Below are 111,916 nucleotides of genomic sequence, written 5' to 3'. Positions count from 1 at the left end.
GTGCCCTATCGAACGTTCTGAACCGAGCACGGCTCAGTCCGCCGATGCAGTTCCTCTCAGGCAGTGTTGAGGAAAGCGTTCGCCATCTTCCCTTCATGGGTGGCGAGCTCCCCGCTGAGTTGAACCGCCTGAAGGGCAGCATGCGTCGTCTCGCGGTTCCCAAGGTGGGTGCCGTGTTTGAAGAGCTGGGCTTTACCTACATGGGGCCGATCGATGGCCATGACATCGGTGAAATGATGCGGACCTTCCAGGCAGCCCACCGTGATGGTGGCCCCGTTCTGGTTCATGTCGTCACCAAGAAAGGAAAGGGTTACCCCTATGCCGAGGCGGATCAGGTCGGCTATCACGCCCAGTCCGCTTTTGATCTGAGCACCGGTAAGGCCATTCCGTCGAAGAAACCGAAACCTGCCAGTTACAGCAAGGTGTTCGGCCAGACCCTGGTCAAGCTCTGCGAACAGAACAGCCGCGTGGTGGGCATCACCGCCGCCATGGCCACTGGAACCGGCCTGGATCTGCTGCAGAAAGCTGTTCCTAAGCAGTACGTGGATGTCGGCATCGCCGAACAACACGCGGTCACCTTGGCGGCAGGTATGGCCTGTGAAGGTCTGCGGCCTGTTGTGGCCATTTACAGCACCTTCCTGCAGCGCGCCTACGACCAACTCATCCATGACGTCGGCATCCAGAACCTGCCGGTGACCTTCGTGCTCGATCGGGCCGGCATCGTCGGTGCTGATGGACCGACGCACCAGGGTCAGTACGACATCAGCTACATGCGATCCATCCCCAACTTCACGGTGATGGCGCCCAAGGATGAGGCGGAACTCCAGCGGATGCTGGTGACCTGTCTGAACCACGACGGACCCACAGCTCTGCGCATCCCCCGTGGATCAGGGGTCGGCATGCCTTTGATGGAGGAGGGCTGGGAAGCACTCCCGATCGGTCGCGGTGAGCTGTTGCGTGAAGGGGATGATCTGCTGATCGTGGCCTATGGCTCGATGGTGTACCCGGCTCTGGACACCGCCACCCTGCTTGAGGAAGCTGGCCTTTCCACCACGGTGATCAACGGCCGTTTCCTGCGGCCCCTGGATCAAGCTTTGATTCATCCGTTGGCACGGCGCATCCGTCGCGTGGTCACCATGGAAGAGGGCGCTCTGGCCGGTGGATTTGGTGCAGCAGTGCTCGAGTCGTTGTCCGATCAGGACATCAGTGTTCCGCTGCTGCGGATCGGTATTCCCGACAAGATGGTCGACCACGCCACGCCGCAGCAGAGCAAGGAGTCGCTGGGGCTGATACCTGTTCAAATGGCTGAGCGCATCCGTCGCCGTTTTGAACTGGGCAGACGTGACTTCGCCGGTACTGCATCGGTATCGGCGATTCAACCCTGAACGCACGGCTGTTCTCCAGTGCGTGTTCTGATCGCTGGGGCAGGCCCGGCTGGCGCCAGCCTGGCTGTTCAAGTCGCTGAAGCGGGCTGGGCGGTGACCCTCGCCGATGCTTTGCCTTCTCCTGAGCGCAATGCTTATTCGAGCGCCGCGCTACCCCTAGCCGATGCCGATCGTCTGGGCATTCCCGGGGCGTGTCGCTCCACTATCTGGTGGGGATGGCAGCTGTTGGATCCTGATGGTCTTGAACACCAGTGGTGGGCGGCTGATCCGCAGGGGGTGGTGCTCGACTTCGCCGCCTTCAGACGACATCTCTGGGACCAGGCCCGGCGGTCAGGCGTTGAGCTGTTGAACGGTTGGCGGGTGCAGCTTGATCGCCTGGAGGCACGGTCGGCCGACCTGATCCTGACCTCAGCTGATCAACAGCAGCATCGAACGGTCGACCTCGTGGTGGATGCCACAGGGCCAGGTCGACATCTGCTGAAGCAGGCCGGCGTCCCTGTTGAGTCCACAGACGACCCCTTGCTCAAAGGAGACGGTGTGGAGTGGCTGCTTCAGGGAGACCGTGGCAACACAGCACGCTGGCGTGAGCGGGTCAGTTTCATGCTGGGCCGTGAGTGGATGCCCCATGGGTACGGCTGGGTGTTTCCGATGGCCCAGGATCGGCTCAAGGTGGGGGTTTGCCGTTTGGCACCTCCCGATCAGCCCAAGGTTCCCCTCGGGACATCTCTGCAACGGTTACTGAAACGTTGTGATCTCGACCGGCTGCCGGTGCTGGATCGTCACGGTGGACGTGTCGCCAGCACGATCAGACAGCAACAACCCCATGGCACAGGCGCCCTCTGGGCCGTTGGCGATGCCGCGGGTACCGCCAATCTGCTCGGAGGCGAGGGGATCCGCCACGCCATTGACAGCGCATCAGTCTTGAGCGAAAGCCTGCTCTCAGGTCGTTCCCACCGGGGCTATCAGGCTGCACTGAGACAGCGATATGGTTGGCGATGGGCGGTGTCTAATCGCTTGGCTCGGCGAACGTGGTGGGGCCTGAACACGCCTGAGGCCGATCACCGCATGCAACGGCTCATCCATGGTTTGTCCGGACAGACCTCTGCCGAGCACCTGTCCGAGCTTTTATTCGGGTATCGATTTGAGCGTTACGGCTGGCGATTGCTGCCGTACCTCAACTGAGGACCGTCACCTCTCAGAGGACGCCGCGGGCAGCAAGACCCTGAATGGCGCCGATGCCGATGATGTGGCCAAGGCTGGTGGTACCCAGCAGTGCAGCGTGACCCATGCCGCCGAAGAAAGCCGCGTTAGGCAGCTTGGCGCCTTCGTTGGGGAGCTTGATGGTGGCCTTGCCCACAGCGATGGCGATCACGTTGCAAACGATCATCACCAGCGCAACCTTGGGAGACCAGGTCACGGTTGCGGGGGCGATGGCGAAGAGAGGGGTCAGCATTCAAGCCAATGAGCGACGCTTCATCTTCCGAGCTCCGGGGACTTCTGTCTTCTCCTCTTAAGAGTTGTTCACCCTGTCGGCCTCGGAGCGGAGCAGCCCAATCACCAGAACAGCATTGGCCAGGGTGAGAAAAGCTTCCGCTCCGCCATGCAGGCCATCCACCGCCACCAGCTCCGCATTGCAGCAGCGCAAGGCAAAGACAGCGGCGATTATGGTCATGAGGACAAACAGCAGTGTCAGTCGGAACCCCCAGACTGCAAGTTCAGGCAGGGCCTCGCTGCGTTGAAGCCAACGGAGAAACAACAGATAGGGCAGTAGCGACAGAGCGAACAGCGGTGCGGGGTCAAAATCCATGACTCAGCTCGTCGCTCGGCGTTGCAGGAGCGACCACGCTGCCCAGGCCAAGACCATGTTTCCGATGAGGGTGAGCGCTGCTTGCAAGGTCACAAGTGGGCGAAGGGCCTCACTGTTGTCGAACAGGTGCCAGGTGCATGCCGCCATGGCACTGATCAGTGCCGGCACCATGGCCAAGGCCAGCCACTTCAGGCCCCGGCGTTGAATCAGGACGATGGCCAGGCTCCACTCGATCACCGAGGTGACATGGATCCACCAGGTGCCGAGGGACAAGGCATGCATGTATTCAGCCTAATCAGAGTGTTCGGTTGATAATGAGCCTCTCTCACGGAGGTCAGTCCCGTGGCTGCCAGATCCGTTCCGGCATATCTCCTCTGTGGCTACTACGGCGAGAACAACCTCGGGGATGACGCCCTGCTGGCCGTGCTGCTCAGGGAGTTGCCTTCCCCCAGTCGTCAGCTCGTCACAGCCCATGACGCCGATGCCCTTGCCGCACTGGCACCAGATGCCGAGGCGGTAGATCGTCGCTCCCTCCGTTCTGTGCTGCGGTCCATTGGACGGGTCGACGCGGTGGTGTTCGGTGGCGGCAGCCTGCTTCAGGACAGCACCAGTTTCCGCAGCCTGATCTACTACCTGCTGATCATCGCCATGGCGCGATTGCGGGGTCGGCCGGTGCTGCTCTGGGGTCAGGGACTTGGACCGCTGCAACGTCCGCTCAGCCGCAGGTTGGTGCGCCTGGTTCTCCCGGTTTGCCGCAGTGCCAGCTGGCGGGATCAGGCGTCCATGGATCGTGCCAGCCGTTGGGCTCCTCGGATGCCTATGCAGCTCGCCCCTGACCCGGTCTGGGGATTGCCCCGAAAGCCCTGGTCTGGAGGCCAATCGATTGTGGTGTGCTGGCGCCCTTCGCCACTGCTTGGAATGCAGGGGTGGTCTCTGTTGCTGAATGCTCTGAGTCGGCTGGCGGAGGACCTTGATGCCCCGGTCCGATGGTTGGCGTTTCATCGCCATCAGGACGGCGCGTTGCTCGACTGGCTCACCGATCAAGGGGCGGTCCCGCCAGGCCTGCATTCACGTTCTACAACGGTGATTCCATCGTCTCTCGAAACGGTCTTTGCCTCAGTCCGCAAAGCACGCCTGGTTATTCCGATGCGACTCCATGCATTGATCCTGGCCCGACTCGCGCTCTGTCCGATGGCGGCCCTGAGTTATGACCCGAAGGTTGAAGCCGCGGCTGCCATGGCGGGAGTTCCCTGCAGCTCTCTCGATGCGCTGCCGGATGAGCAGACGCTGCTGAAGCAATGGCGAGAGGCTATGGATACTCCGGCGGATTCTGATCAGATTGAACGGATTCGTGCCGCGGCGGCCCACCACGGCAATCATCTCAGACGTTATTTGCCTCAGCGGTGATATTCAGTTTTGTGCTGATCAAAGCTGCGGTCAATGGCCTGACCGATGGTGAGGCCAACTGGCAGATTGCCCCCAAAACTGGTGCCCAGGATGTGGCGGTATTTTTTTGAATCGACGAGTCGATATGTGGCGTCCGGCAACGGGATGTAGTTGCTCGTGGTTACAAGAGAGCTGATGTTGCGCAGGTAATAGCTGATGAATTGCCTGAAGGGTTTGTTGTTTCTCAGCGACTGATCATTGATGTAGAGAAAGAGTGGGCGGGAAAGAGGGCGATATTTTTCATTTTGCACACTCTTGACAGAGGGCATGACGGCGTTGTCTTTTGGGTTGACAATTTTGACTGCCTTTAGTTTGTCTGTGTTGTTTTTATAGTAGGCATAGCCAAAATAGGCCAGAGCTTGCCGGTTATCGGCAACGCACTTCACCAATTCGTTATCGTCTTCTCTGGCTAAGTAATCCGTCCTTGAGTTTGTTTTAGCACCATTAACAGTTTTGTTGAAAACATCATAAGTGCCTGAGTCATTGCCAGGCCCACATAATTTGATGGGCTGATCTGGATAATCAAGATTCACCTGATTCCAGCGGTTGATGGTTCCTTGGGCACTCTTGTTCCAAAGCCTGGAGAGTTCGTTGACGGTCATTGATCGTGACCAGTCATTGCCTGGGTTGACCACCACGGTGATGGCATCAAAGGCGATGGGAAGTTCAATGAAATTGATGCCGTTCTCCGCGCAACGTTTCAGCTCTTTGCCGGAGATCGGTCGCGATGCGTTGGCCAGTGGAATGTTGCCATTACAGAATTCTCGAAACCCTGCCGTTGATCCTGTTTCCTTGATGTCAAAGTCAACAGATTTGCCCTGACCTGTTGTTCGATATCCCTGAGTCGCGGCCTTGGTGATCGGGAATACGGTGCTGGATCCACTGATGCGGATGGTGTTAGCACCCTCTGAGGAGCTGGCAGCTAACCCAATCAAAGCGCTGCACCCTGCAATCACAAGGAACGAACGGAGCGCGAAACGGGACCCCATCGGAGTTGAGAAATGTGCCCTAATGATGCGGTTTGCTGAATCCCGTGGGGTTAAGCCTCGGTTATCCAGCCGTTGCCGACTCCTCGAGTGTCGACTCGACAGCGATGCGGCGCAGGGCCTGCATCAACTGCTTGGCCAGGTCATGATCCATCGGTGGAGTGAGATGCTGCTCGCCATTAATCAGACCCTTGAACTGACCGGGAGGCATGTTCAAGTGGCGCGCCAGGCACTGTTGCGTGTCGAAGGCCTGCACGCTGTGCTCAATCACCCGGAAGCGAACGCGCCAGCGGGGGCAGATCGCTGCCCCCTGCTCGACCCGACGAAGTCCCTTTATATCGGCCAGAACCAGTGCTTCTTCTCCTTTGTTCAAGGGCCACTCCAGCTTGGGAAGCAGCTGCCAGGAGGCTGCCCCCGAGCGTCGAACAGCCAGCACGGTCACTCCGTATCCACACTGCAGTCTGGAGACGCTGAGGTCATGCAAAATATCTTTGGCACCGATCGGATAGCGCACCAGCATCAGATTGCTGCCATCCACCCGGCGGATTTCCCTCACTTCTTCGCCAAAGGCCGTTGCCACCAGGGCATCAGCGGCAATGCCAACCGACTCGATGACGGTGATCCCCCCGAGAAGGTCGCCGAGAGCATCGGCACCCGGCAGATGCTTGGTGGCGATCACGAGACGTGCCTGCGGATGTTGCTCCTGCAGTTCCAGGACCAGTCGCAGATTGGCCATCAGGTCTCTGGAGAGAAGAGCGCCCCCCTGCAGTGGTGTGCGCCGTCTCCAGCGCAGGGCAGTTTCGAGGGAAACGCCCTCGCCATGGTCGGACTGGTGAACTCGAACGATCGACAGGTTGTCGCCTTGCAGGCGTTCGGCCACACGGTTGCCGAGGTGCTTGCCGTCCATCACCAACACCATGGAACTGTTCCGACGAGGGGGCCGTCGACGACGCAATCCAAGGCGGTTGCTCAGAAGTTGTTCGGTCATGAAGGCCATCACCGCCGAGGTCAGCAGCGTGCCGAACAGGGCATAGATCAGCGTCAGCACCAACGTGCTGACCGGCAGTGAGCGCACATCGCCATCGCTCGCTTCGATCAGCACATTCACCGGATCCACGAATTCACCCTTCAGCAGGCCGAAGGTGGCGAATAGCAGCTGCGGGTGCCGTAGCTCTGCCCGTAGACCATCAGTCCAAGCAGGATCAGCAGATCGGCCAGGGCCAGCGTGATCTCCAGCAGGGTCGGATGGAAGACTCTCGTGATGATCTGCGCCCAGCGGTCGCGCAGGCTTGATGCGACGGCATCGACCAGTCGGATCCAGCGGCTGTTCAGTTGCTGCCGATGCCTCCGTCGAATGCTGTCATCGACCTGAACCATCATCGGATTGACCGTTGTTGGCAGATCTCCAGCCTCGAGCTGTAAGGGGCGTTGGACACCAAGACTGGTGCTGCGGCCCAGACGAATCCTGACGCCATCCACACGGAACGTCGCCGGGTGAGCGTCCTTGCGCATTGTCTGTGCGATCGCACCAGCAGTGAGCAACTGGGGATCCACGGTGATCAGATTGGTGAAGCGTCGTTCCAGCAGACGGTTCAGATCCCCTTGCTGGCTGCTGGAGCGAACGACAACGGTGGCGTTGTGATTAAGAAGCCGAACTTGCAGCGCCGTTTCCAGATTGATGGTGTTGTCTGAGCTGAGGATCAGCACGCTCCGGGCCCGTTGAACGCCTGCGGCTTTCAAGGTGGAGGGGAGACGCATGTCACCGAGAATCACCCCCTCTTTCAGAGCAGTTCGAAGCTCAGCTGATTGCCATTGGGGGGCTGCTGATCGATGCAGACGAGAGGATGATCGAATTCCAACAGTCGTTTCAGGCAGGCCTGCCCGAGGGATCTCAGGCCGCAGAAGAGGATCGGAGTTCGTTCGGGAGTCATCCAGCCAGCCGACGTCCACTGCTGGCATCAAAGCGATGCTCAGCACGGGTCGGCCAGCTCACTGATAAGGACTCGCCCAGGGCGGCATCACCAGAACAAAGCATTCGCAACGCACCACGCGGGCTGTCCAGCAACAACAATTGGCTCGCGCCTTGCCATTCACGGCTGATCAAACGGCAGGGCATCCCCTCGACATCGAAGCGAAGGTCTTCCGGTCGAATGCCGATCGTGAGCTGTTGATCAATGTTCAGCAGATTGATCTGGGGACGGCCGATGAAGCTGGCGACAAAGCAGCTGGCCGGAGTTTTGTAGAGCTCTTCAGGGGTTCCGATCTGTTCGATGCGTCCCCCCTTGAGGACCGCGATGCGGTTGGCCAGAGCCATCGCCTCCTGCTGGTCGTGGGTGACGTACACCACAGGTTGCGATCCCTGCAGGATCAGTTGGCGTAGTTCCGGACGCAGCTCATCGCGCAACTGTGCATCCAGGTTGCTCATCGGTTCATCCAGCAGGTAAACGCGTGGATCACGAAGTAGTGCTCTGGCCAGTGCAACCCGTTGACGCTGGCCCCCGGAGAGCTGCTGGGGACGTCGATCGGCCATCTCACTCAGTCGCACCGTGTCCAGAACCGAGTTGATCCGTTGTTGGCGTAGAGCGGGGGCAACACCACGGATCTTCAGCCCTAGAGTGAGGTTCTCCCGAACGCTCAGGTGAGGAAACAGCGCATAGCTCTGGAACACCATGGCGATGCGACGGCGTTCCGCTGGGATGGTGTCCAGGCGAGCACCATCAAGTTCAATCGATCCCTCGTCCTGCCGCTCTAACCCGGCGATCAATCGCAGGGCCGTGCTTTTGCCACAACCGCTGGGACCCAGCAGCGCGACACATTCACCTTCACGGACCTGCAGGTTGAGATCCCGCAGGATCCACTGGTCTCCGAAGCGTTTGCCGAGCCCGTTGAGATGCAACATCAGCCTTTGATTGCTCCGTTGGTCAGCCCGGATACGATCTGACGCTGACAGATCAGCACCAGAAGCAACAGAGGAATCGACCCCAGCACGGTGGCGGCGGCATAGGCGCCGTAGGGAATGGAATAAATCGATGATCCGGCAATCCGGGCCATCGCCACCGGAAGGGTCAGCAGGTCATCTCGGCTGAGCCAGGTCAAGGCGATGGGGTATTCATTCCAGGCGAAAAGAAACACCAGGATGGCTGTGCTGGCGGTGGCTGGAGCCAGCAGGGGCACCAGCACCCAACGGAGACGCTGCCACAGGCTCAGACCCTCCAAACGGGCGGCATCTTCCAATTCCCTGGGTAAGCCTTCAAAGGCAGAGGTGAGCAACAGCAGGGCCAGGGGCATTGCCAACCCTGCGTAAGGCACGGCCAAGGCGATGAGGTTGTTACCAAGTGCAAAGCGACGGGCCAGCTCCAGCAATGCCAGAAACAGCAGGACGTATGGGAACAGAGCAGCTCCAGCGGTGATCCAACGCAGCAGCTGACGCAGCTGTTGGGGGACTCTGGCCAGGCCATAGGCAGCTGGAATGGCCAGAACAAGCGTGATCAGCGTGGTGAGTCCGCTGACGACGGCACTGTTGAGCAGGTAGCGCAAGAAGGGAGGGTCGCTTGCCCACAGCTCTTGGTAGTGGACCAAGGTCCAACGCTTCAAAAGCGGAATCGATCCATCCACCAGAGCTTCTGCAGTGGACAAGGAGCTGATCAGCTGCCAGAGCATCGGCAGCAGCGACCACAGCAACAGCAGGCTGATCCAGGGCACGAAACGGCGATTCATGACTGCACCGGCCTGATCAACCCACCCAGGCGCAGAAGCATCGCCAGGGCCAGTACCGCCAGCGTGAGCAGCAGGAACCCTGCCAGCATCACTGTGGAGCTGTAGCCGAAATCGAGGAAGCGCATGGCATTGAGGAAGGCATACAGCGCGACGCTCTCGGTGCTTCCGGCTGGCCCACCTCCAGTGAGAACCTGAATCAGATCAAAAACGCCGAAGGCCTGGGCACCGCGGAACAGCAGGGCAATCAAGACGTAGGGCATCAACAACGGCAGGGTGATGCTCATCAAGGCCTGATGCGGCCGTCCGCCCTCGAGACGGAAGGCGCTGTAGAGATCCTCGGGAATGGTCTGCAATCCAGCCAGCAACAGCAGTGCAATGAAAGGCGTTGTCTTCCAGACATCGGCCACAACAGTCACCAGCCAGGTCGATGCCGGTGTGGACAAGAGATTGAGTGGTCCCAGACCCACAACCTCAGCGAGGCGTTCCAACGGGCCATAGGGCGTATTGAAGATCCAACGCCACCCGAGGGCCATCATCGTGGTGGGGAGTGCCCAGGGCAGCAGGGCCAGGGCCCGCACCACGCCCCGCCCCCGCCATCGTTGATCCAGCAACAGCGCGATTGCCAGGGCGAGGACTAGTTCAAGCCCAACGGACACCCCGGCAAAGCGTGTTGTCTGCAGCGCGTCCTGCCAGAAGCGCTGGTCGTCCAGCAAGCGAATCCAATTTGCCCCGCCATTGGCCACAGGATTCAGACCGGTCAACACGGAATCGGCGTGGAAACTCAGCCAGCCGTAGCGGAGCATGGGCCAAACGAAGACCAGACCCATCAGCAGCAAAGCCGGCAGCAGCAACAGCACGGTCATGCCTTGCCCCCAGCGGATCGGAACAGGGTGATGGTTGAGGCCTGGGCCTGAGCCATCCCTTCATCCGGATCAAGATCACCTGTGAAGATTCCGCTCAGCTGACGCTGCAGCACATCGCTCATCTGGGCATAGAGCGGAGACATCGGGCGTGGGACCGCATGATCCAGGGCCTTCTCCAACTCGGGTAAGACCGGTGACCGTTGGACCAATTCAGGATCACGGAAGAGCGCTCGTGCGGTGGGGGTGTAGCCCTGGTTCAGAAAGCGCTCCCGTTGGGCGTCCTGACTGGTGAGGTAGCGGATCGCTTCAGCTGTCGCTGAGGGATGGGGCGTCTCCCGCAACATGCTCAATCCCCAGCTCCCGAGGGTGGCGGCGGGAGTCTCCCCCGGCAAGGCCACCATCGTGGTGACGCCGACCCGGCCCTTCACAGCACTGTCGTTTCTCTGCAACTCCGACCAGGCGTAAGGCCAGTTGCGCATCAGTGCTGCGTCACCGGCCTTGAAGGCCTGCAGCGATTCCGACTCGGCGTAGTTGGTGACGGCCCGGGGACTGAAGCCATTGCTGATCAGATCGCTCATCCAGGTCGCGGTTTGCCTCGCCGCAGGGCTGTCGAGATTCGGTTCGCCGGTGGTGGGGTTGATCCATGACCCACCAAAGGCCTGCAGCAGTTCCACAAAGTCGCAGCTGAGCCCTTCGTACTGCCGGCCTTGCCAGACAAACCCCTGGGATGCGCGACCCTCCTCCTGCAGCTTGCTCACCACGGCGGTGAGTTCATCCGGCGTCGTGGGTGGGCTTGGCATCAGGTCTGTACGCCAGTAAAGAAGTCCAACATCGGCACCCAATGGCCAGCGGTACAACGCTCCGTCCACCCAGTTGCCAAGTCTGGCTCCCGCCACGAGGTCGTCTTCATCAGCCTGGTCAAACCATGGATCCAAGGGTTCAAGCCATCCGGCGGCCACATACTTCGGCAGCCAGGTCACATCCACCAGCAGTGCATCAAAGGGGGGGGAACCCAGCAGGAGGCTGCTGATGGCCAGATCGGAAATGGATTCCGTTTCCAGGGGGCCTCGGCTGATGCTGAGATGAATCCGCCCGCGGTGGTCATCGTTGAACCGATCCACCAATGCCGCTGTGGCATCGGCGTAGGGGGCTGGCATCAGGATCGTGACCGACTGCACCTGCTGCTGACGGCCCCAGGCGACACCCATGAGCAGGACAAATCCGAGCCCAAGGGCGATCAAGCTGCGCCGAAAGACCATCAGCCGACGGTGGCTACTTCCGGAAAACCTGCCAGCTGTTCTTCGGCCCAGTCCTGAACGGTGTAAGCCTCAACAGCGGCTGACATGGTCTCCATGCGTTGGCGTTGTTCGTCTTCCGGCATGGCCAGGGCGGCCTCGATGGCGTCATCCATCCGACGGTTGGAATAAGGGTTTGTCAGGACAGCCCCTTCCAGGACCACCGACGCACCGGTGAATTCAGAAAGCACGAGGACACCGCCGCGATGGCGACGTGCCGCGGCGTATTCCTTGGCGACAAGATTCAATCCATCCCGCAGCGGTGTGATCCAACAGACATCTGCATGGCAGAACCAGGCCACCATCTCGTCGTAAGGAATCCGCCGCGTGGAGAAGCGCACTGGAATCCAATCAACCTGACTGAAACGACCATTGATGCGTCCGGCCATTTCCTCAATGGAGCGCTGCGTCTCCTCGTAAATCTTCATCCCGCTGGCGGCCGCCACGCAGGCCAGCATCAGTACCACTTCCCCATGGAGATCCTCTCGGCGTTCGAGGAGGCGTTCAAAGGCCAGCAGTAACTCTTCATTGCCTTTGGTGTAATCAACCCGGCTTGCAGAAAGGATCAGTTTGCGTCCTTTCTTGGTGTCCTGGACGATCATCTCTCCATAACTTTCAACGGATGCACTCCAGGACAGCTCCTGGATCACATCGGGTGAGGTTCCAACAGGAGAACTCAGCAATTGAATGCGTCGACCGTTGTGATCCAGGTGGCTCGTGACCGTTCCTTCTGAAAGAGCCGTGCCGACTGTGATGAACTTCTGGTCAACAGAGACTTTTGAACCTCGTTTGGCGCCCACCAAGGTGCTTGCAGCACGGGCGAAATTCTCGGTGTAGCGCGGGATGTGAAAGCCAACTACATCGCAACAGAGCAGACTTTCCAAAATTTGTTCGCGCCAGGGAAGGATGGCGAAGACGTCGTTACCTGGAAAGGGAGTGTGATGGAAGAAGGCAATTTTTAAATCCGGACGCTGCTGCCGGATGTAACCCGGTGCAAGCCAGAGGTTGTAATCGTGGACCCAGACTGTGGCACCTTCAGCGGCCTCATTACAGGCTGCGTCAGCGAAACGCTTATTGACTTCCTCAAAAATGCCCCAGTTGGCATTGTTGACATTGAAATGAGTCGGAAAAGTATGAAGAATAGGCCAAAAGCATTCCTTTGAGGTGATGTGATAGAAGCTAGATATCTGTTCATCGGCTAGCGGAATCCTGCACAATGCGAATGGAGAGGGGTTGGTCATCTCAAGTCGTTCAACATCCATCTCTTCAGGATGATCAACACGACGCCATGCAATCCAGGTGCCGTCATTCCGTGACCTGAAGAGATTTCTTAAAGTTGGAATGATGCCGTTTGGACTCTTCTGATCAACCCAGATTTGGCTCCCTTGAGCATCTTTTGCCTCGTCAAAAGGAGTTCGGTGATAAAGGATAACGAACGAGCTCTGTCCCATATAACGATTACCACTCAGTTTCAATCACCATTTCATGACTGGACTGTTTCTGTCAAACAGAGGTGTTGTTTTGCAGATCCGTGATCGCGTCGAGTACCTCCAGGGCATGTCCACTCGGTCTCACCGCGACCCATCGTTGACGAAGAATCCCGTTTGGATCGATCAGAAAAGTGTGTCGCAGAGAGTACGGCGCCATCCAGGACCCGTAGGCCTTGCTGACCGTTCCATCAGGGTCGGACAACAGGGGGAAGCTGAGACCTTCGCTCTCGCAGAACGACTCATGGTCGTCGACGCTGTCGGCACTGATGCCAACCACTTCGGCACCTGCTGCCAGGAAATCACTGTGCAGAGACTCAAACCCCCTGGCTTCAATCGTGCAGCCGCCTGTGAAATCCCGTGGATAGAAATACACGGCAAGCCATCGGCCGCGCAGATCATCGCTGGACCAGCGATCTCTATCGGGTTCACGACGGCTGGAACCCGGCAAATCGAAGCTTGGTGCTTCAGTGCCTTGTTCCAAAACAACCCCACCGAGGGACCAGGCCTTCGATGGGGTGATCGACAGTGCTGTCAACAGCAAGCCGGACTTGATGAACAGATCCCGCCGGCGCACACGTTGAAAATCAGAGTTTGGCCAGGTTAATGCCCAGAGACTTGGCATATGGGCCCAGGCCCTTCTTCTGGATGGTCTTGAGGGCGCGGGTGGTGACGCGCAGGTTCACCCAGCGCTTGCCCTCAGCCCACCAAAGACGTCGATTCTGCAGATTCGCCTGCTGCAGCTTCTTTGTTCGGATGTGGGAATGGCTCACTGCCATGCCGTTATTGGCGCGAGTACCGGTGAGCTGGCACACCCGAGACATGTCGTCGTCCTTCTGCTTGAGGTTCTTCAGACCTGAACAATCAGATCCAAACTACTATCTTATCAAAAAGTGGAGGTCACATCCCCCTCTGCATCAACGTCCCGATCAGTTCAGCGCTGCGGGTCTGAAAGCCACTGAGTTCATTGGGCTCAAGGCCGCCGACACCCAGTCGAGCCATGTCGTAAATGTGGCGAGCAATGTCCTGGGCCAAGGCCTCCGTCGGTGAGCTCTGAGCATCGCCGACGAGCACGCTGCCGGCCTTCAGCTTCAGCATCCCCTCCACCAGGGGATGTCGCTTGTTCACCAGAAGAACGTGATGGTCCGGCAGGCCTGGAAGCCGCTGTTCCATCAGGGCTCCCATGTCATTGAGGCGCCGCATCTGCTCCGGCAGCAGGATCATCGCCGGCGGTGCACCCTCAGCCTTCAAAGCCTGCACTTGCACGGTCACCTTGTCGTTGGACAGCGCGGTCTTGATCAGATCCCTCAGTCGATCAGATTCCGTTGTGCCGTCCTGGTCGGTAATTTCCGCGTCGTTGTCCTTGAGGCTGTCATCAAGCTCGGCATCGACACGCTGAAAGGTCAGATCCTCATGGCGCTGTTCGAGCCATGGGATGAACTGGGTGTCGACCACCGTCTCCAGATTCAGCACTTCCATTCCTTGGGAGGTCCAGAGGTTGAGTGCACCGGCCTGGGCCACGTCGTCGGTGCTGTACAGGATGCGCTTGTCGTTGTTGCTGTCCAGTCGGCTGCGGTAGCCCTCCAGAGTGGTGAAGGCACGATCACCGGCGCTGATTGGATCAGGGATGTCGCCATCTGCTGCAGAGGCGCTGGTGCCGAACAGAATCAGCTCCGCCACCTGGTCGGCGAACTTGTCGTCCTCCATGGCGCCGATCTTCACGAAGGGTGCCAAGGACTCCCAGGCCTCTGCATAGGCGGTGGGGTCGTCTTTCTTGAGGTTGCGCAAGCGGTCAGCCACCTTTTTGGCAACGAAATTGCCGATGGAGCGAACGCGGCGGTCGGTCTGCAGGGCACTGCGGCTGACGTTCAGCGGGATGTCGGGTGAATCGAGAACGCCACGGAGGGGAAGCAGGTAACGCGGCACCACCTCCTTGATGGAATCACTGACGAACACCTGATTGCAGTAGAGCTTGATTTCGCCTTTCTCCCAGTCCGCACGACCGGTCTGCCTGGGGAAGAACAGAATTCCCTGCAGGTTGTAGGGGTAATCGGTGTTCAGGTGAACCCAGAGCAGTGGGTCACCCTGAAATGGGTAGAGGTAGTTGTAAAGATCGATGTAGTCCTTGTCGGTGAGCTCCCGGGCGCTCTTTCGCCACGGGGCATCCATCTTGTTGACTGTTTCCCCCTCCAGCTGCACCGGCACTGCCATGAAATCGCAGTAGGTGTTGACCAGGGTGCGGATCCGAGCTGGCTCGATGTACTCCAGCTCCTCCTCCATCAAGTGGAGAATCACATCGGTGCCTGGCTGATCACGCTCAGCGGAACTGAGGCTGAAGTTGGGGGATCCATCACAGCTCCATCGCACCGCTTCGCTGTCCGGCCGGGCCGATCGCGTCACCAATTCCACCTGCTCCGCCACCATGAAACTGGAGTAGAAGCCCAGGCCGAAATGGCCAATGATCGCATCTCCCTCCTGTTCGTACTTCTCCAGAAAATCCTCGGCACTGGAGAAGGCCACCTGGTTGATGTAGCGCTTCACCTCATCGGCGGTCATGCCGATGCCGTTATCAGCAATGGTGAGCGTTTTGGCTTCTCGGTCAACCGTGATGCGTATGACCCCGTCTTCGCCTTCGCTGCAGTCGCCCGCCATGGCCGCCATACGCCGCTTGCTGATGGCGTCGACACCGTTGCTGACTAGCTCGCGGAGAAACACCTCATGGCCGGAGTACACGGCCTTCTTGATGATCGGGAAGATGTTCTCGGTGTGGATCTGAATCTGACCCTGTTCGTCCATCACCGGCATTGGACTGCTGGAAAAATCTGACGATAAAGAGGGGCCCTGAATCCCCTCAAGAGGGAATGCTTGGTGGTTCTCCGAACAACTAGATCAGCTCAGCCGCCCTTCTGAAGGTCAGGGCGCTCCTCGGCCAGGATGGCGCCTTCCACGGGACACACCTGCAGACAGATGCCGCAGTCGATGCAGGTATCGAAATTGATCCAGTAAAAGTCGGTGCCCTTTTTGTTTTTTCCTTGACCCTGATCGATGCAGGCCACGGGGCAGGCATCCACACAGTCGGCAATGCCCTCGCAGACATCGGTGACAATCGTGTGGGCCATAACTCAGTCGTCTCAACCTTAATCCTAAGGATCGATCCAATCAAGTTGGAAGCCACCTTGGTCCGTGGCCTGCTGTTCAGCCAGGCTCCGAGCGCTGAACGGATGCAGTTCAATCACCGCACTTCGGCCCTGTTGATGCCACCAGCGTTGCCGCTCCAGTGCCGCCTCGAGAGTTGACCGCTCCGAAAACGCCACCATCAACTGAGGCGCGAACGACGGGTTGGACGATGCGTCACTCAACAATTCCCGGATCGGATCGATCGCGAGGCTGAAGCCCGCACCAAAGTCTTGTCCCGGTTTGGCACCACAACGGCGAACCAAGTCGTCGTAGCGGCCCCCACGGGCCACCACGATAGGCGCCGAGTGCGTGTCGCACACCAGCTGGAAGACGAGGCCTGTGTAGAGCTCAAATCTCGGTTGAAACGTGGGATCCAGTTGAAGCCTCACGCCCTGGGCTTCTGCCGGTCCCTGGAGCTGGCGGCAGAGCCGATGCAGATCGTCAAACAGAGAGTGAGCACCAAAGCAGGAGGACAGACGCTCGAGGACCTCGTTCGGTGTGCCGCGGCAGTCCAGCAGGCTCAGCAGGGTGGCCCTTAGTTCTTCTTCAAGATCGATGGTTTCCAGCCCAAGGCGGTCGTATTGAATCAACGCGGCGCGGACGGCGTCGCGCAGGACGGGCGGAACGGGGCTGAGCAACAGATCCATCAGTCCCGTGTGCCCCATCAACAGCCGAGGCTGATGCTGAGCATGAAAGTTCAGGCGTTCCACTGCTGCCATCAACAGGCTGAGCAGCTCCATCTCGGCTTCGATCGGTGCAACACCGAACAGCTCCACACCGCACTGCAGATTCTCTTCTATGCAATGCCCACCTTCATCAGCTGCTCTCGACTGAAACACCGTTCCAGACGCCCAGAGACGCAGCGGCCTGGGCCTTGAGGCCAGCCGGGTACAAGCAGCCCTGGCGATGGATGCGGTCATCTCCGGGCGGAGGCCCAGGGGCTCATCGGCCACCAACCGCACAACGTCTTCGCTGGCGATGGCCCCACCGGCCATCAAGGTGTCAAGACGTTCCACCCGAGGAGGGGAGACCTCGTCGTAGCCCCATAAACGAAATACAGAAGCCAGGCGCTCGCTGAGCGCCCGGTTGGATTCCACCTGACGTGGATTCAGATCCCTCGCGCCAGCTGCGGGTTGCAGCGCCATCTCCGGAATTTTCGGCGTTGCCTCAGGATCCCATGGCCGTCACCTCCGGTGCACCGAAGGCATCACCGGATAGAGGCTTCACCTGGGCCAGCACGTCAACAATGCTCGGATGCAATGCCGGACCAGCCGCCACCACGCGGCCGCTGCGGAGATCGAACTCCTCACCGCCATATCCGCTGATGGTTCCGCCTGCGAGTTCCACCAGCGCCACACCGGCAGCAAGGTCCCAGGGCGCAAGACCTCGTTCCCAGTAACCGTCCTGACGACCAGCAGCCACAAAGGCCAGATCCACAGCAGCAGCACCACCTCGGCGAACCCCTCGGGTCCGATGGCTGAACCAGCAGAACTGGGCATAGTTGTTGTCGAGCCGCGTGTGGCGGTCGTAGGCAAACCCAGTCACCAGAAGGGAGTCCTCCAGACGCTCGCAAGTGCTCACCTGAATCTTGCTGTCATTGCAGTGGGCTCCATGACCTGGAGCACCCCAGTACGTCTCCCCGAGGAACGGAACGGCGATGGCTCCCAGAATCGGCCGTTGACGAAACGTCAGCCCGATCGATGTGGCGAAGAATGGGTACCCGTGGGTGAAGTTGGTGGTGCCATCCAGGGGATCGACGCACCAACGCAGCCCGTCCTGTTCACCGGCGGCACCGCTTTCTTCAGCCAGAACAGCGATGTCTGGGGTTTCTCTGCCGAGAACCTCAAGAACAACGCGTTCGGCTGCCACGTCCGCATTGGTGACGAGATCACCAGTGCGCCCTTTGCTTTCAATCGAGCTCAGCCGCCCGTAGTGGCGCATCAACTCAGCCCCACCTGCGTCAGCGGCCTGTCGCGCAACAGTCACCAGGGCGCCAAGCCTGTCAGCGCTCAGACCAGCATCATTGGCCGCTGCACTGCAGATCGATGAGGTCATGGTCATTCCTCGTCCAGGGGTAGTCCTGCCGTCACCTTGCCGCGGCCGAAATGGCGGCCGAACTGCAGGTCATACACCTCATCTTCGTCCTGGGTTTCGGCTTCGAGAGGGCCGATGGCTCGAGCCACGCATAGCAATCCATAGCCCTGCTGCCTCAGCTCATGGGACAGGCCCATCGCCTCGCGTTGATCGAGCTGCCCTTGTTTCACCCGGACGGCACAGCTGGTGCAGCAGCCGTTGCGGCATGAGAAAGGCAAGGGATCGCCCTGACGCTCGAAACTGTGGAGGATGTACTCCCCCTCTGGAACTTCGTGGGTGATGGTTCGTTGTTCCTGGCGCCAGTGAATGGTGATGCGGTGACTGGTGCCCATCCGGTCTGACTGGAACGCCCTGCTACATTCGCACCTGCCCCACGTGAAAGCCGGTGGAGAGCTGGCCGAGTGGTCGAAGGCGCAGCACTGGAAATGCTGTATAGGGGCAACTCTATCGAGGGTTCGAATCCCTCGCTCTCCGCTTCTCCGGTCCATCAGGACCGGATTTTTTTTGCTTGATCTCCAATAAAAAAGGGTGGAGTCATCCACCCTTTCTCGATCAAAACTGGATTGAGTGATCAACCGAAACGGCCGGAGACGTAGTCCTGGGTGGCCTGCTGTTGAGGAGAGTTGAAGATCTTTTCGGTCTCGTTGAATTCCACCAGGTAGCCCACCTTGCCGCTGCCGCCTTCAACTGCCTCTGCGTTGTAGAACGCTGTCATGTCGCTGACTCGAACGGCCTGCTGCATGTTGTGGGTCACGATCACGATCGTGAAGCTCTTCTTGAGTTCGTGCATCGTTTCCTCGATCTTCAATGTGGAGATCGGGTCCAGAGCCGAACAAGGTTCATCCATCAGGATCACTTCCGGCTGGATGGCAATCGTGCGTGCAATGCAGAGGCGCTGCTGTTGACCACCCGAGAGGGAATAACCACTTTCATTCAGCTTGTCCTTGCATTCGTCCCAGACAGCGGCCTGGCGCAGGGACCGTTCCACGAGTTCATCCATGTCACCGGTGAAACCGTTGATCCGGGCACCGAAGGCAATGTTCTCGTAGATGCTCTTGGGAAAGGGGTTGGGCTGCTGGAACACCATCCCGATCCGACGACGCACTTCAACAGGGTCAACACTGGCACCGTAAAGATCGACACCGTCGAACAAAACACGACCCTTGAGGGAACATCCCTCGATCAGATCGTTCATGCGGTTGAGGGAGCGCAGCACCGTCGACTTACCGCAGCCGGATGGACCGATGAAGGCGGTGACTTTTCCGCGTGGAACATCGCAGTAGACGTTCTTCACGGCTTCGTAGCTGCCGTAGCTAATAGTGACGTTCTGAATCGAGATCGCGGTGTCGTCCGAGACCTGATGCTGTTCAGTTTGAAGTTGTGAGGTGGTCATGGCTCGGATAGGAGGCGAGGAGAGTACGGGAAGGATGGATGTCTGATGGATTGAAGGGCCGTCGTCCGGTTACTTGGCAGCAAATCGGGCCAGCCAACGGGAAAAGAGATTCAGGCCGAGGATCATCACAACGAGCACAAACGATGCGGACCAAGCCAGTTCGTTATGGAACTCATAGGGCATGATCGCGAAGTTGTAAATCAGAACCGACAACGTCGCGATTGGAGCAAAGATTCCATCGGTGGACAGAAGATCAGACCAGAAGGGCGAGAAAAGGGCAGTGAAGATCAATGGGGCTGTTTCACCAGCGGCCCTGGCGATCGCCAGAACCACTCCCGTGGCAATGGGCGTGAATGCCGTCGGCAGAGTGATTCGCACGATCGTGACGAATCTGGAGGCACCAACCCCCAATGCTGCCCGTCGCAAGTCATCTGAGACAAGCTTGAGACCTTCGTCGGTGGTTTTGATCACCGTGGGCAGCATCAGAATTGAGAGGGCCATGCCGCCAGCCAGCGCGCTGTAGGCATTGCCGAACAGCACACGACTGGTGACGATCGTTCCGTAAATGAACACACCGGCGATAATCGATGGAACACCTGAAAGCACGTTCGTTCCGAAGCGGATGAATTGAGCAAACCAACCGCTACGTGAGTACTCAGCGAGAAAAATTCCACCGCCAACACCAACAGGTATGGCGATCAATGCAGCAACAACGGTGACGACAATCGTGCCAACAATGGCATTGGCAATACCACCACCATCAAGTCCCGGTGGCGGAGGCAATTCCGTGAACAACGCTAGAGAGATCTTGCTGCCACCTTTCACGATGACGTAGCCAAGAACGAGGATCAACGGCAGAACAGCCACCGCTGAAAAAATGCCAGCAATAACTGTGAGGATTCTGCTGCCTACATTTCTGGCCAGACTTGGTTTGTAGGAGAGGTCAGGAATCGCCTCGGAAGCGCGATTGGAGTAAAGGGAAGTCATGATCAGTACTTAAGGCTGAGACGCTTCACGAGCCATTGGGCGAAGATGTTCACCGCAAGGGTCATGATGATCAAAATAAATGCCGCATACATCAGAGATGACACCTGAGAGCCATCAGCTTCACCGAATTGATTGGCAAGCATGGCTGCAATTGTGTTGCCGGGTGCCAGCAATGAAATGCTGAAGTTGTTGGAATTACCAATGATCATGGTCACCGCCATGGTTTCACCCATGGCGCGTCCAAGCGCCAGCATCACGCCGCCAACAATTCCTGAAACCGCTGCGGGCAGCATCACGTTCATGATTGCGCCCCAACGGGTTGTGCCGACGCCATAGGCCGCCTGTCGCAGTTTCTGAGGAACCTGATTCAGGGAGTCTCGGGAGATGGCCGTGATGATGGGCAGAATCATCACCACCAGAATCAAGACCGCAGGAACCGTTCCAGGGCCCATGGGTGGGGTACTGAAGAATGGGAACCAATTGAACAGCTGATAAAGCAATTCAAGTGCTGGACGAATGAATGGCTCCAACACGAAGATGGCCCAAAGGCCAAGAACGACCGAGGGAATCGCCGCCAGCAATTCGACCATCACACCGATCACATCTCGAATGTGCCGCGGAATGATGTTTTCGGTGATGAAAATCGCAGTGCCAACGCCCAGTGGAACGGCGATCAGCAACGACAACAGGGAGGTGACCAACGTTCCATAGATGGCGGCTCCTGCGCCGTATTCATCGTCAACCGGATTCCAATCGGAGGTGATGAGGAACTGCCAGCCGTAACGCCCCATCGACTCCAGGCTTCCCTGGAAGACAACGATGAGGATCAAGAACAACACCACGGCGACCATGGAAGCCAGGATCACAGCGAGGTTCTTGAATCCATCGTCCACCAGCTTTTCTGACGGAGGTCGGTTCCGCAGAAGGTACTGATTATCCTTTTCGCTGGACATTCCCACACTTACACGCCCCGCCAACGTATCGACGGGATTGGTTTAAGTCACTAAGAACGGCTTAACGACATTCCTCTGCTGGACGTTGATCTGAGCATGTGGGCTGGTCGATGCCGTTAGCGTGGAGCGACAGGTTTTGGACGTATGGGGCGGATCGTCGGGATCGATCTGGGGACCACGAACTCGGTTGTTGCCGTTCTGGAGGCAGGCCGCCCTCACGTGATTGCCAATGCCGAGGGTGGCAGGACCACCCCATCAGTGGTTGGTTACAGCAAAGACCAGGAACTGCTGGTGGGACAGCTGGCGAGACGTCAGCTGGTGCTGAGCCCTCGCAACACCTTCTCCAACCTCAAGCGTTTCGTGGGACGCGACTGGGAGGAACTGGAGGACAGCAGCCTTGCCGTGCCTTACACGGTCCGTGCCAATGACCGAGGTCAGGTGCGCGTGCCCTGCCCAGTGACGGAACGGGAATATGCGCCAGAGGAGCTGGTGGCCAGCATCATTCGCAAGCTTGTGGACGATGCCAGCACTTACCTGGGCGAGACCGTCGAAGCGGCAGTCGTCACGGTTCCGGCTTATTTCAACGACGCCCAACGCCAAGCCACCCGCGACGCCGGTCGTTTGGCCGGCATCTCCGTTGAGCGCATCCTCAATGAACCCACTGCTGCTGCACTGGCCTATGGCTTCGATCGCAGCGCCGTTCGTCGCGTTCTGGTGTTTGACCTGGGTGGTGGCACGTTCGATGTGTCGTTGCTCCGGATCGCAAACGGAGTTTTTGACGTCAAGGCCACCAATGGGGATACACAGTTGGGTGGCAATGATTTTGATCAGCGGATCGTGGACTGGATCGCTGATGCCTTTCAGGCTGAGCATGGGGTGAATCTGCGGCGAGACCGCCAGGCCCTTCAACGCCTGACCGAAGCGGCTGAAAAGGCCAAGCAGGAACTGTCCGGCGTTCTCACAACACCGATATCTCTTCCGTTCATCGCAACGGGTGAGAACGGCCCGCTGCACGTGGAGACCAATCTTGATCGCAGCACGTTTGAAGGTCTTTGCCCAGACCTGCTCGATCGTCTGTTGATGCCCGTCCAGAGCGCGTTGCGCGACTCCGGCTGGGCTGCGGATGACATTGATGATGTGGTGCTTGTGGGAGGTGCCACCCGCATGCCCATGGTTCAGCAGCTGGTGCGCACCCTTGTGCCGCTTGATCCCTGCCAATCGGTGAACCCCGATGAAGTGGTGGCCATCGGCGCCGCCGTTCAGGCCGGCATCCTCACAGGGGAACTGCGGGATCTCTTGCTGAACGACGTCACACCTCTCTCCCTGGGGCTGGAGACCGTCGGTGGTCTGATGAAGGTGTTGATCCCGCGCAACACCCCGATTCCTGTGCGCCAGTCCGATGTGTTCAGCACGTCGGAGCCGAATCAGTCCTCGGTGGAGATCCACGTCTGGCAAGGCGAGCGGCAGATGGCCTCGGACAACAAATCACTCGGGCGTTTCCGGCTGTCTGGAATTCCGCCAGCGCCCCGTGGTGTCCCGCAGGTTCAGGTGGCTTTTGACATCGATGCCAACGGGCTGCTGCAGGTGAGTGCCACGGACCGCACCACCGGCAGAAAGCAGTCGGTGTCGATTCAAGGAGGATCCAACCTCAACGAGGATGAAGTCACCGCACTGCTTGCCGAAGCGGAAGCCCGGGCGGATGAGGACCGCCGCAAGCGCAACCAGATTGAACGCCGCAACCGTGCCCAGACGCTCGTCGCCCAGGCGGAACGTCGACTGCGTGATGCCGCCCTTGAACTGGGGCCCTACGGGGCGGAACGTCAGCAGCGCGCTGTTGAGATGGCGATGCGTGATGTGCAGGATTGTCTTGCTCAGGATGATCTGCAGGAGCTGGATCTGTGCCTCAGTGGCCTGGAGGAAGCTTTGTTCGGTCTGAATCGGCGCCTCTCGGCAGAGCGTCAGTCCGATGGACGGCCGCTTCAGGGGTTGCGCAACACGCTTGGCTCACTTAAGGACGAGTTGTTCGCTGATGACTGGGACGATGATCCCTGGGCAGCCCCGAGTGGTCCACCACGGGGACGCAGCATGAACCGCCGGGATCGTGATCCCTGGGACGATGACTTCTACCGCTGATCCTGATTACTGGTCGCTGCTTGGTTTAGGTCCGGAGGCGGATGCCGACCAGTTGAAACGGGCCTTCCGTCGGGAAGCGCGCCGTTGGCATCCGGACCTCAACGGCAACGATCCCGTTGCCGAGGAGCGGTTCAAGCTGGTCAATGAGGCCTATGCCGTGCTCAGTGATCCCCGCCGCCGCCGGGCCTGGGAGCAGGGTGATCGAGAAGGACGGCGTGATCGAGACCCATTTGAACAAGGGTTCCCAGATTTCGAGGACTATCTCGAGGTGGTGCTTGGCCAGCCGTCGCGTCGGTCTGAGACGCCCCCTCCCGATGCGAACGATCCCGGTTCATGGGAGGGACCCCCTGTCGCGGCACCACCACCGCCGCCTCCCGTTCGGGCCGAGGAGGATCTCGAGTCGATCGTGGAGCTGACGCCGGAACAGGCGCTGCACGGCACCACTGTTGAGCTCAACCTTGAAGATGGAACGGTCGTGGAACTCGACACCCCTCCCCTGGCTGGAGATGGCTGGAGGTTGCGGCTCGAGGGCGTTGCCAGCGGAGGGCGCGATCACTTCCTGCAGCTGCGGGTGCTCACGGACGACGGTCTGCGCATTGATGGCCTTCGGGTGCACTACAAGTTGTTGTTGTTCCCCCCGGATGCGGCCCTCGGCTGCGCTGTGGATGTGCCAACCTTGGATGGGCCGGTAACCCTCCAGGTTCCGCCGGGTTCGTCCAGTGGAAGATTGCTGCGTCTGCGTGGGCGGGGCCTTGAGCTGGATGACCGTCGCGGTGATCAGCTGGTGGAGATTGTGGTGGTCATTCCCGCTGACCTCGGCGATGCGGAACGGGCTCTCTATCGCCGACTGCAGGAACTCGCCCTGGAGGCGGAGGACGGCTGAAGCGATCGATGAGAGACTCCGGCTCTGTTGAGGATCGAGTGTTCCCCGCGATGCGCGTCAACGTGCTTCTGTTCGATGCCGGCAGTGACAGTGAGGGGATCCACTCGCTTGAGATTGCCGGTCGGACGGTGGTGCTCCTGTTCGAGAACCCCGATGACGCCGAGCGCTACGCAGGATTGCTCGAAGCCCAGGACTTTCTGGTACCAACCGTTGAATCACTAGACCGTGAAGACGTGGAGCTGTTCTGTCGTGACGCTGGATATGAAGCTCGCTTTGTCGCCTCCGGCTTTGTCCCTGAATCCGACGAAGAGCGGTTGTTCATGGCACCTCCGGAAGCCAACCGTGATGTGAGTCAGTGGAAGGACGAGGAGTCGCTCCCCGAGCCTGAGCCGTCCATATCCAGCGAACTCGACGCTCTGCGCAAACGTCTTGAGGGGTTGCTTTAAACGATGACTCGTTTCCAATCCGACGCTGCCGTCTCGGCCGATCGCGGCCACCTGATCACTGAGCAGCCCAATCCCAGAAGCACCGCCCTGGATCTGCTCGACACAGCCGAGCTGGTGACGTTGTTCGTGGAGGAGGATCGCTGCCCTCAACAAGCCGTAGCGGACGCTTCGGCATCGATCAGTGCGGCTGTTGATTGCATCGCATCCCGACTCAAGGCTGGTGGCCGATTGTTTTATCTGGGGGCGGGAACGTCAGGGCGGCTCGGTGTGCTGGATGCCGCTGAATGCCCTCCAACCTTCTGCAGTGATCCGGAGATGGTTCAAGGCGTGCTGGCTGGTGGTGCCCCCGCACTGCTGCGCAGTTCCGAGGGACTAGAGGATCTGGAGGCCGCCGGTCGAGAGGATCTCGATCAGCGCGGTTTCAATACCGGGGACTGTCTTGTCGGCATTGCCGCTGGCGGCACGACGCCGTACGTGCGGGGTGGCCTCAGCCATGCCCGCAGCATCGGTGCTCTGGCCATTGCCATGGCCTGTGTACCGAGCGATCAGTCTCCACTCCCCTGCGACATCGACATCCGTCTGCTGACGGGGCCTGAACTCCTCACCGGTTCCACACGGCTCAAGGCTGGAACCGCCACCAAAATGGCCTTGAACATCATCTCCACCGCCGTCATGGTTCGGCTAGGCAAGGTGTTCGGCAACCGGATGGTGGATGTTTCCGCCAGCAACAGCAAGCTGGTGGACCGATCCCTGAGAATCCTTCGGGACCTTGGTGGTGTTGAGCGGGATGACGGCCTCGTCTTACTGGATCAGGCGGGTGGTTCGGTCAAGCTGGCCTTGCTCATGGCCAGCAGTGGCCTTCCGTCGAGTGAGGCGATGGAGTTGCTCCAGACCCACGACGGTCAGCTTCGCCAGGCCCTGGCCAGTCAGGGACTTAAACTGGCTCAATCCTGAGGGAATGAGCCCCAGTAGGGCCGCGTGAAGAGATTCAGACGCTCGCGCGTCTTAGGCAGCACGTGTTCGGGGGCCGTGATCAAGGCGTCGGCCAGGGCCGTGTGCGCGGCTGAACTGGGTCGTTGCTCCTTGAGGCTCAACATCAGCCGATTGAGGATCGGTTCTGTGGCCACGGCGTTGGCCTTGAGGTTGCCGACCACCATCTCAACGCTGACGGCGTCATGGTCGTTGTGCCAGCAATCGAAGTCGGTGACCATCGAGAGAGAGGCGTAGGCGAGCTCAGCTTCCCGAGCCAGTCGCGCTTCGGTGTGATTGGTCATGCCGATCACGGAGCATCCCCAGCTTCGGTACAGCAGGCTTTCGGCTCGCGTTGAGAACGCAGGGCCCTCCATACAGAGGTATGTGCCACCACGATGAAGGTGGTGGCCGGCCGGCATCGCCGAGGCTGCAGCCTCCGCCAGGAGTTCGCTCAATCGGGGGCAGAACGGATCCGCCAGGCTCACGTGGGCGACGCAGCCATCACCAAAGAACGACTGAGGTCGTTGTTGGGTCCGATCAATGAACTGATCCGGCACCACCATGTCCCGCGGGCGCAGGTGCTCCTGCAGCGACCCCACTGCCGACACTGAGATCAGCCAGCGAACGTTGAGCTGACGCATGGCCCAGATGTTCGCCTGGTAAGGAATCTCGCGAGGCAACAACTGGTGATGGCGACCGTGACGGGCCAGAAACACCGTCTCCATGCCCTGCAACGTCCCCATCCTGAGAACATCGGAGGGACGCCCGAACGGCGTGTCGAGGCTCAGTTCCTCCACCTGGTCGAGCCCAGGAATGGCGTAAAGACCGCTGCCGCCGATGACACCAACACGGGCGTTGCTGAGGTCGGGCATGGAAGGCCTCTCACTACACTCCAATTTTGCTCGCGCCACCATGACCAAGGCTCTGATGGACACCGACGCAGGGCAGATCGAGCTCGAGCTGTTTGAGTCCGACGCTCCCAACACGGTGGCCAATTTCGTGAAACTGGCCAAGGACGGCTTCTATGACGGCCTCGCCTTCCACCGGGTCATCCCCGGTTTCATGGCTCAGGGTGGATGCCCCAACAGCCGAGAGGGTGCGCGTGGCATGGCCGGCACCGGTGGCCCCGGCTATCAGATCGATTGCGAAATCAATGGCCAGAAGCACCAGGCCGGCACCCTGGCCATGGCCCATGCCGGTCGCAACACCGGTGGCTCACAGTTTTATATCTGCCACGAAGCACAGCCCCATCTGGATGGCGTGCACACAGTGTTCGGTCATACCGGAAACATGGATGTGATTCTGAAGCTCAGCAACGGATCCAAGATCAACAAGGTGACCATTCAGGACTGATCAGTGCCTGGCTGACCAATGCATGAGGGACGGACGTTGCGTCAGACGTTCGTCCCCATTGGTCTGGATGAGCTCAACCAAGGAACGCTCTTCCCGTTCCAATGTTTGTGATGGGTGGAGCGCACTGCGCTCGGTGCTGACGCGAAGCAGTCCAATGCGTTGTGTGGACTCCAGCTGGGCAATCGACTGCAGCAGTGCCAGCGGAGCATCCACCTCCGGCGTCAGCTTCCAGACGAACTGGGGACGGTCCCAGAGCGCCAGCAATCGTGGCTCGTGCAGGGCTTCCAGCGATTGGCCATGGGTCTCAGCGAGATCTTCCACACGGGAGCGGATCGAGGGCAGGCTCTCGCTTCGATCGTTCACCGCAAGGGCGAGAAAGGTGCAGGGACCATCGCTGCAAATGAGATGGCCGAGTTTGTCGCGCTTGGCAGCCAGATAGTCGGCGTTGTGATCACCGGCATCCATCACCAGGGGAACCCGTTCTTCCACCTGAAGTCCATAGCCCCCGAGCCCAGCGATCTTGCGGGGGTTGTTGGTCAGCAGTCGCAAGCGATGGATGCCGAGATCCGAGAGGATCTGCGCCCCCACCCCGTAGTTGCGCAGGTCGGCAGGGAACCCCAGCCGTTCGTTGGCTTCAACAGTGTCCAGGCCTCCATCCTGAAGGCTGTAGGCGCGAAGTTTGTTGATCAGACCGATGCCGCGCCCCTCCTGTCGTAGATAAACCACCACACCTTCCCCCTCACGTTCGATTTGGCGGAGTGCTGCTTCCAGCTGAGGGCGGCAGTCGCAGCGCAGGGATCCGAAAGCATCACCGGTTAGGCATTCCGAATGCATCCGCACCAGCACCGGTTCATGCAGGGAGGCCGGGTCACCTTTGACGAGAGCCACATGTTCCGAGCCATCCAGTTCATTGCAGTAGCCGATGGCCTGGAACGAACCGAACTGACTCGGCAGTTCCGCATGGGCCTGCCGTTGCACAAACCGTTCGTTGTCCAGCCGGTAACGGATCAGTTCAGCGATGCTGATCAGCTTCAATCCCCAGGTATCGGCGTAAGCCCTCAGTTCCGGCAGACGGGCCATCGAGCCATCGCTGTTCTGGATCTCGCAGATCACGCCGGAGGGGGTAAGCCCCGCCAGCTGGGCCAGGTCAACTGCTGCTTCCGTATGTCCGGCGCGTTTCAGCACGCCGCCGGGCTTGGCCCGCAGCGGAAAAATGTGTCCCGGCCGTCGCAGCTCAGCAGGTCGCGTCTTGGGATTGAGGGCAACCTGAATCGTCCGTGCACGATCCTCCGCAGAGATTCCAGTGCTGACGCCGTGCTCAGCTCCCGCATCGATGCTCACCGTGAAGGCCGTTTCGTTGGCATCGGTGTTGCGGTCCACCATGAGGGGGAGATCGAGCTCGTCAAGCCGCTTCCCCTCCATGGCCAGACAGATCAGCCCGCGGGCCTCGGTCGCCATGAAATTGATCGCTTCCGGTGTGGCGAACTGAGCGGCGCAGATCAGATCGCCTTCGTTTTCACGCTGCTCGTCATCGACCACCACCACACAGGCACCATTGCGAATGGCGGCCAACGCCTCGGCGATGTCATCGAAGCGGATCGGATCGTCCTGCTGATGCTGGTAACTGGAGTTCAGAAGTCTGCCGTTCTGCAATTCCATCATTATCAATCTCTGTACGATCAACTGTTGGTTGGACGTCGCCATGGCAAGCAGCACTGCGTCACGAATCGCCGAGATGGCTGGTGGTGGGCAGGGTCGTGTCGCGGTGATCGGTGCATCGGGCTACGGGGGGCTGCAGACCATCAGGCTTCTGCAGGACCATCCGTCCTTGACCGTCACGTTCCTCGGCGGAGAACGGAGTGCAGGACGGCGCTGGAGCTCGATCTGCTCATTTCTGCCGCTGCCGGATGATCCCGTTGTTCAGTCCGCTGATGCTGAGCGCATCGCTGAGGCCGCGGATTATGCCGTCCTCAGCCTCCCCAATGGATTGGCCTGTCAACTCGCACCGGAGCTTCTGCAGCGAGGTGTGCGGGTGGTGGATCTCTCGGCCGACTTTCGCTACCGATCGCTGGAGCAGTGGAGTCAGGTGTACGGCCAGGAGGCCAACCGTCTCTCACGGGACGATTCGGACCTCTGCCGAAAGGCGGTGTATGGATTGCCGGAGTGGCATGGTCCTGCCATTGCCGAGGCCAGGTTGGTCGCCGCGCCCGGTTGCTTCCCGACCGCAAGCCTGCTTCCGTTGCTTCCCTTCCTCAAGCAGGGCCTGATCGACACCGACGGCATCGTCATCGACGCCAAAACAGGCACATCCGGTGGCGGTCGTGTTCCCAAAGAGACGATGTTGCTGGCAGAGGCCTCAGAGTCGATTGCCCCTTACGGCGTGATCGGACATAGGCATACCTCGGAAATCGAACAGATGGCCCGGGAGGTCGCTGGACAGGATGTTCGGTTGCAATTCACTGCCCATCTCGTGCCGATGGTGCGTGGACTCTTATCAACGGTGTACGCGCGCCTGCGGGATCCTGGTCTGACCGCTGAGGACTGCACAACGGTTCTCGATGCGGTGTATCGGCACCACCACTGCGTTTCCGTGCTGCCGGTGGGCACCTATCCAGCCACCAAGTGGGCACGGCACACCAATCGCGCGTTGGTCTCCGTTCAGGTGGACACAAGAACCGGGCAGATGATCCTGATGAGCGCCATCGACAACCTGATCAAAGGTCAGGCTGGACAGGGGGTGCAATGCCTGAACCTGATGCATGGCCTGCCGCCGGAGACAGGGCTTCCCTTGCAGAGTTTTTACCCCTGACGCCAGCGATCAGCTGCCAGCGTCAGGCCAGTGGGCAGGATGCGATGTTCCTGTTGTTGAATCCGCTGGGACAGGCTGTCGTGACTGTCACCGTCGAGTACCGGCACTGCTGCCTGAACCAGGATCGGACCGGCATCCAGGTCCTCTGTAAGCAGATGAACCGTGCAACCAGCGACTCGGACCCCGGCCTTGAGGGCCTGGCCGACGCCATCAAGCCCCCGGAAGCTGGGCAGAAGCGATGGATGGATGTTGATCAGCCGGTCTGGGAAGGCCTGAATCAACTCGTTGGTGACAATGCGCATCCAGCCCGCCATCACAATCCCTTCTACGCCCAGCGATTGGAATCGCTGCACCAGGTCACGGTCGAGTGCTGAGCGGCTGTCGTAGTCCCGATGATTGAACAGTTGCCAGGGAATGCCGAGCCGTGCAGCCCGTTGTTGGGCACCGCAGCCAGGGTTGTTCACCACCAACAGAGCGATCTCGGCATTGATGTGTCCATCCCGGATCGCTGTTGCCAAGGCCTCGAAATTGCTTCCGTTACCCGATGCCATCACGCCCACTCTGACCGTGGGATCGAGATCGGATGCTCCTCCTGACGATGGATGAATCAGGGCCTGGTCAGATGGCATCTGCTGGCTAGGGTCTGAAAAAGCGGGCATTCAGTTCATGTCCCATCTCTCCATCCTGCCGACCGCCTACACACGTGCAGATCTGCTGGAAGCAGCTCTGCATCACGAAGGATTTGGTGTCGTCAAGAGTGCTGTGATGGCCCCCTTCAATGGCAAGTCCCATCCGGTGGATCTGCTTGCCTCCCTGCCTGATGGTTCCCCATCCATTGGCTGGGTTTTGGGATCCGATGGAGTGATCACCATGGTGGGTGATCTGCAACGGCTGGCCCGCCATCAGGGTCTAGAGGCAAGGCTCCAGCGGGTGGCACGGCGATATGCGCTTCTTGCTGCTCTTGAGTCGATGGATTGCTTTGGATCCACCGCGACGATGACCATCGAGTCGTTCTGAGGTGAACGGCGACGTTCACGTTCATCTGGATCTTGTTCAACCAGAAGAACAGCGCATTCGCGTCACGATGCGGTGGACAGGCTCCACCCCACGCCAGATCCTGCAGTTCCCCCTTTGGACACCTGGTTCGTACACCATCCGTGATCCCGTCCAGCATCTGCACAGCCTGCAGCTGACGGCTGCCACAGGTGTCGTCTCACTGCGACGTCTTGCGCCCCATCAATGGCTGGTGGACGATCTCGATTCAGGGCCGCTGTGCCTCAGCTATGTGGTGGAAGCCAGGGACCTGACGGTGCGGACCGCCTTTGTCGATCCGGAGTTCGCCTCCTTCAGCCTCGCTGCAGTGGTGATGGAACTTGATGGATGCCGGTGGACTCCCCATCGACTCACTGTGAATATCGCTGACGCCTGGCAGGTCCACTGCCCCCTCCCAAGTGATGGGGATGGATGGCGCGCCGCCGATTTCGACGATTTGTTAGATAGTCCAGTCCAGGCAGGTCCGTTTGAAAGCCAGCTTTTTCGTGTTCAAGAGCGTCAGCACGAGTTGCTGCTCATGGGGGACCCGCCGGGGGGATGGCCGACCACGCTGAAGGCGGATGTTGAACGGGTCTGTGAAGCCACCTGTCGCTTGATGGGCACCCCCCCTCCGGCGGGTGATCGCTATCAGCTGGTCATTCAGATGCTTGACAGCGGCTATGGCGGCCTTGAGCACGATCACAGTGCTGTATTGCAGTTCAACTGGTCAGCCCTGGCGAAACCGGATGGTTACCGGCAATTGCTGCAGCTGGTGGGCCACGAATATCTGCACCAGTGGAATGTGCGACGACTGCGCCCACGGGAGTTCCGCCCCTACGACTACGGCCACCCCGTTGTCAGCGAAGGGCTTTGGTTCGCCGAGGGAATCACCAGCTACTTCGACCTCGTGTTGCCGCTTCTGGCTGGCTGCAGTGATCGCTCCACATTGCTGAAAGATCTCAGTGATGAGCTGTCCAGGGTGCTGATGGCTCCTGGGCGGCGGGTGCAATCCCTGGCTGCCAGCGCTCAGGAAGCCTGGGTGAAGTTGTACAAGGCCACTGCGGTCTCAGCTGACAGCCAAATCAGCTACTACCGCCTCGGGGCCGCCACGGCGTTCTGTCTGGATGTGCGCCTTCGGCAGAGGGACAGTTCCCTGGCGGAACAGCTTCGTGCTCTCTGGATGACACACGGAACGGTGGGGCGAGGCTTTGTTCGGGAGGATCTCACCGTGTTGCTGAAAGCCGTTGATCCCGGTCTTGCCGATGATCTCGACCAGTGGCTGGACAGTCCTGGCGCCTTGCCCCTTCAGGACACGGCAGCTCTGATTGGAGCGCGATTCGATCCCGTACCCCTGGCTGGACCCGATCACGGTCTGACCCTGGCTGATGTCAACGGTCGTGTTGTTGTGAGGCGTGTCGCCTTGGATAGTCCTGGCCGCGCTGCGGCACTGGTTAGTGGCGATGAACTTATTGCCATCGATGGCAGACGGGTGAACGCCTCAACGGATCTTCCCTTGCTGCTGAGGGTGGATCGACCGGCACTGGTCACCTATGCCCGTCGCAACTACCTCGGCACAACTCAACTTTGTGCGGTTCCTGGAGTGGAACGGTGGTGCCTCAGCTGGGAACCTGCGGCATCCTCGGAACAGCTGTTTCTGAGAGATCGATGGTTCCGGTTTCTCTGATTCAGAAATTCGAGCGGGTTGCCGATCTGATCCGTCTGCACCCTCGAGCTGCCGTGGCTGTGGCGGCCACGGGATCCCTTGCTGTTCTGCTGGTCAATTGGGTCAGCCTTGATCGCAGCAAGCCATCCCACGCCGGTGCACGCCCATCGTTGATGGACCTGCTTGAGCAGGTGGAATCCGACAACGACACCAAGTCGCCCCCGGCGGTTGAGCCCCCGCGCGCGCCTCGTTCTCGGTCCTGGACATCGCCCTTGGCAAAGCAGTGCACTGGGATTGATTCAGCGCTGCGTTCACGCCTGGAAGCACTGCAACGCTCCAGTGATGTCTGGCGCACCACCGTTCCCATTCATCCAACGAATTTCGGCGAGCGTTTGTCGAAGGATGCCTACGATGCTGCCTTAGATCCATCACCGCGGGTGGTGGTGATGCATGAGACCGTCTACTCGCTGACGTCTGCCATCAACACGTTCCAGACACCTCACCCGCTGGATGTGGACCAAGTCAGCTACCACACGCTGATCGGATTGGATGGAAGGGTTGTTGACATCGTTGACCCGCTCAAACGCGCTTATGGCGCAGGTAACTCGGCGTTTCTTGGTGAGTGGGCCGTCACCAACCCGCGCCTGTTGGGCTCCCTTAACAATTTCGCGCTGCACGTCAGCCTGGAAACACCCGAAAGCGGCGCCAATGATGCGTCACAGCACACGGGATACACATCACGTCAATACGACGCTCTCGCCATTGTTCTTTCCGATTGGATCAACCGCTTCAAGTTGCCTCCAGCAGCGATCACCTCACACCGCCACGTTGATCTTGGCGGAGAGCGGGGTGACCCACGCAGCTTTAACTGGGCATCACTTCAATATCGCCTGGCCGCGTTGGGTGACCTCTGTGTTTCTTGAGCATGAGTTCCATGCCGATCACATTCAGTCATTCATCACATCAACTCCAGTCACCTTCTGTCGGGGCACTCTCCGTACGGTTTGATCAGTTGATTTGACCCCGATGGCATTGAACGGACTAGTCGTCAGTGGCATCGCCGCTGTGGCCCTGGCAGGGCTGAGTTTTGGTTCGGAAGCTTACGCCCACAACGTCCACCACGACTGGAATGGCCATCACCACCATCACGTATCCAAGAAGAAACAGAAGGCCTACGACAAGGGGTATCGGAAGGGTTACAAGCACGCAGTCCACTCGACCGGGACATCCTGGGTTCAGGTGGTTCATCCCGCTTACCGACCCGTGTATCGCCCTATTCGCCGACGCGTGGTGGTGTCGCCCCACCACTCTTACCTGAACGTTGGACTCGGCGTCCACTTCTAAAGGAGCAGGGGATTCAGAGCAGGATGAAGAGCTGGCTGCGGCGGGAGCTGAAGATCAGCCCGTGCAATTCAGGATCCTGCATATAGCTCAGGATGCGGCTGGGGTAATCGAGTTTTCCGTTGTGCAGATAGGCCAGTGTGGCGATCGCCTTGGCATCGCCGTAGGAACTGCTGGCATCCAGTCGTCGACCGGTGCAGAGCCCGAGCTCATGCTTTAGCCGATTTATCTTGCCCACCAGCAACACCACGCTCATCCTTGGATCGAGCAGTTGATTCCTGGCCCAGGCGATTTCATTGGCGCTGGGATTGGCCGGCAGTCGGTTCTGGTGGATCAGTTCGGTGATGGCAAGCTGCGCCGGTCCGTGGGTTTTGACCAGTCCGGAGTGGGCAATGAAAGGAAGACCTTCTCCAGGTTTGGAGTGCTGAATTTCGTCAAACAGAATGGCCGTGACCAGCATCGGATTGACGCGTTGCTGAGCTGACTCCTGCATGATCACAGGTTTGAGCTGTTGCAGTTGATCGAGGGTCAGCTTGCGGAGAGGTTGCAGCTGATCAACGCCGCGGGTGAACAGTTGAGCCAGCGTCGTCTGTGGACCGTGCACCCCGAAACGTTGCTGCAGCAGCCGCAACTCCTCGGGCGAGAAGACAGATGGATCTGGCCGCTCATCCAGCACAGTGACCTGATTGATCCCTCTAGACACCGCTGCTGACGGCTTGGAGACAGAGGGAGGAAAACCAAGGGCCAGGCTAAGGACCAGGGCTCCGCAGAGCTGCAGATGTTCACGCATGAACTGGAAGCTGGGCTCTGTTCAAATCAGCACCGAAACTAGCCGGGGTGTCCCAGTAGATGGGCAAGCCTGGTCGTTCCTGGATACCTTCAGTCGGAGTGCACCATCAGGGCCCGATGAGCTTCCCGGATTTCAGCGCCAGTGACGCTCAGATTCAATGGCAGCGCTTCTGTGACCTCCTCTGGTATCACGAAGATCTCGGCATCTGGTTGGACATCAGCCGCATGCACGTCAACCCATCCCATCTCGAGCAACTCCAACCTGGATTCGACAAGGCCTTCGCGGCCATGGCCGAGCTTGAAGCTGGGGCCATGGCCAACCCTGATGAGCAGCGTCAGGTGGGTCACTACTGGCTGAGGGCCCCTCAGTTGGCGCCCAGTGAATCGGTCCGAGACCACATCGCCACAGAAATCGATCAGATCGAGCAGTTCGGTCGCGATGTGAACAGCGGCGCTATCAAAGGTCCCGGGGGGCAGGCCTTCACCGACGTTCTCTGGATTGGTATCGGCGGCAGCGGTCTTGGCCCTCTGTTGATGATCAAAGCGCTGCAAGGCCATGGCGCAGGTCTGCCGTTTCACTTCTTCGACAACGTTGATCCAAATGGCATGAGTGTCGTTCTGGCTGGCCTGGACGATCGACTGGCAACGACCCTTGTGGTGACTGTGAGCAAGTCCGGCGGCACGCCGGAGCCACACCTGGGCATGGAGCAGGCCCGCCATCGGGTGGAATCCCGTGGTGGCCGCTGGGCCGATCAGGCTGTAGCCATCACCATGGGCGACAGCAAGCTCGATCGGGAAGCCAAGCAGGACGGCTGGCTCAAGCGCTTCGACATGTTCGATTGGGTGGGAGGACGCACAAGCATCACCAGTGCCGTGGGCTTGCTGCCGGGTGCCCTGATCGGTGCTGACATCCGCGATTTTCTCGCAGGTGCGGCCCAGATGGACGATGCCACTCGCCTGGCTGATCTCCGTCGTAATCCAGCAGCACTGATGGCGGCCTCATGGTTCGTTGCCGGGGAAGGCAAAGGGCGTCGCGACATGGTGGTACTTCCCTATCGCGATCGCCTCGAGGTGTTCAGCCGCTACCTCCAGCAGCTGGTGATGGAGTCCCTGGGCAAGCGACTCGACCGTGACGGCAACGAGGTGAATCAGGGTATCGCCGTTTATGGCAACAAGGGATCCACAGACCAGCACGCCTATGTGCAGCAGCTCCGGGACGGTGTTGACAACTTCTTTGCCACCTTCATCGAGGTGCTTGAGGATGTCTCTGATATCCCGGTGATCAAGGACGAATGTCCGGGCGATTTCCTTGATGGTTTCCTTCAGGGAACGCGGTCAGCGTTGACGGAAGGAGGGCGCCAGAGCCTCAGCATCAGCATGCGTCGCTTTGATGCGCGTCGTCTTGGTGCGTTGATTGCTCTATTCGAACGTGCTGTTGGCTTCTATGGCGATCTGGTCAACATCAACGCTTACCACCAACCTGGCGTGGAAGCTGGAAAGAAAGCTGCCGCGGCAATCCTGGACCTGCAGAGCCGGGTAGAAGCTGTTCTCAAAGACGGCGCACCACGGACCGTCAGTGAAATCAGGCAGGCCGTTGGTGACGGGAGCGATGAGGCGATCTTCTGGATAATGCGTCATCTCGCTGGCAATGATCGGGGCTACCGGGCTGAGGGGGATTGGGCCAACCCAGCGAGCATGCGGTTTAGCTGCAGCTGATCGGCAGATGCCGATCAAGGCACCAGGTTGACCAACTTCCCCGGCACCACAATCACGCGTCGGGGGGGTTGTCCCTCCAGCCACTTAGCAGCGACCTCACTGGCCATTGCCAAGGCCTCAAGCTGTTCTTTGTCGGCGGCGGCGGGTACCTGAATGATCCCGCGAACCTTCCCCTTGATCTGAATCACCAGGTCCACGGAATCCTGAACCAGAGCACTGGGGTCCAGTACTGGCCAACCGGCACGATGCACGCTGGACGACTCACCGAGCTGATGCCAGAGCTCTTCGGCGAGATGGGGAGCAAAGGGAGCCAGAAGCCGGAGCAGTGTTGAAAGAGCTTCCTTCAGCACTGACGTGCTCAATTCAGCAACACCAACGGATGTGATCGCATTGGTGAGTTTCATCAGCTCTGAGATGGCGGTGTTCAACTGAATCTCGTCCCGCAGGTCCTCACTCACCGCCTCAATAGCTACGTGGATGGCACGACGAACCTTGACGTCGGTGTCGGCTAATGGATCGGGACGTCCCTCTGGCTCGAGGCTGTCGATGCGGGAGGTCGTGGACTCCACCAGCCGCCAGATCCGCTGCAGGAAGCGGAATTGGCCTTCCACGTCAGCGTCATCCCATTCAAGGTCCTTTTCGGGCGGCGCTTTGAACAAAATGAACATTCGAGCAGTGTCGGCGCCATAGCGATCGATCACTGCCGCAGGGTCGACGCCGTTGTACTTCGACTTCGACATCTTTTCGAACAACACCTCAAGAGGGTCACCACTGGTCGGATCGGTCGGTGTCTCCGGGTCGGATACATCCACCGGGGCGACGTATTTGCCGGTGCTGGGATTGCGATACGTCGTTCCCTGAACCATTCCCTGGGTCAGCAGACGATCAAACGGTTCAGCCACATCGATCAAGCCCCGATCCTTCAACGCCTTGGTGAAAAAGCGGGAATACAGCAGATGCAAAATGGCGTGCTCGATTCCACCGACGTACTGCTGCACCGGCAGCCAGCGGTTCACGGCTTCGCGGCTGAACGGCTGTTCGGTGTTGTGTGGGTCGGCGAAACGGAGGAAATACCAAGACGAACACATAAAAGTGTCCATCGTGTCGGTTTCGCGCTTGGCCGGTTCACCACAGGAGGGACAGGGGACGTTGACCCAATCGTCCTGTTGGCCCAGTGGAGAGCCGCCTTTCCCGGACAGATCAATACCGCGGGGGAGTTCCACGGGTAGGTCCTCGCGAGGCACGGGCACGGCGCCACAGCTGGGGCAATGGATGATCGGAATCGGGCAGCCCCAGTAACGCTGCCTCGAAATCAGCCAATCGCGCAGCCGATAGGTGACCTTCGCCACTGCCCATCCCAGCTGCTCCCCGTGGCGCGTGATCCGCTCCTTGGCCTCGATGGAATTCAGACCATCGAAGTCTCCGGAATGGATCAGCACTCCAGGATCCGTCCAGGCCTCTCCGGCAGCGATCGCAGCGGCGGCCCCCTCGGCCTCAATCACTTGCTGAACGGCCAACCCGTAGCTCTGCGCAAAGCGACGGTCCCGCTGATCATGGGCCGGGACTCCCATCACAGCGCCGGTGCCGTAATCCACCAGAACATAGTCCGCGATCCACACCGGCAATGGACTGCCGTTGAGTGGATTGAGGACTATGGCGCCGGTGAAGACCCCACGCTTGGGGGCGTCATCACTGGTGCGTTCCAAGGCACTGAGCCGTGCCACCTCTGCCTGGAAGGACTGCACAACATCCTGCTGATCCGGGGTCGTCAGACTGTTCACCAACGGGTGGTCCGGGGCGAGCACCACGTAGCTGGCACCAGCCAAGGTGTCTGGCCTTGTGGTGAACACCGTGATGGTGGTGTCTGAATCGGAGGACACCTTGAACTGGATCTCAGCACCCTCGGAACGACCGATCCAGTTGGCCTGCATTGTGCGAACGCGTTCCGGCCAACCGCTCAGTTGATCCAGGTCCTTGAGCAGGGCTTCGGCGTACTGCGTGATGCGCAGGAACCACTGATTCAACTGGCGTTGTTCCACCAGTGCACCGGATCTCCAGGAACGTCCGTCGGCATCCACCTGCTCGTTGGCCAGAACGGTTTGATCCACTGGATCCCAGTTGACCGTTGCGTTCTTCCGGTAGGCCAGACCGCCATCGAACAGCTCCAGGAACAACCACTGGGTCCAGCGGTAGTAATCGCTGTAGCAGGTGGCCTGCTCACGGTCCCAGTCGATCGACAAGCCGAGGCGATCCAGCTGTGATCGCATCTGATCGATGTTGCGATCGGTCCAATCGCCGGGATCAACGTTGCGCTCGATCGCGGCATTTTCGGCGGGAAGGCCGAAGGCATCCCATCCCATCGGGTGCAACACCGCGCGGCCACGCATCCTTTGGACGCGGGCGATCACATCGGTGATGACGTAATTGCGCACATGGCCCATGTGCAAGGTCCCTGAGGGATAGGGAAACATCGACAGGGCGTAGAAACCCTTGCCGTCTTCAGGCTCCGGAGTGACATCCAACCCCTCTGATCGCCAGGTCGTCTGCCAGCGTTGTTCAAGTTCCGCAGGCGAGTAACGGCTGTTCACGGTCGACAGGATGTCGGCAAGGTTGCGATCGTGTCACATCCGGCGGTTTCAACCGAGAGCGCGGATCACAGAGATCTGCCGGCGACTGATCAATGTGGGGCGAGTGGCAGGGCTGCGCTCGACGGCCAGAAATTCGGGGTCCTGCCAGATGAGTCGGCCTTCAATCCGCTCAGAACCGATCACGTCAACGCTGATGGCCAGCTGCTCTCTGATCCAGGATTGAAGCAATCGGACCCCAGGCAGACTGGGATCGAGGGGCGCAGTCTCCATAGGATTCGGATCTGCCATCAGCACACCATGCTGCAGTTCAGTAAATATCAGGGACTTGGCAATGACTTCCTGATCCTGGAAGGACGGCAAGACCAGTTGCCGCAATCGGTCGTTGAGCCGGACCCTGTCTGGGTGAGGCAGCTGTGCGACCGACGCTTCGGAATCGGTGGTGACGGCGTGATTCTTGCGCTGCCGCCCCAGGGTCAGGGTGATCTGCGCATGCGGATTTTCAACGCCGATGGCACCGAGGCGGAGATGTGTGGCAATGGCATCCGCTGCCTGGCACGTTTCCTTGCCGACAGCGACGGTGACGCTCCTGGCAAACGCTGGGCGATCGAAACGCCGGCGGGCCTGATCCGTCCGGAGCTGCAAAGCGATGGTCAGTTGCGCGTCGACATGGGTGCTCCATTCCTGGAGCCCTCAAGCATTCCCACAACTCTCCCGCTGGTGGACGGGTTGGCGAGGGGATCGGCCGATCTTGCGGATCGAGCGCTTGAGGTGGCAGCGGTTGGGATGGGAAATCCCCACGTCGTGGTGCCGGTGGAGGACCTCAACGCGATTCCCTTCGACGCATGGGGGGCGGCCCTGGAGGTTCACCATCTGTTCCCGGCCAAAACCAACGTGCATTTCCTGCAGGTGCACGCCCGCAACCGTCTGGAGATCCGTGTGTGGGAACGCGGGGCTGGACCGACGCTGGCCTGTGGAACGGGTGCCTGCGCCACCCTTGTTGCTGCTGTTCTGCTGGGACTGGCTGACGATCATGCCGAGGTGATGCTGCCCGGCGGTCCACTCCAGATTGCCTGGCCTGGACGCCATGGTGCTGTTCTCATGACGGGTCCCGCCGTGGCGGTGTTCGATGGGGTGTTGTCACCGGATCTGATGCCGGTTGGAGGGTCACCCGTTGCAGAGCCGTTGACGCCAGATGTCGCGGACAACGCGCCCTTCGACTGTTCCCGTGATTGTGTGGACAGCTGCCAACAACCGGACAACTGTCTGCGTGATGCTGCCCAGCAGCAGGTTCAGGCCTTCCTCAACAGCACCTCACTGGACGCCATGCTGAATCTGGCCAGTGAATCTCTCGAGCAACGGACCCGGGCTCGGTTTGAGCGTGACACCCTCTGAGCTCTACCTCGACGCAGCGGCTACGACCCCACCGTTGCCGTCGGTGATTGCGTCCATCAATGCTGTACAGCGGGAGGCCTGGGGCAACCCCAGCAGCCTTCATGGCACCGGGCTGGTGGCCGCTGAACAGCTGGCTCGATCCCGACAGACCATTGCCGCACAACTAAGTGCTGATGAGGATGAGCTGATCTTCACCTCAGGTGCCACCGAATCGGTCCACCTCGCCCTTCACGGTGTCGCCGCTGGTTGTCCACCTGGGCGCCTTGTGATTTCAGCGGTGGAACATCCCGCGGTGGAGGGAGCAGCGGCCCAACTCGCACAACTGGGGTGGACCGTGGCGCGGTGGCCTGTGGATGGGAGCGGTCAGATCCGTTTGGAGCTGCTGGATCAGTTGCTGGCACCACCAACGCAGTTGGTGTCATTGATCTGGGGGCAGAGTGAAGTCGGCACGGTTCAACCCGTGCCGCTGGTGGCCAGCGCCTGCAGAGAACGGGGCATCCCGTTCCACACCGACGCCACCCAGCTCATCCCCCAGGGGCTCATGGCCTGGTCCACCTCCTGCATCGATCTGCTCAGCTTCTCCTCCCACAAATTGCAGGGTCCACGCGGGATTGGGGTGCTCCTGCATCGTTCGGGTGTCCTGGCTCAACCTCTGCTGACAGGAGGCGGGCAGGAAGGGGGGTATCGCGCCGGTACCGAAGCCGTCGCACTGATTGCAGGCCTTGCGGTGGCCTTGCAACAGCTTCCACAGTTCAACCCACAGCAATCGATGGCTCCGCCGGGGTCCACACCTCAGATCCGCTCCATGCGGGATCGGTTGCAATCAAAGCTGGCAGCCATTCCCTCGCTGACGGTGATCAATGCCTCGGAAGAGCCGCGACTGCCCCATCACCTGGCTTGCCTGATCGGAGACAGAGCGGGCCATCCCCTGCCAGGTCGGCGACTGGTGCAGCAGTTGTCGCGGCTGGGTGTCGCCTGCAGCAGCGGCAGTGCATGCCGTTCCGGTCATGCCCAGGACAGTGCCGTGCTCACCGCCATGGATGTTGCGCCCAGCTGGAGGCAATCGTTGCTGCGCTTCAGCCTTGGTCCCTGGCTGAGCGACGACGACGTGGACGCTGTTCCACCCTTGTTGATCCGGGCGATTGACGCCTGCACCTGAGAGGCTGGAGCCCAATCCGATTGATCAGCAGACGTGTCTGAAGCTCAGAAGGCCAGCCTTCCCGCCGATTTGCAGACTGCCGAAGCCGATCTGCTCAACGCTCTCAAGGCAGCCTTGGCCTCAGGCAAAGGGGCTCGATGGGGCGCAACCCTACGTTTTGAAAATCTGCGGGTGCTCCCAGTTGCCCTGCGGCTGTTTCAAAACCTTCGCTCCCTGGATGCATCCTGTCGATTGCTCTGGCCGGATGCCGGGGCTGCCGCACTGGCGCGCCGTGATGCAGCCGATCTGGCCGACAGCATTCTTGATTTCAACCAGTGGTCAGCTGCTGGAGACGTCGATGGAGTGGTGTTGACGGTCGGCCCGCAACCTTCGGATTACGAACAGTTCATGGCCATTTGTCAGGACCATCGCGGCTCGGTGGTGATGCTCAACGGCCGGTTGGAGGATGCCGCTGTGGGAATCGGCAGTGTGGCCCGCGAACGGCGTCGGGGCTTTGTGTCGTCCTGGCAACAGGCGTATTGGCTACAGCCGCTGGAGGGCGGTGCACTGATGCGGATGTTCCCGGACGACTGGTCCCTCTACCGACTGGACAACGATGGGTACCGCCACCTGGCGTCGATGGAGAGTCGACCGGATCCTGAGCAAATCGCCGCGCTCTTGGCCGGTGAAGATCCGGACAGCCTCAAACAACAGCTCAGCAGCGTGGATAGATTCATCGACGGCCTGCGCAGCTGACAATTGCTTGATCCGACCACAAGCTCTCCGTAAGGTTCGTCACGAAGCAGTGATCCCATGCAGAGACGGTTCTCACTCAGCTCCATCATGCTTCTCGATGGCTTGGCGATCACCGCGACTGTCGTCGCATTGGCTGGCGTGGTCTGGTCGCCCAAATTGACCAACGCCGTGGCCCGTGCGACGGGCTCTGTCAAGCCGGTTGAGGTGAGTGTGGACGTGCGTCACCTGCAGGTGGCCGATTCGGAGGCGTTGTTAGAGGCCATTCGTGAGGAAGGGGCCGTCAGCATTGTGATTCGCAACCAGCCGGCAGGGCGCGTCGGGCTGATGTCGGTTGAAGACATCAGTCGCCCCCTGACTCAACTCCTCCCGAATGGAACTGTTCTCGAGGCTGAAGACACCAGCCCGGCGCGAGGTTTGCATGCCCGCTTCCGCCTCAAGGCCGAGGCTGAGACAGGACCATCCGGTGTCGTCTTCGGTGGCACCAAACTCAAGATCGGCAGTGCCGTGGAGCTCGAAGGGCGGCTCTACCGCGTGAATGGGTCCGTGAGTGGCGTGACCATTCCATGAGTCAGCGTTGGATCACCCCGGCTCTGACGTTGTTGCTGCTCAGCGCAAGCTCTGCGGTCCATAGCAGCGAACGCCTCCTGCAACCCATCGCCCCCAACAGCCGTCAGGGACTGCCTGGCCCTGCACAACGTCCGCTTTGCCCGGCGTTGCAGCAAGCCGTCGAGGGGTCCCTCGGCTCCAGCACAGCTCCCTGGAGCATCAGCGTTCTTGACGAACGCGGCCAACTGCTGGCGGACATCAACGGGTGGCTGCCCAGGATTCCCGCCTCCAATCAAAAACTGATCAGTTCTGCCTTTGCTCTCGATCGCCTCGGGCCCGATTTCCGTCTGAAGACCCAGTTGCTGCGCCACAGCGACGGCAGTCTCGAGATCGTCGGCGAGGGGGACCCTGATCTCAGCATCGCCGAGATCCAACGTTTCGCCATGGTGGCTCTGGGCCGTGGTGGGTCTCGTTCATCAGTTTCGGCTGAAACTCCACTGCAGCTGATGGTGCGGGAGGAGCCACCTCAGCGCTGGTGGCCCAGCGACTGGCCGTCAGACGACCGCAGCTACGCCTACGGAGCACCGATCACCCGCCTCGCGCTCACCAGCAATGCGCTGCACATGGCGGTGATGGATCCTGCCCGACGGCTGGAGCGGGTGTTGTCGACAACGGTCAGCCAACAGGGCGGAAGCCTTCGGCTGGTGAGGGTGAATCCCGAGCAAAGGGAAGCTGCTCTCTCTCGCACCAAGGCAGAGGACCCTGTGGTGATCCACAGCGAGCTGTCAGCACCCATGCATGGGCTGCTGAGTCTGGCCAACACCGAGAGCCATAACTTCACTGCCGAGGTGCTCATGCGTGAGGCGGCAGACAACTGGGATGTGGCTGAGGCCTCTGTGGCCAACACGCGCTGGCTTCAGGCTCAGGGCATTCCCATCCAGGGACTTCGCATCAGGGATGGAAGTGGCCTTTCCCGAGGCAATCGGGTCACGAGCAGAACGTTGTCGACCCTGCTGTGGCGCATGGCGCAGCACCCATACGGTGCTTTTTACCAAGCATCAATGGCGATTGCGGGCCGCCGTGGAACGCTCTGGCGCTTCCAGCGCGGAACCCCTCTCACCGGTCAGTTCTGGGGAAAAACGGGCACCCTGCGAGGGGTGAGTTCCTTGAGCGGAATCTTGAAGACTTCCAATGGGCCCCGGTACGTCAGCATGATTGCTAACAGCGCGGCATCCCCTCGGGGTGTCATGGGCGACGTGCTGCTGGCCGTCCAGCGAATCAGCCGGTGCCCTTCATGGAACGCAGTCGGGATGCGGCCCGACGTCCACGGCTGATCGGAACAGTTTTGCCCTCGCTGTCGTCAGCTTTGGGGCCATCACTGCTGATGGTCTTGATCTTGACCAGTTCCTGGCGGCCTGCCATCACCACCTGAGCCATTTCCTTGAGTCGAACTTCCAGTTCGCCAAGGGTCTGTTCCGCATAACGGTTGGCTCCATCTTGAACAGCGGCAGCCTCCTTACGGCTGCGTTGAATCAGGCCCTCACATTGTTGCTGGGTCTGTTGGCGGAACTGCAATGCATCGTTGTGCAGCCGCTCGGCTTCCTCACGGCTCTCACTCTTCAGGCGCAAACCCTCGCGTCGAATGGTCTCCAACTCCTGCAGGGCCTGCTGACGGCTGGCCTCATGCTGCTCGGCGTGTTGACGCTTGATCTCGGCAGCGTCTTGCTCCAACTGCTGACGGCGCTGCTGAGCTTCCTGTTCCAACTGCTGACGGCGTGCAGCGAACTGCTGCTCCTGCTGCGCCAGCTTGCTTTGCATCTCCTGCTCCAGTTGGGCGCCCTGCTGTCGCGTCGACTGCAGCAGTTGCTCGCATTGCTGGCGTGTCTGTTCGCGCAGCTCTAGCACCTGACGCTCCGCTTCCTGTCGGACCGAGGCGGTGCTGACCAACTGCTCGTGCTGCCGTTTGGCCTGCTGAACGATCTCGTCCGCCTGCTGCTTGGCCGTGTTGATGAATTCCTCGCGTCGCTCCAGCAACTGGGCAGCGCGTTCGACCTCCTTCGGCAGGGTCTCGCGCACTGCGTCGAGCACTTCTACGGCATCACCCTCGTTGACCAGACGCCCGCCACTGAATGGAATACGACTTCCCTCGAGAAGGACATCCTCCAGTTGATCCAGATGGTCGAGGACAGCGAGGCGAGCGTCGCTCATGTCACCGGGGTGGGAAAGCCGAATTAAAGAGCCTGTTCAGGTCCTTGGCTACCTCCTTGGGGACCATGTGATCCACAGGGCCGCCGAAACGAGCCACCTCTTTCACCACAGAGCTGCTGAGGAAGCTGTGACGGGTCGATGTCGCCAGGAAGACCGTCTCCAAATCTTCGGCCAGTGATCGATTGGTGTGGGCGATCTGTAGCTCGTATTCGAAGTCGCTCATCGCTCGTAGTCCACGCAGGATGAGATCGGCTTGATGGGTGACGGCGCAGTGGACGGTCAAGCCGTCAAAGCTGACCACGTCAATGCCGTTCAGGTGACGGGTCGCGGATTGAATCTGACCGATGCGCTGATCGACACTGAAGGCAGGTCTTTTGTTGGGATTCGACAGCACAGCCACAGTGACCTGCCCGAACAGGGCAACGGCCCGCTCGATCAGATCCATGTGGCCATTGGTCAAAGGATCAAAACTTCCCGGGTAGAGCGCCCTCATCCGCAGAACCCCGGACTGAAGTGATCCTATGCATCGGTTTGATCTCTAGATTTCCCGCAACGCTGGATGACCGATGAGCCTCGACGCCGACGCCAAGAAGGTGCTGCTGCGCAAAATTCCCCACGGCCTGTTCGTCTGTGGCGTGCGAGAGGGCGATGAGGTGAATGGTTTCACCGCCAGCTGGGTGACCCAGGGATCCTTTGAGCCCCCCTTGGTAGTGATGGGCGTACGGGCTGACAGCACCAGCCACGGAATCATCGAACGCACCAAACGGTTCTCGCTCAACATGCTGAAAGCCGATCAAAAAGATCTGGCTGCGGTGTTTTTCAAGCCCCAGAAAGGACTCGGAGGTCGCTTTGATGCAGCACCATTCCAGGACGGTCCTCTTGGGCTGCCCCTGCTGGATGGGGTGATCGGCGGCGTCGAGTGTGAGCTGGTGGGTCAGATCCAGCACGGTGATCACACGGTGTTCGTTGGCGAGGTCAAAACCGCTCGATTGCTGGAGGACGGTGAGGCTCTGACCATGGCCAGCACCGGATGGAACTACGGCGGTTGAGCGATCGTTGGCGGACTTTCTGACCATGCCGCCGCTGCTCACGCAGCCGGAGGTGCTTGAGCGTCGGCTGAAGGAGATTCCGCCGGAGCCGGGTTGCTACCTGATGCGCGACGGGGAGGACAGGATCCTCTACGTGGGCAAGTCCAAATCGCTGCGCAGCCGGGTCCGCAGCTATTTCCGCAATCGGCATGATCTGTCGCCGCGCATCCGCCTGATGACGCGGCAGGTTTGCGAGATCGAATTCATCGTGACCGACAGCGAAGCGGAGGCTCTGGCCCTTGAATCCAACTTGATCAAGAACCATCAGCCGCACTTCAATGTGCTGCTGAAGGACGACAAGAAATACCCGTACCTCTGCATCACCTGGAGTGAGGCCTATCCACGCATCTTCATCACGCGCCGCCGCCGATTCCGCAGCCCCCTCGATCGCTTCTACGGGCCCTACGTCGACGTCGGACTGCTGCGGCGCACCTTGTTTCTGGTGAAGAGGGTCTTTCCTTTGCGACAGCGACCGCGACCGTTGCATCCCGACCGCACTTGCCTCAACTACAGCATTGGTCGCTGTCCAGGGGTTTGCCAGGAAAAGATCACCTCTGAGGACTACCACCGAACCCTGCGCAAGGTGGCCATGGTGTTTCAAGGGCGCAGCGATGAACTGCAGCGTCTGCTCGACGAGCAGATGAACCGCTACGCCGAACGTCTTGACTTTGAAGCCGCCGCCCGGGTCCGCGACCAGCTCCAGGGGCTCGACCAGTTGACGGCTGATCAGAAGATGAGTCTTCCCGACTCCAGCGTCAGTCGGGATGTGCTGGCCCTGGCCTGCGACGACCGTCTGGCCACTGTGCAGCTGTTCCAGATGCGCGCCGGAAAACTTGTGGGGCGGCTTGGTTACACCGCCGATGCCTCAGCTCTGGCACCGGGTCTGATTCTGCAACGGGTGATTGAAGAGCACTACTCCCAGGTCGATGCGGTTGAAGTGCCGCCGGAGTTGTTGGTCCAACACGCTCTTCCGCAACAGCAGCTTCTTGAGGACTGGCTGACGGAACAACGGGAACGCAAGGTGCAGATCCACTGTCCGAAACAGCGGCAGAAGGCAGACCTGATCGAACTGGTTCAGCGGAACGCGGAATTCGAACTGCTGCGGGCCAAGCAGGGGCAGGAGCAGCAAGCTCTAGCCACCGAGGATCTGGCTCAGCTGCTGGAGCTGCCGACGCCGCCGCGACGGATCGAGGGCTACGACATCAGTCACATCCAGGGCAGCGATGCCGTTGCCTCTCAGGTGGTGTTCATCGATGGATTGCCCGCCAAGCAGCACTACCGCAAATACAAGATCCGTAGCAGCAGCATCCAATCCGGTCACAGCGATGACTTCATGGCCATGGCCGAGATCATGCGCCGGCGTTTCCGGCGTTGGGCCCGCGCCAAGGCTGATGGTGTTGATGTGGGTGCCCTGCGCCACAAAGGTGGAAGTGCCCTGCAGACCGACGGCCTCAACGACTGGCCTGATGTAGTGATGATCGATGGCGGCAAAGGACAACTCTCTGCGGTGATGGAGGCCCTGCGGGAACTTGATCTGCACGACGACCTCAACGTCTGCTCGTTGGCCAAACAGCGGGAGGAGGTGTTCCTCCCTGGCGAAAGTCAGCCACTGGAGAGCGAGCCGGATCAACTGGGCGTGGCCTTGCTGCGTCGTCTGCGGGACGAAGCCCATCGATTCGCCGTGAGCTTCCACCGGCAGCAGCGCGGTGAGCGAATGAAGCGCTCACGCCTCTCTGACATCCCAGGGGTTGGTCCCAAACGGGTGAAGGATCTGCTGGCGCACTTTCATTCCATCGATGCGATTCAGCTGGCTTCGGTGGATGTGCTCTCCAAAGCCCCCGGTGTGGGACCAGCTCTGGCCAGGGATATCCATGGGTTTTTTCACCCTGCTGAGGAAGCCGGGCAGGATGACGGCTCAGAAGAGCCCCCTGCACACACCGCATGATCCGTTGTCTGCTGTTGTTGTACTGCTTGTTCGGACTCCTTGGGAGACCGGTGCTGGCGTCACCAGGGCTGTGCAACGGCCCTGTCTGTGCCGATGACATCACCCGCAGTGCCAAGAATCACTGGCAGCTGATTCTGCGGCTCAACGACCAGCAGGGTCACAGGGAGAAGGTGGTGATGGATTGCCGTGCAGGTGTGCTGAGCCCTTTTGCCGGGCAGGTGGACCGCAGCTATGCCACGGCCGTTGGACGACGGGCCTGCCGTCTGGCGGGAGAGGCGGGCTAAGTGGACATCACCCTGGTCTTTCCCCATCAGCTGTTTGCAGATCACCCCGCGATTCAGGCCGGTCGCACCGTGGCCCTGATCGAAGACCCGTTGCTGTTCGGAACGGATCCGCAATGGCCCCTGCGCATGCATCACCAGCGCCGGCTCCTGCACCGCGCCTCGATGACGGTCTACGCCGAACAGCTACGAGGTCGAAGCTTCAACGTGATTCATCAGCGCCATGACGCTGCACCAGACACCCAGGGCCATCTGCAGCTGGTGCATTCCGCTGGGTATCGCCATGTCCACCTCGTTGACCTGGTGGATCACTGGCTTGAACGTCGCTTGAACGCCTTCGCTGAGCGTGTCGGTCTTCGAGTGACGGTGCTGCCGACACCGATGTTGTTGACCCCCGCTGACGTGCTCGAGCAGCACTTTGGGACGGGCAAAAAGCCCTTGATGGCAAAGTTCTACGAGATGCAGCGCACCCGGCTGGGGGTGCTCATGGACGATGAGGGGCGACCCATTGGGGGCCAATGGAGTTTTGATGCTGACAACCGCAAGAAACTGCCCAAAGGCATCAGCGTTCCGCCGATACCCGTCGCCACGCCATCGACTGTGGTGGACACAGCACGACAGCAACTGGCGCAGGAGAATCTGCCCGGGCTCGGCAAGCAGAATGGCTTCAACTACCCCATTGACCACAAGGAAGCCTCCCGCTGGCTCGACGCCTTCCTTGACGAACGCCTGGTTCAGTTCGGGGCTTATGAAGACGCCATCAGCACGCAGCATGAGGTGATGTGGCACGGCGTGCTCACACCGATGCTGAATATCGGTCTGCTGACGCCTCAGCAGGTGCTGGATCGGACCCTGGCCCGTGCGGAGGTTGGCGATGTGCCGCTCAACTCACTGGAAGGCTTCATCCGCCAAATCATTGGCTGGCGCGAATTCATGGCTGCCATGTATCGACGCCATGGGGTGACCATGCGCAATGGCAATTTCTGGGAGGTGGAGGATCGCCCGATTCCAGAAGCCTTCTACACCGGAAGCACGGGTTTACCCCCGATTGATGACGCCATCGGCCATGCCTTGAACACGGGTTATTGCCACCACATCGAACGGCTGATGCTGCTGGGCAACGTGATGCTGCTGTGTGGCTTTCACCCCACGCGGGTGTACAGCTGGTTCATGGAGCTGTTTATTGATGCCTACGACTGGGTGATGGTGCCCAACGTCTACGGCATGAGTCAGTTCGCCGATGGCGGCATCTTCACCACCAAGCCCTACGTGTCCGGCTCGAACTACGTCCGCAAGATGTCGGACTATCGGAAAGGTGCTTGGTGTGAGGTGTGGGACGGGCTTTTCTGGAGTTTCATCCGACGCCACGAAACTTTTTTCAGGAGTCAGTTCCGGCTGGCGATGATGGCCCGGAACCTCGACAGGATGGCGCCGGAAACACTGTTGATGCATCAGCGCAAGGCGGCTGATTTTCTTGACGGCCTCACCTGAGACCTGCGTAAGGTCGCCCCAATACGGTTGCACTGATGACCCTTCCACCTGAGGCCTACCTCTGGTTCAAGACGCTCCACATCGTTGGTGTTGTCGTCTGGTTCGCCGGATTGTTCTATCTGGTGCGGTTGTTCATCTATCACGTCGAAACGGCTGAGCTGGCAGAGGACCTGCAGCAGCCGTTCCGCGATCAGTACAGCCTGATGGAGAAACGCCTTGCCAACATCATCACGACTCCGGGGATGGTGGTGGCGGTGTCCATGGCCATCGGCCTTTTGGTGGCCCAGCCCAGCTGGCTGCAGCAGGGCTGGATGCATGCCAAGTTGGCCTTCGTGGCCGGTCTTCTGGCTTATCACGTGGCTTGTTATCGACTGATGGGGCAGCTGCAGGCGGGAACCTGTCGGTGGAGTGGAAAGCAGCTGCGGGCACTCAATGAACTGCCGACGCTGCTGTTGGTGATTGTGGTGATGCTGGTGGTGTTCAAAAACCAGTTCCCGACCGGTGCCGCCACCTGGTTCATCGTGGCGTTGGTGGTGTTCATGGCAGCGTCCATTCAGTTCTATGCCCGCTGGCGACGCCTGCGGGCGGAAGCCCAGGCCGTCACAGGAAGCTGAGATGAGCCATCCACTCCGTTCCGTCCTGGCTGATGTCGGACCCGAGAGCTGCCCGGGCTCCCTCAACTTCCACTGCCACACGATCTGTAGTGACGGCAGCCTGGAGCCCCTTGAGCTGATCCGCCAGGCATCAGAGCGTGGGCTCTCCCATCTGGCCGTGACTGATCACCACAGCGTACGGGCCTTTCAACCGATGGCGGATTGGCTCCAGGCACAACGAGATGCAGGGGCCGTGGTGCCGACGTTGTGGACCGGCATGGAAATCAGCTGTCTGCTCAAAGGATGCCTTGTTCATGTGCTGGCACTGGGGTTTGAACCCGGGCATGCGGCCCTGGAGCCCTATAACCGCGGCGATGCCGTGGTGGGAGAGGCCCTCCGGGCAGACGCGGTGCTTAAGGCGATTCACGCGGCAGGGGGTCTGGCTGTTCTGGCTCATCCAGCCCGCTATCGACTTGGCCATGACGTGCTGATCGATGAGGCCGCTCGACTTGGGTTTGACGGTGGTGAAGCCTGGTACGACTACGACATGCAGACGGTGTGGGCACCCAGCCCAATGATCTGTGAGGCCATCGACCGCCAACTGGCAAACCTTGGCCTTTTGCGTACTTGTGGCACCGACAGTCACGGAATCGACCTTGGTGGCCGCTAAGTTCATCCCATCTCAGTTCTGGTCGACATGGGCTTCTTTGATCGTCTGCTGAAAAAGGACTCGCAGGATTCCGACAACACGATCAAGCCACGCAAGCCAGCCAAGGAGAAACCGGCAGAGTTCTTCCTGGATGCAGATTCCTCCTCCTCCCTTGGAGATGTGAATTACATGCGCGAGTCGAAGACAATTCGCCGCACCTTCCCAGGCACCGTCGACAGCCCCGGCACGAAGGAACAGATCATGACGGTGGCCGCGGAAACCGAATCCGTGGATAAGCGCAGTGAAGGTCTTGGCGACTCGGTGAAGAAAGAGGAGTCGATTGATCTGACGGCGGGCATTCCCAAGCCCGTGAAGAAGACCTTTGCCGAACAGGTCACCACTGAAGAGATGAACAAGCGGCTGCGCGGAACGGCCGTAACCTCCGTGAATACGCCTGCTGCCGCGAACGCTGCACCCGTCGCTCGTAAGGAGATCTTCAAAGCGGAGGAAGCCCCTCAAGCCAAGGTCGGCCAGGCCGCAGCTTCATCTAAGCCAGGCTCCATCGATCCCTTCCGCCAGATGGTTCGGGACCTCAACAAGTAAGGGCACCGCGTTCGATCCTTGCTTCGCTGCTGTTGATCAATTCCTTCAGCAAAGCAAGTTGATTCTCGTTGGCGCCAGTCCATAGACCTCGATTGGACGCTTCGAGCAGTCGCTCTGCCATGTCCCGCAGGACCCAGGGGTTGCGATCGCTGAGAAAGGTCTGGTTCACGGGATCCGCCAGCCAGCGATCGCACAGTGCTCCGTAGCACCAGTCCGGGACGCGGTCGGTCGCAGCGTCATAGGCGAACAGGTAATCCAGGCTCGCCCCCATCTCAAACGCACCCTTGTACCCGTGCTGCTGCATCCCTTCGATCCAACGGGGATTGAGCATGCGACTGCGCATCACCTTGTCCAGCTCCTTCTCCAGCCGATGCAGTCGGGGACGCTCGCGGCGTGAATGATCACCGAACCACAACTGGGGACGCTGACCGGACACCTGCTCGGCTGCAGCACTGAGGCCACCGTGAAACTGGTAATAATCGTCGGAATCGAGCAGATCATGCTCGCGGTTGTCCTGGTTGTGCAGTATCGCCTCAACAGACGACAGGGCCTGCTCCAGACCGGAGCGATCGGCAACGGGTTCCGCTGGACCGTCGTAGCGCCACTGGCTCCAGCACAGAAAGGCTTCACCAAGATCCCTGCGCGACTCCCAGGCACCGCTGTCGATCAAGGCCTGCAGCCCAGCGCCATAAGCACCGGGGGCGGATCCATAGATTCGTCCTTGCGGGCCATCACGACGGGTGAGGCCGGCCAGAGGGTTTATCTCCTCTGGTTCCTCCAGCAAAGCCACCATCTGCTGTGCCTGGTTCACCCAGCTCACCAGATGCGGGAACGCATCCCGGAACAGACCGGAGATCCTCAGCACCACATCCACCCGAGGTCGCCCCAGGAGATCAGCAGGGATCACCTCCAGATCCACCAGACGCCGGCTGGGGCCATCCCAGACAGGGCGGACGCCGATCAGCGCCAGCAGTTGGGCAATGTCTTCACCACCATTGCGCATCGTGGCGGTCCCCCACACCGACAGAGCCAGGTGGCGCAGGGGTTCACCTTCATCCTGAAGATGCAGATCCAGCAAGCGTTCGGCGGAGCGGCGGCCGAGGTCCCATGCCACCTCCGTCGGCAGCCCACGGAGATCCACGGAATAGAAATTACGACCGGTGGGCAGCACATCCGGTCGGCCACGACTGGGGGCCCCAGAGGGACCAGCAACGATGCGGCGGCCCTCCAGACCCCGCATCAGCCCCTGACGTTCTGCCTCGCCACAACCCTTCAAGCGTTTCCACAGCTCCAGGCAGCGTTGCCTCAGGTCCGCTGATGTCTCAACCAGTGATAGAAACGGTGTTGCCAGATCCACGGCCTGCTCGTGGTGCACGAGCTGTCTGAGGATCAACAAGGCCTGTTGCTCCAACCACGCGCTGCCATCACCCACCCGGCGGCAGCGCTGACAACCGAGCGCTTCCAATCGCGCGCGGTCGGCTGGATCGAGGGCTTCTCCGCCGTCCTGAGACCAGGGGTCGAATTCCAAGCCAGCTTTCCGGGCCATCAATTGCGTCAGGCCAGGCTGACCCTGCAACGGTGGACGCGCCAAGGCCATCAGCAGCTCTGTCATGGCAGCGTCGTCTGGGCACTGGCCAAAGCGATGCAGACCCGTGCGGATCTGCGACTCCTTCAACTCGCAGAGATAGGTTTCCGCCTGGTCAAGACAGCTGTTGAGTCGCTCCGGGTGCTGCTTCAGCTCTCGTCGGCTCGGGATCCCTGGCCAGTCCAGATCCTGAAGGGTGCTGAGCACCTGGTTTTCCAACACCTGGGTGCGCTCACCACCGAGCTGTCGGGCTTCCACCAGTTCATCCAGCAGTCCCTCAAGTTTCTGAAGGCCGCCGTGAAGACCGGCGCGGCCCAAGGGTGGGGTGAGGTGATCCAGCACCACCGCATGGCCCCGACGTTTGGCCTGGGATCCCTCCCCTGGGTCGTTGACAATGAAGGGGTAAAGATGCGGCAACGCACCAAGGGCGAGATGGGGGCCACAGGCCGCACTGAGACCGACCCCCTTGCCCGGCAACCATTCAGCACTGCCGTGCTTGCCCACATGCACCATCACCTGGCTGCCGTGGACGTCTCGTAACCAAAGGTACTGAGCCAGGTAGCGGTGCGGTGGCGGCAGGTCCGGCGAATGCAGATCAGCGATCTGATCCGGGTCATAGCCCCGGTCCGGCTGCAGGAGCACCACCAGATGCCCATAGTGCAACCCATGAATGGCAAACCCTCGCTCCCCATCGAGATCACAGGCCTGCTGCGGGTCACCCCAGCGGCTGATGATCCGTGCCTTGGCCTCGCTTGGAATGGTGTCCCACCAGGCTTGGTAGGTCTCCAGCGGCAGGTGATCAAGGGGCGGGCGATAACGGCCCTCGGCTGAGTTGGTACGTCCCGCCAGCAACGACGCAATCAATCGATCGCCGTTGGAGGGTATGGGGTGCTCGCCAAGTTGATAACCCGCATCGGCCAGCCAACCGATGATGTTGACCACGCTGGCCGGGGTATCCAGCCCAACCCCGTTGGCCACACGCCCATCCCGCACCGGATAGTTGGCCAACACCATGGCCACCCGACGATGCTCGGCAGGCGTGTCCTGGAGATCAATCCAGCGGGCTGCGTGCTCCACTAGCCAGTTGATGCCGTCCCGATCCGGTTGTTGCGTCGTGATTGCAGTGGCGAGTTCTCCGAGGGGGGGGCGTGCCTGCCGGAATGCGCATGGGCGGGTGGTGACCCGAGCGTCCAGTTCCGGCATCACCACCTGCAGCGACAGGTCCAGGGGTTCCAGGCCACGGCTGGACTGCTGCCAACGCTCCCGGCTGGTGCCGGCGGTCAGCAGCTGCAGCACCGGTCGGTCCAGGCTGTCCCAAAGGGCACTTCCTAGGCCGGCTTGCTCCGTCGTGACGGAGGCGAAGGCCGTTCCGGTGATCACGACCTGAGCACCCTGGCTGCGGAGCAGATCGAGGACACCGGCCTGGACGGCGGGGTCCCTCAGGCTGCTCACCCAGATCAGACGAGGCCGAAGGCCACGCTCCCGCAGGGCCTGATTCAGGTGCTGCGCCAGAGCGGTGTCCCCGGCCTGTAACTGGGCGCGGTAAAGAACCACTCCAACGGTGGCACCAGGATCGTCCTGCCAGTCCCAGGGGAAGGGATCGGCCAGGGGCACCAAAGCGATCTCCTCGCTGTCCGGTGGCGTTCCGTTCAGCAGTGCCTGAATGGCGTCGAGCAGCCTGGCCATGTTGGTCTCGCCCCCTTCCCGCAGCAGGGCCGCAAGACGATCCGCAAGTGCGGGCACCACGGTGCCGATCCCATGCAGATCCCCCTGCTGATCAACCGTTCCAGCCAGCACCAGCAGTTGTCGATCGGCGCCTTCGTCACTCCAGCGCTGGAGCTGCTCCAACCCATAACTCCAGTGGCCACGGCTGCCCAGCAGGCGCACCACAATCAAACGAGCCTGCGTCGCAGTGGAGGCGAGGTAATGGTCGAGCTGGGCCGGATGACTGAGGTTGTCGAGATGGAGAGCCCTGATTCGGCTGCTCCAGTCAGGGGAGGCCTGCACCACTGATTCAAGGCAGCTGAGGTCGGTACCTGCACTGGAGAGAAGCAGAACATCCGCCGGGGGTTGCTCGACGAGCACCACATCCTCGGGAGGATCAATGCCCGGGCAACTGGCAAGACGGTGCATGACGCCATTCTCCTTGCGAGGCAGCCGGTGGTGAGAAGATTCAACTATCGGGTTTCCCCCAGCGATGCATCAGTTCCTGCCCTACGCCTGGTTTCAGGGTCAGTGCGTGCCTTTCGAAGAGGCCAGGATCTCCATCGCAACCCACGCCCTTCATTACGGCACAGGTGCGTTCGGCGGCATGCGCGCCATTCCTGATCCGCAGAGCAGCGGATCGATGCTGTTGTTTCGTGCCGATCGCCATGCACGGCGATTAAGCCAGAGCGCACGGTTGTTGCTCACTGATCTGAGCGAAGCAACGATTCTCGAAGCGTTGACGGCGATGCTGCAGGCGAACAAACCGCAGCAACCCATCTATCTGCGACCGTTCGTGTACACCAGTGATCTCGGCATCGCGCCGCGGTTGCACGACATCGAGACCGATTTCCTGATTTACGGGTTGCCGCTGGGGGATTACCTCTCACCGGACGGCGTCAGTTGCCGCATCAGCAGTTGGACGAGACAGGAGGACCGTTCCCTCCCCCTGCGCGGCAAGATCTCTGGTGCCTACATCACCAGTTCTCTGGCCAAGACCGAGGCCGTCCAGAGCGGATTCGACGAGGCTCTGCTGTTGAACAGTCGCGGCAAGATCAGCGAAGCCAGCGGCATGAATCTGTTCCTGGTTCGCGACGGTCAGCTGATCACACCAGGCGTTGACCAGGACATTCTTGAGGGCATCACCCGGGCAAGCGTGATCGAACTGGCCAAGGCCATGCAAATTCCTGTGGTGGAACGCCCTGTGGACAAAACAGAGCTGTTCATCGCCGATGAGGTCTTCCTCACCGGCACGGCAGCGAAGATCACACCGATCCGCCAGATCGAATCAACGCAGATGAACACGGATCGACCGGTGATGACCGCACTGAAGACGCGGTTGGTGGCGATCACCGAAGGGCGAGATCCGGCCTATGAACACTGGGTGACCCGAATCCCGATCGCGTGAGGTTTGCATTGAGCTTTTCCTAAGATCAGGCCCAACAAGGATCGGAAGACATGGTGATAGCGCAGGCATCCCGGCAACTCACCAACTCCCGCTTCCTGGATCACCTCAACGGGGCGGAACGGCCCGTGTTGGTGTTTGACGGGGCCACGGGCACCAGCCTCCAGGGCCTCGACCTGACCGCCGAGGATTTCGGTGGCCCTGAGTTGGAGGGCTGCAACGAAAATCTGGCTGTCACTAAACCCGAGGCGGTGAAAGCGGTGCATCGTCAGTTCCTCGAAGTTGGCTGCGATGTGATCGAAACCGACACCTTTGGAGCCGCCTCGATCGTTCTCGCGGAATACGGGCTTGAAGACAAAGCCTTTGAACTCAACAAACGGGCGGCTGAACTGGCCCGAGAAATGGCCGATGAATTCAGCACCCCTGAGAAGCCCCGCTTCGTGGCGGGGTCCATGGGTCCAACCACAAAGCTGCCGACCCTGGGCCACATCGACTTCGACACGATGCGCGAGTCCTTCCGGGAACAGGCCGAAGGACTTATTGCCGGCGATGTTGACCTGTTCATCGTTGAGACCTGCCAGGACGTTCTGCAGATCAAGGCCGCGCTGCAGGGCATTGAAGAAGCGTTTGCAGCCACCGGTGAGCGGCGGGCGCTGATGGTGTCCGTGACCATGGAAACCACCGGAACGATGCTCGTCGGCACAGACATCGCTGCCGTGGTGTCGATTCTTGAGCCGTTTCCGATCGACATTCTCGGGCTCAACTGCGCCACCGGACCGGAGCAGATGAAGGAGCACATCCGCTATCTCTCCGAGCACTCCCCGTTCACGGTGAGCTGCATTCCCAACGCCGGTCTGCCGGAAAACATTGGTGGCGTGGCCCACTACCGGCTCACTCCAGTGGAACTGAAGATGCAGCTGATGCACTTCGTTGAAGATCTGGGCGTGCAGGTGATCGGTGGTTGCTGTGGCACCACCCCGAGTCACATCGGATCGCTGGCAGAGCTGGCTGCGGAGCTCAAACCGGCCCAACGCAGCTCACGCCACGGGGCTGCCTCCGATGCGGACGTTCGTCCAGCCCTCAACTACGAACCGGCTGCGGCATCGATCTACGGGGTTACCCCGTACCAACAGGACAACTCCTTCCTGATCATTGGTGAGCGGCTCAACGCCAGCGGCAGCCGCAAGGTGCGCGAACTGCTGGCGGAAGAGGACTGGGACGGTCTGGTGTCCGTGGCCCGCGGGCAGGTGAAGGAGAACGCCCACGTTTTGGACGTCAACGTCGACTACGTCGGTCGCGATGGCGAGCAGGATATGCATCAGCTGGTGAGCCGTCTGGTCACCAACGTCAACCTGCCGCTGATGCTCGACTCCACCGAGTGGCAGAAAATGGAAGCTGGCCTCAAGGTTGCTGGGGGTAAGTGCATCCTCAACTCGACCAACTACGAGGACGGGGACGAACGCTTCTTCAAGGTGCTGGAGCTGGCTCGTCGCTACGGCGCTGGCGTGGTGGTGGGAACCATCGATGAAGACGGCATGGCTCGCACGGCCGAGAAAAAGTTCGCCATCGCCCAGCGGGCCTATCGCGATGCCCTGGAGTTCGGCATCCCGGCCCATGAAATCTTTTACGACCCCCTGGCGCTGCCGATTTCCACCGGCATCGAAGAAGACCGGCTCAATGGCAAGGCCACCGTCGACTCCATTCGCATGATCCGTGAAAACCTCCCCGGGGTTCACGTGGTGCTGGGGGTCAGCAACGTCAGTTTCGGTCTCTCGCCCGCAGCCCGGATCACGCTCAACTCCGTCTTCCTGCATGACTGCTGTGAAGCCGGCATGGATGCAGCCATCGTCAGCCCTGCCAAAATTCTGCCGCTGATCAAGATCACTGAAGAACACCAGACGGTTTGCCGTGATCTGATCAACGACAACCGTCGCTTCGACGATGGAATCTGCGTTTACGACCCGCTCACTGAACTCACCAAGCTGTTCGAGGGCGTCAGCGCCAAGGAAGCCCGGGCTTCAGGCCCCTCGCTGGCCGATCTGCCAATTGAAGAACGGCTCAAGCAGCACATCATTGATGGAGAGCGCATCGGCCTTGAGCCGTCTCTGGATGAGGCGCTGAAGTCCTATCCGCCCCTACAGATCATCAACACCTTCCTGCTGGATGGAATGAAGGTGGTGGGTGAATTGTTCGGCAGCGGCCAGATGCAGCTTCCCTTCGTGCTGCAAAGCGCCGAGACGATGAAATCTGCCGTGGCTTATTTGGAGCCTCATATGGAGACAGCAGAAGGCGAAAGCACGAGCAAGGGCAAGTTCCTGATCGCAACCGTGAAGGGCGATGTCCACGACATTGGCAAGAACCTGGTGGACATCATCCTCACCAACAACGGCTACGAGGTGGTCAATCTCGGTATCAAACAAAGCTGTGAAGCGATTGTGGAAGCCCAACACGAACACCAGTCTGATTGCATCGCCATGAGTGGTCTGCTGGTGAAGTCCACGGCATTCATGAAGGACAACCTCAAGGCGTTCAACGATGCCGGCATTGATGTTCCCGTCATTCTTGGTGGTGCTGCCCTGACACCTCGATTTGTCCAGAAAGATTGCCGCGAGGTCTACAACGGAAAGGTCATCTATGGCCGTGATGCCTTCGCTGATCTGCGCTTCATGGATGCCCTGATGGATGCCAAGGGCAATGACAACTGGGACAACCTTGAAGGCTTCATCACCGACGCCCCAAGCGGTGTCGGCCTCGATGAGGAGACTGAATCGCCGACTGTTGAACGCTCCACTGCTGATGAAAAGTCACAGCAGGACGCACCATCCCCACAGCTGCCGGTTAGTACCGATCGATCCGAAGCCGTGCCGGCGGAGCCAACACCTTCAGCCCCATTCCTGGGGTCAGTTGTCATCACAGAAGCAGACGTCGACATTGAAGAGGTGTTCGGCTTTCTTGATCGCAACGCCCTGTTTGCCGGACAGTGGCAACTACGCAAAACCCAGCAGCAGTCGCGTGATGAGTACGACGCGATGTTGAAGGAGAAGGCTGAACCGGTTCTGCAGCAGTGGATGGATCGATGCCTGCAGGAATCGTTGCTCACCCCAAGGGCTGCCTACGGATATTTCCCTGTCGGTCGCGATGGCAATTCCCTAAGGGTCTTTGATGCCAATGGAGAGACTGAGCTTGGCCGTTTCGACCTTCCACGCCAACGCTCCGGCAACCGCTACTGCATTGCTGACTTCTTTCAGGACATGACAGCCGACAGGCGACCGGCCGATGTCCTGCCGATGCAGGCGGTGACCATGGGAGACAAGGCCAGTGAGGTGGCCCAGGAGCTGTTCAAGGGCGATCAATACAGCGATTACCTCTACTTCCACGGCCTGGCGGTTCAGATGGCCGAAGCGATGGCGGAATGGGTCCACGCCCGCATCCGCCGCGAACTTGGCTTTGCTGATCCGGACGGCATGCCACTGCGGGATGTCTTGGCCCAGCGCTACCGAGGCAGTCGCTACTCCTTTGGATACCCCGCTTGCCCGAACGTGGCCGATTCACGCCAGCAACTCTTCTGGCTCGGGGCAAACCGCATTGGTCTGTCGATGGATGCCAGCGATCAGCTGTCCCCCGAGCAGAGCACGACGGCACTGGTGGCGCTGCACACCAAGGCCCGCTACTTCAGCGCATAACCTAAGTCGCCCTTTTCAGCAGATCATGGCGATTGCCGGACCCGATGGCGTGGATGCCGCCATCAAGGCGGGTATTGATCTCGATGGTTCCCCGATCCCAAAACCGATGCTGGCGCTCTACAACGAAGTCATGGACCTGGAAAGCCAGCGCGCCCGCAGCGGCGTGCTCAAGTCGATGCGGAACCGGGTGGTGAAGACCGGAGCGAAGCACTTCGACCGGGAAAGCCTGAACCAACGACTGCTCGATGCCGGTTGGGACGGTCTGAAGGACAAGGAGATTGCCTTTTACTTCGGCTGATCCGGGAGTTGAACGGCCACAGGCTCTGTTGGGTTCACCCCTGACAGAGCTTCTCCATGGTGTCGATCACCTCCTGCTGAAACTCCTCCAGAGCATTCGACTCACTGAGGTCGATTCCTTCACCGGCGGCGTTCTGGGCCAAGTCCTGGAAGTGAAAGGCCCCTTCACCGTTGGCCAGGAACTCAATCGCTGAGCTCTCACCGCTCTCGCGAAAGGCATCGCAGAGCGCCAGGAACGCAGCGTCTTCCGTGAACTCCCAATCCATCGAGTGGACATGACTGAATGACCTTTACCGCGTTCCCCCAGGGGGTCGTCAACTGTCTGACGTCAAAATGTGCCACTCCTTCGGCAGACTGCCCCTGTGATTCCTGTCCGGATGGCCAGCTCAACAGCACCTTCTGCCCCTCTCAACGTTCTCGGGAAGCCTCTGCAGGTGTGCGGTTGCTCACCGATTACCGGTTGGTATCGAAACGGGACCTGCCAAACCGATCCCAGCGACCTCGGTCAGCACAGCATCTGCTGCGTCATGACCGAAGCCTTTCTCCGCTACAGCAAGGCGCAGGGAAACGACCTGTCAACACCCGTCCCTGCCTTTCAGTTCCCTGGACTGAAGCCAGGTGATCATTGGTGCGTGTGTGCTCCGCGTTGGAAGCAGGCCTGCGACGACGGCATGGCGCCCCTGGTGTCACTCGAAGCGACAGAAAACACCGCTCTGTCCGTAGTGAGTCTTGAGCAGCTGAAGGAGCACGCTTACCAATCAATCGGTTGACCGTCCCAGGCCAGAAACTCTCCTGAATCCTCCGGCCTCTGGGCGAGAAGCACATCCACAAGCTGCTCTGCCGCCCGCTGCGGTGTAAACAACTTCTCAGGTGGAACGAAGGTTTGGAAGGGTTTGGACAGGGCCGTGTCCGTCGTACCTGGATGCAGAAGCGTCACTGTGGCGAGTGGCCAGCGACGACGCCATTCAATGGAGAGGGATTTAAGCAACTGGTTCTGGGCTGCCTTGGCTGCTCGGTAGCTGTACCAGCCGCCACTGCGGTTATCGCCAATGCTGCCAACGCGGGCACTGAGGCTGGCGAAATGGAAGGGGCGATCACGTCCCAACAGCGGTTCCACCGCTCGAGCAAGCAACACCGGCGCAATGGCGTTGATCGTGAACTGCTCCATCAGGGCACTGCGCTCAACCTGTCGAAGTCGCTTTTCAGGAACAAGGCCCGGACCATGCAATCGGCCCGTGGCATTCACTACCAACCGCAGGTCACCAGCCTCAGCGCGCAAACAATCCGTTAAAGCCTCAAGATCAGCGTCACGTTCAAGGTCGAGAGACAGGTCTTGGACGGGCGGTCCTTGCCGTCCAGCGGTGATCACCCTGAGACCCGGGCACTGCTGCTTCAAGCGCGCCGTAATAGCTGAACCAATCCCGCCAGTACCAACCACCAGGGCCATACCCGTCAAAGCACTGTCGCCAAGGGTCGTCATCGATCGAACGGTTCCACTCCATGACGTCTAGCGAACAGAACGGAACTCCCGCCTACGATCGCCGCGATCTCCATGACCAATTCCGTCGCGATGGTCGCCGAGGGACTTCACAAGCTGGCACTGCAACGCAGCCAGGATGCTCTCGAGAATGGCGCCCTTCGGCCACTGAGCACCGACATCGAAACCTGGGCCGGGTCGGGTGACGGCGGCTTCGAGATTCGACACCTGGTGGGTGCCCCTCCCCGGCACCTCAGGGCAGCAGGTCCGAAACCGAACCCCTTCCGCCCCTGGGATCAGCGCCTCGAGCTGACGCGCGTTGGTAGGGAGCACGTGCTCATCCTCAACAAATATCCAGTGCAACTGGGCCACATGCTGCTGATCAGCCAGAGCTGGCAACCCCAGATGGGCTGGCTTTCATTGGTGGACTGGACTGCGGTTTGCCAGGTGAACCAGGACACCGGTGGGCTTTGGTTCTTCAACAGCGGTCCTCAAGCAGGTGCCAGCCAACCGCATCGACATCTACAGCTGTTGCCACGGAAGCAGGGCGAACGGCTTTGTCCGCGTGAAGCGTGGTTTCAGCAGCATCTTCTGGATGCGTCCAGCTCAAGGCCCATGGACAGCCTTGAACGCAGCATCAGCATCAAGCCATTGCCATTGACGTGGTCCGGGTCAGCACTTCTGGAGGTCTACCTCGACCTTTGTCAGCACAGCGGCCTGGGTTCAACCCAGCGGAATGAGAAACCTCTTGCCCCCTACAACCTCTTAATCAGCGCAGGATGGATGGCGTTGGTCAAACGGTCCTGTGACGAGGTTCACGGTTACAGCGTCAACGCCCTTGGCTTTGCGGGGTATCTACTGAGCACCGAGCGATCGAATCGAGCCTGGTTGGCAGCCAATGGCCCAGAGGCTTTATTGGAGAAGGTGGTGGCTGCAGATCCGTGATGCCACGGATGCAATGGCCATCACTGATGTGCATGGCTTGAACAACAGACGGGATGCAATCTCCCGGTACTAATTTGTTCGTGTCCAACACCACAATTCATCGGCGCAACCAACAAGTTGAGCGCCACCTCGACCTCGCCGAACGGCTTGCCAGGAGCTTTTCTCAGCGAACAGGCCTTTACCGTGACGACCTCTATCAGGTGGCTGTCCTTGGTCTGATCAAGGCGACCAAGGCATACCGAACGTAACGAACGTGCCGTTCGTGGCATTTGCCAGAGTCCACGCCCGTGGAGCAATCCTTCATTACCTACGCGACAGTGTCGCCATGGTCCGCCTGCCAAGACGGATCGAGGAGCAAGCGCAACGACTGAGCCAATTCCATCAGCCAAAGAACAGCCACGAAGAGTGGGTGCAGGCGTTGTATCGGAGCAAAAATCGATGGCTGCCTTGCCCAGAGGACTTGCAGGCCCAAGTGAGCAGTGGTCTGACGATGATGGTGAACGCTGAACGACGTGACTCTGTTCAATTGGCCTTCGCCCAGCTTGGAGAGGACGAAAAGCAGGCCATCAAGGCTGTCGTGATCGATGGCCGAAGCCTGCGCAACGTCGGCACAAGCCTCGGAGTGTCCGCCATGACCGTTCACAGACGGGTGAAAAAAGGCCTCAAACAGCTGAAACTCAGGCTGGGCTCACTTCAAGCAGCCCACTAGGCATCCCGCTGCATCTGGTCGTGGAGCGTGCCGATGGTTGCATTGAGGGCAGCCAGTTGACGCTCCAACCCATCACGCCAGAAGATGAGCATGGCCATCTTGCGCTCCTGATGCTGCCGTCTCCGCTGCTGGAGATCGGAGCTTCCATTGCAGCAGAACGGGGGAAGCATTGACTTAAAGCTAGAGATCCAATTTTGGCGGATCCACCATGGTCCCGTGAGTCGCTGCTGGCTTGGCTTGCAGGGATCCACGACTTACCGTGAGGCACCTTTGAACAGCAGAACTTCAGCCGGAACCCGACTGAAGACCGTCTCATGAGGCTCGGACGCGTCCCACTTCAAGTCCTGGCCTGCGTCGCAGCTGCGAAAAGCTGGCTCGTCGTCGCACAGCCGGCGTCTGCTTACGTCGCTCTCATGGCAGGTCAGCGAGCCAGGCCCCTCAATGGCTCCTTCAACAGCGTTCCTGTTCTGCATTCCAATCAGCCAGAGATCGTCACAGGTCCAGGAATTCTGGTGAATACAGCTCCCGGATCAGCCATTGCGGCCGAAACCAGGCGCCCTCTGAAAAATGCCGAGTACACCTTCAACGGAAAATTCGGGGTGCACATGCACCACAAGTACTACCCATCCGACACCAAAAAGCTGGGGGGTCGCAAGACGCGCGGCCTTCTGACCCTTGGACTGATTGCGATCAATCCAGGAGATCGACCGGTCACGCTCACGTTCTCGACGGGTTCGGTCAAAAACAGTTTTGAGGCCCCGTACCTCCCAAACAACCTGATGGGAGTCAAACCCCTCGGCAAGCGGCCTTGGAACACAGGCCCGGGCGACGCAACGGCCGTTCAAATGCTGCGCGAAGAACTGGATCGCAAACTGAAGTCATCCATCACGATTCCCGCTCTCTCAAGCCGCGTCGTGGTCAGTACAGATCTGCCGGCACGGGGTATCGCCAATGGCCTGCTGCAAGGTCGCAGCGATGGACCTTTCCAACTTGCTGTGGTCGCAGCCGAAGAAAGCCGCAATGATCAAGCGCTGGCAGCGGTTCTTCGCCGAGGGCGACTCGCCCCCGGCCGCGTCTATCTCGATCGTTTACAGGAGATCCAAACAGGCGAGGTGTTTTCACGCGTCGCCGGTGTTGCCATAGGGGATCGCTACACCGCCAGCACGGATCACAATCTCAACCAGGGGCCTCTTCACGTTCCTCTGACCAGTACGTCCCGCCACAATTTCGGGACCCGTGATATTCAGGTAAATCCATTGACCAGCCGGATGGTCGATTCAGCCTTGAACAACGTCGGAACCTACGGAGTCCGTTACGACGTCACCTTGAATCTAAAAGGCCAAGGAGCCCATCAATTGGTGATGAGCCATCCGGTTGTCTCGGGGAAAAAGCCCTTCACAGCGTTTCGAGGCTCGATCAGAATTCAACACGGCGATGTGGTCGAGGAGGTCCACGTGGGGCTTCGCGCTGGCGAAAGCCTGGCCTTGACAGACCTTCGCTTGACACCAGGACGAAACAACCCGGTCAAAGTCAGCCTGGTCTACCCCGCCGATGCAACGCCAGGTCACCTACTGAGTGTTGTCCCTGTCCAACAGCTGGCGATGCTGCATCAACGGCAGAAGCAGCAGAAGGAAGCCCTGGACCAATTGGCCGCCCAGATGAAACAACGCAACGTGGTTCCCAAGCAAGCACCACCTTCGGCAAACGAGCCTGTGGTCAAGCCGGCGAAGACTTCGGTCAAGATCGCAACACCAGCTGCGGAACCTGCCAAAACTCCAGCGATAGCGAAACCAAAGCCACCGAGTCCACCCCCACCGCTACCAGCCATCGTTCCGGTTCCATCACCTCGCTACACCGACGCCATACGCAGCCAGCAGCATTGGCTTCGCCAGCTTCAGGGTCGATAACCTTCCGGCAGCAAGACTGATCGCTTGACCGACGAGGAATCCACGTCGAAAACCATCTCGCTCAAGCTTCCGAGCCGCCAGGTCTCTTTGATCGACCAGCTGAAGCGAGAGTACGGCGTACGGTCCAGGGGCCAGGTTCTCGAAATTCTCCTCGAAGGAATCCTGGGGGATGTGGAGGAGGACGAGTCGAAATCCCCTGACCACAGATCAGTTACAACGGCTGCCGTTGACGCCAACGTCAGCACGGAGGTCACCAGCCTCGTGTTGATTGAATCCCCGACGGAGCGCCATCAACAGCAGGCAGCACCTGCTCCTGTTTCCAGCACAGCTGGTGGTATCGATCTCCCTGGCTTTGTCAGCCGTCGCACCAGTCAGCTCAGAGACACTCTCCAGACCCCGAAACGATCTCCATCGTCCAACGACGCACCGTTGCTCTCGTCTGTTGCGCTCGAGGATCTACAGGCCGCTGCTCAGGCTGCTGACGACCATTGGTCATCGCTTTATGGACAGGCACCCGGACAAACCGTTGTGGAAGCAGCGATGCTCTGGTTGGCCAGGGATCTCTGGAGCAATCTGGATGCGAGTGAGGGCCGTTCCTTCACCTGGACCGCTGCCAATGCAGCAATGGAAGAACTCTGTCCTGAATGGAAAGCAGAACCTCCTTCCCTCGGACGGGTCATGGTGGTGGCAGGCGCCCTGGAAGACCCTTTTGCAACGGCGGGCCTCTCTGAACGGATGCCAACACTTGTTAGGCGCTTTGTAAATCGTTTTCGCCGCAGCCGTCAGGTCACGTCATTCGAGACGCTCGAATCCACGATGACCGTGCACGGAGCATTGAAGTTGCTCGGTTTATCCACACAAGCCGGGGCCTCCGTCACAATTACGTCGATCCGCGAGGCCTACAAGAACCAGGCCCGAGCCGCTCACCCTGATTCCGGCGGATCCACCGACAGCATGCGCCGACTGAATGAGGCCTATCGGCTGTTGCGCGAGCTGTACAGACAATGAGGTTTTGATGATCTCAAATGGCACCCACTGCGAGACTCATATCGCGTCTAATTCGGGACTCAAGCGATTGTTTATCGCCATTGTGCTGGAGCGGCGAATCGCTATTGCCTTGGATAGCCGAACTTTATCGGTCTCTTTTGTCTCAGACTCGACACAGGGACGGACTCATCCTAATTCTAATATGCAAAAATTGAGTAGGCGTCAACAATGATTTTTTGATGAGTTCTAGCGACAGAAAAGACATCTTTTTCTAATCGCAGGCATTGATCGCTGCACGAATTCATTCATTACAAAAGACAGCTGACAAGCCTTGATGTCCTGGTCCTGTCCAAGGCATCAGGACAAGGGCAAGACCCCGATTAGAAATAGCATCTTTAAGGCTGCGTACCTGCTGTAGACACAGGTGCGCAAGTTAATACGGCAACGGTTCTCGTGCCCGCAAACGATGACGCGCAGTCGTCGCGCATGAGACGCGTAAAGAGTCTTATATCAAGACTCGGGCAAGCCTATTGAGGGTGAATGAATCTCGTCAAAAAACTCCTGGACGCACTACGCGACCAGGAGCAGGTCTTGAGTGAGACTGGAAAACAAATCAGGTGGACGTCTGCATCCCCTGGATCAAATAGTCGAAATATGGAGCTGCCAGCTTCACCTGTGCATCAGACAGCAGGGCCAGGGAGGCATCCTTCATCGTCTTCATCGCTTCCACCATGCCGGGCATCGGCACGCCCAGGCTGTTGTACATCTCGCGAGCGCCGACCAGGCCGATGTCCTGGATCATTTCGGTGCTGCCAGCCAGAACGCCGTAGGTGACCAAACGCAGGTACCAGCTGTAATCACGCAGGCACTGAGCGCGTTGTTTCTGGCCGTAAGCATTGCCTCCTGGGGCGACGTACTCGGGCTTGCGGCCGAACAGCTGCTTGGCGGATTCATCAACGATCTTCTTCTCGTTGTCCGTCAGCGCCTTGACGACGGACACCCGCATAGCGCCCTGCTCAAGGAAGGCGACCATGCTTTGCAGTTCACCACTGGTCGGGTACCGCAGATCCTCATCGGCCTGAAGGATGAGATCCCGGACAACACTCATGGAACTGAACAGGCTTCGTGGAGTTTAGTGGTCTCAAGTGGGTCGACCGTCTTGTGACGACCCTGGTGTTACGCCATTGCAATGCCTGAGACCAACGGCACCGAGGCTGATTCGAGCGGGCCAAGGCCAGGGCTTCGCCTGGAATTGCAGGCCATCGATCTGGATCGGGATGGCCACGGTCTGGCCCGTTGGCAAGGGTGGGTGGTGGTGGTGCCGGGTCTCCTGCCGGGCGAACGGGCCAAGGTGCAGCTTCAACAGCGGCAGAAGTCGCGATGGCTGAGTCGCATCAGTGAAAGACTGGACAGCTCGTCGTCACGCCGACGGCCTCCTTGCATCCTTGCTCAGGATTGCGGTGGCTGCACTCTGCAGCACCTTGAGGAGTCAGCCCAGCGGAATTGGAAGCAGGATCAGCTCCACCAGACAATGCTGCGGCTCGGGGGCATCGACCATCCCCAAGCTCCTGCCCTCACGGATCAGCGTGGCCTCGGCTACCGAAACCGCGGGCTGATCCCCCTGCGTCGTGGCGAGGACGGCCGCCTGCGCATGGGCTATTTCCGCCGCGGCAGCCATCGCATCGTCAATCTCTCCCGCTGTCCAGTGCTGGATCCACGCCTGGATGCTCTGGTCGAACCACTCAAGCAGGATCTGGATACCAGTGGCCTCAGCGCCGATCACGATCTCAGCCAGTCCCAGGGACTTCGACATCTGGGTCTACGGATCGGACACCACACCGGCGAGGTCTTGATCACTGTGGTGAGCAGTGAGAATCTGCCGGCCTTGCAACGGCTGGCCCAGCAATGGATTGAGCGCTGGGACCCGGTCAAGGGAGTCACCCTGAATCTTCAGCCCCGCCGGACCAACCAGATCCTGGGAGCAACAAGCACTGTTCTGGCGGGTGCCCCCACGATTCGAGAACTGTTCTGTGGACTGCAGCTTCAGCTCAGCACCACCACCTTTTTTCAGATCAACACGCCCCAGGCGGAACGCATCGTGGCGTGCATCGTGAGCTGGCTGAGCCAGGCGGAGCTCGCAGGCCCAATCGTCGACGCCTACTGCGGCATCGGCACCATCAGCTTGCCTCTAGCAGCACAGGGTCATCACGTTGTGGGCCTTGAGATCAACCCCGACTCCATCGATCAAGCTCGCAGAAATGCCGATGCCAACGGTCTGGGGGCGCGGACCGAGTTCCAGGCCGGTGATGTGGCCAATCTGCTCAAGGAAACGCTGGCGAGATGTTCAGCACTGGTGGTCGATCCACCACGGCGAGGTCTTGTGAGCAGCGTGATTGAGGCAATCCTGAGTGAGCCACCAGGCCTGTTGGCCTACCTCAGTTGCGACATGGCAACCCAGGCAAGGGATCTGAAACGGTTGCTCCAACCGGAGGGCCCTTACCGGTTGGAGCAGCTCCAGCCGGTGGATTTCTTTCCTCAGACCACCCACCTGGAGAATCTGGCGTTTCTACGCCAAGTCAGCTCCTGAGCTCGGCACCGTGCTGTTTGACGAGGGCATTGCGGACCTTGTCATGGACCGGTTGCACCTGGTCATCGGTCAGGGTCTCCGACTGGTGCCGGTAACGAAGGCGGAAGGCCTGGCTGGCCTTGTTCTCGCCCAGTTGGTCTCCCTCGAACCGGTCGATCAACGTGACGGATTCCAGCAACGGCTTACCCGCCTTCCGGATCGACTGCATCAGGTCTGAAGCGACCAACGAACGATCCACCACCACCGCCAGATCACGTTCACTGGCCGGAACGGTTGGAAAGGCCTTGAAGGCTGGAACCCAGCGGTTCCGACGGGTGGCCGACTCCACCAAACGGGTCAGATCCAGTTCGAAAAGAAAGGTAGCGTCCGGGAGATCACTGGATGCCGCCAATTCCGGGTGCAATTGGCCGAAGCAGCCGAGGGGACGCCCCTCCAACACAAGGGTGGCCGCCCGACCGGGATGGAGACGGAAGTCGTCAGTGAGACGTCGATCGGCCACATCGAGCTTCAAGGCCTGCATCACCTCCGTCAGTCGTCCACGAGCGGCGTAGTAATCGGGAGGTGCCGTTTTGCCGCTGGTGGTCCAACGCTCCAGGCGTTGCTCACCGCAGATCACTCCGGAAAGAAGCCGCGACTCCTCCACCGAATCAGCGCTTCCGGCGTAGGTGGTGCCCAGTTCAAAAATCCAGCATCCGGGCTGGGAGGCCTTCAGGTTGCGGACACAAACCGCAAGGTGCTCTTCCCAGAGGTTTGTCCGCAGATGACTGGTTTCGGCCAGCAGAGGATTGCTGATGGCGATGCGTGGATCGCTATCGCTGGCACCCACCAACGACAGTGTTGTGATCTCCTGCAAACCGGCACCGCAGAGGAGCGTTCGGAGCCGACGTTCCGCTTGCTGTGCAGGCGTCAGCGCTCCTGGGGCCAAGGGATCCGGCAGATGGGCGCCGAAGCGATCAAATCCCACGAGGCGTGCGACCTCCTCAATCAGATCGATCTCCCGGGCCAGGTCGAGACGTCGCGAGGGGGGAGCAATGACATGCCATCCCTCATCGCTGGTGCTGAGTTCACAACCGAGGGCCGTCAGGCATTGCTCGATCACAGCATCAGCCAGGTCGGAACTGCCCTCCTCATCCTCAAGGGGTCCGAGCAACTGATGCAGGGCATCCCGACGCAACAACACGGAACTGGCGTCAGCGGCGCTGTCACCACAGACCCAGAGGCCCTTGGCTTCACAGGGAAACAGCTCCTTCAGCAGCTCCAGAGCACGGATTGAACAGGCCAGGGTCATCTCCCTCGGCAAACCCTTCTCAAATCGAGCACTGGCATCCGTGCGCAGTCCAACGGAACGGGCCGTCGTGCGGACAGCAGCAGGGCTGAACATGGCCGACTCCAACCAGATCCGCGCCGTTGCGGCTGTCACACCACTGGCCTTGCTCCCCATGACACCGGCCAGAGCGACCGGCAGGTCGTGACAGGTCACCACCTGGGCACGGACATCGAGGCTCAACTCCCGGTCATCCAGGCCGATAAAGGCTTCACCCTCGCGGGCCTGTCGCAAGCCGAAACTGGCAGCATTCACCGGCTTGCCGGTGAGTTGTTCGAGGGCATCGGCATCAAAGGCGTGCAGGGGTTGTCCCTGCTCGAGCATCACCACGTTGGTGATGTCCACAACGGCATTCACACGATTAATCCCAGCCCGTTCCAAACGCTGTTGCACCCAGGTCGGAGAGACCCGGGTGCCGTCTACGCCTTCGATCAGCGTGATGCCGTAAAGACCACCGGCCTGCATGGCTTCAGCACTGGCGTCAGATGCCTGCAGGAGTTCATGGGCAGGCTTGAGGGTCAGGTCCGGAAGCGTGAGCGCAGCACCCGTCAGGGCGGCAACCTCCCGGGCGATCCCGACCATCGACAGACCATCCGGACGGTTGGCGGTGATCGCCAGCTCGAGAACCGTGTCATCGAGGCCGAGTATCGGAGCAACCGGCGCACCAAGGGCCGGAAGCTTGTCGGTCAGTGCATTGAGTTCAGCAATGCCATCGGACTCCGTCGCCAGCCCCAGTTCAGACAGGGAGCAGATCATCCCGTTGCTGCTCACCCCCCGGAGTTCCCCCGCTTTGATCGTGAGATTCACAGCCGGCAACTCCGCGCCCACCATGGCCACCGGCACATGCAGACCCGCCCGTACATTCTTGGCGCCGCAGACGATCTGAATCGGTTCCTCGGAACCGACATCCACCTGACAGACGCTGAGCTTGTCGGCGTTGGGATGTTTCTCCCGTTCTTTGACGAAACCCACGACGACGCCCTTGGCCCGGGCGCTGAGATCCTCAATCTCTTCCTCCTCGAATCCCGCCATCGACAGACGATGGGCCAACGCGTCGACCGAGTCCGTCACCTGAACCAGTTGCTTGAGCCAAGAGAGGGAGACCCGCATGAAGCCAGCGTGGACGGCGCGTGATCCTAGGAAGTGCAGATCATTCTTCCCAGCTTCGTCGACAGGTAAGCTCCTTGTTTGTCAATCGCTTCGCACTGCGGCGCAACGTCCTTTATGGCCAAGAACAAGGGCGTCCGGATCGTGATCACTCTCGAGTGCACGGAATGCCGGTCCAATCCCGCCAAGCGTTCACCCGGCGTGTCCCGCTACACGACCGAGAAGAACCGCCGGAACACCACCGAACGGCTGGAGATCAAGAAGTTCTGTCCCCACTGCAACAAGATGACTCCCCACAAGGAGATCAAGTGATCTTGCAGTTTCGATTCTCTTCTAACCGTTCCTGACCCATGTCCAGCTCCTTCTTCAAGAAGCGCCTTTCTCCGATCAAGCCTGGCGATCCCATTGATTACAAGGATGTGGATCTGCTCAAGAAGTTCATCACTGAACGCGGCAAGATCCTTCCCCGCCGACTGACGGGTCTCACTGCCAAACAGCAGCGTGATCTCACCAATGCGGTGAAGCGTGCACGCATCGTTGCCCTGCTGCCCTTCGTGAATCCCGAGGGCTGATCGCTTCAGCCTTGGCAAGTGATTTCCAGACCGACGACATCGTCGGCGTTTTGCTTAAGGGTCAGCCCCTCATCGGCCGCCTGTTGTCCTGCAAGGGCAGCAAGGCGGTCTTGGCATTTGGTGGACAACGACGGGATCAGGAGATTCCACTGCGGGAGCTTGTTCCCTGCGGAGAGCTGAGCGACTCGGTTCGCCGTTCTGTGCTGCCCACACCGGAGCAGGTGCAGTCCATTGTTCTGTCACCAAGGGTCAGTGCAGAGGCCTGGTGGCTGCTGGTGAGTGATGTCACGGATGACACCATCCCTTGGATCTCCCTGAGCGATCTGACCGATCTGCTTGTGGGACAGCCTGATCTCATTGCGCTGGCGGCCGTCTGGAGCTGGCTGAATGGTCCTCAGATCTGGTTCCGACTGCGACGGGATCGGACCCTGCAGGCGCGCCCCTTGAATGAGATTCGCCAACAGCGGCTTAAACAGCGACGGGAGCATCTGCAACGGGAGCATGACCTTCGCCAGTTGGCCCTGTTGCAGGAGTCAGCTCCACTGACAGAGCAACGACGCCAGCTGCTGGATCCCAGCTGGTCCGACCGCCTTGATCAGCTGCTGGAGCTGGTCCACGGGCCGGAAGCGGACCTGGGCGAAATGCCTGGGCTGGGCTTACTCCAGCTGCTGGGGCTGCCCCCCGATCGCAAGGCCCTGAAGACCTGGCTTGTGGCACGTGAGCTGTTGGATCCTCACCAACCCAGCGCGTTGCGCGGCAGTGCGTGGTCGAGCCATCTTCCGGAAGCGAACGCTGAGATCATTGGCGAGTTGCTGGCCAGGGCAGCTGACACCTGTTCCGGTGATGACACCCGTGTGGATCTGACGGCACAACGGGTTTACACCCTGGATGACGCCAGCACCCAGGAAATCGACGACGGCCTGGCACTGGAGCCTGTCGATGGTGACCCCTGGATCTGGATCCACATCGCTGATCCGGCACGGCTGATCGAACCGGACAGCCCCCTGGACCATGAGGCCCGTCGACGAGCCACCAGTTTGTATCTGGCGGATGGCGTGCTGCCGATGCTGCCACTCAAGCTCGCCACAGAGGTCTTCAGTCTCCGTGCAGGGCAGCGTTGCCCTGCTCTCAGTGTCGGTGTGCTCCTGGATGACCAGGGTGCGGTCGTGGCCAGCCGCTGTCAGCGCTCCTGGGTGCAACCCCGTTACCGGCTCACCTATGAAGATGGCGATGAACTGATCGAACTGGCCCCCCCCGGGGATGAGGACCTCGCCCAGTTGTCCTCCCTGCTCAAACGTCGCTTCAACTGGCGTCAGCGTCGGGGAGCCATCAACTTTGAACGCCAGGAAGGACGGTTCCGCCGCGGCGCAAGCGGTCCTGAGCTTCAGGTGATCGATCCCTCTCCAGCTCGAGTGATGGTCAGTGAGGCGATGTTGCTGATGGGTGCCGTTGTGGCAGAGATCGGTCGCAAGGAAGGGATGGCCCTGCCTTATCGCAGCCAGCCACCAGCGGAGCTCCCCAGTGCGCATGAGTTGGCGGAGATCCCGGAGGGCCCTGCCCGTGATGCAGCAGTGAAACGCTGTCTCAGTCGAGGTCTGCAGGGCACATCACCGATGCCCCACTTCAGTCTCGGATTGGAGGCCTACGTGCAGGCCACCTCACCCATCCGTCGTTACGCCGACCTGTTGGCCCATCGCCAGTTGATGGCCTGGATCGAGCAGAGGCCCGTGATGTCGGAGCCCCTGCTGCGTGAGCAGCTGGATGCGTTGGAGAATCCCCTGCGGCAGGCGATCCAGATCAGTCGGGAGGACCAGCGCCACTGGCAACAGGTGTGGCTTGAACAGCATCGCGACCAACAGTGGTCAGTGCAGTTCCTGCGTTGGCTACGCCCTCAGGATCGGCTGGCGCTGGTTCACGTGCCGGATCTGGCGATGGATCTGGTGGGTCATGCCGACGGGGAGGATCCAGCGCCAGGCCAGCTGCTGACGATGACAGTGCTTCATGTCGATCCAGAACGAGGCGAGCTGAAGCTGCGCTTTCAGTGAGTGAGCAATTGGCTGACCCGCCACCAGGGGCCCCAGGGGTTGTGGACGGCGACCAGATCCATCTGCGTTCCATCCGCTGCACCGGAGAGGACCCGTTCCACGGATGGCTCCAGGGTGATCAGCTGGCGACGGATCGAGCCTGACTCCAGCCAGTAGCGCAAACCATCCGCATCGCGGCGAAACCGTCCCTGGATCTGCTGACCATGGCACTCAGAAGGAGCAGCAGCAGCAGCCGGGAGCGATAAATCGGAAGCTTGTGCAGACGCCAGTGATCCGTCCTGCAGCAAGGCATCTGGATTGCGCACGGCCCGATGCTGGGCCTCGCGCCAGTGCGGATGCCAGCAGGGCCAGTCCCAGATGGGCATCACGGCAGCAGGTGCGTGTGGGTCATCAATCAGCTGTTGCTGCAGAGAATCCACAGGCAGCTCACGCAGATCATGGTTGGAACGCACGGCCAGGGCCGCAGCCAGTCCAGCGGCCTGGCCGATATTGAGGATCAGTGGTTGCAGCCGGGTCGCCCCATTGGCGATGTGGCTGACGCTGAAGCACTTCTCGGCGGCGAGCAGATTGGACACCTCGTCGCTCACCAGAGCCTCGAACGGTATACAGAAGGGGGTGCCGGTCCAGCGTCCACCCCAACGACAACTCTTCGGAGCCAGCGGCCAGTCGTCGCCGGGGTAATGGTGATCATTGGCGTAGGTGCCCACGGCGATGCTTGTGGCGGGCAGGCGACTGCGCCTCGCCTGGTTCGTCACCGGCAGGAGATCCAGTTCGGACACCACCGACTGACCGATCATGCGACGCCCTTCCCGCCAGTAGGGCATCAAGGCGAGGTGTGGTCTGGATGAGGGGAAGGCCTTACCACAGGTCAGCCAACCATTGCTGCAGCTGGAGAGTTGTTCCAGAAACTGCAGGCTGTGCTCCTGCATCTCCTGATCCAGGGCATCACGGTCCGATGCCAGCGGCGCAATGGAACGCCCCAGCCCTTGATGCCAGTCGTTACCGCCCAGAGGCCAGTTCAACATCACAAGCCCACCTGGCAGGCGGCCATAGGTGAGCGTTCGCTCCAGCCCAAACGCATCCAGCGCATCGGCAAAGGGAGCCGCTGGAGCAACCGTCGCCGGGGAATGGGGAGTCGCTGCCGTGAGCTGGCCCATCACCACCCAGGTGGGGGACTGCACGGGCTGCCGGCTGAAAAAAGGGGCTTTCGCCAGGGCATCAGCCGATGGAGCACTGGGTTCATTCCAGGTTTCACGGGACTCCCACCCCCAACGGAACGGTGCTTCCGCCAGGGCGATCAGCTCGCCCAGATCGCTGCCGTCGATCCAGATGCGGCTGTCCAGTCGATGGCGTTTGCGATTGCATTCCACCTCCAGGGTCTGAATGCGATCACCCCGGCGATCAATCCCACCCAAGCGACAACCGGACCACCACTCGAGGAATGGCTCCGCTCGAACCCAGCTCTGCAGCAAACGCTCAGCCTGTTTAGGCCGGAATCCGAAACAGCTGACCCAGTTCTGATCAAGGCCTTCGGGCACGCTGGAAGCCAGGGTTCGGATGAACTGCCCCCAGAGCCCCGTCTGCCAGCAGCTCAGTTCATGGCCATCAGGGGCACTCACCCCGGCGGCACTGAGCATTCCCCCCAACCACGGCCCTGGGGTCAACAGCAACGTCCGCGCGCCTGAGCGCGCTGCCTGAACGGCAGCGGCCACACCACCGGTGCCACCTCCCCAGACGATCACGTCCCAGGTCATACGGGCAACAAAACAGAAAAGTGCGGTCGTTAGGATCCGGCGTCGCGTTGTGCGGCGGAGGTCCGGACCCAACGATGCCCTACACCCTCACGACTCCGCTCTATTACGTCAACGATCGGCCGCACCTGGGCAGCACCTACACAACCCTGGCCTGTGACGCCCTGGCGCGCTTCCAGCGGTTGAACGGCAACGCTGTGATGTTCGTCACCGGTGTTGACGAGCACGGACAGAAGATCCAGCGAACGGCTGAAGCCCGGCAGCTGAGCCCGCAACAACACTGCGATTCCATCAGTGGCACCTACCGCGACCTCTGGTCACGCTGGGGGATCAGTCAGGACCGCTTCGTTCGCACCACAGATCCCCGTCATCTGCAGCTGGTCGATCAGTTCTTCGCCCGCGTCAAAGCATCAGGGGACGTCATCAGCGGCCGGCAGACCGGTTGGTACTGCGTCGGATGCGAGGAATACAAAGACGATCCAGCCGAGGCCGTCGATCCCAGCTGCCCGATCCACCAGAAGCCGCTGGAGTGGCGGGATGAGGAGAACCTGTTCTTCCGCCTCTCCCACTACCAGTCGCAGATCGAAGAGCTGGTGGCAAGGGACGACTTCATCCAACCGGCGAACCGACGCCAGGAGGTAAGAAATTTCGTCGCCCAGGGGCTGAGGGACTTCTCAATCTCGCGGGTGAATGTGAGCTGGGGCCTGCCCGTGCCAGGCCATGAGGGCCACACCTTTTACGTGTGGTTCGATGCCTTGCTGGGCTACCTCACAGCGCTGCTGGATGACGGGGGGGCGGTCGCGCTGGAGCGTCTGGAGCAGTGCGGCTGGCCGGCATCCGTGCATGTGATCGGCAAGGACATCCTCCGTTTCCATGCCGTGTTCTGGCCGGCGATGCTGATGTCTGCAGGACTGCCTCTGCCGAAGTCCGTCTTCGGCCACGGCTTTCTCACCCGGGAAGGCTTGAAGATGGGCAAGTCGCTGGGCAATGTGCTCGACCCGGAACATCTTCTCGAGTGCTGCGGATCAGATGCCGTTCGTTGGTATCTGCTGCGCGACATCCAATTTGGGGACGACGGCGATTTTCAACAGCAGCGCTTCGTTGATGTGGTGAACAACGACCTGGCCAACACCATCGGCAACCTGCTCAACCGCACATCATCCATGGCCAGGAAATGGTTCGCTGATGCTGTTCCACCCCACACCGATGCCGTGGGTCCCCACCATCCCCTTGCCGCGACGGCCAACACCGCCGTTACAACGGTTGTGACATCCATGCCGTCGCTTGGCTTCAAGCCGGCAGCGGAAGCCGTTCTCCAGCTGGCGATCGCAGCCAATGGTCATCTCAACGACACAGCGCCCTGGAGCCGGATGAAGCAACCAGGCCTGGAATCCGAAGTCGGCGATGACCTCTATGCCGTTCTGGAAGCCACCCGGATTGTGGGACTGCTGCTCAATCCACTGCTGCCGGACTTGAGCAATCGAATCCTGGAGCAGCTCGGCACCAGCATTAATCCCGATGGGTGGACCGAACAGCTGAGCTGGGGTGGCCTGGTGAGTGGTGCGTCTCTCCCCAAACCATCTCCGGTGATGCAGCGCCTCGAACTCGAGGAGTCCCTCTGAGTGATGGATCGTTCTCTGCTGCTGATCCCTGCACTGTTGCTGAGCAGCGGTCTGATCAGTTGCACCCAGCAACCGGCATCTCAACAGGATTCCGCCCCGCCCTTCGTCTTCCGTTCCCTCGACCTCAACCAACGTCGCAAGGATGGCCAGAGGGACTGGGATCTCAGCAGCCCTGAAGCGCGGTATGACCTATCGAGCCGCACGGTTCGCGCCCGACGCCCCACTGGCGTTCTTTACAAGGACGATCAGCCTTCGTTTCGCATCAGTGCCGAACTGGCCACTGTGCTGAACGACGGCGAAATGGTGATCCTGGAAGGCAAGGTGCAGCTCAAGCAACTGCAAGACCAAACCGTGCTGATCCGAGGGGATCGGTTGGTTTGGAGACCCGCGGAAGATCGCATGGTGATGGATCAGAACCCGGAGGCTTTGGATGAAACCTCGCGGTTGACGGCCGAACGGCTGACCTTGGTTCAGTCCAGCAACATCCTTCGTTTTGAGGGCCCGACACAACTCCTGCGCTGGACACAACGCCGAGAATCAGATGTGGATCCAGACACCGACATCAGAGCCAGCAACGGCCGTTGGAATCTGGAAACGGGCGAACTGGGGGTGCGCGGCCCCGTTCGCGCTCTGCGCAGCAAGGACTTGACCGTCACAGCATCTGCCCTGCAGGGCAACACCCAGCAAGGCTTCCTCGATCTGATTCAGCCCGTTCGCCTGGAGCAGAAGGATGGTGCCATCAACGCGGGGACCACGCGCTGGAACTTTGCTGAACAACAACTCCGATCCTTCGCTCCGTTCCAGGGCAAACGCCAGGACGCCACCGCCACAGGGGACGGATTTGTGATCGACGAAACGGCTACGACCGTCATCATTTCCAAGGCCTGTCAACTGACACAGCCTGGGGAGTACTTGAAAGCCCATCGCTGCAGCTGGAACTGGGTGACCAACAGTGTGGTGGCTGATGGGGATGTGGTGCTGAGGCGACAGGATCCCGACCAGGAGACCAGGGCTCCACGGATGGAGGGGCAACTGGGATCAGAGGAAGGCGTCCGTTTTGGGTCAACTGGACAACGGGTGCAATCCAGCATTCGCTTCAGGCCGGATCAATCCCGCAGCACCCCTCCGTCGTCACGGCCTCGAGTTTCGTTCTGAGCCGTGCCCCCCAGCCTTCAAGCCATTGCTCATCGGCCTGACTGAAGCAGCGTTCAGACCACCCCCCGAGAATCAACACTCCTTCTGATGCCAGGGGCACGATCAGCACAGCCGGAAGGCTGTCGAGAACGGGATCAAATTCATGGCGACCGGGGAACAGGGTTGTGTTGACCAGACTGATTGATGTTTGGCGATCCATGGCACGTCGACAGATTGGACCGGGTGTAAACGCTGCATCACCGTCGCCCAGCAATCCGCGGCGAAGGATGACTTGATCACGCCAAAAAACCAGAAGGGTGGCTGCCGGTGTCGCCGTCAACAGCATGTGGCTTCCCCAGGCCAGCTCTTCCCTGATCGTTTGGTCCAAATCACGAGCCAACTGCAAACCCTGTTCACCGCTAAGTGGCCGAGGTTTCGCCTGGGTTGGATCGGCCCTGGTCCAGAGCACAGCCACCAACATCAGTCCAACAGCGGCCATCCCGCAGAGGACTTCAGCCCGTTCCAGTTCAGGGGTGAACGAGTCAGCCAGGCCGGCATTGAGCAGCGTCAGCGCTAATAACACCAACGCACAGCCGAGAACAACGCGTGCGGGAGTGGGCATCAGGCCATTCTGGGCTGGCATAACCGCCACATCTTGCTCAAATGTGGATGTGATGCCTGATTCGCATGAACAGCGCAGAAGCCTTTGCTGCGATTGCCCTTGCTGCCGTGGCGTGCGACGGCAGCCTCGGACGTGATGAAGCCCATGCCCTGAGGGCACAGCTGGAATATCGGTCGCTGTACAGCAGCAGCTCTGAAGCTGACATGGGGGATTTGTTTGACCAACTGCTCCACCGTCTTCGAGATCAGGGTGTTAATTGGCTTGTGGATGAGGCATTGCCTGTTCTGACCTTGCCCCAGCAGAAGAGTGCCCTAGCCGTGGCCGCACACCTCGCCCACGCCGATCGCACCGTGACCGAGGAAGAATCGGCGTTCCTCGAAAGCCTGTCGAAGCAGATGGCCCTACCTGAAGGCGAAGCGGCTTCGATTCTGGTCGCCATTGAAGCGCTGAACCGCGACAGCCTGGATGCCTGACGGCAGACTGCTCAAGATTGTTGTTCGGGATGGTCTGATGTCTTCCCTGCGTCGACTCGCCAAAGTTGTTGCGGCCATTGGCCTTTTTGTTGTTCTTGCCTGTCCCCTAGCGGTCCAGGCCATCTCGCCTGTGGATCTGGGCGCCAGTCGTCCAGACGAACGTGTGCTGGATGATGCTGAGGTGTTCAGCCGGGCCAGTCGTTCGGAACTCAACGCTCGGCTGCAGGATCTCGCTGCTGATCGCGTTGATGCCCGTGTCGTGACGCTGCGCCGGCTTGATTACGGCTTGAACCTCGACAGTTTTGGTGAGGAGCTTCTGGCTCAGTGGTCGTCTGAAGATTCGGAACCACTTCTGTTACTTCTGATCGAAACCCAGAACAAGCGGGCCTCCATTGCTGCCGACCCCAAGCTGCAATCTCAGCTTCCCGAAACGTTGTTGACTAGTACGGCGCGAACCACCATGAGCGTTCCCCTCAGGGAGGGAGACCGCTACCGGCAAGCCACCCTCGATGGCATCAATCGTTTGAGCACCGTCCTCGGTGGTGGTGAGGATCCCGGTCCACCAGCAGAAATTGTTCGCACAACCCTGCCCACCAACATTCCCACCCAGGAGGAAACAGAAAGCAGCAATGCCACAACCTGGATCATCGTGCTGCTAGTGCTGGGCACCATCATCCCGATGGCGACCTGGTGGGTTTTCTCCCGATGATCGCCTGAGCCGATGGCCACGCGAAACTGGATTGGTCTGTTCTCCCGGGGTGAGGGCGACAACCTGACCAACGCGTTGGAGCGTGGCTACGAGGCGTCGCTTCTGATTCAAAGCCTCGAGCTGGAGTTCTACGCCGACCGCAAAGTTCGGCCGGAGCTGGAACTCTCTGTTCCCCGTTCCGTCCAGGCCACGGTCCTTCGGCGGTTCCACACCGCCCTTCAGATCTGCCGGTCCAGCCTTTCCACCGTGTCACCCAACCGAGGGCAGCTGGATCCACAGGAGCTGCGGCAACTCCAGCTGATCGAGACCGTTGTGAGCCGCTATGCCGGCAAGCGCTCGACCAGCAAAAGCGGCATGAGCACCGCCCCCGAACTGCTACCTCGCTCACTGCTGGGCGTCTTTGATTCAGTCCGTCGGCAACTTGATCCATCTTCGGAAGAATCCGTCGTGGCAGGGTTCCGCCGTCGCCGTGATTCAACCCTGGCGTCGCTGAGAATCCTTCTGCTGTTGGTGTTGGTACCGCTGTTGGTCCAGCAGGTGTCGAACACTTACATCGTCGGTCCAGCGGTGGAGCGTCTGTCCCCCGATCTTTCGTTCCTCAGTTACCCGAAACCTCAGCTCGAGGAAGTTGCCGTGGAGAAACTACGGATTTACAAAGAAGAGCTGGAATTCGATGCCCTTCTCAAAGGGCAGGAGCCGCTGTCGTCAGATCTGTTGGTGATCAAGTTAAGGGAAAGGGCACAGGAACTTAAACAGGAAGCTGATCAAGAAAGTGTTCAGGCGATCAAGAACGTGCTGGCTGACCTGGCAGGTCTGATGGCATTTGTTGTGGTTTGCCTTGTGAGTCGCGATCAGCTGCGGGTGCTGCGTGGATTCCTTGATGAAGCGATTTACGGACTGAGTGACTCCGCCAAGGCTTTCGCCATCATCTTGTTCACAGATATCTTCGTTGGTTACCACAGCCCTGAAGGCTGGACGGTGCTCCTGGATGGAATCGCCCATCACTTCGGTCTGCCGACCCAGGAGAACTTCATCATGTTGTTCATCGCCACCTTCCCGGTGATCCTGGCGACGATCTTCAAGTACTGGATCTTCCGGTACCTCAACCGCGTCTCCCCATCATCTGTGGCGACCCTCAAGGGGATGAATGGTGGCGGCTGATCAGAACACGTCCAACCTCATCCTGGTCAGTGGTCCCTCCAGAGGAGGAAAAAGTCGCTGGGCTGAGCATTTGCTGTCTGGCTCTGCCGTTGTCACCTATGTGGCAACTGCTCCCGATCGACCAGACGATCAGGACTGGCAGATTCGTCTGGACTTACATCGCCGGCGACGTCCCAGTCACTGGCGTTTGCTGGAGTCAGACGCTGATCTAACCACCGCCTTGCGGACGATTCCCCAGCAATCGTCCGTCCTGATTGATGCTCTGGGGGGATTCGTCGCCTGCCATCTGGACGATTCTGACCTGGCCTGGAATGACTGTTGTGAGGCGCTGGTGGAGCAGCTGACCGGTATGGGGCAGACCTGCGTGGTGGTCATTGAGGAGACCGGATGGGGAGTAGTTCCTCCAACGAGGATCGGCGGTCGCTTTAGAGATCGCCTGGGATCCCTGGCCCAGATCCTCGATCGACAAGCGGATTCAGCCTGGCTCGTGTTGCAGGGACGGGCCGTCGATCTGCATGCCCTCAGCCAGAGAGTGCCATGACCATCCCTGAGCCGAACTCAAGCCTGCGGGTTGTCCTCTACGAACCCCAGATCCCCCCCAACACAGGCAACATCGCTCGCACCTGTGCGGCCTTTCGGTTGCCGCTGGCATTGATTGAACCGCTCGGGTTCTGCATCGACGATCGCGCTGTGCGGCGAGCGGGGCTTGATTACTGGCCCCACGTGCAGATCTCAAACCACCCCAACCTGGACCATCTGCTGGATCAGCTGCCGCATCCTTACCGCTTGATCGGCTGCAGTCGCCACGGAGGTGACAGCCTCGGCGAGTTTCGATTTCAGCCAGGTGATCTACTCTTGTTCGGCCGCGAAGACAACGGACTCCCAGGACATGTGCGTGATCAGTGTGACCGCATCCTGACCATCCCGATGCCCGGGGGTGTGGACGCTGATGGTCAAGGGGGGGTTCGCAGCCTGAATTTGTCAGTGGCTTGTGCCCTGGTGGCTTACACAGCCGGTCACCAGCTTCAGATGTGGTGATCAGGGGACTGCTCCAGCAGCCCTTGCAGGGCCATGTTCGCTTCGATAACGTGCTCCCGACTAGAGGGTTGGAATGCGCTCGGTTCTGGTGTTGGCTGTATCCATCACCTCGCTGTTGAGCGTGGTCGGATGGCAAGCCCTGCCGGGACAAGCTGACAGCAGATCCTTCACCTTGGCTGAGCTGCCGCCCCTCCCATTGATCGACCAGAACATCGACAGCCCGGTAGAGGCTTCTTACTGGCTTCAATTGCGTCAACGCACGTCTTTGATCCGTCTTGCGGCTTCCCTTGACCTGGATTCGGCAGATCTCGCCGAGATCAACGGTCATCCGGAGAACCATGTGTTCCGCTCCGGCAGTTGGTTCGCCATTCCTACTGGTGCCAAGAATCGCGCATCAATGCTGGTTGGGGTTGATGCTGACTCTCTCCGCAATGAGCCACCGATCACTGCACCTCCGCCGGTCCAATCCATCGCGTCCGTGCAACGGGGTGACTCCTTGGCCACCTTCCTCGATCGCCACGGGATCAATGAAGAGGAGTTGAAACGGTTCAATCCAGGCCTAACGCTTTCCGAACTCAGCGTCGGCAGCACAGTTCGTGTTGCCAAGGCCTCATCGGGTCAACAGCTGCTTGCAATTCGGCCCTCCGTTAGTGGCGGAGCCAGCTGGCCGAAACGCCCAGAACTTGCCAAACCCCAGGCAACCACCAAACCATCACAACAGGTTTCACCTTCAACCACCTACAGCTGGCCGACCAAAGGGGTGTTCACGTCGGGATATGGCTGGCGCTGGGGGCGAATGCACAAGGGAATCGACATCGCCAACAGCACTGGGACCTCCGTCCATTCAGCCCGTGATGGCATAGTCACCTTCGCCGGTTGGAGAGGTGCTTACGGTTATCTCGTGGAGATCGCTCACGGAGATGGGGAGTCGACCCGTTACGCCCACAACAGCAGGCTGATGGTCACAAAGGGGCAGGTTGTTCCGCAGGGCACACGCATCTCGTTGATGGGAAGCACTGGACGTAGCACCGGTCCCCATCTTCACTTCGAGATTCGTCGTTCCGGTGGTGCCGCTGTAAACCCGCTGAGCAAGTTGCCAGCCCGAAAAGCCTGAGCAGGGTTAGCGACCACCAAGATCAGAGCTATTCGGATAAGACACAATGGCGGTTCACTTGATTCGATCAAGTGAAATTTGAATGTCAGAGGGGAGACTTGAACTCCCGACCTCAGGGTTATGAATCCTGTGCTCTAACCAGCTGAGCTACTCTGACGAATGGCCTTCAAGCCAGTCGTCATCATACATCTCGGCCTTCCTGCCTCGCGTGAGATTGGATTCAGCGCAAGTCGATGGCACTGAGTCGATCACGGAAGCTGCTGGGCTCGGAGTTGCTAACGGGTTCAACCACGGAGACAGGCGCCGGTTGCGCAGATCGGCGCGGGACTTGCCCCGCGGGGCGTCTGGTTCTGGAGCCGGACCCTGGCATTCGCAGAGCCCCCGATGAGGCATCGCGGTCCAAGGGACGCTTGCTGAGGTCACCCTTGAGTTGATTGAGCAGCCGAAAATGTCCTGTGGAGCTGTATTTACGCAGCAGGTAAGGATCCCAGCTCATCGATCGATCATTCATACATGGATCTTATGGCTTCGTTGATGTGCGCTCGTGATAAATTGACATACGAAACTTGTAGTCGTATCGACTTCGCTTAAGGCGTTCGGCTGACAAGTTCCACCTCACCGCACCCCGAACATGACCGACACCGGTTGTCTGCGTGTGGGCCATCAGGCCCCCGATTTCACCGCCACCGCTGTGGTGGACCAGGAATTCAAGGAAATCTCCCTGTCCCAGTACCGCGGCAAGTACGTGGTGCTGTTCTTCTATCCCCTGGATTTCACCTTCGTCTGCCCGACTGAGATCACGGCTTTCAGCGACCGCTATGCCGACTTCTCCAGCAAGAACTGCGAAATCCTCGGCGTTTCCGTCGACAGCAAGTACAGCCACCTGGCCTGGATTCAGACCCCCCGCAACCAGGGTGGTATCGGTGACATCAACTATCCCCTGGTAGCTGACCTCAACAAGGAAATCGGCACCGCTTTCAACATCCTCGATGACGAAGGCAAGGCACTGCGTGGCCTGTACCTGATCGACCCTGACGGTGTAATTGTTCACGCCACCATCAACAACCTGCCCGTGGGCCGCAACGTTGATGAGACCCTGCGTCTTCTGCAGGCCTTCCAGTATGTGCAGTCCAACCCTGACGAGGTGTGCCCCGCCAACTGGACTCCCGGTGCTGCCACCATGCTGGAGGATCCCAAGGGTTCAAAGGAGTATTTCTCCGCCATCGGTTGATTCAGAGGACGTTCAACGAACGTTGCTCATTCAGGACCCTGTCGCCACGGGCGGCAGGGTTTTTTGCATCAGTCGATCAATGGCACCTGGAAGCGTGTCGGCCATGGCAATCGTTCGCCCATCACTCACCACAATCCTGGTGAGCGACGGCAGCCCTCCTTTGCTCGCCCGCAGATAAACGGGTTCCACATACAACAGGCATTTGCCAACGGGAACCACCAACAGGTTCCCTTGCACCACCTGAGATCCTCCACGATCCCAAAGTCCGAACACCTTGCTGATCTCAGGGTCCTGATTGATCAGCGCCTGAACCTGTTCGGGGCCAAGAATCGGCGAGTCCTTGGGAAAATCAATCTGAACAAGATCGCCGTAGTGCTTGCCGTCGTTACGCGCCGCCAGCCATGCGGTGAGATTGGGTCTCGCAAGCGGCGTGAGGGGTTGCAAGAGCAAAAACTCAGAATTGCTGCGATCCTGAACCTGGGCTGTGATGTGATATGGCCGAACTGAAATCTGCTCACCGTCATAGACCTCAAGTGGCACTTGCCAGACGTCGTCTCCGCTGTAAAAAACGCGCGGATCTTCAACGTGATAGCGCTGGAGTTGTTTCACCTGAACATCAAATAATTCCTCCGGCACCCGCAGGTGATCGCGGGTCGATGACGGTATTGCGTCGAGAGGCTGGAACAGCTGTGGAAACACCTGAGCCCAGCCTCTGATCAATGGATCATCCGGCTCACTAATAAACAACTGCACGCTGCCGTTGTAAGCATCCACCACAGCCTTCACAGAGTTACGCAAGTAGCGATCGGAATCGCTGTTTGACACTGACGAGCTGTAGGGATAGGTGGAGGAGTGGGTAAAACCCTCCACTACCCAATACTGATGCTGATTGGAAGCAGACGTTGGCTGGCCGGCTTGAGGGATCGAAATCAGGTACGGATCGCCCCGAAGATCGAGAAACGGTGCAATGGCATGGACGCGCTCCCTAACTTCACGGCGAATCAGAAGCTTGGAGGAATGGTCGATGGATCCTGCTGTCAGCAGCCGTGGTTCCCCGAGATACGTGGCCGCTGCCACCCGTTGAAGCCAATGACCGATGGGAACTCCAGCGCTGCCGCGGTAATGGGTGTAAACGTTCAAGTCCCCTTCGGGATAGTCGAATTCATCGACCCGGGTGGGTGCCACGGCGTAAGGCGATCGCAGCATGCCGAAGTAGAGAGCCGCGTCCTCCACTGGAATGGCCCGTTCCACATCCTCGCGCTCAATCCCAAGCTCACGATTGCCCTGAATCCTGGTGTCCGTTCCCAGGTCACTGATGAAATACTCCGGCAAACCATCGTCACCGCGGGTGTTCACCGGGCTCACCGTGAAGCCATAGCCGTGAGTGAACACAAAGTGGCGGTTCAGCCAGGTCTGGGAACGACGCGGAAGAGCCGATTGATCCAGCTCCCGTGCTGAAAGGATCACCTGTTGCGGGGTATCCCCTTGGGGTGAGAGCGGATAACGATCGACCGATGCCTGAGGGAAGCGGTAGTACACCCGCAGCTGCTGCAGCTGACGGTTGGTTTCCAGCAGCGGAGCGCTGTCCCACAGTCTGAGATTGCTCAGGGTGCTGGCACCTTGCACAAGGTCAGCCTTTGTGAGTGAGGGTTCGGGTTTGTACGAGCCCCGCGTGATCCGATCGAGTTGAAAGGCATGGCGTGTGGATCGAATCGCTTCCTCGAGATAAGGCGTCTGAAGGGATAACTCCTGCGGGCGAAGAATCAGCCAACGGCTGAGGGGGGTGAGGCTGAATTCCAGGGCAAGGGTCACAGCAAGAACAACCAGCAACCTTTGGCGCAGGAGCAGTGATGAAGGCAACATCACGGCCAGTGCCAGCAGCAGAAGTTCAACGGTGAGCAGCATCCGAAACGGTTCCGTCACCGCCTGTTGAAGCCAACCGGCCCCGGCCACGATGCCGTGCTGATGCCAGAGCAGAGCATGTCTGGACAACCAGCACTGGCCTGCCAGAAGCACCAGAACAAGTGCTGCCATCAACAGCAGCAACCGGCGGTTTCTGGGGCCGGGAACCGAGCAACTCCAATCACTCAGAGCTGGCGGACGGGTCAACAGGGTCTGCAGGCCATGGCCCAGACAAAACAGAGCACCGGAACTCAGTAGTGCGATCAACAGCTGAAGCGCTGCGAAGCGACCCAACGCAAAGCTGACATCCGCCTTCAGGAACGGCTCCTGCAATCCAGCCAGGGGGATTGACCAGGCAAGGGCCCAGACTCCCCAGGCTCTGGCCGCAATCAGCACCACTCCCATTGAGACAAACCAGGGAAGCCAACGCCTGAGACGGGGCTGCAGCATGGCCACCAGACTGATCAGCGTCAGGACTGGCAGCTGGGGCTGGTGAATGGACACCTGCCAGCCACTAGCCAGGTTCATCGCGTCATCGATGGCCAGCAGGATCAGACCATTGATCACGACAAGGCTCACCAATTGCAGGGCGATCGCCAGCAACAGCGTCAGGGAATAGCGCCAACCCTCCAGCTGCACTGTTGAAGCGGTTTCCGGAGATGGATCAAGCGAGCGACTCCATCGAATGGCAAGACCGATGGGGAGTAACGCTGCAACAGCGCTGGCCAGCTGCAACAGCCAGCGTTCCAGAAGCACACCCTCCAGCTGAAACTGCTGGAACCAGGACCATTCGACCTGCATGCGGGCCGCCAGAAGCACCAGCAGAAGCAGCAGCAGAAGGATCCTCATCCCAGTCCGGCGAGCTCCATGAAACGATCGTGGTGGAGCGTCTCCTCCTCCATCAGGGCATCGACGAGAAGATCCATCACCTCGCGTCGTGATTCCAGCAGGGACACGGCCTGGGCCAACGATTGCTTGGCAAGATCCCGCACACGGGTGTCAATGGCCTGACCGGTGCTTTCGGCATAACCGGGGCGCTGACTGAACCAGTCACGCCCCAGGAACACCTCGGTGCCGGGACCTTCCAGGGCCACAGGGCCTAGAGACGAAAACCCGAACCGCGTGACCATCTCCCTGGCCAACTGGGCCACCATCTGCAGATCACCGCTGGCTCCTTGGGTGATCTCCAGTGGTCCAAAGACCACCAGCTCCGCGGCACGGCCGCCGAGAGAAACCACGAGGTCGGCCAGACAGGACGCTCGGGTGATCAGGCCCGAGTCCAGCTTCTCCTCATCCGGCATGAAACGGGTGTAACCACCTGCCGCTCCCCTGGGAAGAATCGTGACCTTGTCCAATTTGTTGGCAGCCGGCAGCAGGGCTGCCACCAGGGCATGACCGACCTCGTGATAAGCGATCAGTCGTTTTTTGGCACTGTCCTGAAGGGGCTTGGCAATGAGGCCCATGGTGATGCGTTCCAAGGCCCCTTCCAGCTGGCGATCGCTGATGAAGGGTTGCTGTTCACGGGCCGTGAGGATGGCCGCCTCGTTGATCAGGTTGGCCAGTTCAGCACCGGAGAAACCCGGTGTCCGGCGAGCCCATGCCGCCAGATCGATCTCGGGATCCAGCGGTCGCGTTCGCGCATGAACACCAAGAATCGCCTCACGGCCGCGGCGATCCGGCAGCGACACGTCGATGCGCCGATCAAAGCGACCTGGACGGGTGAGGGCTGCATCCAACACATCAGATCGGTTGGTAGCTGCCAGAAGAATCACTCCAGAGTTGTCAGCGAAACCATCCATTTCCGTGAGCAGCTGGTTCAGCGTCTGCTCCCGTTCGTCATTCCCTCCACCGATACCGGCACCGCGCTGACGACCGACGGCGTCAATCTCATCAATGAACACGATGCAGGGGGACTTCTCCTTCGCCTGACGGAACAGATCACGGACCCGACTGGCGCCGACCCCGACAAACAACTCAACGAATTCCGAGGCTGCCATCGAAAAGAACGGCACCCCCGCTTCACCAGCGATGGCACGGGCTAGAAGTGTTTTTCCAGTGCCGGGGGGACCCACGAGCAGCACGCCACGGGGAATCTTGGCGCCAAGACCGGTGAACGTCTCCGGCTGCTTGAGGAAGGTGACCACCTCCTCCAGCTCCTCCTTGGCGTCGTTGATGCCGGCAACGTCCTCAAAGCGAACCTGAAGATCCTCCTGGGGCTTCAGCCGTGGCTGACTGCGGCCGAAACCAAGGGCACGGTTGGCCATCTGGGCGGATCGACGCAACAGGAACGACAGCCCCACCACCAGGAGCAGGACGAGTCCAAGGTTCCCCAGCAGACCGGCCATGGCCTGTTCACCACGGATATCTCGCACCGTGAGAGGTGTGGCCGAAGCCTCGGCGGCCCTGAGAATCTGCTGATCGTTAACAAAAATGCTGACGGTGGATTTGGTTCCATCGGGGTAGGTCACCCGAACTTCACGGCGTGCTGGAACCATTTCAAGCGTGCTGACGTCACCGTTGCGGATCTGTTCCAGCAAGCTCGAATAACTGACGGACTTCGGTTTCTCTCCGAACAAGCTCGGTAACGATTGAGGAGACGACGTTTTCTCCGACCCTTCCGATCCTGAAGTCACAACAACATTGAATTGCCTTGACCTTAGCGATTTGACGCAAGGCGTCCTGACAACGGACAATTCCCGTTTGGAGTTGACCAGGCGCAATGGCCGTCCCGAAGAAGAAAACCTCAAAGGCCAAGCGCAACCAGCGCAGTGCCACATGGAAAGGAAAGGCTGCCGTGGCTGCTCAGCGAGCGATGTCCATCGGAAAATCTGTTCTCAGTGGACGCGCCCAGGGCTTCGTCTACCCCGTGCGTGAAGCCGACGACGAAGAGTCCTGAGATTGACGACGGATCCGGAGTTGGCGAAGCCGACGCTCCGGATCGACGTCCACCCGCACATCAGCGTCAATCCGATCAAAACTTTGCTGCGGAATTGCCGTAAGGATCATGCGGATGAAGCCCAGGAGAGTCTTATTGTCGAGAGCAACGCCTTGCTCCCGCAGCATCTGATCTTCCTGCTGTTGCTTCCAGATCTGGGGGGAACGAATGTCCTGAGCCTTGATCTGCCAAAGATGGTCCAGCTGAGTCCAAACCGGGCGATAGCTGCCGAGCACCTCCTGCACGGCTTCCCGTGAGGCCAGTTCGTCTGGACGAATCGGCGGGGATAGATGCTCACAGCCATGCTCAATCGACTCGCCTGGCAACAACGGTTGGCAACCGACAAACCAACCCTCCAGCACCAGAATCTGCGCCGAACAGCTGCGCCAGCCGCAGCGATCCCCACGACCTTGTCGTAGGGATTTGTCGAATTGCGGCAAGTCCACATGCTCGCCACGTTTCCAGCGGCTCAAGGTCTGGCAGAGCAGGGGGAGGTCATGACTGCCAGGTAGAGCACGGGGCACACCCCAGGGGTTGCCACGCATCGCCTGCTCCAGCCGCTCCGCATCAAAGTAGAAGTCATCGATCGAGACCACCTGAAGGGGGAGACCAAGCTGCTGGGCGGCCCGTTCAAGCCAGTGGCCAAGGGTGGTTTTGCCACATCCAGGCAGGGCGCTCAACCCGATCAGATGTCGCTGGGTTTGATCCCTCGCAGCTTCTGTGAGAAGAGGCAATCCAAGGCACCAGAGCCAGTCGGGAGAGGCACTGGCTGGCCAGAGATCCAACGTGGTCTCAAACAGCCCGCTGCCTCGCCACTGCTGCTCCCAGGCCATGGGGTCGGCCACACCGAGGTGGTGCAGCAGACGCTGCTGATCGACGACTGGAAGATCGCGTTGCCCGTCAGGATCCAACCTTGAACGCCTCCAGAACAACGGCGTAGACAAACCCGATGCGCAGGTGGTCCAACAGACGCCACTGGAACGCCATCGGTGACGTCACGACCCGTCGCCGCAGCAGCACCAGCAGTTCACAGGCGATCAACGTTGTAAGCGCCGAAATCGTGCGGAAACCAACGGCATTCGCCAGATGCTCCGTCAAGCTGCTGCCGAGCAGAAAGCCCCCCAGCAAGCTGATGATCAGCAGACTGCGGCGCCACCACGGACCGGCAAAACCCTCCTCCAGGCTGCGTCCGAAGCGGTTCTGCACACGGGAGAGCCGCGTCTGCTGCAGGGAGCTCATCCCGATGTCGGTCCAAGGGTTTGCAGGTACTCCAGCGTCACCATCCCATCGCGGCAAGGGGGACCGCTGAACTGTGGTGCAGCATCACCCGCCTCGCCGAGATGATCAAAGGCAGCGATGGCCTCGCTGAAACGCTCCTTCAGACCGTGGTCCCAGGGCGAAGGAGTCAGCAGACAGCGAAGGCCTGCTGCCAGCGCGGCCGCCAGTCCGGCTTCTGAATCTTCGATCGCGATCGCCCGGTCCACCGAAAGGCCCGAGCGATTCAGTGCACAGCAATACCCCTGTGGTGATGGTTTCCCTTCCTCCACGTCATCTGAGGTGACGACGCCCTGGAACATCGTCCTGAGATCCGGAGTGCTGTCCAGCAGGGCCGCCACGGAAGCCAACCTACTTGAGGTCACGATCCATTGACGGATCCCGGCCTTGTTGAACTGCTCGAGAAGCCGATGGACCCCTGGCCGAAGCGACACGGCACCTGATCTGGCCAGTGCCGTGTAGTGAAACCGTTTGCGGTCGCGGATCGCATTGAGCTGATCCTCGGTGAGGCTGATGCCCCTGGTGCTGGCGTACCAACGCACCCTCCTCATCCCACCGGGAATGGACAGCAAATCGGCGTACAACTCCGGCTCCCAGTTGATCGCAAGACCAAGGTCGGCGAAGGCACGGTTGAAGGCGGGACGATGTCCCTCCATCTCCGTGTTGGCCAGGGTCCCATCCACATCCCAGAACACCCCCTTCAACCAGGTCATCGCCACCGTCCGGAACGGGCACAATGCTGATTCATGAGTGCCACCTCACCGCATACCTGGGTGCTGCCGGCTGTTGTGGATGCCTGCCCGCTGCATCAACTGCCGTTACCACTGGCCCTGAGGACCCTGCTGCTTCGTCGGGGATTGAGCGAAGCGGATGTCGCTGAACTGATCGCACCACGGGAGTTGCCCGACCCTTGCGGACATTTTCCAGATCTGGAGGTGGCGGTTGAACGCATCTGCCGGGCCTGTGGACAGGGTGAAGCCCTGGCGGTCTGCGGCGATTACGACGCCGATGGCATGACCAGCACAGCTCTTCTGTTGAGAGCCTTGCAACCACTCGGCGCCAAGGCGGAGCCGGCGATCCCCTCCCGGATGGAGGAGGGCTATGGCCTCAATCCTGCGATGGTCGATCGCCTACATGGCCAAGGCATCCGACTGCTGGTCACCGTGGACAACGGAGTGGCGGCGGTGGAGGCCCTCCAACGGGCCAGAACGCTATCGATGGACGTGATCGTGACCGATCACCACACCATTCCGGAACCGCGTCCATGGATGACCGCACTGCTGCATCCAGCCACCACCCCGGAAGCATCTCCATACAGAGGTCTTGCCGGTGTGGGGCTGGCCTATGTGCTCGCCAGCAGCGTTGCCGAACGGCTGGGGCGAATGGATGCGATTCAGGTGGCCCGCGACCTGTTCTGCATCGGCACTGTGGCCGACATGGCACCGCTGACCGGAGCTAACCGACGTTGGTTGCTAGAAGGACTGACGACCCTGCACCGCAGCCGTTGTGAAGGGGTCATGGCACTGCAGCGTCTGGCGGGACTGGGCGAGACGCCCTTAACCGCCGAGGACATCGGTTTTCAACTCGCCCCGAGGATCAATGCGGTCGGACGACTCGGTGATCCAGTGCTGGTGGTGGACCTGCTCACCGAATCAGATCCGGGCAAAACAATGGCTTTGGCGCGCCGCTGTGACGATCTCAATCGTCAGCGACGGGATCTCTGCGATGCCATCGAAGCGGAAGCCACTGCCCTGGTGGAATCGGATGCTGAGGGGCTGATTCCACCGTTTCTTTTGTTGGCCCAGAGCCACTGGCATCACGGGGTGATCGGCATTGTCGCCGCACGACTGATGGAGCGTTACCACCGCCCTGTGGCACTGCTGGCCGGCGATGGTGAGGGTCTGTTGAGAGCCTCAGCACGGGCGCCCCAGGGTTTCGCCGTTGACAAGGCCTTAACAGCCTGCGCGGATCTGCTGGAGCGGTTCGGAGGCCACCCGGCGGCGGGTGGATTCACGGTGAAGGCCAGTCAGGTGCACACCTTGCATGACCGCCTGAATCAGCTCACGCAACCGTGGCTGGATCAGGAGGGGGCAGGACGACCGGTTCGCCCTGAGGCCTGCTTGAAGCTGAACGAGATCAACTGGGATCTCTGGGCTGCCCTTGAAACATTGACCCCCCATGGTGTGGGGCATCCAACACCCCTGTTTTGGTCCCGGGGATGCCATGTGGCGGACTGGCGAACCCTGAACGGTGGCCACCTGGCGGTGACCCTGCAGCAGGGGACACACCAACGGCGTGCTGTGGCATGGCGATGCTCACCGCTGAGTCCGATGCCGGAGCGGGTCGATGTTGCCTACGAACTGAAACTCAACGTCTGGCGGGGGGAGCGCCGGCTCCAACTCGAACTCAAGGCCATACGAGAGCACACGGACACCGTGAGGCTCAGCTGCGGCGAACGGAGCTATCTGGCAAGCAGCAAATTGGGTGCTGACAACGCAGTCGCCTTTGGTTTGACCAACGCCGGTGGAGATCGCCTTGAAGCTTCCATCACCAAGGATCAGACGGTGACTTGCAAAGACCAACGTGCAAGCCACTCAAGGATCCAGACCCTTTTAGAGGAAGCTGCCCTGGCCCTTGGATTAAGGGCTTAAAAACCTCAGAGGGCTCCGCGTCGGTAGAAGAGGATGAAGATCACAGCAGGACCAGCCAGGGTGATCAACGCAAGGGCGCCGAAATTGGCGATCAGGTGGAAGTCGATGCCCATAGCGATGAAGCGCTCACACGTTTCGGATCAGCCAACAGATTACGGGGCCTTTGCTCAGAGTCGCCTTGCGGCATGGACCCACTGTGACGGCTTGTCACAGCTGCAGCCATGAGCAGCCAGCCTCTTCAATGGAAGTGCATCTCCCAGTGCGGAGCCTGCTGCCGCCTGGCACCAGAGGAACGTCCCGAAGCCCTCGAAGCCCTCAACGAGAAAGAGCAGGCCACCTACTTGGCGATGGTGGGGGAGGACGGCTGGTGCATCCACTACGACAGCGGTGGCCGACGCTGCCGGATCTACGACGAACGGCCCCGCTTCTGCCGGGTCCGGAACATGGATCTGCTGTTCGGTGTTGAACCGAACCAACTGGATGCCTTCGCCATCGGATGCTGCCAACAGCAAATTCGATCGGTGTATGGCGGTCGCAGCCGGGAGCTGCGTAGGTTCAACCGCGCCCAACGCCGTTCCGATGACTGAGATCAAGGTATCAAGCCGCCCTGGTTTTGCGGCCGTGGTGTTCAGCACCTTCAGCACGGTGTTCATCGCCGAACTGGGAGACAAGACCCAGCTGGCGACACTGCTCCTCTCGGCTCAGTCCGGATCGCCCTGGCTTGTGTTTCTCGGAGCCGCCCTGGCCCTGATCTGCTCAAGCCTGGTCGGCGTGCTTCTGGGTCAGTGGCTGGCTCGCACTCTTCCACCAGAGCGACTGGAAACCATGGCCGGCCTTCTCATGGTGGCCCTGGGGCTTTGGCTGGGGGCACAGGCAATTCAGACGTTGCTGTTGGAGACAACCGGAGCCTGAAAGATGGATCTTTCGCTTCTTATCTCGACATTTCTCACCGTGTTCCTGGCCGAACTGGGGGACAAAACCCAGCTGGCAACGGTGGCTCTGAGCGGAACCTCCGACAGGCCGCTGGCTGTGTTTATCGGCTCATCATCCGCCCTTGTTCTGGCCAGCCTCTTGGGCGCGATGGCCGGCGGATCGATCGCCAGCCTGATCCCAACGGAATGGCTGCAGCTGGTGGCAGCTGTTGGCTTTCTGATCATCGGATCCCAGCTGCTGCTGCGTCGCAACAGCGATGGGAGTGCTGAGGACGACCTGGTCGACTCATAAAGTGAACTTGTTTCAGAGCTCTCTGCACGGCCTGGCTTCCCTTTGGCCGCTCTGAACTTCTCCCGGCCATGAAGGCCGGATTCGATCCACCCACCATGAAGTTCTCGGTCGCTGACCTCCTGGATCAGCTCTCCTACGACCAGCCGGTTCCCCAGACCACGCTGGCCAAGATCCTCAAGCTGTCCAACAAAGCTGACAAAGAACGTCTGGACTTGGCCGTTGACGGGTTGAGCAAGCTCGGTGTCCTCAGCCGTCAGGGAGACGAAGGCCTGGTGCGCGATCAATCTGAGGATTTGATTGACGCGCGGCTGCGTTGCAGCAGCAAAGGCTTTTGCTTTGCCATCCGGGATGACGGAGGAGATGACGTTTACATCCGCGACCATCAGCTGAATCACGCCTGGAATGGCGATCGCGTCCTGGTCCGCGTGACCCGGGAAGGCGGTCGACGACGATCTCCGGAAGGCGGTGTTCAATGCATTCTCGAACGCAGCACCCAGTCATTGCTGGCCCAGGTTGAACGGCAGCAGGAGCGGCTGGTGGCGGCACCGTTGGATGACCGCATGCTCACCAGCATCGTGCTCCCCGCAGACGCGGAAGTGCACGTATCGGAGGAATCAGCAACGACCGTGGTCGAGGTCAAGATCGATCGTTATCCAATCGCCCAGCATCCAGCTCAGGGGCATGTGGCCCGTCCCCTGCCTCTGAATGCCGGACCAGCAGCCGACCGCGATTTGTTGCTGACCAAAGCCGGTTTGCACGAACGGCCTGCGGCACCGCGTGCCTCCGTCAAATCCCCACCAAGCAAAGGGCGGACCGACCTGACTGACCAGCCATCGCTGTTGCTCTGCAGCTGGCAGCACCGGGATGCCCCTCCCCTGCCCGCGGTGTATGTGGAAGCAAGAGAAGGCGGTTGTCGCCTTTGGCTGCATGCACCGTCGGTTGCGGAACGCTTTGGCCAGGGCAACAGTCTTGATCTCTGGATCAGGGATCAAGCTGATGCCATTTGTCTGGGGGAGGACTGGCAACCGCTGCTGACTCCCGCTCTCACGAAGGCCTGCCGGCTCAAGGCGGGCGAATCCAGCGACGCCCTGACGGTGCGACTCGACATTGATGCCAATGGCCATCTGACGGACTGGGAGTTCATGCTCAGCACCATCCGTCCGGTCGCCGACATCAGCACCGCGCAGCTCCGGGCCCTGGCAGAGCGCAAACCCAAGTCGCGCAGCATCCCCGCGGCGTTGAAACCGATCAAAGATCAGCTTGGGCAGCTGGAGACCCTGATGTTCTGCGCCGACTGCCTGATGGGCCATGAGCAATCCGCAGGAGCCGTGGCCCTCGACTTACGTCCCCCACAGATTGACGCGCTGGGGGATCTGCGCTGGGCCGATCCCAGTGGTCAAGCGCACCGTTGGACCGATGTGATCGATCGCACCGATCCGAATTCCATTCTTCAACCGCTGCTGCGGGCCGCCGATCGCGCCTGGGGACAACACCGCGCCGCACTCCAGCTCCCGGGAATCGCCTGGATCAGCAGCGAGCCCGATGCCACGATGGTCACCGATGTGGCGAAGACCGCTGTTGCCCTTGATCTCCCCCTCGAACTGGATGACGACGGAAGCCCTGCGGCGCAGGAATTGATCACGGTCTTTGCGGAGTCCGACCAGCGTCGGGTGCTGGAGCAGCAACTGAGCCATGCATTGGCCCAACCGCAATTTCAGGCCGAACTCAAGACACCGCAGACCAGCGACGACGAAACCACCGATGCGAACGCAGCACTCACACCCTGGTGCTGCGGATCATTGAGCTACGCCCAGCTGGCCAACCAGCAGGTCATTCAGATGTTGCTGAGCGACGGTAAGGACCGTCCCAATGTCCGTCAGAAGGAGCGGCTCAATCTGGGTCGACGTGGCTGTGCTGATGATCTCCAGTGGTCCTTGTTCACAGGCGCACAGGAAGAAAAACTCACCACCATCGTGAGTCAGCGCCTGGTTCAACGGCTCAACAGCCGGCGGCGTCAGGTGCTGGAGCTTCAGCGGGATTTGCTGGCCATGGTCCAGGCCAGATCTGCGGAACCGCTGGTAGGTCAGGAAGCCGCAGGTCATGTGAGCGGCGTGCAGAGCTATGGCTTTTTTGTGGAGGTGGGAGAGACCCGCGTTGAGGGACTTGTTCACGTCAGCTCTCTCAACGATGACTGGTACGAATACCGCTCGAGGCAGAACCGCCTGGTCGGCCGCAAGAACCGACGGGTGTATCAGCTGGGTGACCAGGTGCTTGTACGGGTGATCAAGGTGGACGTACTCCGCAATCAGATCGACCTCGAGGTGATTCCAGAGCCGACAGCAGATCAGGGTGACAGCAACGCAGACAGCAGCACCGTCGAAAGCCCTGAGCAGCCGATGGCCGTGACCCTCAGCGGAAACTGACCATGCACCCCTATGTGCTGGCTGTCACAGGTGCCTCCGCCCAGCCGCTGGCCGAACGCACCCTTCAGCTCCTCCTGCAGGCAGGTCGCAGTGTCCATCTGGTGCTGAGCAGAGGCGCCTATGCGGTGTTCCAGGCGGAGCAGGGTGTGCAGGTGCCAGTGAATCCCGAGCGTCAGGTCAGCTTCTGGCGTGAGCGTCTGAATTGCAGCGAAGGAGAGCTGTTCTGCCATCGCTGGAATGACCAGAGTGTCGGCATCGCCAGCGGAAGCTTTCGCACCAGTGGCATGTTGATCGTTCCCTGCAGCATGGGAACGGTGGGGCGGATCCAGGCCGGCGTTGCGATGGATCTGATCGAACGCTGCGCTGACGTGCACCTCAAGGAAGGGCGCCCGCTGCTGATCGCTCCCCGTGAGATGCCCTTCAACCTGATTCACCTGCGCAATCTCACGGCGCTGGCGGAAGCCGGCGCACGCATCGCCGCGCCGATTCCTGCCTGGTACACCCAACCCAGAACCCTCGAGGAGATGGTCGACTTCATCGTGATTCGTCTGCTCGACGGATTCGAGGATGATCTGGCTCCCCTGCGGCGCTGGACTGGACCGATCAAATGAGCTCCCTCCAGCGCTGGTTGCTCGTGCCATGCCTGGCGCCGTTGGCGGCAGTGCTGCTGGCATCAGCCTTCAACAGCTCCGGCAACACTCGTCTGCAGTTGCTGATCTGGCGGTCGCCACCCCTCCCTGTAGGCGCCTGGACAGCCCTGGCCGGGCTGACAGGAGCTGGACTCAGCGCTGTCTCAGTTCTGTTGCTAAAACCAAACACCCCACCGCTTCGACGACAACGGCATCAACCGCTGGAGCGACCCAGACCTGAACCGGAGTTGCGTGAGGTGGTCACACCACCGCCCCAACGGGATGTGCGCGAACCAGCCCCAACCGTGGCCGTTCCTTACAGGATTGTTCAGAAACCGCACTCCGAGAAACGAGCCACCCCATCAGAACCCTCCCCTCCATCGCAAGCGGTTGATCCAACCCCATCAAGCTCAGATGGCTGGGGACTTGATCCGGATCTTGATTGGTGAGACGCGACCAACGCTGACTACAGTTCACGCAGAAATCAGGACCCGGTGAGCGACACTCCCGATTCGGCCTCTGCTGCAGCCCCAGAGGTCACAAAAGCGGCCCCCAAGCCAAAGCCGAAACCCCCGAAACCTGAAGACAAGCCCTTTCCGGAGTTCATCGACACTCTGTTCATCCCTGCGGTGAGCAAGCAGCTCGAGGACAACGGCATCCAGGCTGATCGTCTGGAGCGGGTTGAGGGGGACCGCCCCGTGGTCGGGGGAAGCTGTCCGATGGTGGTTGGTGAGCTGCCAGGCGGCAGGCGCTTCTGGCTCTGCTTCGGCGACGCCGACATCGCCAGTCCCAAGCTGATCGCCTTGGCTGAAGCCGGCAGTAAACCGACCCTGCTGGAATCGTTCCTGATCGACGAAAAGCGGATGTCGCTGCCGCTGCTGGTGTCACGCCTACTGCAACGGCTGAATGGCCAGAAATGGCTCGGACGTAACTGATCAGCTCGAACCCCGCACTGTCAGCCCTACATTGGTCTGCACGTGAAATCGGAGCCGATGGTCCCGCCTACCGCCGTCGCAGAAGCCAACGCCGTTGCAACGAAGGATCCTGTTAAGGACACGATCCTCACACCGCGGTTTTACACCACGGACTTTGATGCCATGGCTGCCATGGATCTTCGTCCCAATGAGGCAGAACTGGAGGCCATCTGCGAGGAATTCCGCAAGGATTACAACCGCCATCACTTCGTTCGCAACGACGACTTTGACGGTGCTGCAGACAAACTTGACCCCGAGACCCGTCGGGTCTTCGTTGAATTCCTGGAACAGAGCTGCACGTCGGAATTCTCTGGTTTTCTTCTTTACAAGGAACTGAGCCGTCGTATCAAGCAGCAAAATCCCCTGCTGGCTGAATGCTTTGCCCACATGGCACGGGATGAAGCCCGCCATGCCGGATTCCTCAACAAGGCAATGAGTGATTTCGGCATGCAGCTGGATCTCGGCTTCCTCACCGCGAACAAGGACTACACCTTCTTCCAACCCAAATTCATCTTCTACGCCACCTATTTATCCGAGAAGATCGGCTACTGGCGCTACATCGCCATTTACCGCCACCTTGAGAAGAATCCCGAGAGCAAGATCTTCCCGATCTTCAACTACTTCGAGAATTGGTGTCAGGACGAGAACCGTCACGGCGACTTCTTTGATGCCCTGATGAAGTCTCAGCCCGACACGGTGCGTGGTCCGATCGCGAAGCTGTGGTGCCGCTTCTTCCTGCTTGCCGTGTTCGCCACCATGTACGTGCGTGATGTGGCCCGCAAGGAGTTCTACGAAGCACTCGGACTCGATGCACGCACCTACGACAAGATGGTGATCGAAAAAACCAACGAAACAACAGCCCGGGTGTTCCCCGTTGTTCTCGATGTGAACAATCCCAAATTTTGGACACGTTTGGAACGTCTAGTGGAGAACAACGCAGCTCTCGAGGCTGCAGATCGGAGCTCCAGCCCTGCTCCCCTGAAGCTCCTTAAGAAGCTTCCCCGCTGGATCAGCAATGGTGCCGAAATGGCCAATTTGTTCCTGATGTCTCCGATCGACAGCGCCAAGTTTCAGCCCGCCGTGCGTTGATCATTGACTGAATCCTTTTCCCAAGCCTGGAGTTCCACCCTTCAGGCCCTGCTGCAGCGCGGCAGCGGCGCCGGAGCTGACCTGGTGGAAGTGTTCCTGGAACACACCGATCACCTCGGTCTCCTGGCTGAGCAGGAGCGAATCACCAGCGTCAATCCCACCTTTGCCCGTGGGGCTGGCATCCGTGTGTTTCTCAACGGATGGGATGGATTCGTCAGCACCAATGACCTGAGCGTGGACGGCTTGACCCGGGCGTTGGATCAGGCGCTGGCCATGCTCAACCTGGAAGCCAACGGTCTGGCCGGCAGTTCATCGTTTGAAGGCCTCGGAGCTCTCAAGGATTACGCCCTCGAGAAAACCAGTTGGCTGCAGCAATGCCCAACGATGCGTGATGCCAGTTCCCGTTTGCTGGAGGGAACATCCCAGCTTGAACGGCTTGGCCAGCACCTTCAGGTGCGTCGCGGCAGCTACGCACGGGATTGGCAGGAGGTTCTGGTGGCGGCCTCCGATGGCACATTCGCCCGTGATATTCGTCTGCATCAGTCGACGGGTCTGTCCGTCTTGGCGGCAGATGGGGACCATCGCTCAAGCGTGGGTCGTCGCTACGGCAGCACTGATCGCCCCGATGATCTCTTCACCTGGAATGTGGAAAGCAGCGCTGCTGAAGTCTGCGAGAGCGCCGGCACCATGCTTCGTGCCGACTATGTGGAAGCCGGACAGATGCCCGTGGTCCTGGCCAACCGTTTTGGTGGTGTGATCTTCCACGAAGCCTGCGGACATCTGTTGGAAACCACCCAGATCGAACGGGGCACGACACCCTTCGCGGAGCAGGTGGGTGAGCTGATTGCCCATCCAGCCGTCACTGCCATAGATGAAGGTTTGAGCAGTGGTGCCTTCGGGTCGCTGTCCATGGATGACGAGGGGATGGAGCCCCAGCGCACAGTGCTGATCAAGGAAGGCGTACTGCAGCGTTTCATCAGTGATCGCGCCGGTGAACTGCGCACAGGTCATCAGCGCACGGGCAGCGGTCGGCGTCAGAGCCATGCCTTCGCCGCCGCCAGCCGGATGCGGAACACTTACATCGATGCAGGGCCGCACAATCCCAACGACCTGATCGCCTCTGTGGAACGGGGTCTCTACTGCAAGTCGATGGGTGGCGGCAGTGTGGGCCCCACCGGTCAGTTCAACTTCTCTGTGGAGGAGGGCTACCTGATCGAAAACGGAAATCTCACCCGCCCGGTGAAGGGAGCAACGCTGATCGGTGATGCCAAGGACGTGATGCCTCGGATTTCGATGTGTGCCGATGATCTGGATCTTGCCGCTGGTTACTGCGGCTCCGTGAGCGGCAGCATTTTCGTCACCGTCGGTCAACCCCACATCAAGGTGGATTCGATCACGGTGGGAGGTCGCTGACCATGTCCAACAACACCCTCGATGCGGGCACGCTCAGAGATCGGGTTCAGACGCTGGCAACGTCCGCTGGTATCCGTCAGTGGGATCTTGGCGCCGCCTGCAGCGATGACTGCTCAGTCCAGGTGGACCGCGGCGAAGCCAAACAGTTGAAGGCTGCGCAGCGCAGCTCGATCAAGGTGCGGGTCTGGAACAGTGACGGCCTGGTGGGCATCACCAGCACCACTGATTTGACGGACTCCGGGCTGGCCCGTGCCTTGGAAGGGGCCCAACAGGCCAGTGGATTCGGCAATCCCGATGATGTGCCGCAGTTTTCACCGATGGCAACGGTTCCATTGCCGCAACTGGATCGTCCCCTGATGCCACGTCAGGGCATCCTGCCGTTGCTCAAGGATCTGCGTGCAGCGGAAGCGGAGCTGCTCAGCCGTCATCCAGCCATCCAAACCGTTCCGTACAACGGTCTGGCCGAGTCGCTGTCCACCAACCTTTACCTCAACAGCGATGGTGCCATCCGCACGATGGAGCGCACCCAGGCCAGCCTGTACCTCTATGCCCGGGCTGAGGAGAGCGGCCGCAAGCCCCGCAGTTCCGGTGCCATCCGCATGGCCCTTGGGAGCAGCGATCTGGACATTCAGGGTTGCATTGATGAAGCGGTTGAGCGAACCGTCAGTCATCTGGCCTATCAGCCGATCGAGACCGGTAGTTATCGCGTGTGTTTCACACCGGAAGCCTTCCTCTCCCTGATCGGTGCCTTCAGCAGCATGTTCAGTGCAAGGGCCGTCCTCGATGGAGTCAGCCTCAGCACCCGCGAAAGCCTTGGTCAGACCCTGGCAGTCCCGTTCCTATCGCTTGAGGACAATGGCTTGCACCCGGATCACATCAGCGCATCTCCCTTCGATGGTGAGGGCACACCCACTCAAAGGTTGTCGTTGATCGAGTCCGGTTGTCTTCGCAATTTCCTGCATTCAGAGGCCACGGCTAGAGCGTTTGGGGTGAAGCCCACCGGCCATGCCGGCCTTGGAGCCAAAGTTTCCGTCGGTCCCGATTGGTTCGTCGTCGGCACCACCCCGGGTCAAACCAGCGGCCAGGAGCTGGATCACACCCGCGAAACGGACACCTTTGTGCTGATCGAAGATCTTTCCGCCCTTCATGCCGGGGTCAAAGCTACCCAGGGGTCGTTTTCGCTCCCTTTCGATGGATGGCTGGTGAAAGGCGGGGAAAGGATCTCGGTTGAAGCAGCAACAGTTGCCGGAGACATCCGCAGCCTGTTGACATCGATTCTTCACCTAGAACCAACACAGGAGGTCACCCATCGTGGTGTGGCGCCCCACGTCTGGGTGGAGGGCCTCTCCATCACTGGGGAAGCCTGACCTTGCGCATCCTCTACTGGGGAACACCGGCCTATGCTGTCCCAACCCTGAGAAAGCTGCATCAGGCCGGGCACACGATCGTTGGGGTGGTGAGTCAGCCGGATCGCCGCCGAGGACGGGGTCAACAGCTGGTGGCTTCGGCCGTGAAACAGGAGGCCCTGAACCTCAACCTGCCGGTGTTCACGCCGGAACGGATCAAGAAAGATCCTGACTGCCAGGCGCAGTTGTCAGCCCTCAAGGCTGATGTGTCAGTGGTAGTGGCCTTCGGCCAGATCCTGCCGCTCGAGGTGTTGGAACAACCGCCACTGGGGTGTTGGAACGGTCACGGTTCGTTATTGCCGCGCTGGCGGGGGGCGGCCCCGATTCAATGGTCGATTCTCGACGGTGATGCGGAAACCGGTGTCGGCGTGATGGCCATGGAGGAAGGCCTGGACACCGGTCCGGTGTTGCTGGAACGCCGGTTGAGCATCGGGCTTCAGGACAATGCCCATGCACTGGCGGAGAAACTCAGTGGACTGACGGCGGAGCTGATGGTGGAGGCGATGCAGCTGATCGAAGCAGCAGGTGCAGGTCCAACCGATGAACGGTTGAAACGGCTCGGCGTGCAGCACCAGACCGAATCCAGCTGCTATGCCCGAATGCTCCTCAAACAGGATTACCAGATTGATTGGAGCAACCTTGCCCTGGCCATCCACCGCCAGGTGATGGGGCTCTATCCCGGAGCACAGACCAGCTGGAATGGCAAATGCCTCAAGCTCACGGAGACAGAACCCCTGATCGATCGTCTGAAGGATCAACTCAGCCCAGAGGCTCAAGTGCTCATCGGTCAGTGGCCCACTGGAGGTCATGCCGGTGGCACCGTTTTGGCCTGCATTCAGGACCTGGGTCTTGTGGTGAGCAGTTCCGGCTGCCCGCTATTGATCAGAGAGGCGCAACTGGAGGGCAAATCCCGAAGCCGAGGCCAGGCCCTCGTTCAACAAATGGCCGCCGCCGAACATCAGCGCCTTGGCGACAACTGAACCAGATCAGGACTGATGGATGTCTTGCAGAACCAGCTGATTGGTCACCGAGCGCTGGCGTTGCCACAGGTCGTAAAGCTCCAACGCAAGCGCCCGCAGACGCGATGCATCTGCTTCATCATCCAGCTCGCGGCGGAAGACCTCGCGCTGGAAAGCATCTTCAGGCGCCATCTACAGAACTTTTTGAATGAATAAATATTAAGAAGACTGGCCTTTGTTTGGCGTTTGCTTGAACGACTAGGTGTTGAGCAAGTGGGTACGGTCCCAAACCGTCTGCAGAGAAGCATCGTTCAACACCAGCGCCTGGGGATGGTGCTGAGCAAGCCAGGCCCGGCGTTCCTGAACGCTGAACTCCACGAAAAATCCATCCTGGGCGGCGAGCACGCGGAATTTCAAAAACTCAAACAACTGAGCCCGCAGCCGCAGACCATCAACACAACCAATGCGCTGCATGGAGTCGGAAAGCAGCAGCTCGGTACCAGGCCCAGCCGCGTTCAGCCTTGGTGCCAGCACCTCCACCACGGATCGGGGCTGCTGGTGTCGCTCCTTCGTTTCCGGAGGGGGAATAGATCCAGGCTGGTACCCCGCCATCAGCAGCTGATTGCAAGGTGATGCGCCAGAAGGAGAAGGTTTCCGGTGGGTGCAGGTCTGTCCAGTAGAGATGGGGAAACGTGTGGTCGGGATCGCGAAGTTGCACCTCCAGCGGCGCAACGCTGAGGTTCAGCGTTCCAGGCCAGCAGTCAGAAAGATCCAGCCCAAGCTGAGCGAACAACGGTTGCTGCATGGCAATGGTGCCCTCTGGATAGGGGGATGTGGTGCTTCTGCCAGACGCCACGCCATGCCCGGACACCAACGTGGTCCCAATCCAGCCGTCCAGGGTCATCGCGACTCCCGATGGCTGCAGTTGTCGCAGGGCCCTTCCGGCCACACAGCACAACGGAGCAAAGGACTACGGGCGTTGAAGCGGCATTCGGGGTCGCCAATCACCCAGCCATGGCGCCAACGCTGGGCATCGGCGGGCCTGATCTGGGGTTTGACCAACAGGGCAACCGACGCAATTTCATAACGGCCATTCCGCAAGGTATAGCGATGACGTCGCTGCAACACCAGAAAACTTTGCTCCTCCGTTTCCAGCCAGCGCCCAGGCTGGGGCGCGTTCTCCAGGTCCAGTCGATCCAGAAGCGCTTCGTTACCGACCTGACGCAGTTCAACCAGCATGATCGGCCTCCATCGGCGAACGGACGGAAAAGCCCCAGGCGAACAATGTGAACACCACCAGCATGGTCAACCAATCCGGTTGATTGAATTGCGGAATCAGAACGTGGACCAGCAAACGCAGGGCAACAAAAGCAACGGAAAGAAAACCGGCTGTTTCGAGGCGTTCGTACTCGTCCAGCCAGCGGATGAACAGCCCGGACGTGAAGCGCAAGGCAATGATTCCGATCACGGCACCCGTGCTGATCAACAGGAGCTGGTCACTCACCGCAACTGCCGCCGCAACGCTGTCGATCGAAAAGGCCAGATCAGTGAAACCAAGCAGCAGAACGGTTTGCATCAGGCTCCTGGCCTGGGTTGACACGACCGTTGCGTTCGCCTCATCGGCATTGTCCTGGGAGGACTGACGCAGGTAATTGATGAACAGCCAGAACAGATAGGCGGCAGCGAGAAGCTGAACCCATGCACTCTGCAGAACCCACTGAGCCAGAGCGATCAGGGCAACCCGCAGCAGCATCGCTAGGCCGATGCCGATGTTCAGGGCCAGACGCTCCTGGTCAGGACTGCGGCTGGAGCGGGCAATCGCCGCAAGTGCGACGGCATTATCCGCTGAGAGAATGAGCTCCAACATCACCAGTACAGGCAGTAAAGCCAGTACCTCGCCCCATTGATCTGCACCCTCAAAAACGTCGGTGAGTGAGGGAAGCGCCGTGATGTCCATGGCGGCAGCCTAGAAAGAGCACATTGGTTCCAGATGGATGCAGGTACGAGCCGAGTTGTGTCACGTCGACACCCTGCGCTGCATCGTGCGTGCCGAGGCCTGGAGTGGTGAGCACTGCATCGCCAGCTGCCTGGGCGAAGCTGCCAATGCGGAAGACGCAGAAGATCGCGCCCGTCAGCGGCTGCAGCAGAAGCTTGCGGGGGGTGATGCCAAGCCGCAGGTCGCCCCAACACCAAAGTCAGAACAAGAGCCCACGCCTTCTAAGGCTCGGATGGCGGAATCCCGTCCACAACCGGCACCGATCAAACAACCGGAGGCGATGGCGAAGCAGGGCGCGGTGGATCAGCCGCCTGCAGCCGAGACACCACAGCACACCGGTCCCGCATCGGATCCCCCATCAGAAACACCGACGGATCCGGAGGACTGGAGCGAAGAACTCACCGCCATCGATCTGGAGCTGAAGCGCATCGGCTGGGCGCGGGATCAGGAACGCGTTTACCTCGAACGGGCCTTCGGCCATGCCAGTCGCCATCGGTTGACCCGCTATGCCGATCTGGTGGCCTACCTGCGCCAGCTACGGCAATTGCAGCCACAGGAGCAGCCGGATCAGGCCCACATTCCGATCCGCCGAAGTGATCTGATTACACAGGGCGATCAAATGCTGAAACAGCTCGGCTGGAAGGCCGAGCAGGCTCGAGCCTTTCTGCAGGAGCATCTGCAGGCCAGCAGCCGTCAGCAACTCACCGACGAACAGCTACTCCAGTTCAACATGCTGCTGGAGGAGCAGGCCTTGGCAAAGTCTTAATGAAGCAATGTTCGTTGTGCAGCGATTGAGATGATCCAACAAAAATCGGCACTGGGCTCCATCATCAATCGCTACTAAACTTGAACAATCGAGCAAAGCAAAGCATGAACCGGCTCACTCCTTGGCTGTTATCTGTGCTTGCCCTGCTGATGAACAGTGGGCCTGCATTGGCAGATGCCTTTTTTCGCAGACCACCAACGAAGGTAAGCATCCATAATCCATCCTCAACGGAAGGTCAACGCAATCGAACCACCATCAGCGTCCTGGTTCCAGACGATGCAGGGGCTGAACTGGAGCGTGTAGTTATCTCACAACTAACTAATCTCGATAGCTGGGATTGGGGTCGTAAAGATCCCGAGGTCTATCTTGGCGATTACGGTCTTCGACGTCGTGGCGAACCTGGACTTGCTGAGGCCACGCTGTCTCAAAGCGACGACGAGCTGAGCATTAGGTTTGATCCACCGATTCAACCAGGCCAGCAAGCCAATGTTGTTTTCCGCGGATTCAATCCCGATGCGGATATTTACCAATGGACTACTGAGTTCATCCCTGCTGGAAATGATCCAAGACCCAGCGATGGACCAACATTGAGGCTGTCCATTTATCGAAACAATGATTACCGATAAATTGGCAAGTTAATCAATATCAACGGACACGAATTTATTATTGACAAGACGAATAATTGCCAAATAGCTTCTTACGAATCTAAGGCCAATATGTGAGAAATATGCAAAGCCAATGGCGACAAATACCTTGCGAAATTGCCACTATTTCTTCATGACTAGAAGCAAATAAGTTATGTTTAGTTGTTCTGGGCGTAGTGCACGACAGACCTAACGTAAGCCTTGATGTCATTCAGCAAAGTCGGTGAATCAGCGATCTGATTCGAGGGAGGATCGAGCACAAAGTCAGGGGCTCCAGCTGCAACATCCAGGTTGTAATCCGCGAAATGATGGAACGTGGAATGGTGGAGCACCATCCCGCGGCCATCTGCTTCATCCACAATCGCCGTGGTCTGCTCGCGTCCGCTGGTGATGGAGAAGCTGGAGAGAAGTACCGTCTGAGACGCAACCACCTTGCGGATCACGCCCTCATGAGGATGGGCTGGAATCACAAGGTGGCCAGGAATCATCGAAGCAAAGTTAAGCAGAGGGTGTTCAGCCCGCTGACGGCAGATCTGAACACCGCCGTTCTGGCCGGTCACCACGCAGGGGGTCACAATCGCAGCAGAGTCCGGATCGGCGTATTCACGATCTTTGGGCAGATTCGTCCACGTGCGTTGAAAGGTCTGGGTCTGACCCACATCCCCCAGGCAATCCTTCAGTTCAAGCAGGCAGCAGCCCAGATCGGTGTGATCGCGGGCAATCACCAGATCCGTTCCAGCCTTCACGGCTGTTTCCAGGGCCCGAAAGAAGCCTGCATCAGGGCCGTTATCCATGTCCGGAGCGATCAACCAGACCTGGCTGTAGCGACCTGAAGCCAAGTCTGCCTGCAGGGTCTGACGTTCAGCGTTGCTGGTTGGGTAGTCGCTGATGTTGAGACTGAAGGACGGATCAAGCTCCTGGCCAGCACGACGGATCATGTCGGCCAACAAGCTGAACCGACCGATGTGCCAATCATTGCGATCGGTGGCAATGGTCGATAGAAGCAATGCCTGGGGTGCTGCGCCCATCAAAGGAAAATCAAATCCCCCTCATTGTGAGTTGAAAATCCCGTTCGGTCGGTTCGCTCTCGCTCATTTGATCGCGGTGGAGACGGGCCCTGCATCAAGGGAATGGACGACATCACCAGAACGCTGCCTACAGCAACAAGCACCACCAACCGCAAAGGACGTACCAGTGGCTGCTCTTGAAGGGGCTCGCCGCACCGGAAACACACCGGCAGCGCGCCACGTGGTGGCTTCAACACCACGGCCGGCCCACAACAACAGGATGGACAGCGGTAGCGCGGCATGGTGCTGACGCGATTGGTCGCACCCTATTGCGAAGATCAGCGTTTGCCGATTCCGTCCTGCCATGCCCCTGCGTTCCCTGGTGACACAGCTGCGCCCAGCAGCACTCACTGGCGAACTGCTGCAGCGCACCGAACGTGATGCACGGCTGTTGTTGCGGGGGGCCGGTCGGATCAGTCGTGCTCTCGTGGCCAGCGCCCTGGCACAAAAAGAAGGAAGGCCATTGCTGGTGGTGGTGCCAACCCTCGAGGAAGCCGGTCGCTGGACAGCGCTTCTGGAATTGATGGGATGGGGCAGCGCGAGTCTCTACCCAACCAGCGAGGGCTCGCCCTACGAACCGTTCGATCCCACCAGTGAAATCATCTGGGGACAGCTTCAGGTGCTGAGTGACCTGATTGGAACCGACGATCCAGCGGGGAAAGCCATCGTGGCCACCGAACGCTGTCTCCAACCCCATCTGCCACCGCGGCAGGCACTCGAGGCCACCTGTCGCACCCTGAAAAAGGGTGACGAGCTCGACCTGGACGACCTGGCCGACACCTTGGCTCGTCTCGGTTACGAACGGGTGTCCACCATCGACCAGGAAGGAACATGGAGCCGACGCGGCGACATCGTTGACATCTATCCGGTGAGCAGCGAACTGCCGGTGCGGTTGGAATTCTTCGGAGAAGAGCTGGACAAGCTTCGGGAATTTGACCCAGCCACCCAGCGGTCGCTGGACCCGGTGGACCGCCTGCAGCTCACCCCCACGGGCTTTGGCCCCCTGGTGGCCGATCAGCTGCGGGAGTCCATGCCGGAAGGGCTGGATCGCTTGCTTGGGGATGAAGCCACCGAAGAACTGCTGGAGGGAGGCACGCCTGAGGGGTTACGACGCCTGATGGGACTGGCCTGGGGACAACCCGCCTGCTTACTCGACTATCTTCCGGCCTCCGCTGAGGTCGTGATTGATGAGCGCCGTCACGGACTGGCCCACGGCCAGCAGTGGCTGGATCACGCCATCGACCACCACGGGGACATGGCCAGCGAACTGGGCCTATCGGAGGAGGAACGTGATCTGCTCTGGCCAGCTGTTCTGCAACGCAGCATCGACGAGGCCTATGGGCTGGCCGAGGCCTTTCATGGCTTTGACATGGCAGAGCTGCTGGAGGAGGACGGCCATCCCAACAGCTTTGACCTCGCCAGTCGCCCGATGCCGGCCTATCCCAATCAGTTCGGCAAACTCGGCGACCTGATCAAGGGGTTTCAGAAGGAGAAAACCTCGGTCTGGTTGATTTCTGCTCAACCCAGCCGGGCCGTGGCCCTGCTGGAGGAACACGACTGCATCGGCCGCTTCGTTCCCAATCCAGCCGATGCGCTAGCGATTGAACGGCTGATTGAACAGAACACGCCCGTGGCGTTGAAATCCGCCGGCACGGCGGAGCTGGAGGGGTTGCAGCTACCGGCCTGGCGTCTGGCCCTGGTCACCGACCGTGAGTTCTTCGGCCAGCAGACCCTGGGGTCCAGTGGCTACGTGCGGCGTCGCCGCAAGGCGGCCAGCCGCACGGTGGACCCCAACAAGATGCGGCCAGGGGATTTCGTCGTCCATCGCAATCACGGCATCGGACGGTTCAAAGCGATGGAGAAGTTGGCCGTCTCAGGCGATGTGCGCGATTACCTCGTGGTGCAATACGCCGACGGACTGTTGCGCGTCGCGGCGGATCAACTGGGCAGTCTCGGCCGCTACCGGGCCACCAGTGAAACGCCGCCACAGCTCAGCAAGATGGGCGGTGCCGCCTGGACGAAAGCCAAGGAGCGAGCCAAAAAAGCGGTCCGCAAAGTGGCGATGGACCTTGTGAAGCTCTACGCGGAGCGGCATCAGGCCAATGGCTTCGCCTTTCCAAGTGATGGTCCCTGGCAGAACGAGCTGGAGGAATCGTTCCCCTATGAACCGACGCCGGATCAGCTGAAGGCCACCGCCGATGTGAAGCGCGACATGGAGAAGGCAGAGCCGATGGATCGCCTGGTCTGCGGAGACGTTGGATTCGGCAAGACGGAAGTGGCCATCCGCGCCATCTTCAAAGCGATCACGGCTGGAAAACAGGTGGCCATGCTCGCCCCCACCACCGTGCTGGCGCAGCAGCACTGGCGCACGCTTAGTGAACGCTTCGCGCCGTATCCGATCAAGGTGGCGCTGTTGAATCGCTTTCGCACAGCATCGGAACGCAAGACGATCCTGGAGGGCCTCAAGGGAGGCACCATCGATGCGGTGGTCGGCACCCATCAGCTTTTGGGCAAAGGGGCATCGTTCCAGCAGCTTGGTCTGCTGGTGGTCGATGAAGAACAGCGCTTCGGCGTCAACCAGAAGGAAAAGATCAAGGTGCTCCGAAAGGACGTCGACGTTCTCACCCTGTCGGCGACACCGATTCCCAGAACGCTGTACATGAGCCTTTCAGGCGTGCGGGAGATGAGCTTGATCACCACACCACCGCCACTGCGTCGGCCGATCAAAACCCACCTTGCAGCCCTGGATCCGGAAGCGGTGCGCAGTGCCATCCGCCAGGAACTGGATCGCGGGGGACAGGTGTTTTACGTGGTGCCCCGGGTGGAAGGCATCGAGGACGTGGCCGCCGGACTGCGGGAGATGCTGCCTGGCCTGAAGCTGCTGGTGGCTCACGGCCAGATGGCGGAGGGTGAACTGGAGAGCGCCATGGTGGCGTTCAACGCTGGGGAAGCCGATGTGATGCTCTGCACCACCATTGTCGAAAGCGGCCTCGACATTCCTCGGGTGAACACGATTCTGATCGAGGACGCCCACCGCTTCGGACTGGCCCAGCTTTACCAACTGCGGGGTCGTGTGGGGCGCAGTGGCATTCAGGCTCATGCCTGGCTGTTCTATCCCGGCAATGGATCGCTGAGTGACAATGCACGGCAACGCTTGCGAGCCATCCAGGAGTTCGCGCAACTGGGTAGTGGCTACCAGCTGGCCATGCGTGACATGGAGATCCGTGGAGTCGGCAACCTGCTTGGCGTGGAGCAAAGCGGCCAGATGGAAACCATCGGCTTTGACCTTTACATGGAGATGCTGCAGGAATCCCTGGCGGAGATTCAGGGACAGGACATTCCCAGTGTCGACGACACCCAGGTTGACCT

At 59.9% G+C, this 111,916-nt stretch carries 116 protein-coding genes and 2 tRNA genes (2 of these 118 running past the window's edge); 66 read left to right on the top strand and 52 right to left on the bottom strand.

Annotated elements, in window-relative coordinates; genetic code table 11:
* Both dxs and SynA1524_RS06365 read left to right on the top strand, forming a co-directional pair.
* Nucleotides 1–1,385, top strand: partial view of a 1-deoxy-D-xylulose-5-phosphate synthase gene (dxs, locus tag SynA1524_RS06370; protein WP_186496021.1) — the 3' portion only. 547 nt of this gene lie to the left of the window's left edge; the window shows 1,385 of its 1,932 coding nt (coding positions 548–1,932); its start codon lies off the left edge, out of view; it ends in the stop codon at nt 1,383–1,385.
* Between the two features lie 18 nt (nt 1,386–1,403).
* On the top strand, nt 1,404–2,567 hold the full coding sequence (locus SynA1524_RS06365; protein WP_186496018.1) for an NAD(P)/FAD-dependent oxidoreductase: 1,164 nt from the start codon (nt 1,404–1,406) through the stop codon (nt 2,565–2,567).
* Nucleotides 2,568–2,580: 13 nt separating this feature from the next.
* Here SynA1524_RS06365 and psaK read toward each other — a convergent pair whose 3' ends face one another.
* The 3 genes from psaK to SynA1524_RS06350 are packed head-to-tail and all read right to left on the bottom strand — an operon-like array spanning nt 2,581 to nt 3,474.
* Nucleotides 2,581–2,838: a photosystem I reaction center subunit PsaK gene (psaK, locus tag SynA1524_RS06360; RefSeq protein ID WP_186496016.1), complete on the bottom strand. Its 258-nt coding sequence runs from the start codon at nt 2,836–2,838 to the stop codon at nt 2,581–2,583.
* A gap of 57 nt (nt 2,839–2,895) precedes the next feature.
* Nucleotides 2,896–3,192 (bottom strand): DUF3593 domain-containing protein, encoded by a 297-nt coding sequence (locus SynA1524_RS06355; RefSeq protein ID WP_186496012.1) that lies wholly within the window; start codon nt 3,190–3,192, stop codon nt 2,896–2,898.
* Between the two features lie 3 nt (nt 3,193–3,195).
* A complete protein-coding gene (locus SynA1524_RS06350; protein WP_186496009.1) occupies nt 3,196–3,474 on the bottom strand; it encodes a DUF2499 domain-containing protein in 279 nt (92 codons plus the stop codon).
* A 60-nt stretch (nt 3,475–3,534) separates the two neighbouring features.
* On the opposite strand from SynA1524_RS06350, the gene csaB reads away from it, so the two are divergent.
* Nucleotides 3,535–4,599, top strand: a complete 1,065-nt coding sequence (gene csaB, locus SynA1524_RS06345; RefSeq protein ID WP_186496006.1) for a polysaccharide pyruvyl transferase CsaB — start codon at nt 3,535–3,537, stop codon at nt 4,597–4,599.
* Here the strand turns inward: csaB and SynA1524_RS06340 are convergent.
* The 16 genes from SynA1524_RS06340 to SynA1524_RS06265 form a co-directional block, all read right to left on the bottom strand.
* Nucleotides 4,590–5,627 (bottom strand): PstS family phosphate ABC transporter substrate-binding protein, encoded by a 1,038-nt coding sequence (locus SynA1524_RS06340; RefSeq protein WP_286188493.1) that lies wholly within the window; start codon nt 5,625–5,627, stop codon nt 4,590–4,592. The genes csaB and SynA1524_RS06340 overlap by 10 nt on opposite strands.
* 61 nt (nt 5,628–5,688) lie before the next feature.
* A complete protein-coding gene (locus tag SynA1524_RS06335; RefSeq protein WP_186496003.1) occupies nt 5,689–6,741 on the bottom strand; it encodes a hypothetical protein in 1,053 nt (350 codons plus the stop codon).
* 11 nt (nt 6,742–6,752) lie between these two features.
* Nucleotides 6,753–7,397 carry an NAD-binding protein gene (locus tag SynA1524_RS06330; RefSeq protein WP_353616549.1) on the bottom strand — a complete coding sequence of 215 codons (645 nt, stop codon included), beginning with the start codon at nt 7,395–7,397 and terminating at the stop codon, nt 6,753–6,755.
* 8 nt (nt 7,398–7,405) lie between these two features.
* Complete coding sequence (locus SynA1524_RS06325) at nt 7,406–7,555, bottom strand: hypothetical protein (protein ID WP_186495998.1); 150 nt, start codon at nt 7,553–7,555, stop codon at nt 7,406–7,408.
* The gene (locus SynA1524_RS06320; protein ID WP_502707919.1) at nt 7,552–8,526 is read right to left on the bottom strand and encodes an ABC transporter ATP-binding protein; all 975 of its coding nucleotides are present in this window, start codon (nt 8,524–8,526) and stop codon (nt 7,552–7,554) included. Before SynA1524_RS06320 ends, SynA1524_RS06325 begins: the two co-directional genes overlap by 4 nt.
* Complete coding sequence (locus SynA1524_RS06315) at nt 8,523–9,341, bottom strand: carbohydrate ABC transporter permease (protein WP_186495994.1); 819 nt, start codon at nt 9,339–9,341, stop codon at nt 8,523–8,525. Before SynA1524_RS06315 ends, SynA1524_RS06320 begins: the two co-directional genes overlap by 4 nt.
* Nucleotides 9,338–10,204, bottom strand: a complete 867-nt coding sequence (locus SynA1524_RS06310) for a carbohydrate ABC transporter permease (protein WP_186495991.1) — start codon at nt 10,202–10,204, stop codon at nt 9,338–9,340. The genes SynA1524_RS06315 and SynA1524_RS06310 overlap by 4 nt, the downstream gene beginning before the upstream one ends.
* Complete coding sequence (locus SynA1524_RS06305; RefSeq protein WP_186495989.1) at nt 10,201–11,463, bottom strand: ABC transporter substrate-binding protein; 1,263 nt, start codon at nt 11,461–11,463, stop codon at nt 10,201–10,203. Before SynA1524_RS06305 ends, SynA1524_RS06310 begins: the two co-directional genes overlap by 4 nt.
* Nucleotides 11,463–12,950 (bottom strand): glucosylglycerol-phosphate synthase, encoded by a 1,488-nt coding sequence (gene ggpS / locus SynA1524_RS06300; RefSeq protein WP_186495986.1) that lies wholly within the window; start codon nt 12,948–12,950, stop codon nt 11,463–11,465. The genes SynA1524_RS06305 and ggpS overlap by 1 nt, the downstream gene beginning before the upstream one ends.
* Nucleotides 12,951–13,002: 52 nt before the next feature.
* The gene (locus SynA1524_RS06295) at nt 13,003–13,563 is read right to left on the bottom strand and encodes a peroxiredoxin (RefSeq protein ID WP_186495983.1); all 561 of its coding nucleotides are present in this window, start codon (nt 13,561–13,563) and stop codon (nt 13,003–13,005) included.
* A gap of 10 nt (nt 13,564–13,573) precedes the next feature.
* Nucleotides 13,574–13,810, bottom strand: coding sequence for a 50S ribosomal protein L28 (gene rpmB / locus SynA1524_RS06290; protein WP_011128143.1), 237 nt, complete (start codon nt 13,808–13,810; stop codon nt 13,574–13,576).
* 76 nt (nt 13,811–13,886) lie between these two features.
* Entirely contained in the window at nt 13,887–15,791 is a 1,905-nt protein-coding gene (htpG, locus tag SynA1524_RS06285; RefSeq protein WP_186495981.1) for a molecular chaperone HtpG, read from the bottom strand.
* A gap of 89 nt (nt 15,792–15,880) precedes the next feature.
* Nucleotides 15,881–16,105: a ferredoxin family protein gene (locus SynA1524_RS06280; protein ID WP_011128141.1), complete on the bottom strand. Its 225-nt coding sequence runs from the start codon at nt 16,103–16,105 to the stop codon at nt 15,881–15,883.
* A gap of 24 nt (nt 16,106–16,129) precedes the next feature.
* Nucleotides 16,130–17,308: an ATP phosphoribosyltransferase regulatory subunit gene (locus SynA1524_RS06275; RefSeq protein ID WP_186495978.1), complete on the bottom strand. Its 1,179-nt coding sequence runs from the start codon at nt 17,306–17,308 to the stop codon at nt 16,130–16,132.
* 22 nt (nt 17,309–17,330) lie between these two features.
* On the bottom strand, nt 17,331–18,218 hold the full coding sequence (locus SynA1524_RS06270; protein ID WP_186495976.1) for an inositol monophosphatase family protein: 888 nt from the start codon (nt 18,216–18,218) through the stop codon (nt 17,331–17,333).
* A gap of 2 nt (nt 18,219–18,220) precedes the next feature.
* Complete coding sequence (locus SynA1524_RS06265) at nt 18,221–18,589, bottom strand: 2Fe-2S iron-sulfur cluster-binding protein (protein WP_186495973.1); 369 nt, start codon at nt 18,587–18,589, stop codon at nt 18,221–18,223.
* Nucleotides 18,590–18,644: 55 nt separating this feature from the next.
* Here SynA1524_RS06265 and SynA1524_RS06260 point away from each other — a divergent pair.
* Nucleotides 18,645–18,731, top strand: a tRNA-Ser gene (locus SynA1524_RS06260).
* Between the two features lie 97 nt (nt 18,732–18,828).
* Here the strand turns inward: SynA1524_RS06260 and pstB are convergent.
* From pstB to pstC, 3 genes are all read right to left on the bottom strand, one after another.
* A complete protein-coding gene (gene pstB, locus SynA1524_RS06255) occupies nt 18,829–19,650 on the bottom strand; it encodes a phosphate ABC transporter ATP-binding protein PstB (protein ID WP_186499412.1) in 822 nt (273 codons plus the stop codon).
* Between the two features lie 69 nt (nt 19,651–19,719).
* Nucleotides 19,720–20,637 carry a phosphate ABC transporter permease PstA gene (gene pstA / locus SynA1524_RS06250; protein ID WP_186499411.1) on the bottom strand — a complete coding sequence of 306 codons (918 nt, stop codon included), beginning with the start codon at nt 20,635–20,637 and terminating at the stop codon, nt 19,720–19,722.
* Nucleotides 20,638–20,639: 2 nt separating this feature from the next.
* Complete coding sequence (gene pstC / locus SynA1524_RS06245; protein ID WP_186499410.1) at nt 20,640–21,590, bottom strand: phosphate ABC transporter permease subunit PstC; 951 nt, start codon at nt 21,588–21,590, stop codon at nt 20,640–20,642.
* Between the two features lie 144 nt (nt 21,591–21,734).
* Between pstC and dnaK the strand changes: the two genes are divergently transcribed.
* From dnaK to murQ, 4 genes are read left to right on the top strand one after another with little or no spacing between them, the layout of a single operon-like run.
* Complete coding sequence (gene dnaK, locus SynA1524_RS06240) at nt 21,735–23,723, top strand: molecular chaperone DnaK (protein ID WP_186499409.1); 1,989 nt, start codon at nt 21,735–21,737, stop codon at nt 23,721–23,723.
* Nucleotides 23,707–24,606 carry a DnaJ domain-containing protein gene (locus SynA1524_RS06235; RefSeq protein WP_186499408.1) on the top strand — a complete coding sequence of 300 codons (900 nt, stop codon included), beginning with the start codon at nt 23,707–23,709 and terminating at the stop codon, nt 24,604–24,606. The genes dnaK and SynA1524_RS06235 overlap by 17 nt, the downstream gene beginning before the upstream one ends.
* Before the next feature lie 50 nt (nt 24,607–24,656).
* Entirely contained in the window at nt 24,657–25,052 is a 396-nt protein-coding gene (locus SynA1524_RS06230; protein WP_186499546.1) for a DUF3110 domain-containing protein, read from the top strand.
* Nucleotides 25,053–25,055: 3 nt separating this feature from the next.
* Entirely contained in the window at nt 25,056–26,006 is a 951-nt protein-coding gene (gene murQ, locus SynA1524_RS06225) for an N-acetylmuramic acid 6-phosphate etherase (RefSeq protein WP_186499407.1), read from the top strand.
* Here murQ and mtnP read toward each other — a convergent pair.
* On the bottom strand, nt 25,997–26,896 hold the full coding sequence (gene mtnP, locus SynA1524_RS06220; RefSeq protein WP_186499406.1) for an S-methyl-5'-thioadenosine phosphorylase: 900 nt from the start codon (nt 26,894–26,896) through the stop codon (nt 25,997–25,999). The genes murQ and mtnP overlap by 10 nt on opposite strands.
* 40 nt (nt 26,897–26,936) lie before the next feature.
* On the opposite strand from mtnP, the gene SynA1524_RS06215 reads away from it, so the two are divergent.
* Entirely contained in the window at nt 26,937–27,377 is a 441-nt protein-coding gene (locus tag SynA1524_RS06215; protein WP_186499405.1) for a peptidylprolyl isomerase, read from the top strand.
* Here SynA1524_RS06215 and ribBA read toward each other — a convergent pair whose 3' ends face one another.
* The gene (ribBA, locus tag SynA1524_RS06210) at nt 27,378–29,036 is read right to left on the bottom strand and encodes a bifunctional 3,4-dihydroxy-2-butanone-4-phosphate synthase/GTP cyclohydrolase II (RefSeq protein ID WP_502707918.1); all 1,659 of its coding nucleotides are present in this window, start codon (nt 29,034–29,036) and stop codon (nt 27,378–27,380) included. It abuts the gene before it with no gap.
* A gap of 76 nt (nt 29,037–29,112) precedes the next feature.
* Here ribBA and argC point away from each other — a divergent pair, with 76 nt between their 5' ends.
* The gene (argC, locus tag SynA1524_RS06205; RefSeq protein ID WP_186499544.1) at nt 29,113–30,186 is read left to right on the top strand and encodes an N-acetyl-gamma-glutamyl-phosphate reductase; all 1,074 of its coding nucleotides are present in this window, start codon (nt 29,113–29,115) and stop codon (nt 30,184–30,186) included.
* Here the strand turns inward: argC and purN are convergent.
* Nucleotides 30,177–30,845, bottom strand: a complete 669-nt coding sequence (gene purN / locus SynA1524_RS06200) for a phosphoribosylglycinamide formyltransferase (RefSeq protein ID WP_186499404.1) — start codon at nt 30,843–30,845, stop codon at nt 30,177–30,179. The two genes, argC and purN, sit on opposite strands and share 10 nt — an antisense overlap.
* A gap of 7 nt (nt 30,846–30,852) precedes the next feature.
* Here purN and SynA1524_RS06195 point away from each other — a divergent pair, with 7 nt between their 5' ends.
* From SynA1524_RS06195 to SynA1524_RS06180, 4 genes are all read left to right on the top strand, one after another.
* Nucleotides 30,853–31,203 carry a DUF1257 domain-containing protein gene (locus SynA1524_RS06195; protein ID WP_186499403.1) on the top strand — a complete coding sequence of 117 codons (351 nt, stop codon included), beginning with the start codon at nt 30,853–30,855 and terminating at the stop codon, nt 31,201–31,203.
* Between the two features lies 1 nt (nt 31,204).
* Nucleotides 31,205–32,902 carry a M61 family metallopeptidase gene (locus SynA1524_RS06190; protein ID WP_186499402.1) on the top strand — a complete coding sequence of 566 codons (1,698 nt, stop codon included), beginning with the start codon at nt 31,205–31,207 and terminating at the stop codon, nt 32,900–32,902.
* Nucleotides 32,884–33,804: an N-acetylmuramoyl-L-alanine amidase gene (locus SynA1524_RS06185; RefSeq protein ID WP_186499401.1), complete on the top strand. Its 921-nt coding sequence runs from the start codon at nt 32,884–32,886 to the stop codon at nt 33,802–33,804. Before SynA1524_RS06190 ends, SynA1524_RS06185 begins: the two co-directional genes overlap by 19 nt.
* 103 nt (nt 33,805–33,907) lie before the next feature.
* Nucleotides 33,908–34,225, top strand: a complete 318-nt coding sequence (locus SynA1524_RS06180) for a hypothetical protein (protein ID WP_186499400.1) — start codon at nt 33,908–33,910, stop codon at nt 34,223–34,225.
* Between the two features lie 13 nt (nt 34,226–34,238).
* Here SynA1524_RS06180 and SynA1524_RS06175 read toward each other — a convergent pair whose 3' ends face one another.
* Nucleotides 34,239–35,012, bottom strand: coding sequence for a helicase DnaB (locus SynA1524_RS06175; RefSeq protein WP_186499399.1), 774 nt, complete (start codon nt 35,010–35,012; stop codon nt 34,239–34,241).
* Between the two features lie 116 nt (nt 35,013–35,128).
* On the opposite strand from SynA1524_RS06175, the gene SynA1524_RS06170 reads away from it, so the two are divergent.
* Nucleotides 35,129–36,727, top strand: coding sequence for a glucose-6-phosphate isomerase (locus SynA1524_RS06170; protein ID WP_186499398.1), 1,599 nt, complete (start codon nt 35,129–35,131; stop codon nt 36,725–36,727).
* A gap of 14 nt (nt 36,728–36,741) precedes the next feature.
* Here the strand turns inward: SynA1524_RS06170 and leuS are convergent, their stop codons facing one another.
* Both leuS and SynA1524_RS06160 read right to left on the bottom strand, forming a co-directional pair.
* Complete coding sequence (gene leuS / locus SynA1524_RS06165) at nt 36,742–39,315, bottom strand: leucine--tRNA ligase (protein ID WP_186499397.1); 2,574 nt, start codon at nt 39,313–39,315, stop codon at nt 36,742–36,744.
* 48 nt (nt 39,316–39,363) lie between these two features.
* A complete protein-coding gene (locus SynA1524_RS06160; RefSeq protein WP_286188712.1) occupies nt 39,364–39,603 on the bottom strand; it encodes an Hfq-related RNA-binding protein in 240 nt (79 codons plus the stop codon).
* Nucleotides 39,604–39,612: 9 nt separating this feature from the next.
* Between SynA1524_RS06160 and dapF the strand changes: the two genes are divergently transcribed.
* Genes dapF through dacB form a run of 5 tightly spaced genes read left to right on the top strand, consistent with a single transcriptional unit; the run spans nt 39,613 to nt 44,481 of the window.
* The gene (dapF, locus tag SynA1524_RS06155; RefSeq protein ID WP_186499395.1) at nt 39,613–40,707 is read left to right on the top strand and encodes a diaminopimelate epimerase; all 1,095 of its coding nucleotides are present in this window, start codon (nt 39,613–39,615) and stop codon (nt 40,705–40,707) included.
* The gene (locus SynA1524_RS06150; protein WP_186499394.1) at nt 40,694–41,866 is read left to right on the top strand and encodes a cysteine desulfurase family protein; all 1,173 of its coding nucleotides are present in this window, start codon (nt 40,694–40,696) and stop codon (nt 41,864–41,866) included. Before dapF ends, SynA1524_RS06150 begins: the two co-directional genes overlap by 14 nt.
* Nucleotides 41,867–41,899: 33 nt before the next feature.
* Entirely contained in the window at nt 41,900–42,601 is a 702-nt protein-coding gene (locus SynA1524_RS06145; RefSeq protein WP_186499393.1) for a DUF1995 family protein, read from the top strand.
* Between the two features lie 57 nt (nt 42,602–42,658).
* On the top strand, nt 42,659–43,168 hold the full coding sequence (locus SynA1524_RS06140; RefSeq protein WP_186499392.1) for a DUF4330 domain-containing protein: 510 nt from the start codon (nt 42,659–42,661) through the stop codon (nt 43,166–43,168).
* Complete coding sequence (dacB, locus tag SynA1524_RS06135) at nt 43,165–44,481, top strand: D-alanyl-D-alanine carboxypeptidase/D-alanyl-D-alanine endopeptidase (RefSeq protein WP_186499391.1); 1,317 nt, start codon at nt 43,165–43,167, stop codon at nt 44,479–44,481. Before SynA1524_RS06140 ends, dacB begins: the two co-directional genes overlap by 4 nt.
* On the opposite strand, the gene SynA1524_RS06130 is transcribed toward dacB, so the two are convergent.
* Both SynA1524_RS06130 and coaD read right to left on the bottom strand, forming a co-directional pair.
* On the bottom strand, nt 44,426–45,355 hold the full coding sequence (locus SynA1524_RS06130) for a coiled-coil domain-containing protein (RefSeq protein WP_186499390.1): 930 nt from the start codon (nt 45,353–45,355) through the stop codon (nt 44,426–44,428). The two genes, dacB and SynA1524_RS06130, sit on opposite strands and share 56 nt — an antisense overlap.
* Nucleotide 45,356: 1 nt before the next feature.
* A complete protein-coding gene (coaD, locus tag SynA1524_RS06125; RefSeq protein WP_186499389.1) occupies nt 45,357–45,848 on the bottom strand; it encodes a pantetheine-phosphate adenylyltransferase in 492 nt (163 codons plus the stop codon).
* A gap of 73 nt (nt 45,849–45,921) precedes the next feature.
* Here coaD and SynA1524_RS06120 point away from each other — a divergent pair, with 73 nt between their 5' ends.
* From SynA1524_RS06120 to SynA1524_RS06090, 7 genes are read left to right on the top strand one after another with little or no spacing between them, the layout of a single operon-like run.
* Entirely contained in the window at nt 45,922–46,404 is a 483-nt protein-coding gene (locus SynA1524_RS06120; protein ID WP_186499388.1) for a flavin reductase family protein, read from the top strand.
* Between the two features lie 25 nt (nt 46,405–46,429).
* Nucleotides 46,430–48,388, top strand: a complete 1,959-nt coding sequence (gene uvrC, locus SynA1524_RS06115; protein WP_186499543.1) for an excinuclease ABC subunit UvrC — start codon at nt 46,430–46,432, stop codon at nt 48,386–48,388.
* Nucleotides 48,385–48,672, top strand: a complete 288-nt coding sequence (locus SynA1524_RS06110; protein ID WP_186499387.1) for a hypothetical protein — start codon at nt 48,385–48,387, stop codon at nt 48,670–48,672. The genes uvrC and SynA1524_RS06110 overlap by 4 nt, the downstream gene beginning before the upstream one ends.
* Nucleotides 48,673–50,160, top strand: coding sequence for a cryptochrome/photolyase family protein (locus SynA1524_RS06105; protein ID WP_186499386.1), 1,488 nt, complete (start codon nt 48,673–48,675; stop codon nt 50,158–50,160).
* A gap of 35 nt (nt 50,161–50,195) precedes the next feature.
* Complete coding sequence (gene hemJ / locus SynA1524_RS06100; protein ID WP_186499385.1) at nt 50,196–50,774, top strand: protoporphyrinogen oxidase HemJ; 579 nt, start codon at nt 50,196–50,198, stop codon at nt 50,772–50,774.
* A 1-nt stretch (nt 50,775) separates the two neighbouring features.
* Nucleotides 50,776–51,423 (top strand): PHP domain-containing protein, encoded by a 648-nt coding sequence (locus SynA1524_RS06095; RefSeq protein WP_186499384.1) that lies wholly within the window; start codon nt 50,776–50,778, stop codon nt 51,421–51,423.
* Between the two features lie 27 nt (nt 51,424–51,450).
* Nucleotides 51,451–52,005 carry a hypothetical protein gene (locus SynA1524_RS06090; protein ID WP_186499383.1) on the top strand — a complete coding sequence of 185 codons (555 nt, stop codon included), beginning with the start codon at nt 51,451–51,453 and terminating at the stop codon, nt 52,003–52,005.
* On the opposite strand, the gene cobN is transcribed toward SynA1524_RS06090, so the two are convergent.
* Complete coding sequence (cobN, locus tag SynA1524_RS06085) at nt 51,995–55,723, bottom strand: cobaltochelatase subunit CobN (RefSeq protein ID WP_186499382.1); 3,729 nt, start codon at nt 55,721–55,723, stop codon at nt 51,995–51,997. The genes SynA1524_RS06090 and cobN overlap by 11 nt on opposite strands.
* Nucleotides 55,724–55,787: 64 nt before the next feature.
* On the opposite strand from cobN, the gene SynA1524_RS06080 reads away from it, so the two are divergent.
* From SynA1524_RS06080 to SynA1524_RS06070, 3 genes are read left to right on the top strand one after another with little or no spacing between them, the layout of a single operon-like run.
* Nucleotides 55,788–56,702 carry a branched-chain amino acid transaminase gene (locus SynA1524_RS06080; protein WP_186499381.1) on the top strand — a complete coding sequence of 305 codons (915 nt, stop codon included), beginning with the start codon at nt 55,788–55,790 and terminating at the stop codon, nt 56,700–56,702.
* A gap of 50 nt (nt 56,703–56,752) precedes the next feature.
* A complete protein-coding gene (gene metH / locus SynA1524_RS06075; RefSeq protein ID WP_186499380.1) occupies nt 56,753–60,382 on the top strand; it encodes a methionine synthase in 3,630 nt (1,209 codons plus the stop codon).
* 25 nt (nt 60,383–60,407) lie between these two features.
* Nucleotides 60,408–60,680: a small RNA NsiR4-regulated ssr1528 family protein gene (locus tag SynA1524_RS06070; RefSeq protein ID WP_186499379.1), complete on the top strand. Its 273-nt coding sequence runs from the start codon at nt 60,408–60,410 to the stop codon at nt 60,678–60,680.
* Nucleotides 60,681–60,714: 34 nt separating this feature from the next.
* On the opposite strand, the gene SynA1524_RS06065 is transcribed toward SynA1524_RS06070, so the two are convergent.
* Nucleotides 60,715–60,945, bottom strand: a complete 231-nt coding sequence (locus SynA1524_RS06065; RefSeq protein ID WP_011128100.1) for a DUF8667 family protein — start codon at nt 60,943–60,945, stop codon at nt 60,715–60,717.
* A gap of 111 nt (nt 60,946–61,056) precedes the next feature.
* Between SynA1524_RS06065 and SynA1524_RS06060 the strand changes: the two genes are divergently transcribed.
* Nucleotides 61,057–61,449: a DUF2237 family protein gene (locus SynA1524_RS06060; RefSeq protein ID WP_186499378.1), complete on the top strand. Its 393-nt coding sequence runs from the start codon at nt 61,057–61,059 to the stop codon at nt 61,447–61,449.
* Here the strand turns inward: SynA1524_RS06060 and SynA1524_RS06055 are convergent.
* The gene (locus SynA1524_RS06055) at nt 61,431–62,159 is read right to left on the bottom strand and encodes an SDR family NAD(P)-dependent oxidoreductase (RefSeq protein WP_186499377.1); all 729 of its coding nucleotides are present in this window, start codon (nt 62,157–62,159) and stop codon (nt 61,431–61,433) included. The genes SynA1524_RS06060 and SynA1524_RS06055 overlap by 19 nt on opposite strands.
* Nucleotides 62,160–62,231: 72 nt before the next feature.
* On the opposite strand from SynA1524_RS06055, the gene SynA1524_RS06050 reads away from it, so the two are divergent.
* From SynA1524_RS06050 to SynA1524_RS06040, 3 genes are read left to right on the top strand one after another with little or no spacing between them, the layout of a single operon-like run.
* Nucleotides 62,232–63,101, top strand: coding sequence for an ATP adenylyltransferase family protein (locus SynA1524_RS06050; RefSeq protein WP_286188711.1), 870 nt, complete (start codon nt 62,232–62,234; stop codon nt 63,099–63,101).
* A gap of 53 nt (nt 63,102–63,154) precedes the next feature.
* Entirely contained in the window at nt 63,155–63,349 is a 195-nt protein-coding gene (locus tag SynA1524_RS13200) for a sigma factor (RefSeq protein WP_353616582.1), read from the top strand.
* Nucleotides 63,350–63,363: 14 nt separating this feature from the next.
* Entirely contained in the window at nt 63,364–63,810 is a 447-nt protein-coding gene (locus SynA1524_RS06040) for a sigma-70 family RNA polymerase sigma factor (protein ID WP_186499375.1), read from the top strand.
* On the opposite strand, the gene SynA1524_RS06035 is transcribed toward SynA1524_RS06040, so the two are convergent.
* Nucleotides 63,807–63,980, bottom strand: a complete 174-nt coding sequence (locus SynA1524_RS06035; RefSeq protein WP_042503495.1) for a hypothetical protein — start codon at nt 63,978–63,980, stop codon at nt 63,807–63,809. The genes SynA1524_RS06040 and SynA1524_RS06035 overlap by 4 nt on opposite strands.
* A 144-nt stretch (nt 63,981–64,124) precedes the next feature.
* Here SynA1524_RS06035 and SynA1524_RS06030 point away from each other — a divergent pair, with 144 nt between their 5' ends.
* Both SynA1524_RS06030 and SynA1524_RS06025 read left to right on the top strand, forming a co-directional pair.
* Complete coding sequence (locus SynA1524_RS06030) at nt 64,125–65,717, top strand: DUF3370 family protein (RefSeq protein ID WP_186499374.1); 1,593 nt, start codon at nt 64,125–64,127, stop codon at nt 65,715–65,717.
* A 24-nt stretch (nt 65,718–65,741) separates the two neighbouring features.
* Nucleotides 65,742–66,725, top strand: a complete 984-nt coding sequence (locus SynA1524_RS06025; RefSeq protein WP_186499373.1) for a molecular chaperone DnaJ — start codon at nt 65,742–65,744, stop codon at nt 66,723–66,725.
* Nucleotides 66,726–67,317: 592 nt separating this feature from the next.
* Here SynA1524_RS06025 and apcD read toward each other — a convergent pair.
* A complete protein-coding gene (apcD, locus tag SynA1524_RS06020; protein ID WP_186499372.1) occupies nt 67,318–67,812 on the bottom strand; it encodes an allophycocyanin subunit alpha-B in 495 nt (164 codons plus the stop codon).
* A gap of 81 nt (nt 67,813–67,893) precedes the next feature.
* On the opposite strand from apcD, the gene rlmD reads away from it, so the two are divergent.
* On the top strand, nt 67,894–69,291 hold the full coding sequence (rlmD, locus tag SynA1524_RS06015; protein WP_186499371.1) for a 23S rRNA (uracil(1939)-C(5))-methyltransferase RlmD: 1,398 nt from the start codon (nt 67,894–67,896) through the stop codon (nt 69,289–69,291).
* Here rlmD and pheT read toward each other — a convergent pair.
* Entirely contained in the window at nt 69,281–71,725 is a 2,445-nt protein-coding gene (gene pheT, locus SynA1524_RS06010) for a phenylalanine--tRNA ligase subunit beta (protein ID WP_186499370.1), read from the bottom strand. The genes rlmD and pheT overlap by 11 nt on opposite strands.
* Before the next feature lie 114 nt (nt 71,726–71,839).
* On the opposite strand from pheT, the gene rpmG reads away from it, so the two are divergent.
* The 3 genes from rpmG to SynA1524_RS05995 are packed head-to-tail and all read left to right on the top strand — an operon-like array spanning nt 71,840 to nt 74,339.
* Nucleotides 71,840–72,034 (top strand): 50S ribosomal protein L33, encoded by a 195-nt coding sequence (rpmG, locus tag SynA1524_RS06005; protein ID WP_011128090.1) that lies wholly within the window; start codon nt 71,840–71,842, stop codon nt 72,032–72,034.
* Nucleotides 72,035–72,072: 38 nt separating this feature from the next.
* Nucleotides 72,073–72,294 carry a 30S ribosomal protein S18 gene (gene rpsR / locus SynA1524_RS06000; protein ID WP_006041316.1) on the top strand — a complete coding sequence of 74 codons (222 nt, stop codon included), beginning with the start codon at nt 72,073–72,075 and terminating at the stop codon, nt 72,292–72,294.
* 11 nt (nt 72,295–72,305) lie between these two features.
* Nucleotides 72,306–74,339, top strand: a complete 2,034-nt coding sequence (locus SynA1524_RS05995; protein WP_286188710.1) for a ribonuclease catalytic domain-containing protein — start codon at nt 72,306–72,308, stop codon at nt 74,337–74,339.
* On the opposite strand, the gene SynA1524_RS05990 is transcribed toward SynA1524_RS05995, so the two are convergent.
* Nucleotides 74,333–76,093, bottom strand: coding sequence for an FAD-dependent oxidoreductase (locus SynA1524_RS05990; protein WP_186499369.1), 1,761 nt, complete (start codon nt 76,091–76,093; stop codon nt 74,333–74,335). The genes SynA1524_RS05995 and SynA1524_RS05990 overlap by 7 nt on opposite strands.
* A 74-nt stretch (nt 76,094–76,167) precedes the next feature.
* On the opposite strand from SynA1524_RS05990, the gene metG reads away from it, so the two are divergent.
* Complete coding sequence (gene metG, locus SynA1524_RS05985; RefSeq protein WP_186499540.1) at nt 76,168–77,712, top strand: methionine--tRNA ligase; 1,545 nt, start codon at nt 76,168–76,170, stop codon at nt 77,710–77,712.
* A gap of 3 nt (nt 77,713–77,715) precedes the next feature.
* Nucleotides 77,716–78,867: an LPS export ABC transporter periplasmic protein LptC gene (lptC, locus tag SynA1524_RS05980; RefSeq protein WP_186499368.1), complete on the top strand. Its 1,152-nt coding sequence runs from the start codon at nt 77,716–77,718 to the stop codon at nt 78,865–78,867.
* On the opposite strand, the gene SynA1524_RS05975 is transcribed toward lptC, so the two are convergent.
* Complete coding sequence (locus tag SynA1524_RS05975; RefSeq protein ID WP_186499367.1) at nt 78,809–79,468, bottom strand: cofactor assembly of complex C subunit B; 660 nt, start codon at nt 79,466–79,468, stop codon at nt 78,809–78,811. The genes lptC and SynA1524_RS05975 overlap by 59 nt on opposite strands.
* Before the next feature lie 65 nt (nt 79,469–79,533).
* Between SynA1524_RS05975 and SynA1524_RS05970 the strand changes: the two genes are divergently transcribed.
* From SynA1524_RS05970 to SynA1524_RS05945, 6 genes are all read left to right on the top strand, one after another.
* On the top strand, nt 79,534–79,941 hold the full coding sequence (locus tag SynA1524_RS05970; protein WP_186499366.1) for a tellurite resistance TerB family protein: 408 nt from the start codon (nt 79,534–79,536) through the stop codon (nt 79,939–79,941).
* A gap of 37 nt (nt 79,942–79,978) precedes the next feature.
* Nucleotides 79,979–80,650, top strand: a complete 672-nt coding sequence (psb32, locus tag SynA1524_RS05965; RefSeq protein ID WP_186499539.1) for a photosystem II repair protein Psb32 — start codon at nt 79,979–79,981, stop codon at nt 80,648–80,650.
* A 12-nt stretch (nt 80,651–80,662) separates the two neighbouring features.
* Nucleotides 80,663–81,811 carry a proton extrusion protein PcxA gene (pxcA, locus tag SynA1524_RS05960; RefSeq protein WP_186499365.1) on the top strand — a complete coding sequence of 383 codons (1,149 nt, stop codon included), beginning with the start codon at nt 80,663–80,665 and terminating at the stop codon, nt 81,809–81,811.
* On the top strand, nt 81,798–82,352 hold the full coding sequence (locus SynA1524_RS05955) for a bifunctional adenosylcobinamide kinase/adenosylcobinamide-phosphate guanylyltransferase (RefSeq protein ID WP_186499364.1): 555 nt from the start codon (nt 81,798–81,800) through the stop codon (nt 82,350–82,352). The genes pxcA and SynA1524_RS05955 overlap by 14 nt, the downstream gene beginning before the upstream one ends.
* Entirely contained in the window at nt 82,349–82,849 is a 501-nt protein-coding gene (locus SynA1524_RS05950) for a tRNA (cytidine(34)-2'-O)-methyltransferase (protein WP_186499363.1), read from the top strand. Before SynA1524_RS05955 ends, SynA1524_RS05950 begins: the two co-directional genes overlap by 4 nt.
* A gap of 73 nt (nt 82,850–82,922) precedes the next feature.
* Nucleotides 82,923–83,963, top strand: coding sequence for a M23 family metallopeptidase (locus SynA1524_RS05945; protein ID WP_186499362.1), 1,041 nt, complete (start codon nt 82,923–82,925; stop codon nt 83,961–83,963).
* An 83-nt stretch (nt 83,964–84,046) separates the two neighbouring features.
* On the opposite strand, the gene SynA1524_RS05940 is transcribed toward SynA1524_RS05945, so the two are convergent.
* Both SynA1524_RS05940 and SynA1524_RS05935 read right to left on the bottom strand, forming a co-directional pair.
* Nucleotides 84,047–84,120, bottom strand: a tRNA-Met gene (locus tag SynA1524_RS05940).
* Nucleotides 84,121–84,183: 63 nt separating this feature from the next.
* Nucleotides 84,184–84,459: a hypothetical protein gene (locus SynA1524_RS05935; RefSeq protein ID WP_353616581.1), complete on the bottom strand. Its 276-nt coding sequence runs from the start codon at nt 84,457–84,459 to the stop codon at nt 84,184–84,186.
* 135 nt (nt 84,460–84,594) lie between these two features.
* Between SynA1524_RS05935 and SynA1524_RS05930 the strand changes: the two genes are divergently transcribed.
* Nucleotides 84,595–85,194 carry a peroxiredoxin gene (locus tag SynA1524_RS05930; RefSeq protein ID WP_186499360.1) on the top strand — a complete coding sequence of 200 codons (600 nt, stop codon included), beginning with the start codon at nt 84,595–84,597 and terminating at the stop codon, nt 85,192–85,194.
* A 30-nt stretch (nt 85,195–85,224) separates the two neighbouring features.
* Here the strand turns inward: SynA1524_RS05930 and SynA1524_RS05925 are convergent, their stop codons facing one another.
* Nucleotides 85,225–87,945: a UPF0182 family protein gene (locus SynA1524_RS05925; protein ID WP_186499359.1), complete on the bottom strand. Its 2,721-nt coding sequence runs from the start codon at nt 87,943–87,945 to the stop codon at nt 85,225–85,227.
* Nucleotides 87,942–89,789 (bottom strand): ATP-dependent zinc metalloprotease FtsH, encoded by a 1,848-nt coding sequence (ftsH, locus tag SynA1524_RS05920; RefSeq protein WP_286188709.1) that lies wholly within the window; start codon nt 89,787–89,789, stop codon nt 87,942–87,944. Before ftsH ends, SynA1524_RS05925 begins: the two co-directional genes overlap by 4 nt.
* A gap of 26 nt (nt 89,790–89,815) precedes the next feature.
* On the opposite strand from ftsH, the gene rpmF reads away from it, so the two are divergent.
* Nucleotides 89,816–89,992, top strand: a complete 177-nt coding sequence (rpmF, locus tag SynA1524_RS05915) for a 50S ribosomal protein L32 (protein ID WP_011128075.1) — start codon at nt 89,816–89,818, stop codon at nt 89,990–89,992.
* Here rpmF and SynA1524_RS05910 read toward each other — a convergent pair.
* From SynA1524_RS05910 to SynA1524_RS05900, 3 genes are read right to left on the bottom strand one after another with little or no spacing between them, the layout of a single operon-like run.
* A complete protein-coding gene (locus tag SynA1524_RS05910) occupies nt 89,956–90,942 on the bottom strand; it encodes a phosphoribulokinase (protein WP_286188708.1) in 987 nt (328 codons plus the stop codon). The two genes, rpmF and SynA1524_RS05910, sit on opposite strands and share 37 nt — an antisense overlap.
* The gene (locus tag SynA1524_RS05905; protein WP_186499357.1) at nt 90,932–91,270 is read right to left on the bottom strand and encodes a DUF565 domain-containing protein; all 339 of its coding nucleotides are present in this window, start codon (nt 91,268–91,270) and stop codon (nt 90,932–90,934) included. The genes SynA1524_RS05910 and SynA1524_RS05905 overlap by 11 nt, the downstream gene beginning before the upstream one ends.
* Nucleotides 91,267–92,019, bottom strand: coding sequence for an HAD-IA family hydrolase (locus SynA1524_RS05900; RefSeq protein WP_186499356.1), 753 nt, complete (start codon nt 92,017–92,019; stop codon nt 91,267–91,269). Before SynA1524_RS05900 ends, SynA1524_RS05905 begins: the two co-directional genes overlap by 4 nt.
* Nucleotides 92,020–92,052: 33 nt before the next feature.
* Here SynA1524_RS05900 and recJ point away from each other — a divergent pair, with 33 nt between their 5' ends.
* The gene (gene recJ / locus SynA1524_RS05895; protein WP_186499355.1) at nt 92,053–93,957 is read left to right on the top strand and encodes a single-stranded-DNA-specific exonuclease RecJ; all 1,905 of its coding nucleotides are present in this window, start codon (nt 92,053–92,055) and stop codon (nt 93,955–93,957) included.
* Nucleotides 93,958–93,962: 5 nt separating this feature from the next.
* Here recJ and psb30 read toward each other — a convergent pair whose 3' ends face one another.
* Nucleotides 93,963–94,070, bottom strand: a complete 108-nt coding sequence (gene psb30, locus SynA1524_RS05890; RefSeq protein WP_006041509.1) for a photosystem II reaction center protein Ycf12/Psb30 — start codon at nt 94,068–94,070, stop codon at nt 93,963–93,965.
* A gap of 108 nt (nt 94,071–94,178) precedes the next feature.
* Between psb30 and SynA1524_RS05885 the strand changes: the two genes are divergently transcribed.
* The 11 genes from SynA1524_RS05885 to fmt all read left to right on the top strand — a co-directional run bounded on the left by SynA1524_RS05885 (nt 94,179) and on the right by fmt (nt 104,095).
* On the top strand, nt 94,179–94,544 hold the full coding sequence (locus SynA1524_RS05885; protein WP_186499354.1) for a YkgJ family cysteine cluster protein: 366 nt from the start codon (nt 94,179–94,181) through the stop codon (nt 94,542–94,544).
* Entirely contained in the window at nt 94,537–94,869 is a 333-nt protein-coding gene (locus SynA1524_RS05880) for a TMEM165/GDT1 family protein (RefSeq protein ID WP_186499353.1), read from the top strand. The genes SynA1524_RS05885 and SynA1524_RS05880 overlap by 8 nt, the downstream gene beginning before the upstream one ends.
* 3 nt (nt 94,870–94,872) lie before the next feature.
* Nucleotides 94,873–95,181 (top strand): TMEM165/GDT1 family protein, encoded by a 309-nt coding sequence (locus tag SynA1524_RS05875; protein WP_186499352.1) that lies wholly within the window; start codon nt 94,873–94,875, stop codon nt 95,179–95,181.
* Nucleotides 95,182–95,276: 95 nt separating this feature from the next.
* Nucleotides 95,277–97,604 carry an RNB domain-containing ribonuclease gene (locus tag SynA1524_RS05870; RefSeq protein WP_186499537.1) on the top strand — a complete coding sequence of 776 codons (2,328 nt, stop codon included), beginning with the start codon at nt 95,277–95,279 and terminating at the stop codon, nt 97,602–97,604.
* A 2-nt stretch (nt 97,605–97,606) separates the two neighbouring features.
* Entirely contained in the window at nt 97,607–98,215 is a 609-nt protein-coding gene (locus tag SynA1524_RS05865; RefSeq protein ID WP_186499351.1) for a flavin prenyltransferase UbiX, read from the top strand.
* Nucleotides 98,212–98,682 (top strand): hypothetical protein, encoded by a 471-nt coding sequence (locus SynA1524_RS05860; RefSeq protein WP_186499350.1) that lies wholly within the window; start codon nt 98,212–98,214, stop codon nt 98,680–98,682. Before SynA1524_RS05865 ends, SynA1524_RS05860 begins: the two co-directional genes overlap by 4 nt.
* A gap of 45 nt (nt 98,683–98,727) precedes the next feature.
* Entirely contained in the window at nt 98,728–99,168 is a 441-nt protein-coding gene (locus SynA1524_RS05855; protein WP_186499349.1) for a DUF2996 domain-containing protein, read from the top strand.
* A gap of 57 nt (nt 99,169–99,225) precedes the next feature.
* The gene (gene acsF / locus SynA1524_RS05850; RefSeq protein ID WP_186499348.1) at nt 99,226–100,296 is read left to right on the top strand and encodes a magnesium-protoporphyrin IX monomethyl ester (oxidative) cyclase; all 1,071 of its coding nucleotides are present in this window, start codon (nt 99,226–99,228) and stop codon (nt 100,294–100,296) included.
* Between the two features lie 3 nt (nt 100,297–100,299).
* Nucleotides 100,300–101,709 carry a TldD/PmbA family protein gene (locus tag SynA1524_RS05845; RefSeq protein ID WP_186499347.1) on the top strand — a complete coding sequence of 470 codons (1,410 nt, stop codon included), beginning with the start codon at nt 100,300–100,302 and terminating at the stop codon, nt 101,707–101,709.
* A 2-nt stretch (nt 101,710–101,711) separates the two neighbouring features.
* Nucleotides 101,712–103,076, top strand: coding sequence for a TldD/PmbA family protein (locus SynA1524_RS05840; RefSeq protein ID WP_186499346.1), 1,365 nt, complete (start codon nt 101,712–101,714; stop codon nt 103,074–103,076).
* A gap of 2 nt (nt 103,077–103,078) precedes the next feature.
* Nucleotides 103,079–104,095 (top strand): methionyl-tRNA formyltransferase, encoded by a 1,017-nt coding sequence (gene fmt, locus SynA1524_RS05835; protein ID WP_186499345.1) that lies wholly within the window; start codon nt 103,079–103,081, stop codon nt 104,093–104,095.
* 6 nt (nt 104,096–104,101) lie between these two features.
* On the opposite strand, the gene SynA1524_RS05830 is transcribed toward fmt, so the two are convergent.
* The 5 genes from SynA1524_RS05830 to SynA1524_RS05815 all read right to left on the bottom strand — a co-directional run bounded on the left by SynA1524_RS05830 (nt 104,102) and on the right by SynA1524_RS05815 (nt 106,031).
* A complete protein-coding gene (locus SynA1524_RS05830; RefSeq protein ID WP_186499344.1) occupies nt 104,102–104,266 on the bottom strand; it encodes a hypothetical protein in 165 nt (54 codons plus the stop codon).
* A 66-nt stretch (nt 104,267–104,332) separates the two neighbouring features.
* Nucleotides 104,333–104,548, bottom strand: a complete 216-nt coding sequence (locus tag SynA1524_RS13195; protein WP_353616580.1) for a hypothetical protein — start codon at nt 104,546–104,548, stop codon at nt 104,333–104,335.
* The gene (locus SynA1524_RS13190) at nt 104,526–104,930 is read right to left on the bottom strand and encodes a hypothetical protein (RefSeq protein WP_353616579.1); all 405 of its coding nucleotides are present in this window, start codon (nt 104,928–104,930) and stop codon (nt 104,526–104,528) included. The genes SynA1524_RS13195 and SynA1524_RS13190 overlap by 23 nt, the downstream gene beginning before the upstream one ends.
* 44 nt (nt 104,931–104,974) lie before the next feature.
* Nucleotides 104,975–105,313, bottom strand: a complete 339-nt coding sequence (locus tag SynA1524_RS05820; protein ID WP_186499343.1) for a DUF6464 family protein — start codon at nt 105,311–105,313, stop codon at nt 104,975–104,977.
* Nucleotides 105,303–106,031, bottom strand: coding sequence for a TerC family protein (locus tag SynA1524_RS05815; RefSeq protein WP_186499342.1), 729 nt, complete (start codon nt 106,029–106,031; stop codon nt 105,303–105,305). Before SynA1524_RS05815 ends, SynA1524_RS05820 begins: the two co-directional genes overlap by 11 nt.
* Nucleotides 106,032–106,068: 37 nt before the next feature.
* Here SynA1524_RS05815 and SynA1524_RS05810 point away from each other — a divergent pair, with 37 nt between their 5' ends.
* Entirely contained in the window at nt 106,069–106,836 is a 768-nt protein-coding gene (locus SynA1524_RS05810) for a hypothetical protein (RefSeq protein ID WP_186499341.1), read from the top strand.
* A 104-nt stretch (nt 106,837–106,940) separates the two neighbouring features.
* A complete protein-coding gene (locus tag SynA1524_RS05805; RefSeq protein WP_186499340.1) occupies nt 106,941–107,462 on the top strand; it encodes a DUF2808 domain-containing protein in 522 nt (173 codons plus the stop codon).
* 176 nt (nt 107,463–107,638) lie between these two features.
* On the opposite strand, the gene SynA1524_RS05800 is transcribed toward SynA1524_RS05805, so the two are convergent.
* Entirely contained in the window at nt 107,639–108,508 is an 870-nt protein-coding gene (locus SynA1524_RS05800; RefSeq protein WP_186499339.1) for a hypothetical protein, read from the bottom strand.
* A 31-nt stretch (nt 108,509–108,539) separates the two neighbouring features.
* Between SynA1524_RS05800 and SynA1524_RS05795 the strand changes: the two genes are divergently transcribed.
* Together SynA1524_RS05795 and mfd are read left to right on the top strand one after the other, a co-directional pair.
* Nucleotides 108,540–108,797: a hypothetical protein gene (locus SynA1524_RS05795; RefSeq protein ID WP_186499338.1), complete on the top strand. Its 258-nt coding sequence runs from the start codon at nt 108,540–108,542 to the stop codon at nt 108,795–108,797.
* A gap of 54 nt (nt 108,798–108,851) precedes the next feature.
* On the top strand, nt 108,852–111,916 hold the 5' portion of the coding sequence (gene mfd, locus SynA1524_RS05790; RefSeq protein WP_186499337.1) for a transcription-repair coupling factor. It continues 514 nt past the right edge of the window; the window shows 3,065 of its 3,579 coding nt (coding positions 1–3,065); its start codon is at nt 108,852–108,854; its stop codon lies beyond the right edge, outside the window.

Origin of the sequence: Synechococcus sp. A15-24, assembly GCF_014280195.1 — a bacterium.
GTDB lineage: Bacteria > Cyanobacteriota > Cyanobacteriia > PCC-6307 > Cyanobiaceae > Parasynechococcus.
This window is presented reverse-complemented; position numbering and strand designations above follow the sequence as displayed.

Coding starts and splice junctions, on each gene's coding strand:
- murQ (WP_186499407.1), top strand. CDS start 25,056: ATGACTCGTTTCCAATCCGACGCTGCCGTCTCGGCCGATCGCGGCCAC.
- SynA1524_RS06110 (WP_186499387.1), top strand. CDS start 48,385: ATGATCCGTTGTCTGCTGTTGTTGTACTGCTTGTTCGGACTCCTTGGG.
- SynA1524_RS05875 (WP_186499352.1), top strand. CDS start 94,873: ATGGATCTTTCGCTTCTTATCTCGACATTTCTCACCGTGTTCCTGGCC.
- SynA1524_RS05865 (WP_186499351.1), top strand. CDS start 97,607: ATGCACCCCTATGTGCTGGCTGTCACAGGTGCCTCCGCCCAGCCGCTG.
- SynA1524_RS05900 (WP_186499356.1), bottom strand. CDS start 92,019: ATGACCTGGTTGAAGGGGGTGTTCTGGGATGTGGATGGGACCCTGGCC.
- rpmG (WP_011128090.1), top strand. CDS start 71,840: ATGGCCAAGAACAAGGGCGTCCGGATCGTGATCACTCTCGAGTGCACG.
- apcD (WP_186499372.1), bottom strand. CDS start 67,812: ATGAGTGTTGTCCGGGATCTCATCCTTCAGGCCGATGAGGATCTGCGG.
- SynA1524_RS06185 (WP_186499401.1), top strand. CDS start 32,884: ATGGTTCCGGTTTCTCTGATTCAGAAATTCGAGCGGGTTGCCGATCTG.
- dapF (WP_186499395.1), top strand. CDS start 39,613: ATGCTGCAGTTCAGTAAATATCAGGGACTTGGCAATGACTTCCTGATC.
- SynA1524_RS05860 (WP_186499350.1), top strand. CDS start 98,212: ATGAGCTCCCTCCAGCGCTGGTTGCTCGTGCCATGCCTGGCGCCGTTG.
- SynA1524_RS06280 (WP_011128141.1), bottom strand. CDS start 16,105: ATGGCCCACACGATTGTCACCGATGTCTGCGAGGGCATTGCCGACTGT.
- SynA1524_RS06355 (WP_186496012.1), bottom strand. CDS start 3,192: ATGGATTTTGACCCCGCACCGCTGTTCGCTCTGTCGCTACTGCCCTAT.
- SynA1524_RS06195 (WP_186499403.1), top strand. CDS start 30,853: ATGTCCCATCTCTCCATCCTGCCGACCGCCTACACACGTGCAGATCTG.
- SynA1524_RS06325 (WP_186495998.1), bottom strand. CDS start 7,555: ATGACTCCCGAACGAACTCCGATCCTCTTCTGCGGCCTGAGATCCCTC.
- argC (WP_186499544.1), top strand. CDS start 29,113: ATGGCTGGTGGTGGGCAGGGTCGTGTCGCGGTGATCGGTGCATCGGGC.
- psb30 (WP_006041509.1), bottom strand. CDS start 94,070: ATGGGCATCGACTTCCACCTGATCGCCAATTTCGGCGCCCTTGCGTTG.
- SynA1524_RS06235 (WP_186499408.1), top strand. CDS start 23,707: ATGACTTCTACCGCTGATCCTGATTACTGGTCGCTGCTTGGTTTAGGT.
- SynA1524_RS05945 (WP_186499362.1), top strand. CDS start 82,923: ATGCGCTCGGTTCTGGTGTTGGCTGTATCCATCACCTCGCTGTTGAGC.
- SynA1524_RS06310 (WP_186495991.1), bottom strand. CDS start 10,204: ATGACCGTGCTGTTGCTGCTGCCGGCTTTGCTGCTGATGGGTCTGGTC.
- rpsR (WP_006041316.1), top strand. CDS start 72,073: ATGTCCAGCTCCTTCTTCAAGAAGCGCCTTTCTCCGATCAAGCCTGGC.
- dacB (WP_186499391.1), top strand. CDS start 43,165: ATGAGTCAGCGTTGGATCACCCCGGCTCTGACGTTGTTGCTGCTCAGC.
- SynA1524_RS13200 (WP_353616582.1), top strand. CDS start 63,155: ATGCAATCTCCCGGTACTAATTTGTTCGTGTCCAACACCACAATTCAT.
- SynA1524_RS06095 (WP_186499384.1), top strand. CDS start 50,776: ATGAGCCATCCACTCCGTTCCGTCCTGGCTGATGTCGGACCCGAGAGC.
- SynA1524_RS05800 (WP_186499339.1), bottom strand. CDS start 108,508: ATGGGCGCAGCACCCCAGGCATTGCTTCTATCGACCATTGCCACCGAT.
- SynA1524_RS05975 (WP_186499367.1), bottom strand. CDS start 79,468: ATGCCCACTCCCGCACGCGTTGTTCTCGGCTGTGCGTTGGTGTTATTA.
- SynA1524_RS06055 (WP_186499377.1), bottom strand. CDS start 62,159: ATGACGACCCTTGGCGACAGTGCTTTGACGGGTATGGCCCTGGTGGTT.
- metH (WP_186499380.1), top strand. CDS start 56,753: ATGGTGATAGCGCAGGCATCCCGGCAACTCACCAACTCCCGCTTCCTG.
- SynA1524_RS05880 (WP_186499353.1), top strand. CDS start 94,537: ATGACTGAGATCAAGGTATCAAGCCGCCCTGGTTTTGCGGCCGTGGTG.
- uvrC (WP_186499543.1), top strand. CDS start 46,430: ATGCCGCCGCTGCTCACGCAGCCGGAGGTGCTTGAGCGTCGGCTGAAG.
- ggpS (WP_186495986.1), bottom strand. CDS start 12,950: ATGGGACAGAGCTCGTTCGTTATCCTTTATCACCGAACTCCTTTTGAC.
- SynA1524_RS06140 (WP_186499392.1), top strand. CDS start 42,659: ATGCAGAGACGGTTCTCACTCAGCTCCATCATGCTTCTCGATGGCTTG.
- SynA1524_RS05820 (WP_186499343.1), bottom strand. CDS start 105,313: ATGCTGGTTGAACTGCGTCAGGTCGGTAACGAAGCGCTTCTGGATCGA.
- SynA1524_RS06230 (WP_186499546.1), top strand. CDS start 24,657: ATGCGCGTCAACGTGCTTCTGTTCGATGCCGGCAGTGACAGTGAGGGG.
- SynA1524_RS05830 (WP_186499344.1), bottom strand. CDS start 104,266: ATGGCGCCTGAAGATGCTTTCCAGCGCGAGGTCTTCCGCCGCGAGCTG.
- SynA1524_RS05805 (WP_186499340.1), top strand. CDS start 106,941: ATGAACCGGCTCACTCCTTGGCTGTTATCTGTGCTTGCCCTGCTGATG.
- SynA1524_RS06080 (WP_186499381.1), top strand. CDS start 55,788: ATGCATCAGTTCCTGCCCTACGCCTGGTTTCAGGGTCAGTGCGTGCCT.
- SynA1524_RS05810 (WP_186499341.1), top strand. CDS start 106,069: ATGCAGGTACGAGCCGAGTTGTGTCACGTCGACACCCTGCGCTGCATC.
- SynA1524_RS06090 (WP_186499383.1), top strand. CDS start 51,451: ATGGGCTTCTTTGATCGTCTGCTGAAAAAGGACTCGCAGGATTCCGAC.
- SynA1524_RS06350 (WP_186496009.1), bottom strand. CDS start 3,474: ATGCATGCCTTGTCCCTCGGCACCTGGTGGATCCATGTCACCTCGGTG.
- rlmD (WP_186499371.1), top strand. CDS start 67,894: ATGCCTGAGACCAACGGCACCGAGGCTGATTCGAGCGGGCCAAGGCCA.
- pstB (WP_186499412.1), bottom strand. CDS start 19,650: ATGACCACCTCACAACTTCAAACTGAACAGCATCAGGTCTCGGACGAC.
- SynA1524_RS13195 (WP_353616580.1), bottom strand. CDS start 104,548: ATGCAGCGCATTGGTTGTGTTGATGGTCTGCGGCTGCGGGCTCAGTTG.
- coaD (WP_186499389.1), bottom strand. CDS start 45,848: ATGAGGGCGCTCTACCCGGGAAGTTTTGATCCTTTGACCAATGGCCAC.
- SynA1524_RS05955 (WP_186499364.1), top strand. CDS start 81,798: ATGGTGGCGGCTGATCAGAACACGTCCAACCTCATCCTGGTCAGTGGT.
- hemJ (WP_186499385.1), top strand. CDS start 50,196: ATGACCCTTCCACCTGAGGCCTACCTCTGGTTCAAGACGCTCCACATC.
- psaK (WP_186496016.1), bottom strand. CDS start 2,838: ATGCTGACCCCTCTCTTCGCCATCGCCCCCGCAACCGTGACCTGGTCT.
- SynA1524_RS06265 (WP_186495973.1), bottom strand. CDS start 18,589: ATGGGCACCAGTCACCGCATCACCATTCACTGGCGCCAGGAACAACGA.
- pstA (WP_186499411.1), bottom strand. CDS start 20,637: ATGACTTCCCTTTACTCCAATCGCGCTTCCGAGGCGATTCCTGACCTC.
- SynA1524_RS05950 (WP_186499363.1), top strand. CDS start 82,349: ATGACCATCCCTGAGCCGAACTCAAGCCTGCGGGTTGTCCTCTACGAA.
- SynA1524_RS05930 (WP_186499360.1), top strand. CDS start 84,595: ATGACCGACACCGGTTGTCTGCGTGTGGGCCATCAGGCCCCCGATTTC.
- SynA1524_RS06275 (WP_186495978.1), bottom strand. CDS start 17,308: ATGGCGCTGCAACCCGCAGCTGGCGCGAGGGATCTGAATCCACGTCAG.
- pheT (WP_186499370.1), bottom strand. CDS start 71,725: ATGCGGGTCTCCCTCTCTTGGCTCAAGCAACTGGTTCAGGTGACGGAC.
- SynA1524_RS05815 (WP_186499342.1), bottom strand. CDS start 106,031: ATGGACATCACGGCGCTTCCCTCACTCACCGACGTTTTTGAGGGTGCA.
- SynA1524_RS06130 (WP_186499390.1), bottom strand. CDS start 45,355: ATGAGCGACGCTCGCCTCGCTGTCCTCGACCATCTGGATCAACTGGAG.
- dnaK (WP_186499409.1), top strand. CDS start 21,735: ATGGGGCGGATCGTCGGGATCGATCTGGGGACCACGAACTCGGTTGTT.
- acsF (WP_186499348.1), top strand. CDS start 99,226: ATGGTCCCGCCTACCGCCGTCGCAGAAGCCAACGCCGTTGCAACGAAG.
- SynA1524_RS05870 (WP_186499537.1), top strand. CDS start 95,277: ATGAAGTTCTCGGTCGCTGACCTCCTGGATCAGCTCTCCTACGACCAG.
- recJ (WP_186499355.1), top strand. CDS start 92,053: ATGAGTGCCACCTCACCGCATACCTGGGTGCTGCCGGCTGTTGTGGAT.
- htpG (WP_186495981.1), bottom strand. CDS start 15,791: ATGCCGGTGATGGACGAACAGGGTCAGATTCAGATCCACACCGAGAAC.
- SynA1524_RS06070 (WP_186499379.1), top strand. CDS start 60,408: ATGGCGATTGCCGGACCCGATGGCGTGGATGCCGCCATCAAGGCGGGT.
- SynA1524_RS06340 (WP_286188493.1), bottom strand. CDS start 5,627: ATGGGGTCCCGTTTCGCGCTCCGTTCGTTCCTTGTGATTGCAGGGTGC.
- SynA1524_RS06120 (WP_186499388.1), top strand. CDS start 45,922: ATGAGCCTCGACGCCGACGCCAAGAAGGTGCTGCTGCGCAAAATTCCC.
- SynA1524_RS05990 (WP_186499369.1), bottom strand. CDS start 76,093: ATGACCTGGGACGTGATCGTCTGGGGAGGTGGCACCGGTGGTGTGGCC.
- SynA1524_RS06060 (WP_186499378.1), top strand. CDS start 61,057: ATGGCCAGCTCAACAGCACCTTCTGCCCCTCTCAACGTTCTCGGGAAG.
- pxcA (WP_186499365.1), top strand. CDS start 80,663: ATGGCCACGCGAAACTGGATTGGTCTGTTCTCCCGGGGTGAGGGCGAC.
- SynA1524_RS05925 (WP_186499359.1), bottom strand. CDS start 87,945: ATGAGGATCCTTCTGCTGCTGCTTCTGCTGGTGCTTCTGGCGGCCCGC.
- pstC (WP_186499410.1), bottom strand. CDS start 21,590: ATGTCCAGCGAAAAGGATAATCAGTACCTTCTGCGGAACCGACCTCCG.
- ribBA (WP_502707918.1), bottom strand. CDS start 29,036: ATGGAATTGCAGAACGGCAGACTTCTGAACTCCAGTTACCAGCATCAG.
- SynA1524_RS06050 (WP_286188711.1), top strand. CDS start 62,232: ATGACCAATTCCGTCGCGATGGTCGCCGAGGGACTTCACAAGCTGGCA.
- SynA1524_RS06170 (WP_186499398.1), top strand. CDS start 35,129: ATGAGCTTCCCGGATTTCAGCGCCAGTGACGCTCAGATTCAATGGCAG.
- SynA1524_RS05970 (WP_186499366.1), top strand. CDS start 79,534: ATGAACAGCGCAGAAGCCTTTGCTGCGATTGCCCTTGCTGCCGTGGCG.
- SynA1524_RS06175 (WP_186499399.1), bottom strand. CDS start 35,012: ATGCGTGAACATCTGCAGCTCTGCGGAGCCCTGGTCCTTAGCCTGGCC.
- metG (WP_186499540.1), top strand. CDS start 76,168: ATGCCCTACACCCTCACGACTCCGCTCTATTACGTCAACGATCGGCCG.
- SynA1524_RS06215 (WP_186499405.1), top strand. CDS start 26,937: ATGACCAAGGCTCTGATGGACACCGACGCAGGGCAGATCGAGCTCGAG.
- SynA1524_RS06035 (WP_042503495.1), bottom strand. CDS start 63,980: ATGCTTCCCCCGTTCTGCTGCAATGGAAGCTCCGATCTCCAGCAGCGG.
- rpmF (WP_011128075.1), top strand. CDS start 89,816: ATGGCCGTCCCGAAGAAGAAAACCTCAAAGGCCAAGCGCAACCAGCGC.
- SynA1524_RS06180 (WP_186499400.1), top strand. CDS start 33,908: ATGGCATTGAACGGACTAGTCGTCAGTGGCATCGCCGCTGTGGCCCTG.
- SynA1524_RS06315 (WP_186495994.1), bottom strand. CDS start 9,341: ATGAATCGCCGTTTCGTGCCCTGGATCAGCCTGCTGTTGCTGTGGTCG.
- SynA1524_RS06270 (WP_186495976.1), bottom strand. CDS start 18,218: ATGACCTCATCGATCTGCAGTGCAGCGGCCAATGATGCTGGTCTGAGC.
- SynA1524_RS05935 (WP_353616581.1), bottom strand. CDS start 84,459: ATGAGCTGGGATCCTTACCTGCTGCGTAAATACAGCTCCACAGGACAT.
- rpmB (WP_011128143.1), bottom strand. CDS start 13,810: ATGTCTCGGGTGTGCCAGCTCACCGGTACTCGCGCCAATAACGGCATG.
- SynA1524_RS05840 (WP_186499346.1), top strand. CDS start 101,712: ATGTCCAACAACACCCTCGATGCGGGCACGCTCAGAGATCGGGTTCAG.
- mtnP (WP_186499406.1), bottom strand. CDS start 26,896: ATGCCCGACCTCAGCAACGCCCGTGTTGGTGTCATCGGCGGCAGCGGT.
- SynA1524_RS06030 (WP_186499374.1), top strand. CDS start 64,125: ATGAGGCTCGGACGCGTCCCACTTCAAGTCCTGGCCTGCGTCGCAGCT.
- SynA1524_RS05905 (WP_186499357.1), bottom strand. CDS start 91,270: ATGAGCTCCCTGCAGCAGACGCGGCTCTCCCGTGTGCAGAACCGCTTC.
- SynA1524_RS06305 (WP_186495989.1), bottom strand. CDS start 11,463: ATGGTCTTTCGGCGCAGCTTGATCGCCCTTGGGCTCGGATTTGTCCTG.
- SynA1524_RS06160 (WP_286188712.1), bottom strand. CDS start 39,603: ATGGCAGATCCGAATCCTATGGAGACTGCGCCCCTCGATCCCAGTCTG.
- purN (WP_186499404.1), bottom strand. CDS start 30,845: ATGCCCGCTTTTTCAGACCCTAGCCAGCAGATGCCATCTGACCAGGCC.
- psb32 (WP_186499539.1), top strand. CDS start 79,979: ATGTCTTCCCTGCGTCGACTCGCCAAAGTTGTTGCGGCCATTGGCCTT.
- SynA1524_RS05885 (WP_186499354.1), top strand. CDS start 94,179: ATGAGCAGCCAGCCTCTTCAATGGAAGTGCATCTCCCAGTGCGGAGCC.
- SynA1524_RS06065 (WP_011128100.1), bottom strand. CDS start 60,945: ATGGATTGGGAGTTCACGGAAGACGCTGCGTTCCTGGCGCTCTGCGAT.
- lptC (WP_186499368.1), top strand. CDS start 77,716: ATGGATCGTTCTCTGCTGCTGATCCCTGCACTGTTGCTGAGCAGCGGT.
- cobN (WP_186499382.1), bottom strand. CDS start 55,723: ATGCACCGTCTTGCCAGTTGCCCGGGCATTGATCCTCCCGAGGATGTG.